Origin of the sequence: Vibrio sp. Vb1018, from assembly GCF_033338775.1 — a bacterium.
Lineage (GTDB): Bacteria > Pseudomonadota > Gammaproteobacteria > Enterobacterales > Vibrionaceae > Vibrio > Vibrio alginolyticus.
Window position 1 is genome coordinate 1 of record NZ_JAWOTI010000005.1, and the last position, 115343, is coordinate 115343.

Annotated in this window: 88 protein-coding genes, 1 pseudogene and 1 riboswitch (1 of these 90 running past the window's edge); of the genes and pseudogenes, 54 read left to right on the forward strand and 35 right to left on the reverse strand. The window is 43.1% G+C overall.

Going from position 1 to position 115343, the window contains the following annotated elements; all coding sequences use genetic code 11:
• Window positions 1-188: 188 nt before the first annotated feature.
• From R7Z10_RS07295 to R7Z10_RS07310, 4 genes are all read right to left on the reverse strand, one after another.
• On the reverse strand, window positions 189-446 hold the full coding sequence (locus tag R7Z10_RS07295) for a helix-turn-helix domain-containing protein (RefSeq protein ID WP_025593110.1): 258 nt from the start codon (window positions 444-446) through the stop codon (window positions 189-191).
• A 96-nt stretch (window positions 447-542) separates the two neighbouring features.
• Window positions 543-1319, reverse strand: coding sequence for a hypothetical protein (locus tag R7Z10_RS07300; RefSeq protein ID WP_318104472.1), 777 nt, complete (start codon window positions 1317-1319; stop codon window positions 543-545).
• Between the two features lie 182 nt (window positions 1320-1501).
• Window positions 1502-3016, reverse strand: a complete 1515-nt coding sequence (locus R7Z10_RS07305) for a relaxase/mobilization nuclease domain-containing protein (protein WP_318104473.1) — start codon at window positions 3014-3016, stop codon at window positions 1502-1504.
• A gap of 86 nt (window positions 3017-3102) precedes the next feature.
• Window positions 3103-3855, reverse strand: coding sequence for a chromosome partitioning protein ParA (locus tag R7Z10_RS07310; RefSeq protein ID WP_318104475.1), 753 nt, complete (start codon window positions 3853-3855; stop codon window positions 3103-3105).
• Window positions 3856-4473: 618 nt separating this feature from the next.
• On the opposite strand from R7Z10_RS07310, the pseudogene R7Z10_RS07315 reads away from it, so the two are divergent.
• Window positions 4474-5479: pseudogene (locus R7Z10_RS07315) on the forward strand (IS630 family transposase).
• Here R7Z10_RS07315 and R7Z10_RS07320 read toward each other — a convergent pair.
• The 3 genes from R7Z10_RS07320 to R7Z10_RS07330 all read right to left on the reverse strand — a co-directional run bounded on the left by R7Z10_RS07320 (window position 5449) and on the right by R7Z10_RS07330 (window position 8977).
• A complete protein-coding gene (locus R7Z10_RS07320; protein ID WP_318104476.1) occupies window positions 5449-6144 on the reverse strand; it encodes a GGDEF domain-containing protein in 696 nt (231 codons plus the stop codon). The pseudogene R7Z10_RS07315 and the gene R7Z10_RS07320 overlap by 31 nt on opposite strands.
• Before the next feature lie 548 nt (window positions 6145-6692).
• Window positions 6693-7346: a HEPN domain-containing protein gene (locus R7Z10_RS07325; RefSeq protein WP_276418644.1), complete on the reverse strand. Its 654-nt coding sequence runs from the start codon at window positions 7344-7346 to the stop codon at window positions 6693-6695.
• Window positions 7347-7396: 50 nt separating this feature from the next.
• Window positions 7397-8977 (reverse strand): carboxypeptidase M32, encoded by a 1581-nt coding sequence (locus tag R7Z10_RS07330; RefSeq protein WP_318104479.1) that lies wholly within the window; start codon window positions 8975-8977, stop codon window positions 7397-7399.
• 223 nt (window positions 8978-9200) lie between these two features.
• Between R7Z10_RS07330 and R7Z10_RS07335 the strand changes: the two genes are divergently transcribed.
• Both R7Z10_RS07335 and R7Z10_RS07340 read left to right on the forward strand, forming a co-directional pair.
• Entirely contained in the window at window positions 9201-9836 is a 636-nt protein-coding gene (locus R7Z10_RS07335; RefSeq protein WP_017820932.1) for a LysE family translocator, read from the forward strand.
• Entirely contained in the window at window positions 9836-10402 is a 567-nt protein-coding gene (locus R7Z10_RS07340) for a hypothetical protein (protein ID WP_005385713.1), read from the forward strand. The genes R7Z10_RS07335 and R7Z10_RS07340 overlap by 1 nt, the downstream gene beginning before the upstream one ends.
• Before the next feature lie 118 nt (window positions 10403-10520).
• Here the strand turns inward: R7Z10_RS07340 and R7Z10_RS07345 are convergent, their stop codons facing one another.
• A complete protein-coding gene (locus tag R7Z10_RS07345) occupies window positions 10521-11891 on the reverse strand; it encodes a sodium:alanine symporter family protein (protein WP_047100667.1) in 1371 nt (456 codons plus the stop codon).
• A 122-nt stretch (window positions 11892-12013) separates the two neighbouring features.
• A riboswitch (glycine riboswitch) is annotated at window positions 12014-12113 on the reverse strand.
• Window positions 12114-12640: 527 nt separating this feature from the next.
• On the opposite strand from R7Z10_RS07345, the gene R7Z10_RS07350 reads away from it, so the two are divergent.
• Together R7Z10_RS07350 and R7Z10_RS07355 are read left to right on the forward strand one after the other, a co-directional pair.
• The gene (locus R7Z10_RS07350) at window positions 12641-12799 is read left to right on the forward strand and encodes a hypothetical protein (protein ID WP_318104482.1); all 159 of its coding nucleotides are present in this window, start codon (window positions 12641-12643) and stop codon (window positions 12797-12799) included.
• A 31-nt stretch (window positions 12800-12830) separates the two neighbouring features.
• Entirely contained in the window at window positions 12831-13565 is a 735-nt protein-coding gene (locus R7Z10_RS07355; RefSeq protein WP_318104484.1) for a chromosome partitioning protein ParA, read from the forward strand.
• A gap of 90 nt (window positions 13566-13655) precedes the next feature.
• Here the strand turns inward: R7Z10_RS07355 and R7Z10_RS07360 are convergent, their stop codons facing one another.
• From R7Z10_RS07360 to proV, 6 genes are all read right to left on the reverse strand, one after another.
• Window positions 13656-14039, reverse strand: coding sequence for a hypothetical protein (locus tag R7Z10_RS07360; protein WP_054576467.1), 384 nt, complete (start codon window positions 14037-14039; stop codon window positions 13656-13658).
• Between the two features lie 99 nt (window positions 14040-14138).
• Complete coding sequence (locus R7Z10_RS07365) at window positions 14139-14504, reverse strand: VOC family protein (protein WP_005377781.1); 366 nt, start codon at window positions 14502-14504, stop codon at window positions 14139-14141.
• Window positions 14505-14650: 146 nt separating this feature from the next.
• Window positions 14651-16600, reverse strand: coding sequence for an LTA synthase family protein (locus R7Z10_RS07370; protein ID WP_017633995.1), 1950 nt, complete (start codon window positions 16598-16600; stop codon window positions 14651-14653).
• Between the two features lie 194 nt (window positions 16601-16794).
• Window positions 16795-17802, reverse strand: a complete 1008-nt coding sequence (proX, locus tag R7Z10_RS07375; protein WP_005385703.1) for a glycine betaine/L-proline ABC transporter substrate-binding protein ProX — start codon at window positions 17800-17802, stop codon at window positions 16795-16797.
• Window positions 17795-18880: a glycine betaine/L-proline ABC transporter permease ProW gene (gene proW / locus R7Z10_RS07380; protein ID WP_005377778.1), complete on the reverse strand. Its 1086-nt coding sequence runs from the start codon at window positions 18878-18880 to the stop codon at window positions 17795-17797. The genes proX and proW overlap by 8 nt, the downstream gene beginning before the upstream one ends.
• Before the next feature lie 4 nt (window positions 18881-18884).
• A complete protein-coding gene (gene proV / locus R7Z10_RS07385) occupies window positions 18885-20072 on the reverse strand; it encodes a glycine betaine/L-proline ABC transporter ATP-binding protein ProV (protein ID WP_085569505.1) in 1188 nt (395 codons plus the stop codon).
• Window positions 20073-20510: 438 nt separating this feature from the next.
• Between proV and R7Z10_RS07390 the strand changes: the two genes are divergently transcribed.
• From R7Z10_RS07390 to R7Z10_RS07420, 7 genes are all read left to right on the forward strand, one after another.
• Window positions 20511-22391 (forward strand): DUF294 nucleotidyltransferase-like domain-containing protein, encoded by a 1881-nt coding sequence (locus tag R7Z10_RS07390; RefSeq protein WP_132936624.1) that lies wholly within the window; start codon window positions 20511-20513, stop codon window positions 22389-22391.
• Window positions 22388-23137 carry a 3'-5' exonuclease gene (locus tag R7Z10_RS07395; protein ID WP_025766719.1) on the forward strand — a complete coding sequence of 250 codons (750 nt, stop codon included), beginning with the start codon at window positions 22388-22390 and terminating at the stop codon, window positions 23135-23137. Before R7Z10_RS07390 ends, R7Z10_RS07395 begins: the two co-directional genes overlap by 4 nt.
• Before the next feature lie 192 nt (window positions 23138-23329).
• Window positions 23330-24988 (forward strand): BCCT family transporter, encoded by a 1659-nt coding sequence (locus R7Z10_RS07400; protein WP_005377772.1) that lies wholly within the window; start codon window positions 23330-23332, stop codon window positions 24986-24988.
• A gap of 314 nt (window positions 24989-25302) precedes the next feature.
• Window positions 25303-25836 carry a diaminobutyrate acetyltransferase gene (gene ectA, locus R7Z10_RS07405; protein WP_005393379.1) on the forward strand — a complete coding sequence of 178 codons (534 nt, stop codon included), beginning with the start codon at window positions 25303-25305 and terminating at the stop codon, window positions 25834-25836.
• A gap of 34 nt (window positions 25837-25870) precedes the next feature.
• Window positions 25871-27136: a diaminobutyrate--2-oxoglutarate transaminase gene (gene ectB, locus R7Z10_RS07410; RefSeq protein ID WP_017820939.1), complete on the forward strand. Its 1266-nt coding sequence runs from the start codon at window positions 25871-25873 to the stop codon at window positions 27134-27136.
• A 14-nt stretch (window positions 27137-27150) separates the two neighbouring features.
• Entirely contained in the window at window positions 27151-27537 is a 387-nt protein-coding gene (locus tag R7Z10_RS07415; protein ID WP_005377769.1) for an ectoine synthase, read from the forward strand.
• An 87-nt stretch (window positions 27538-27624) separates the two neighbouring features.
• A complete protein-coding gene (locus R7Z10_RS07420; RefSeq protein ID WP_005377768.1) occupies window positions 27625-29046 on the forward strand; it encodes an aspartate kinase in 1422 nt (473 codons plus the stop codon).
• A 188-nt stretch (window positions 29047-29234) separates the two neighbouring features.
• Here R7Z10_RS07420 and R7Z10_RS07425 read toward each other — a convergent pair whose 3' ends face one another.
• A complete protein-coding gene (locus R7Z10_RS07425) occupies window positions 29235-30800 on the reverse strand; it encodes an arylsulfatase (protein ID WP_213965286.1) in 1566 nt (521 codons plus the stop codon).
• A 388-nt stretch (window positions 30801-31188) separates the two neighbouring features.
• On the opposite strand from R7Z10_RS07425, the gene R7Z10_RS07430 reads away from it, so the two are divergent.
• Complete coding sequence (locus R7Z10_RS07430; protein WP_318104487.1) at window positions 31189-33519, forward strand: multiheme c-type cytochrome; 2331 nt, start codon at window positions 31189-31191, stop codon at window positions 33517-33519.
• Window positions 33520-33557: 38 nt separating this feature from the next.
• Here R7Z10_RS07430 and R7Z10_RS07435 read toward each other — a convergent pair whose 3' ends face one another.
• Window positions 33558-34355, reverse strand: coding sequence for an SUMF1/EgtB/PvdO family nonheme iron enzyme (locus R7Z10_RS07435; protein ID WP_318104488.1), 798 nt, complete (start codon window positions 34353-34355; stop codon window positions 33558-33560).
• Between the two features lie 178 nt (window positions 34356-34533).
• Here R7Z10_RS07435 and R7Z10_RS07440 point away from each other — a divergent pair, with 178 nt between their 5' ends.
• The 3 genes from R7Z10_RS07440 to R7Z10_RS07450 all read left to right on the forward strand — a co-directional run bounded on the left by R7Z10_RS07440 (window position 34534) and on the right by R7Z10_RS07450 (window position 38171).
• Window positions 34534-35859 carry an anaerobic sulfatase maturase gene (locus tag R7Z10_RS07440; RefSeq protein WP_318104489.1) on the forward strand — a complete coding sequence of 442 codons (1326 nt, stop codon included), beginning with the start codon at window positions 34534-34536 and terminating at the stop codon, window positions 35857-35859.
• Window positions 35860-35912: 53 nt separating this feature from the next.
• Window positions 35913-37010 carry a hypothetical protein gene (locus tag R7Z10_RS07445; protein ID WP_054729393.1) on the forward strand — a complete coding sequence of 366 codons (1098 nt, stop codon included), beginning with the start codon at window positions 35913-35915 and terminating at the stop codon, window positions 37008-37010.
• Between the two features lie 162 nt (window positions 37011-37172).
• Window positions 37173-38171, forward strand: a complete 999-nt coding sequence (locus tag R7Z10_RS07450) for an HAD family phosphatase (protein WP_054579698.1) — start codon at window positions 37173-37175, stop codon at window positions 38169-38171.
• 107 nt (window positions 38172-38278) lie between these two features.
• On the opposite strand, the gene R7Z10_RS07455 is transcribed toward R7Z10_RS07450, so the two are convergent.
• Window positions 38279-39796, reverse strand: coding sequence for an arylsulfatase (locus tag R7Z10_RS07455; RefSeq protein ID WP_005377761.1), 1518 nt, complete (start codon window positions 39794-39796; stop codon window positions 38279-38281).
• 232 nt (window positions 39797-40028) lie between these two features.
• On the opposite strand from R7Z10_RS07455, the gene R7Z10_RS07460 reads away from it, so the two are divergent.
• The 11 genes from R7Z10_RS07460 to R7Z10_RS07510 all read left to right on the forward strand — a co-directional run bounded on the left by R7Z10_RS07460 (window position 40029) and on the right by R7Z10_RS07510 (window position 61420).
• Window positions 40029-41480: an arylsulfatase gene (locus tag R7Z10_RS07460; RefSeq protein ID WP_005377760.1), complete on the forward strand. Its 1452-nt coding sequence runs from the start codon at window positions 40029-40031 to the stop codon at window positions 41478-41480.
• 152 nt (window positions 41481-41632) lie between these two features.
• Complete coding sequence (locus R7Z10_RS07465; protein WP_318104493.1) at window positions 41633-50935, forward strand: RTX toxin; 9303 nt, start codon at window positions 41633-41635, stop codon at window positions 50933-50935.
• Window positions 50932-53103, forward strand: a complete 2172-nt coding sequence (locus R7Z10_RS07470; RefSeq protein ID WP_274648243.1) for a type I secretion system permease/ATPase — start codon at window positions 50932-50934, stop codon at window positions 53101-53103. Before R7Z10_RS07465 ends, R7Z10_RS07470 begins: the two co-directional genes overlap by 4 nt.
• On the forward strand, window positions 53100-54413 hold the full coding sequence (locus R7Z10_RS07475) for an HlyD family type I secretion periplasmic adaptor subunit (RefSeq protein WP_047102180.1): 1314 nt from the start codon (window positions 53100-53102) through the stop codon (window positions 54411-54413). Before R7Z10_RS07470 ends, R7Z10_RS07475 begins: the two co-directional genes overlap by 4 nt.
• Window positions 54414-54428: 15 nt before the next feature.
• Window positions 54429-55742: a TolC family outer membrane protein gene (locus tag R7Z10_RS07480; RefSeq protein ID WP_318104498.1), complete on the forward strand. Its 1314-nt coding sequence runs from the start codon at window positions 54429-54431 to the stop codon at window positions 55740-55742.
• Window positions 55735-56355 (forward strand): OmpA family protein, encoded by a 621-nt coding sequence (locus tag R7Z10_RS07485; protein ID WP_053303115.1) that lies wholly within the window; start codon window positions 55735-55737, stop codon window positions 56353-56355. The genes R7Z10_RS07480 and R7Z10_RS07485 overlap by 8 nt, the downstream gene beginning before the upstream one ends.
• Window positions 56345-57187 carry a phosphate ABC transporter substrate-binding protein gene (locus tag R7Z10_RS07490; protein WP_318104500.1) on the forward strand — a complete coding sequence of 281 codons (843 nt, stop codon included), beginning with the start codon at window positions 56345-56347 and terminating at the stop codon, window positions 57185-57187. The genes R7Z10_RS07485 and R7Z10_RS07490 overlap by 11 nt, the downstream gene beginning before the upstream one ends.
• A 177-nt stretch (window positions 57188-57364) precedes the next feature.
• Window positions 57365-58138: a DeoR/GlpR family DNA-binding transcription regulator gene (locus R7Z10_RS07495; protein WP_005377753.1), complete on the forward strand. Its 774-nt coding sequence runs from the start codon at window positions 57365-57367 to the stop codon at window positions 58136-58138.
• A gap of 11 nt (window positions 58139-58149) precedes the next feature.
• Complete coding sequence (locus R7Z10_RS07500) at window positions 58150-59190, forward strand: oxidoreductase (RefSeq protein WP_005377752.1); 1041 nt, start codon at window positions 58150-58152, stop codon at window positions 59188-59190.
• A complete protein-coding gene (locus R7Z10_RS07505) occupies window positions 59187-59657 on the forward strand; it encodes a heme-degrading domain-containing protein (RefSeq protein ID WP_033905228.1) in 471 nt (156 codons plus the stop codon). Before R7Z10_RS07500 ends, R7Z10_RS07505 begins: the two co-directional genes overlap by 4 nt.
• A gap of 185 nt (window positions 59658-59842) precedes the next feature.
• A complete protein-coding gene (locus tag R7Z10_RS07510; RefSeq protein WP_005389121.1) occupies window positions 59843-61420 on the forward strand; it encodes a sensor domain-containing diguanylate cyclase in 1578 nt (525 codons plus the stop codon).
• A 51-nt stretch (window positions 61421-61471) separates the two neighbouring features.
• Here the strand turns inward: R7Z10_RS07510 and R7Z10_RS07515 are convergent, their stop codons facing one another.
• Window positions 61472-62029, reverse strand: a complete 558-nt coding sequence (locus R7Z10_RS07515; protein ID WP_054574115.1) for a DUF3750 domain-containing protein — start codon at window positions 62027-62029, stop codon at window positions 61472-61474.
• 479 nt (window positions 62030-62508) lie between these two features.
• Here R7Z10_RS07515 and R7Z10_RS07520 point away from each other — a divergent pair, with 479 nt between their 5' ends.
• The 5 genes from R7Z10_RS07520 (at window position 62509) to R7Z10_RS07540 (ending at window position 66842) form a co-directional block, all read left to right on the forward strand.
• Window positions 62509-62871 carry a hypothetical protein gene (locus tag R7Z10_RS07520; protein ID WP_054576919.1) on the forward strand — a complete coding sequence of 121 codons (363 nt, stop codon included), beginning with the start codon at window positions 62509-62511 and terminating at the stop codon, window positions 62869-62871.
• Window positions 62872-62906: 35 nt separating this feature from the next.
• Window positions 62907-63371, forward strand: a complete 465-nt coding sequence (locus R7Z10_RS07525; protein WP_182017048.1) for a GNAT family N-acetyltransferase — start codon at window positions 62907-62909, stop codon at window positions 63369-63371.
• A 248-nt stretch (window positions 63372-63619) separates the two neighbouring features.
• The gene (locus R7Z10_RS07530) at window positions 63620-65038 is read left to right on the forward strand and encodes a DASS family sodium-coupled anion symporter (protein ID WP_054576918.1); all 1419 of its coding nucleotides are present in this window, start codon (window positions 63620-63622) and stop codon (window positions 65036-65038) included.
• A 6-nt stretch (window positions 65039-65044) separates the two neighbouring features.
• Window positions 65045-66382, forward strand: a complete 1338-nt coding sequence (locus R7Z10_RS07535; protein ID WP_005389108.1) for an ATP-binding protein — start codon at window positions 65045-65047, stop codon at window positions 66380-66382.
• Window positions 66369-66842, forward strand: a complete 474-nt coding sequence (locus tag R7Z10_RS07540) for a response regulator (protein WP_053303110.1) — start codon at window positions 66369-66371, stop codon at window positions 66840-66842. Before R7Z10_RS07535 ends, R7Z10_RS07540 begins: the two co-directional genes overlap by 14 nt.
• A 107-nt stretch (window positions 66843-66949) precedes the next feature.
• On the opposite strand, the gene R7Z10_RS07545 is transcribed toward R7Z10_RS07540, so the two are convergent.
• The gene (locus R7Z10_RS07545) at window positions 66950-68653 is read right to left on the reverse strand and encodes a bifunctional diguanylate cyclase/phosphodiesterase (protein ID WP_005377743.1); all 1704 of its coding nucleotides are present in this window, start codon (window positions 68651-68653) and stop codon (window positions 66950-66952) included.
• A gap of 487 nt (window positions 68654-69140) precedes the next feature.
• Here R7Z10_RS07545 and R7Z10_RS07550 point away from each other — a divergent pair, with 487 nt between their 5' ends.
• From R7Z10_RS07550 to R7Z10_RS07565, 4 genes are all read left to right on the forward strand, one after another.
• Complete coding sequence (locus tag R7Z10_RS07550) at window positions 69141-70358, forward strand: HD-GYP domain-containing protein (RefSeq protein ID WP_213869198.1); 1218 nt, start codon at window positions 69141-69143, stop codon at window positions 70356-70358.
• A gap of 202 nt (window positions 70359-70560) precedes the next feature.
• Window positions 70561-71184: a LysE family translocator gene (locus tag R7Z10_RS07555; RefSeq protein WP_318104504.1), complete on the forward strand. Its 624-nt coding sequence runs from the start codon at window positions 70561-70563 to the stop codon at window positions 71182-71184.
• Between the two features lie 212 nt (window positions 71185-71396).
• The gene (locus tag R7Z10_RS07560; protein WP_318104506.1) at window positions 71397-72941 is read left to right on the forward strand and encodes a YjjI family glycine radical enzyme; all 1545 of its coding nucleotides are present in this window, start codon (window positions 71397-71399) and stop codon (window positions 72939-72941) included.
• Window positions 72942-72963: 22 nt separating this feature from the next.
• The gene (locus R7Z10_RS07565; protein WP_021033867.1) at window positions 72964-73845 is read left to right on the forward strand and encodes a YjjW family glycine radical enzyme activase; all 882 of its coding nucleotides are present in this window, start codon (window positions 72964-72966) and stop codon (window positions 73843-73845) included.
• Window positions 73846-73864: 19 nt separating this feature from the next.
• Here the strand turns inward: R7Z10_RS07565 and R7Z10_RS07570 are convergent, their stop codons facing one another.
• Window positions 73865-74803, reverse strand: a complete 939-nt coding sequence (locus R7Z10_RS07570) for a LysR family transcriptional regulator (protein WP_005377737.1) — start codon at window positions 74801-74803, stop codon at window positions 73865-73867.
• 411 nt (window positions 74804-75214) lie between these two features.
• On the opposite strand from R7Z10_RS07570, the gene R7Z10_RS07575 reads away from it, so the two are divergent.
• Both R7Z10_RS07575 and R7Z10_RS07580 read left to right on the forward strand, forming a co-directional pair.
• Complete coding sequence (locus R7Z10_RS07575) at window positions 75215-75985, forward strand: TerC family protein (RefSeq protein ID WP_005377734.1); 771 nt, start codon at window positions 75215-75217, stop codon at window positions 75983-75985.
• A gap of 160 nt (window positions 75986-76145) precedes the next feature.
• The gene (locus R7Z10_RS07580) at window positions 76146-76748 is read left to right on the forward strand and encodes a 2OG-Fe(II) oxygenase (RefSeq protein ID WP_154204619.1); all 603 of its coding nucleotides are present in this window, start codon (window positions 76146-76148) and stop codon (window positions 76746-76748) included.
• A 54-nt stretch (window positions 76749-76802) separates the two neighbouring features.
• Here R7Z10_RS07580 and R7Z10_RS07585 read toward each other — a convergent pair whose 3' ends face one another.
• Entirely contained in the window at window positions 76803-78068 is a 1266-nt protein-coding gene (locus R7Z10_RS07585; protein ID WP_005389088.1) for an HD domain-containing phosphohydrolase, read from the reverse strand.
• Window positions 78069-78697: 629 nt separating this feature from the next.
• Between R7Z10_RS07585 and R7Z10_RS07590 the strand changes: the two genes are divergently transcribed.
• From R7Z10_RS07590 to R7Z10_RS07625, 8 genes are all read left to right on the forward strand, one after another.
• Window positions 78698-79891 (forward strand): iron-containing alcohol dehydrogenase, encoded by a 1194-nt coding sequence (locus tag R7Z10_RS07590; protein WP_213907943.1) that lies wholly within the window; start codon window positions 78698-78700, stop codon window positions 79889-79891.
• 161 nt (window positions 79892-80052) lie between these two features.
• Window positions 80053-81258, forward strand: a complete 1206-nt coding sequence (locus R7Z10_RS07595) for an aromatic amino acid transport family protein (protein WP_033905238.1) — start codon at window positions 80053-80055, stop codon at window positions 81256-81258.
• Between the two features lie 274 nt (window positions 81259-81532).
• On the forward strand, window positions 81533-82657 hold the full coding sequence (locus R7Z10_RS07600; protein ID WP_017634025.1) for an HD-GYP domain-containing protein: 1125 nt from the start codon (window positions 81533-81535) through the stop codon (window positions 82655-82657).
• An 87-nt stretch (window positions 82658-82744) separates the two neighbouring features.
• Window positions 82745-82963, forward strand: coding sequence for a hypothetical protein (locus R7Z10_RS07605; RefSeq protein WP_005377723.1), 219 nt, complete (start codon window positions 82745-82747; stop codon window positions 82961-82963).
• Between the two features lie 324 nt (window positions 82964-83287).
• On the forward strand, window positions 83288-84052 hold the full coding sequence (locus R7Z10_RS07610; protein ID WP_005377721.1) for an ABC transporter ATP-binding protein: 765 nt from the start codon (window positions 83288-83290) through the stop codon (window positions 84050-84052).
• Window positions 84053-84063: 11 nt separating this feature from the next.
• Window positions 84064-84948: an iron-siderophore ABC transporter substrate-binding protein gene (locus tag R7Z10_RS07615; RefSeq protein WP_054574124.1), complete on the forward strand. Its 885-nt coding sequence runs from the start codon at window positions 84064-84066 to the stop codon at window positions 84946-84948.
• Complete coding sequence (gene fhuB / locus R7Z10_RS07620; protein WP_054576913.1) at window positions 84945-86921, forward strand: Fe(3+)-hydroxamate ABC transporter permease FhuB; 1977 nt, start codon at window positions 84945-84947, stop codon at window positions 86919-86921. Before R7Z10_RS07615 ends, fhuB begins: the two co-directional genes overlap by 4 nt.
• A 199-nt stretch (window positions 86922-87120) precedes the next feature.
• Window positions 87121-89343, forward strand: coding sequence for a TonB-dependent siderophore receptor (locus tag R7Z10_RS07625; RefSeq protein WP_191116336.1), 2223 nt, complete (start codon window positions 87121-87123; stop codon window positions 89341-89343).
• Window positions 89344-89385: 42 nt separating this feature from the next.
• Here R7Z10_RS07625 and R7Z10_RS07630 read toward each other — a convergent pair whose 3' ends face one another.
• The 6 genes from R7Z10_RS07630 to R7Z10_RS07655 form a co-directional block, all read right to left on the reverse strand.
• Entirely contained in the window at window positions 89386-89934 is a 549-nt protein-coding gene (locus R7Z10_RS07630) for a hypothetical protein (RefSeq protein ID WP_017634028.1), read from the reverse strand.
• A gap of 251 nt (window positions 89935-90185) precedes the next feature.
• Window positions 90186-91961 (reverse strand): ABC transporter transmembrane domain-containing protein, encoded by a 1776-nt coding sequence (locus tag R7Z10_RS07635; protein ID WP_017634029.1) that lies wholly within the window; start codon window positions 91959-91961, stop codon window positions 90186-90188.
• Between the two features lie 3 nt (window positions 91962-91964).
• Window positions 91965-93704, reverse strand: a complete 1740-nt coding sequence (locus tag R7Z10_RS07640; RefSeq protein ID WP_025998567.1) for an ABC transporter transmembrane domain-containing protein — start codon at window positions 93702-93704, stop codon at window positions 91965-91967.
• 271 nt (window positions 93705-93975) lie between these two features.
• The gene (locus R7Z10_RS07645; RefSeq protein ID WP_005377704.1) at window positions 93976-94467 is read right to left on the reverse strand and encodes a type II secretion system protein; all 492 of its coding nucleotides are present in this window, start codon (window positions 94465-94467) and stop codon (window positions 93976-93978) included.
• 204 nt (window positions 94468-94671) lie between these two features.
• Window positions 94672-96015 carry a sodium/glutamate symporter gene (locus tag R7Z10_RS07650; protein ID WP_318104515.1) on the reverse strand — a complete coding sequence of 448 codons (1344 nt, stop codon included), beginning with the start codon at window positions 96013-96015 and terminating at the stop codon, window positions 94672-94674.
• A gap of 426 nt (window positions 96016-96441) precedes the next feature.
• A complete protein-coding gene (locus R7Z10_RS07655; protein WP_054701440.1) occupies window positions 96442-97320 on the reverse strand; it encodes a LysR family transcriptional regulator in 879 nt (292 codons plus the stop codon).
• Window positions 97321-97423: 103 nt separating this feature from the next.
• Here R7Z10_RS07655 and R7Z10_RS07660 point away from each other — a divergent pair, with 103 nt between their 5' ends.
• Both R7Z10_RS07660 and R7Z10_RS07665 read left to right on the forward strand, forming a co-directional pair.
• A complete protein-coding gene (locus tag R7Z10_RS07660; RefSeq protein ID WP_017820638.1) occupies window positions 97424-97711 on the forward strand; it encodes a putative quinol monooxygenase in 288 nt (95 codons plus the stop codon).
• An 11-nt stretch (window positions 97712-97722) separates the two neighbouring features.
• Window positions 97723-98700, forward strand: a complete 978-nt coding sequence (locus R7Z10_RS07665) for a Gfo/Idh/MocA family protein (protein WP_170897099.1) — start codon at window positions 97723-97725, stop codon at window positions 98698-98700.
• Window positions 98701-98784: 84 nt separating this feature from the next.
• On the opposite strand, the gene R7Z10_RS07670 is transcribed toward R7Z10_RS07665, so the two are convergent.
• Window positions 98785-99471, reverse strand: coding sequence for a DNA-3-methyladenine glycosylase I (locus R7Z10_RS07670; RefSeq protein ID WP_005377694.1), 687 nt, complete (start codon window positions 99469-99471; stop codon window positions 98785-98787).
• 86 nt (window positions 99472-99557) lie between these two features.
• Here R7Z10_RS07670 and R7Z10_RS07675 point away from each other — a divergent pair, with 86 nt between their 5' ends.
• Window positions 99558-99752, forward strand: a complete 195-nt coding sequence (locus R7Z10_RS07675; protein ID WP_005377692.1) for a hypothetical protein — start codon at window positions 99558-99560, stop codon at window positions 99750-99752.
• Between the two features lie 85 nt (window positions 99753-99837).
• Here the strand turns inward: R7Z10_RS07675 and R7Z10_RS07680 are convergent, their stop codons facing one another.
• The 3 genes from R7Z10_RS07680 to R7Z10_RS07690 are packed head-to-tail and all read right to left on the reverse strand — an operon-like array spanning window position 99838 to window position 105300.
• Window positions 99838-102648, reverse strand: coding sequence for an Hsp70 family protein (locus R7Z10_RS07680; protein ID WP_318104521.1), 2811 nt, complete (start codon window positions 102646-102648; stop codon window positions 99838-99840).
• Between the two features lie 55 nt (window positions 102649-102703).
• Window positions 102704-104668, reverse strand: a complete 1965-nt coding sequence (locus R7Z10_RS07685) for an Hsp70 family protein (RefSeq protein WP_033905246.1) — start codon at window positions 104666-104668, stop codon at window positions 102704-102706.
• Window positions 104668-105300 (reverse strand): DUF2760 domain-containing protein, encoded by a 633-nt coding sequence (locus R7Z10_RS07690; protein ID WP_017634945.1) that lies wholly within the window; start codon window positions 105298-105300, stop codon window positions 104668-104670. The genes R7Z10_RS07685 and R7Z10_RS07690 overlap by 1 nt, the downstream gene beginning before the upstream one ends.
• 291 nt (window positions 105301-105591) lie before the next feature.
• On the opposite strand from R7Z10_RS07690, the gene R7Z10_RS07695 reads away from it, so the two are divergent.
• Window positions 105592-107133 (forward strand): sensor domain-containing diguanylate cyclase, encoded by a 1542-nt coding sequence (locus R7Z10_RS07695; protein ID WP_005377686.1) that lies wholly within the window; start codon window positions 105592-105594, stop codon window positions 107131-107133.
• An 83-nt stretch (window positions 107134-107216) separates the two neighbouring features.
• Window positions 107217-107747: a 3'-5' exonuclease gene (locus R7Z10_RS07700; protein ID WP_005377684.1), complete on the forward strand. Its 531-nt coding sequence runs from the start codon at window positions 107217-107219 to the stop codon at window positions 107745-107747.
• A 237-nt stretch (window positions 107748-107984) separates the two neighbouring features.
• On the opposite strand, the gene R7Z10_RS07705 is transcribed toward R7Z10_RS07700, so the two are convergent.
• The 3 genes from R7Z10_RS07705 to R7Z10_RS07715 form a co-directional block, all read right to left on the reverse strand.
• Window positions 107985-108425, reverse strand: a complete 441-nt coding sequence (locus R7Z10_RS07705; RefSeq protein ID WP_017820644.1) for a TerB family tellurite resistance protein — start codon at window positions 108423-108425, stop codon at window positions 107985-107987.
• A gap of 189 nt (window positions 108426-108614) precedes the next feature.
• Window positions 108615-110555 (reverse strand): alkaline phosphatase D family protein, encoded by a 1941-nt coding sequence (locus tag R7Z10_RS07710; protein ID WP_318104526.1) that lies wholly within the window; start codon window positions 110553-110555, stop codon window positions 108615-108617.
• A 9-nt stretch (window positions 110556-110564) separates the two neighbouring features.
• Entirely contained in the window at window positions 110565-110915 is a 351-nt protein-coding gene (locus R7Z10_RS07715) for a hypothetical protein (RefSeq protein ID WP_005377676.1), read from the reverse strand.
• Window positions 110916-111150: 235 nt separating this feature from the next.
• Here R7Z10_RS07715 and R7Z10_RS07720 point away from each other — a divergent pair, with 235 nt between their 5' ends.
• A complete protein-coding gene (locus R7Z10_RS07720) occupies window positions 111151-112455 on the forward strand; it encodes a MipA/OmpV family protein (protein ID WP_318104529.1) in 1305 nt (434 codons plus the stop codon).
• 62 nt (window positions 112456-112517) lie between these two features.
• A complete protein-coding gene (locus R7Z10_RS07725) occupies window positions 112518-112907 on the forward strand; it encodes a hypothetical protein (protein ID WP_228009997.1) in 390 nt (129 codons plus the stop codon).
• 94 nt (window positions 112908-113001) lie between these two features.
• Here the strand turns inward: R7Z10_RS07725 and R7Z10_RS07730 are convergent, their stop codons facing one another.
• Window positions 113002-113586: an FMN-dependent NADH-azoreductase gene (locus R7Z10_RS07730; RefSeq protein WP_262682558.1), complete on the reverse strand. Its 585-nt coding sequence runs from the start codon at window positions 113584-113586 to the stop codon at window positions 113002-113004.
• Window positions 113587-113771: 185 nt separating this feature from the next.
• Here R7Z10_RS07730 and hrpA point away from each other — a divergent pair, with 185 nt between their 5' ends.
• Window positions 113772-115343 carry the 5' portion of an ATP-dependent RNA helicase HrpA gene (gene hrpA / locus R7Z10_RS07735; protein ID WP_318104533.1) on the forward strand. Its footprint extends 2415 nt past the window's final position, so 1572 of the gene's 3987 nt are visible here — the first part of the coding sequence; it begins with the start codon at window positions 113772-113774; the stop codon falls past the right edge of the window.

Below are 115343 nucleotides of genomic sequence, written 5' to 3' on the forward strand. Positions count from 1 at the left end.
AGAATCTAGCCCAGATATAATCTGACAGGCACCGAGTCAAAAATGGGTAACTGTCAGATCAGGTCTGAATTAGTACATCTAATTGTATTCCCATGCATGGGAATGGGGTAGCTTGCTTAAAATCAGCGGCACTTTATTTCGTTGAACATGCTGATTTTGTTGATTCTCATGAGTGGGAATGGCTTTATTCACCATTTCTCTTCGCTCCCACTGTCGGCTTTCAGTTCGATACTTTCTCCTTTCGGCACTATATGCATTTCCAGATTTAGCGATGATAAGATGCGAAATAGCGTCTGAATCCTGGTGGTCTCTGGATTAATCTCAAACTTGGAAATAGTGTCTTGTTTTAGACCCACGGGGTCGGCAGCCTTAGCTTGCGACAGGTTCTTGTGTTTTCTTTCGTCACGCAGATGTATTGCTAACTGCCTAGATGATGTTATCAACATAACAATTCCTCGTATTTACCCGCGATAGAGGGTAGTTTGCGCTTTACCCGCAGTCAAGGGTAAAAAGGAAAAACAGCCCCATCGGGGCTGTTGGTTCTATTCTACTTTTTGTTTGAGTTCTTCGATTTTTCTTCTTAATGCTACTGCTTTTGTATCAGTTTTTGATGAGTCACGGTCACGAAGCTTTAGAGGGGTTAGCTTAGAAAAGACTTTAACGAATCTAATAAGGCTAGCTTTGTCTTCAAGGTTAAACTTACGCTTACTGCGCATATGCTCAACAGATTCTTTATCATCTTCTTTAAAGAGAAACTCGTTATAGTAAGTATCAGGCATTCTTGCTGCTCTGAGTCTGTTTTTCACTCGGTACAAAGCCTGATGGATTTCTTGTGCTTCAAGAACATCAATCTCATCTTCACCCTCTAGCTCGTCAAAAGCATCTGATGCTTGATGTATCAATGCAGCAATCTTGCAGACTTGCTCTTCTTTTGAATTAATAACAACGCTTTGCTTTTCATGCAGTTCTTCTTTTCTGTACTTCTTATATAACTCGTTAGCTGGTCTGAAGTGAGACATGATCTCGTCAAAGTTGTGCTCAGTAATTTCGTACTTTCCAGATTTCGCTTCTTCAGTGCCATATTTGGCAATGAGGTGTTTTATAGAACGCGGAGAGGAGGGGGCAGTGATCGGTAGCTTTATTAATGTTATATGTGTTGCGTTGCCGCTACCATTTATTAACTCAGGATCTCGGACAATAATGTAAAGTATCTTGCCACTTTTGTTTTTTTGAAATCGCGGTAGGGGAGATTTCTTTTGTTTTGGTGTTACTTTAACGTTATCAGTTAATTCATCATTTATTTTTTTAAAAATACTCATATTATTATCTTTTTACTATTATTGTTGTTATATTTTATATTATACCATTTAAATTTATAATATAAACTATAATGTTATTGTTTGTATTAAATTCTTCAGTTGATTTTTTATTTTTAAATGATGGTAAGTTTTTCTATTTATATTACAAAAATAAAAAAGAGAGCTTCAGCCCTCTTTTTAAATTAATATGTATTTTCAGCGATATCTTTTGGTTTCTTCTTGATGTTTCGTCTTCTGTTCTGCTTTTTGTTGTCAGCAATAACCCCTTCGCTTTCATACATTTTTTCTATATTTTCAATGGTTTGTTCTATTGCTAGCTCTTGGTCTTCGTGTTTAGCAACTGGGGTGATTTTTAATTCCCAGTGATTTTTTTTGTTCAGTTCGAAGAGGATTAGTAGTAGATGATAGAAGAATTTACTAAGCGTTTTAGATGCAGAGTAAATGCCCTTTTCTTGCTCATAAATTGCGTGAACAAAAGCTTTGTCGCGCTTGTTGATGCGCTTGCCGTGGTACAGCCAAAAATCAATCGCATCTTCCATCGCTTTTTGATGTTGCTTTTTACATGAGATAATGAAGCAGTTAAACATGTTCTTATCCCATTCTTCTGCTTGTTTTTTGACTTTAGTAGCATGTGCCTCAGCATCTCTTCTCGTTGCTGAAAATCTTCGTTCTGCGTCTTCTTTTTGCGATTCAAACATTTCTCTAATGTCGAAATTTTCAACTTGTGAATTGTCATAACTACTTATCATGTTTGCATCACTTGCTAGAACACCTGATTTTATCAATCCGCCAAGCGTGAACTTATTCCCACTTCTGAGTTTTGATGCGGGTATGATGAAGTCATTGTATTTGTAAACAAGACCAACGAATTTTTCGTTGTTTCTGTCTTCTTTAAGTATTACTTCGACGCCATTCCTTAGTAGTGCTATTTGATAAAGAGCTAAGCTTGCTTTGCTGGTGTGCTCATCTTTCTCTTTATTACCTGTCAGTTTGTCGATGTTATTTGCTCTAGCTTGCGCTAGCATCGGCAGCTCTTTAATGCTTGATTCAACTAAGCGCCTCATCATTAATTTGACTGAGTGAGAGTACTTGTCAGAAGTGACTGCTTCTCCTTTTGCTAGCACTGATGCTGAGTTTTCTAGTTGTCTTAATCCAAATTCTTTTTCTTGTTCACGCATTACCTCCTGGGCGGTTTCAACAGACATCCAGTTGCTGATGACTTTGTTTGTTTCCAAGTCTTGTGTTGATACTGTTATGTGTACGTGCTGAGAATCAGTATCTGCATGTCTAAATGCGATGTAGCGTGCGTTTCTGTAACCAAGACGATTCATAGTCTTTCTAACTGTTTTACGCCACTGTTTATCTGTTAGATGCTCGCCAGCGTCTATAGATATGACGAAGTGACGGAATGGATGTTTGACTGTAGGGTTGTGCCTGTAGCTGCTTTGCAGTTCAGTGATAGCATCGTGCCAGTCCGCACCTGTAGCTAGCTCGCCCATCTCAACAGGGATAGAGTCTATTTCGTTGGCACAGATAAAGAAGGAATGTCCCTCAGATGCAGGAGCATGTTTTGTTTTACCCGCGCCATATTTCACCAAGTTATCTGCGTCTTTTTGTTTAGCGCCATATTCGACGAGGTTCTGAGCGTCCTTTGCGGTTTGTTGACTTCTTGTGCATTCTAATTCTGTAAATACCATTTTAATGTCTCTTTATTATTATTGTGAGTGAGAAAGTAATAAGTAATGTAGATAAGCCCTCCTTGGACAAGGAGGGAATTCAGGCTTTATAATTCAGCTTCTTCTAGTATCTTTTGTTTGCATATCTCATCTAACTGACGCGAAGATAAGTATTTTAAAGCTAGTACTTTAGCTGTTGCTGATGAGTGAGAATCTATTGCTAGCTTGCGCGTAGTATCAATGCTCTTCTTAAGCTCTTTAATGCATTTACTTAGTTTAGCTATCTTAGCGCTGTCAGCATCTTCAATGTCTTCTGAAAGTACCTGTAGTGCTTTTGATAACTCTTTAGTTTCTTTAAAGTAGTTTGAATACGCTTCGTCATTGTTCGGACGTGGTTCGACTTGGTTTAAAGCTATATCTCTGAGAAAAGCAGCGTTTGAACGGTAGTTGTGACTTTTCTTGTTAGCGATGAAGCGCTCGTGTTGTTCTGCTGTTATATGTGTTTTTAATGCAATATTGTATAAGTCTTTAGTTTCTTTACGCTCTTCTTTGAAACCGCCCTCGACTGCATCTAAGATGTGATGCGAGTCAGCAACAGCATTTTCGTCATAGTTACCTGGATTATTTTTAACGTAAATACTTTTTACTATGAAGTTGCAAAAATGCGCATGAGAACTAAATGTAATTTTTGATGTGTTTGAAAATTGAGGAAGAAGAGAAGGTACAATAAATTGCAATTCTTCTAAGCTGTAATCTGCCTGCTCGATAAGCGCTCTTAGTTTGTCTTTATTTTCTCTTTTTGTGTTAACTACTACTTCTCTTATTATTTTATTTAAGTCTTCTTTTTCTGAAATCTTCATTTTATTATTTCTCTTTTTATTATTATTATTTTATTTTTATTATCTATAGAGCAACAGCGTGCGACTTAGCGATAACTGCGAAGCATGTTAGCGCAACCGACTGAAGAGGAGGCTAAAGCTACAAACGAGCCATTTGGAACAAATGGGGAAGAGCAGTATCCGCTTGTTAATTTATTTCTCTCTTATATTATAACCATAAATATTATACAATTTAAATATATTTTGTTCGAAACCATTTATAATGAATTTTAGTTTATTGATTATTTTAAAATAGCCTCGCTAATGAGTGTGAATATTTAAATTTGTAAAATAATTAAAGGTAATCTGTTTGAAGTCTTTAAATAAAAAAGAAATTATTATTTATATTTTTTGTACAATATTTAGTATGTTATTTAATTTTTGTAAATTATATGGTTTTTTCTATTAATCTATGTAAATATCTATGGTTGATGGTTTAAAAATTTGATAAAATATAGGTTTCAAAACTCATGATTTTAATGTTATCTTGATAAGATAATAAGAAGTTTATGACCCTTGGAATAATATGATATTTGTTTATATCCCTGTGTTCATTGAAGATGAATGATTTTCGATGAAATCAGGATTATGCTACGTACCATGAAAATAATACTGACTCCTAAACAGAAACAACAACTCGAACAGATGCACGATTCAACTCGTGATAGTCGAGAGTGTGATCGTATCAAAGCAGTTTTACTTGCTTCTAAATGCTGGAACCAGAGCATGATTTCGTATTCACGAAACGACAGTTGCTCGTCATCTCAGTGATTATGTTCTCTCAGAAAAAATAAGCCTGAAATGATGGTAGCCAGAGCCGACTTTCTGCTGTCCAAACCATGCAGCCCATCGAAAATCTAGCTGAGAGACTTACTTTCATACCCATCAAATTGTCACTTATGTAGAGACTGAGTTTGGTATTCGCTATGCCGTTACTGGTATGAGCAAGTGGCTACATCACAATCTCATATAAGAAACCCAAAGGGGTTACTCACAAGTTTAACACGGAGCAACAACAGGCTTTTGTTGATATTACAAAGCTCTAAAACAGAGTAATACACCCGTGTTATTTATGGATGCAGTTGATCCAACTCAATCGACTAAGTTGAGATATGGCTGGCTCCGTAAGTGTTAGAACAAGCTCATGAAACTACGGGTAGCCATACTCGCCTTAATATTATCGGCGCCTTATCTCTGGAAGATATTGGTGCGACAGTGACTGAAAACTACAACACGATCAACAGCGAATGCATTGTTCGCTTCTTAGCGAAACTGAAGCAAGAGCACTATCCATTAGAGCAGAAAGTTCACCTAATTTTAGATAGTGCGGCATTATCGCCGAACAGAATTGGTGATAAATGCAGCAAAAGTACTCAATATCGAGTTTCATTATTTACCGCCATACAGTCCAAACTTAATTCTAATAGAGCGATTGTGGAAAGTAATGAATGAGCATGTTCGGAATAATATTTATTTTTCCTCAAAGATAAAATTTATATCTGCCTTTAAAGGATTTTTCGATGTAACGTTACCTGAGATTGCAGGTTCACTGGCGTCTAGAAGTACGGATAATTTTCATTTTTTGACACTTGCATTTTCAAGTTGAACAGGTATATGTTGAATCATCTGTGTTGTGGGAGGTCTTTTTCTTATTGTAAACTTTTCTCTTTTAGACTCATACATAGAAAAATCAGCCAACTCAATCATATCCTGACTGGTTTTAGGTAGGTTATCAGAGAGCTTGTCATATAAATAATATCCTGTTGAAACTGTAACTTTGATTTCTTGTGTATTGAAGATCAATGGTTTGATTTTTTGAAGTGTTTCATCTAGTGCAAAGCACCATTCACGTACTTGACTTTCTGTGTAATTTGGTAAGATCGCAATAAATTCATCTCCTCCTAGACGAGATATGCAGTGTGCAGGCTTTTCTAATAACTTTAAAGTTGAACCAAAGAGTTTCAACGCCTCATCACCTAAGATATGACCACCATAGTCATTGATTAATTTTAAATTATCCATATCCATAAATACAATTGCTATAGTATGAACCTTATTGTTGTTCAAAGACGAATCTATAGCGTTCAGAGCAGCTTCTCGGCTTTTAAGCTTTGTTAGATAATCATGATTTAGTCGTGATTCTAGTTGCGTGATTTTTTGTAGAAGTGTTTTGTTTTCTTGTTCTAAATGAGAAATCGTTTCTAGCAGAGTCTTCTCGTAATGAGAGTTAACTCTGTTTTCGTGTATCTTGATAGAATCAAATACCATCATTTACCCACATCAGTTTTAACACAGGCATTGAGAATACATAGTACTACGTCGTAATGTGTCGTATTAGTTGTGCTAATTATCCAATAGAAGCTTCAAGAGTAGGGTTTTAAATGCCTCTAAGACTTATTCGGGGATAATGCCAATCTTATACACGTACCAGAAGAGTTCACTGCTTAGTTAACTCAAACGTTTACAAATAAAATGTGAATAAAGTTCCATAAAGAGGCGTAACGTTATTGGCCAAATTAACCGACTAGAGCCTTAATATTGATTACTACTATTACCAGCCTCCATATGCCTTAAAGAACTATCCAGTCGAGGTCTTGTTACTTCAGAACTTGGCTAGTGACAATAATAGCCATTACCGTATTGTCACCTGCCGAGTATTAAGTTGATGTGTTTGTTAGACCAAACTCGTATGTCGCTGTAGATGATTTTTAGATATGCCACTTTGCAAGGCTTGAACACTTGTGGAATCTAAGAAAAGGCTATGTAGGTTCAAAAATAGAAGAGCGACAAACATTGAATGTCGCATTCTCTAAGCTTATTCAATCCTTTATCAGTGGATAAACAGGATCTCCCCACAACTCTTTACTACTGTCCATCATAATTGTAATGATAACTGGAATAATTTGTTCCAGTAATGTAGTGCAATCCCTGAGTTGTTGACGATTTACAGAGCTGCCGAATGTCGCACCTCCATGGATAATCTGATTGCGTAAGGTATATAACCGAGAAAAGACGATAGAAAGTACGGAAGCCGTGTTGCTGTGTCCTAATGCAGAATTTGCAGCGATTTTTGCTTTACTTCGTGCTTCTTTCCAATCTGTTTCAGAGATTCGACCTGAGTGGTATTGCCAGTAGCTTTCAAGTATAAATTCATTGTCGAGCGTAGCTCTGATTGCACCAGAGTAGTTTTGCCAAACGATCTCAGATAAAAGTTTTTCAGAATCTAGTTCAACAAGGCGAGATAGAAACTCTTGGTACAAGCCACGCTCACCGTAGTTTGCTTTTTGTTCAAAATCTTGAGCGTAAGCTGAGTTGAAAGCTATCCAAAGGAAAGTAAATGTAGAATCATCATCTTCGCATGCTTCTGCTTTCTTTAGCCAACTTAGAGAGCGATGCACACGAGTAGAAAGTGATTGCGAATAGCTATTTCGCTCACGACGGTGACGTTCTTTTAACGTATTAAAAGTAAGCATTATGCCCTCTTCCTATTGTTGTTTGTTGTTATTTTGTGAATGTATTACTTTTACAAGTAGCGACTTCTTAGGTGATCCTTATAGTGCTGTATATTAAGTGTTTCCCCTGTAGCTTGCTTGACTAGTTCATCTGTACTTAACAAGCTACCTTTACTCCAGATATTATCAGATAGCCAGACAAAAATTGGCGTAAGATCTCCTCTAAGGATTGCTCCATCTACATCTACTGATTGTTTCATAGCTGCCATAAATTGAGCTGCGTACATGGCTCCCAGCGTGTAGCTTGGAAAGTACCCAAAACTTCCATCGCACCAATGGATGTCTTGCATGCAACCATCTTTATAGTTGTGCTTGCTTAGTCGCTTTTCATTATTTTTCAGTCTGTTAGTGGAAGTGATGTGCGATCGCTGAGGGTCTGTCCAATGGATATCTTGCATACAGCCATTTTTGAAGTTTCCTTCGGTTGATAGCCCCAAGTACGCTTTCATCTTTTCGTTCCAGAGTTCTGGTACATCTGTATGTTTGATGACGCCGTTCATGAGATCTCGCTCAATTTCATATCGAAGAATAACGTGAGCAGGATATGTTAGTTCGTCAGCATCTACGCGAATAAAGCCTTTTTCTACGCGAGTGTAAATTTTGGCTAAATTGTCTTTTTCGAATTCACTACCAGAAAAATGGTTAGAAGCCAGTCGAGCGAGGTGATCGATAAACGCGCTGCTTCGTCCTATTTGCATTTCAAAGAAGAGTGATTGTGATTCATGAATACCCATAGAGCGAGCTTCTCCCGCGGGTGTTCCTGATAAATCTTTTGGTAGCCCTTGCTCGTATCGAGCATGGCCAGTTTCGTGGACAATCCCCATCAATGATTGGACAAACTCGTTTTCATTATAACGTGTCGTAATACGCACATCTGTCGGTACACCGCCACAAAATGGGTGGGTACTCTCATCAAGTCGACCGTGTTCAAAATCGAATTGAAGTAGCTTCATGACTTCCAAACCGAGCGCTTTTTGCTTTTCCGCAGGGTAGTGTGCAGTTGGCAATAAGATGTTGTCTGATTGTTGTTTTTCAAGCGCTTCATCGATCAAAGTAGGAAGCCAGGTTTTCACGTCAGCAAAAAGAATGTCTAACGACGCAGACGTTGTGCCAGGTTCATAAACATCGAGCATGGCATCATAAGGAGTCGTGCCATTTGCTTCGGCTCTAATTTGCGCTTCTTCCTGCGATAGCTTTACGACTTCAGCCCAGTTCTTTTCAAAACCAGCCCAGTCATTTTCTCCACGTTGCGTACGCCATGCATGTTCACATTTGGAGCCAGCAAGAGATTGAGCTTGAACTAATGATTCTGGTAGTAAGTTAGCTTGCTGCCACCCACGCTTCATTTCTCTTAGGATAGATTTTTCTTTTGTAGACAGCGTCTCTTCTTCTGCCTGAGCGAAAAGCTCTCCCAAGTGCGGTTGAGTCATTAAAGAATGGATATGTACATCGAGCTCTGCCGTGGCATTCGAGCGTGCTTCAGCGCCACCAGGTGGCATGACCGCCGCTTGATCCCAATCTATGATGGCTGATAGATGCTCAAAATTTGCCACTTTTTTGGAATGTTCAACGAGTTTTGTAAATGCGTTCATGTGACTACTCTTATTCTTTTGTTCTTTCCCTAAACACCCGATAACGGGTCCTTCATATGGTGTTGCACTAAGCAACCTGCGTTAATTTACTAATAATTAACAATTAACTCCAACCCATTGTCCATAAACTCACCCAGTTGTATAGCTCTCTTAAAAAAGAAGCTTGCGAATCTTGTGGATTGGCGGTATTGATGAAGGATTGACAATTAATTATCACGATAATATGGATATTTTGAATTTCGAGGCATTTATTATTGCCATTACGATTTTAACGTTAACGCCAGGTTTAGATACTGCACTTGTTATCCGTAACACTAGCCGATCGGGCCTAAAAGATGGATGTACAACCAGTCTAGGGATTTGCTTTGGCTTATTCGTACATGCTTTTTTTTCTGCGGTTGGTATCTCGGCGATTCTTGCGCAATCAGCAGAGTTGTTCCAAATCGTAAAAATGATTGGCGCAGCTTATCTTATCTGGCTTGGTTTGAGCAGTTTAAAAGCGCTAATGTCGTCGAAAGATGGATTGACCGTGACCGAGCAGATTCACGAAGTGTTTAATGGTAAGCGCTCTTTTAGAGAGGGCTTTCTTTCTAACGTCTTGAACCCGAAAACGGCGGTCTTCTATTTGGCTTTCTTGCCACAGTTTGTGAATCCAGAAGGTTCACCCTTGCTTCAATCAATGATGATGGCATCTGTACACTTTGCTATTGCGATGGTTTGGCAGTGTGGTTTAGCTGGCGCGCTTAACTCGGCTAAAAATCTACTAAAGAATGCAAGCTTTATGAAGTGGATGGAAGGCGCGACGGGCGCAGTATTAGTCGCACTTGGTGTGAAGTTATTAATTGAAAAACCCGTTTAATGCGTAATATTTATCGATTGTTGATACTACTCGCTGTATTTATTGTGGGGATAGGTGCCGCTGTTGCTTGGCATACGTGGCCACAAGTACAGTTTGCGCAACGCGGCATGATCTGGTCTTGGCACTGGGGCTACTTCGAACCTTTTGCTAATGGAATACAACAAACGCGAACTCAAGACACTAAACAGTTATTGCTCAGGCGTGTGTATTTGCATGACGCTATTGTCGTTTTTGTTTCGACAACTATGGACAATAAATTTGAGGTCGACGTTGTAAAAGAGCAAACCTGTGAACCTAAAACGACGACTTGGGCTTCGGTCTCTGTCAATCATCAACGTGTCAGGCATGTACCTATGGTGTGCGATGCGTTTGGGCAAGGCTACTTTTATCGCTACATCGGGAAACATCTGGAATCGATTGAGGTTGGTGTCGGCGACTCGTTTGTAACAGAAGCATTTTTAGACTGGCCGCTATCAGAGTTGAAAGCGGATCAATTCAAGCAAAAAAATGCGAAGTTTTTTGAAGAACGTGGAGAAAACGTTGAGCATCAATGGTTGAGAGATTAACCATTTAACCGAAGATAAATAAAGCCCGCTAAATAATAGCGGGCTTTATGTTTTTACCATTTCTAATGTGCTTTGCTCTCCGTTACTGGTAGTTTGTGACCGAACAGCTGTCGTTTCACTAAGCTTTCACTGCTTCACCTGATTGCGATGTTGAGCTAAAGAACAGTTTGGTTTCTGCCAGTACGACGTGACGCAGTGCGATCAAACCAATCAGGTTAGGAATTGCCATCAGACCGTTTACGATATCAGCCAGTAGCCAAATCATATCGAGGTGAAGGAATGCACCAGATGCCACCAAGCCAACGAAAATCAGTTTGTATGGAAGCACAGCTTTAGTTCCGAACAGGAACACAACGCAACGCTCACCGTAGTAGTTCCAACCAAGAATGGTGGTAAAAGCGAAGAACATCAAACCGATTGAGACGAGCATAGGGCCAAATGTATCTGCATTTAAACCCACCGCAAAAGCATGAGTCGTCATCGCGGCACCAGCAAGGTCACTTTGCCATGCACCGGTCAGGATTAGAGCAAGGCCTGTCATGGTACAAATAATGATGGTATCGAAAAAGGTACCCGTCATTGAAATTAGGCCTTGTTTAACACAAGAGTCTGTCTTCGCTGCTGCTGCTGCCATAGGCGCGCTACCCAAACCAGATTCATTTGAGAACACACCGCGAGCGATACCTGATTGGATTGCCAACATGATGCTTGCACCTAGAAAACCACCAGTCGCTGCTGTTGATGTAAAGGCTGAAACCAGCACTAATTCAACGGCATTGAACAATTGGTCTGCATTCATGATGATCACGCTTAAACACGCCAACACATAAAATACAGCCATGGTAGGAACCACTTTTCCTGCAACGTTAGCAATGGATTTGATGCCACCCAAAGTTACGAAAGCAACCAAAAGAGTTAGTACGAAGGCAGATAGCTCACGGTTAACACCAAGAGATATCTCACTTGCATCCAGAATCGCGTTTACTTGTGGAAACGTACCGATACCAAAACAAGCAACACCCAAAGCAAACACTGCAAACATGATCGCGAGAGCTTTTGAGCCAACACCGTATTGCAAGTAATACATTGGGCCACCAATCATTTGGCCTTTATCATCGACTCTTCGGTACTTAACCGCCAACAAACATTCGGCGTATTTAGTCGCCATTCCGAAAAGGGCAGCGAGCCACATCCAGAATAGAGCGCCTGGTCCACCGAGTTTGATTGCTGTGGCAACACCAACAATGTTACCAGTACCAATTGTTGCTGAGAGCGCAGTACAAAGAGCTGCAAAGCTAGAAACGTCACCTTGAGTATTAGATGACTTATCTTTACTGAATACCATCGCTAGCGCTGTTGGGAGGTGTTTAAACTGGATCAAGCCAAGGCTAAAAGTGAAGTAAACCCCTGTACCTACTAGCAAAATAAGCAGCGGTGGACCCCAGACAAAATTATCGATGGTTTGTAGTAAAGATTGTAGGTTGTTCATGATTTCCCCTTAATAAAACAACTAATAAGGAGAAGAGGGAAAGGACGAGATCAACGATCTCTAAAAGAACTAAGCTATTGGTTGTAGGCGGGAAGGCCAAGCAAAATAGTTAGGTTGTAACTTTCCACTCCTCTGTCCTTTTGCCTGAGAGTTTCACCTTGCGTGAGTGCAAGACTTGCTCCTTCGGCGACCGATTTAACGGTTCTCTCCAGAGGTTCCTCCAACTACAGTCCCCGCTACCTAGGTAGCACCTGAAATAGTTAATTCTTCGGCGAGTTATGCTAATCAAATGTTAAAATTTGATTAATAACCACTCTCCTGCAGTCTTCATCGGAACAATTACTCAATTAAATGAGTAAAGGTTAGTTAATGATGCTGGTCATCATTAACGTGTGAACTCTATCATGTTTTTGGTCCATTTCAACACCCTATGTCAATTTATTTTCAATGAAATAACCTCATCAATTTTCATGAAGGTATGTTTGCCAATCTTTTTGTGCGAGTCACGGCATAAATAAAATTTATTGGGTTAGGGAATGGAACCCAAAAACACTTCAGAACGATAAATGTGTTTCGACCGTTACGACATAAGTTATTCAATTAAGGACACAAAATTGATTAAAATCGGAGCACTTATTTTAAAATCTACGCTAAGTTGACCTTATGGTACGTATAAATGGGTTACAATGAATCTTTGTGAAACAGTCTACGGACCTAGGCAGTTTTTCATGAGTGGACAAGGAGGCGGTATGACCAGATTATTAGCCATTGCGGTGTTGATTGCAGTAGCATTTGTGCTGTTTCGTTATCGAACCAATGAAAAAGTCCAAAAAGCGACCGTTATAACATTAATTGGCGCATTTCTGATTTATACAGCATCAATTATGTTTGTGGAATTGATCCGCTAGCAAAGTAAAAGAGTCCTTGGAGTAGTATACGGTGAGTTCTCAGAACAAAATGGAAGAGCAAGACGACGTAGTTGTCATTGAAGAGCGTGACAAACGTACGCATATCTATATCGCAATCGCTGCGGTGTTAGGCTTGGCATTTGGTGGCCTTGTTGGATCGGTTGTCACTGCGAACAAGTGGGAATCGACTTACCACGTATTAGAAGAAAAGTATCAAGCACTAACGCAAGATAAAACCCAGTTGGCATCTCAAGTAAAAGTGCGTGAAGAGGCGCTTGACCAAGAGATACAAAACCAAGTTAGTGAGTTACTCGCCGCGAAAGATGAAGCTCATCAGAAAGCACTTAAGAAGTTGCAAAAGCAATTGACTGAGGTCGAGAAGGTTAACTTGTCACTAGAGTCTCAATTGAAGCAGCAGGCAGATAAGATCAACACGACGAAGTCAGAAAATGAGAAGTTGAGTCGTCAAGCGGATATGCAAGCGACTATGTTTGAGCGGTCCCGCGAAGTATTCCAGAAAGAGCTAAAAATTTCGCAAGATTTAGAGTCTCTCGAGAAAGAACGGTCGAAATTATTACCTAAGATTGAGAAACTCAAGAAAGAGTGTGACGTATTTTTAGAAGGCAAATCTTGGGACGTGAAGTCGGACGCGTGTGATAAACATGACGAAGCTAATTCACGACTAAGTCAGGTCGATCAAATGATTGAAGTCTATAAAATGGACCTCAAACAAATCAAAGCAATAACGGAAGATATCGGCCTTTAAGTCTTTTGTATCCGATTTTTGAAAAGCAAAAGGAGCTCTTTAAGAGCTCCTTTTTCGTTGTTAGCTATGACTTTTAGCCTATCGCGTATATTAGATTCGTGAGGCGTCATAGCCTGAGGCGAGCAGGAGTTCTCGTTCGTGTTTAATCAGCTGAGCTCGATCTTCAATTAGTTCATTGAGTGCTTGAGATGGCTTACCTGCTAATGCTTTGAACGAATCAAAAGATTCCGCGGTGTCGATTTTATCAATCATCTGACTGATGACATTACGAGCCTCACACGGGTTACTCGTCGTTGTAAAGTATTCTACTTGCTTTGCTGCCGATTTCATCTCAGTTAATAGCTCAAGCGGGCTACTTTCTTTGGCTACTGCCATGTAGTTATCCAGCACGCGCTTTGCATAAAGCAGTTCTTTGAGGGGGATATCTCTTCCGCTCTCGATTAGGGATTCGCTAAGGATCATACTTGAGCTCATGGGCATTCCTTCTTATTACTACGCCGCTTTTGATGTTTCCTTGAGTCTAATTTATTGAAGTCACATTGGGAATGGGTAAAAAGCATTTTTAACGCATTTTTATTCATTTATGAAAACACGAATGCGATGCTTATCTGGATCGATAGCCATAAAATTTAACCCATACACTGATGTCGCTGGTGGTTGAACAAACTCAACACCTAGGTCTTTCCAGCGCTTGTAAATGCGCTCTAGCATATGACTATTGGGCACCGATAAAGACAACTCGGTGCCACCACCTCTAATTCCGCTGTAGGGTGAAAGATTATCTCTTTGCTTGAGTGTCAACGTTAAGCCTTCGGTCAGTGGAATAGCGGCGAAGGTTGGAGACAACTGCGTGACTTTGCGTTCGAACAGTTTCGAATAAAAAACTTGGCTTATGTGGATGTCCTCAACGTAGAGAACGAATGAATTGATAGTCAGCATGGTTTGTTCCTTAATCAATTAGAAATAGTAGGGGCAATCTAACGGAAAGGAACGACAGGAGTTGTCAGTAGAACATTCTCGAAGGTAAGTGACAGAATAAGAAAAAGGAGCCGTTTAGCTCCTTTTTATCAGCGGAATCATTGGTATTAATGAGTGTGTTTGGAAGAATACCAGTTGTTTTGATACGCTTTAGATGCAAATAATGCGTTTGCTTTTGCACGCTCGATAATAGATTCGTCCACCTCTAGCGGCTTCATGGTTTGGTCTTTAAAGTCGTACGCCAGGGTCGATATCTTTTCACCAGGGGAAAGCACAACGAGATTGTCGCGCGTTAAATAACCAAAGTTTTTGTCGTATTGCATCATTGCGCGTTCATCTTCGCGAGCCAGTGGCTTCGTTAAATCACGACCAATCATCGGTGTTTTAGCATCTACCCCAATCAGAGATAACAGTGTAGGCGGCATGTCTATGTTGTTTGCTATGCGGTCATCTTTACGTGGTTGAATGCCTTTACCAAGGATCAATGCTGGAATGTGAAAGTGCTTAACTGGAACAAGGTTAGCGCCAGAAACACGTGCATCATGATCTGCAATTACAATGAAAATGGTATCATCCCAATAAGATGACTTTTTCGCCTTTTCAAAGAAAGTGCCCAAAGCGTAATCGGAATATTTAACGGCGTTGTTACGCGTCATATATTCTGAATCGTATGGCTCAATTTTGCCTTTTGGATACTCATAAGGGCTATGATTACTTGACGTAAAAACTAAGCTAAAAAAAGGTTTGTCGCTTTTTGAAAGGCGTTCAAACTCTTCGTTTGCTTTGTTATATAGATCTTCATCACTAACACCCCAAGAGCCAACAAAGCTTGGGTTGTTATAATCGTCTTCTTCTACTATTTGATCAAAACCGTTACCGAAGAAGAAAGTTTTCATGTTGTCAAAGTTGGCTTCACCGCCGTAAATAAATTGCGTGTGATAGCCTTGAGCTTTCAGTAAGTCCGCGATGGTAAAGAAACCCGTTTGGCTTTTACTCAGCTTCACTACCGCGCGAGACGGAGATGGAGGAAAGCCCGTGGTTACGGCTTCAATTCCACGAACAGAACGAGTACCAGTGGCGTACATTTGTGTGAACTGCCAACCTTCCTTCATGAGTTCATCAAGGTTTGGTGTTAGAGGCAAACCACCCAAAGCACCGACAAATTGGGCGCCTAAGCTTTCTTGTAGCAAAATCACTAAGTTTTTATGTTTACCCTGGTAAGTCGCGGGGTTACTGTTCATGGTTGGGAGTAATGAAGGGGTGAAGTCGGACTTTGTTGATGAAGTGCGAACTAATTCCAACATCTTTTGAGTGTCCATTTTTCCGTAGAACTGCTCAGCACTCTTTTCTGACTTCATGCTATTAACCGCAAACAACAATGAGTAAGATGAGTTCAGTGCTAAGTCGTTAAGCAGTGGATCGTTAGAAAAGGCGACCATAGCAGGATTTAGCGGGCGGTGACCTAAAGATGATCGAGCACCTGCAACCCCAAAAAGAACAACGAAAAGTGCCAATAGTGGTCGCCATTTCCAGTTGACCTGCTGCGCCTTATCGGTCAGTTTCTTACTCCACTTCCAACCTAAAGTGATGGTTAAAACTGTACCTAACGCACCAATAAACAGTTCTAATTTGTAGCCAGTCCAGAGCATACTCAAGACTTCTTTTGGGTAGATTAAGTATTCCACAAACAGGCGGTTTGGACGTAGGTCGTATTCCTGAATGAATGGCGCTGTTGCGAGCTCCATGTATACAAGCACCCAAAGCCCTAAAACCATCCATATGCGTAATATTCGCTTCCAACACTCTCCCATCTTACCGGTTAATGGCATGAAGGTTGAAAACAGTGCTGGAAGAATAAATAACCAGCAAAGCGTTGCAATATCTACGCGCAAACCTTGACCTAGGATGTAAATTAAGTCGTTTAGAGAGTCAATACGGTCAATCTGCCAAAAAGCTAGCAAAACTCTTGAGATAGACAGAAATAGAAGCGAAAACAAAGAAAAGGCAGCAATTGGCTGCAAAGGCCCCCACACAGAGCTCTTTGATAAGTTTTTCATATTTATTCGAATAGTTTAATTGTTATGTTGTGTTGTTTTTAGCAAAGCAAGCGTGAAATAAACGTGAATTATAATGTGGGTTTATGGTCGAGTAGTGTAAGTGTTGGTATGTCCATGTAAGGGGGAGGGGCGTTTGTGTAAAAAAAGAGCCAGTTGATAACACCAACTGGCTCTAGAGGTTGATAAAGGCATGATTACATTGCGGCTTTCTTCGCTTCTTCGACCCATGCGTCGAACTTTTTCTGGTTCGCTTTGATCCAGCCATTTACATGAGACTCGATGTCCGCTGAGCTGTTCTTACCTTGGCTCATCATCATATTCTGCGCACTAACATCATTGATATTTAGTTTGATGATTTCAAACAGCTTTGCAGCAGCAGGGTTGTTTTCTGTAAACTCTTTATTGGCAACGATGCGCATAGAGTTCATCTCGAAGCCGTAGTTCTTACCGTTCTCTAGTGTCGTATCAATGTCCTTACGCTCACCAGGAAGTGAAGAGAATGGCACTTCTAACCACACAACATCTTTCCCTGGAACTAAAACGCCACTTACCCAGTACGGTGTCCAAGTGTAGTAAAGAATCGGATCGCCTTTTTTGTAACGTGAGATCGTATCAGCGATAATCGCTGCGTAGTTACCTTGGTTGTGTGTTACTGTGTCACGGAGTTTGAAAGCATCCAACTGATGTTCAACAACCATTTCACAACCCCAACCTGGGTTACAACCAGTTAAGTCCGCTTTGCCATCGCCGTTTGCATCGAATAGCTTCGCCAATTTTGGATCTTTTAACTGACCAATGTTCGTGATGTTATATTTTTCCGCGGTTTTCTTATCGATCAAATAACCTTGCGCAGCCCCACTTACGTATTGGCCTTTACGGAAGAACTTATCATCACCGCCAGACATCGTGTACTTATCGGCGTGAAGAGGGAACCAACCAACCGCTAAGAAAGTAGCATCACCTTTAGCAATAGAGGTGTAGCCTACGTTGTAGTCCACTTCTTTGGTCGGTTTAACATCGTAACCAAGCTCTTCAAGTGCGCGGTTTACGATCAACGTTTGAAATGTTTCTTCTGCAACGGTTGATTGAACAGGCTGAACAGTGACACCTTCACCCGGTAGTTCACTTGCCACACCATAAGTTGAAAATGCGATAGTACTTAGAGCTCCAACAGAGAGCGCTTTCTTCCATGAATTATTCATTGATGTTTCTCCTAAGTTTTAGATCGTCTTGGTTCGTCTTTGTTTTCAGTTTTAATAGGTATGAAACAGGACCTGTGTGATACCAGCGAAGTTTAGTGTTGCCCGCATTAACCCCTAACACCTGGGTGATACGGTCTAACAAAATCGCAAGAATAACGATGCCTAAGCCACCAACGGCAGCAAGACCCATATCAAGTCGGCCAATACCACGAAGTACCATTTGGCCTAAGCCGCCAACAGCAATCATTGAAGCAATCACTACCATAGAAAGTGACAGCATTAAGGTTTGGTTTACACCTGCCATGATGGTTGGTAACGCCAACGGTAACTGGATGCGATAAAGCATCTGTTTTTTGTTTGCCCCGAAAGAGTGGCCAGCTTCGATAAGCTCTTCAGGTACTTGCTGAATACCCAAAATAGTCAGGCGCACAACGGGAGGCAGGGCGAAAATGATCGTTACTACTACGCCAGGAACGTTACCAATACCAAACAACATAACAATTGGCACAAGGTAAACGAACGCGGGAGTCGTTTGCATTGCATCTAATATTGGCCTAACAAATTTGGCAGCGGTTTGGCTCCTTGCCAACCATATCCCCATTGGTAGCCCTATAAGCAAACAGAAGAAAACGGCGGTTAACACCAGTGCTAGCGTTGTCATCGCTTGTGACCACGCACCAATTAGGCCGATGAAAACAAGGGATACAAGAGTAGAAAAACCAAGTTTTACATTGGAAAACTGCCACGCTAGCAAAAATAAAATGAGTACCATTATAGGCGCAGGTGTAGACACCAAAGCAGTTTCAAACGACGTTAGAATAAAGTCGATTGGAACTCGTATTGCTTGGAAAACAGGTCGACCATGTTCCACCAGCCAGTTCAAACCGGACTCTACCCAGCTATCGAGGGGTAAAACCGCATCTTGGAATGGGTTCATAATATCGAATGGTGCTTGCTCTACAGTTTCTGAGTTGAGCCAATCATTACTTGGCGCGGCCTCTGTACCTTGCGACCAAGGATCATCTTGCGCAGGAGCAGTATTTGACCAGGGATCATTGTTAGTTTGCTCTGAAGACATCGTGTTAATCCTTATCTAGTGTTTGTAGAAGACGTGATTTAGTCACGACACCAAAGTAAGTTCCTTTCTCATCTACGACAGGCACGGCATAAGGAACACCAGCAACCAGACCCAAAATGTCATTAATTGACTGATCAGGCTGAAGAGTAACTTCATCCGGTAATTGAGCACTGGCTAACGAACGGTTTTCTTTATGAGCCAAACGTAGTGAATCAAGAGATACGATGCCGGAATATCGGCTAGATTTATCGACGACAATACCGTAATCACGGTCGTGATCCATCAGAATCTGCATCGCAGAGCCTGGACCGTCATTTTCCGATTTCTTAAAAACAGCCGCTGGCTTCTTGCGCGCGATATCTTTTGCTGTCAAGACACTTGCGATGTTTACGCCGCGGAAAAACGCTTCGACATAATCATTTGCTGGACTGTGTAATATTTCATCAGGTGTACCAACCTGAACAACCTCACCGTTTTGCATGATGGCGATACGGTCGCCAATGCGCATTGCTTCATCCAAATCATGAGAAATGAAGACAATTGTGCGTTTGTCATCGTTCTGTAGACGAATAAGCTCATCTTGCATCTCAGAACGGATCAATGGGTCTAAAGCGGAAAACGCCTCGTCCATTAATAGGATGTCAGGATCACAGGCTAACGCTCTCGCTAAACCAACGCGCTGTTTCATACCACCGGATAATTCGTCAGGGAAAGATTCTGCATAAGGGTCTAAACCCACTCTTTCTAAGGCGGAAAGGGCACTTTTCTGACGCTCATTAACATCGATGCCGGCAAGTTCTAAACCAAAGGCGGCATTTTCAATCACCGTCATGTGTGGCATGAGTGCGAAACTTTGAAACACCATTGAGATATTATTACGACGAACTTCTCGAAGTTCACTCTCGGAGATGTGGGCGATATCTCTTCCTTTGAGATAAACACTACCTTTAGTCGGCTCAATGAGCCGGTTAAGAAGTCGAACAAGGGTGGATTTCCCGGAGCCAGAAAGGCCCATGATTACGAAAATTTCCCCTTCATTTATGGTGAGAGATACATCGTTTACGCCGACTGTTAAACCTGTCTGTTCAAAAATACCGTCTTTATCGACGCCTTTGTCGATAAGCGAGAAGGCTCTATCTGGGTCTTCTCCAAACACTTTATACAGTCCCTTAACTTCCAGTATGGGATCCATGTTATCTGTCCTTTTTCGTGTGTTTATAACTGTTTAACGATTTGTACTCTAATTAATTTTAGTTCAACTTTCAACGAAAGGGGGTTGGTTAACTAGTTCTGCCGTGCATAGAGAATTCGTTGAGCAAGGTATGTTCAATTCTTATTTTTTATATTTAAAACAATTGCTTGTGATGTGTTTTTATCCGCCATAACGTTGCCCTGACGTAGGGTTGAATTTATTTTGAATTTTTTTGTACATTTCAACTCAACTAGCTTGCATAGATATAAGCTGTGATAGCTTAGAACTCTACATATAAAAAGGTTAGAGCTCTAATTTTTGGTTAAGGCTTGGTCCTGTGAAATCGGTTAGGTACTGTTATCCTTAGATTTATTTATTGCTTGATTTCACTCAGGGTGATATTTATCGCTGTAGTTTAGGCAACGTATGGAATAAAAAATGGAAGCCGAACAGTTAGAAGTGCTCAATTTCATTAGCCAGTACCCACCTTTTGATGACCTACCTGAAGAGCAGCTTAGAAAAATTGCTCTCAATGCCGAGGTTGCATACTTTCGGCAAGGAACAAAAATTCTTAACTTCGGAGATACGATCCGCGACTTGTATATGGTGAGAAGTGGGGCGGTAGAGATTTATCGACGTAAAGGTGAACTTTACAACAGGATTGATGCTGGTGGACTGTTTGGTCAGATGGGGTTGTTGATGAACAACCGCGTACGTATGCCAGCCAAAGCGATAGAAGACACTCTCGTTTACTGTATTCCGGAAAACATCTTCAATGAACTTTGTGATGAGTTTGAAAACTTTGCGGACTACATGGAACTGGAAGATAGCGCGCGTTTGCGAAGCGCAATATCTAGCCGCTCCGAAAGCAATGACTTTACCACCGCTAAGGCACGTAAAATCTTAGCAAGAGATCCAGTAACTCTGGAGGCAACGGCTTCAATTCAGGAAGCTGCGATACTAATGGCAGAGGAAAATGTCACCTCTCTGCTCATTATTCGCCCGACAGAGGAGCTCACAGAAGAAGATGATGAACAGCTGCTTGGAATATTGACTGATCGCGATCTTTGCATTCGCGTACTAGCTCAAGGTATTGATACCAATATTTCAGTGAGTGAGGTCATGAGTTATGACGTGGTTTCATTGGATTATAACGCCTATGTGTTTGAGGCCATGTTAACCATGTTGCGTTACAACGTGCATCATTTACCAATTTTAAAAGATAAAAAGCCGATAGGAATTATTGGCATGACGGACATCGTTCGTTACGAATCTCAGAACAGCCTATTGCTAGTGAGCTCTATTTTTCAGCAAACCAGTGTCGAGGATCTCAAGCAGGTTTCTGAACAAGTAAAAGACTGTTTCGTAAGAATGGTCAATGAAGATGCCAACGCGCACATGATTGGTCGAGCCATGTCGGTTATAGGCAGTAGTTTCAAACAACGCCTCGCTGAATTAGCTGAGCAAGAGTTCGGCCCAGCGCCCATTCCTTATTGTTTAGTCGCAATGGGTTCAATGGCGAGGGATGAGCAGCTAATTGTAACGGATCAAGATAACGCGCTTATTCTCGATAACAGTTATGACGTTGAGATTCACGGAGAGTACTTTGAAAAGTTTGCTAAATTTGTTTGTGATGGTTTAGCGGCATGCGGCTATGCTTATTGTACTGGAGACATTATGGCTACCAACCCAGAATGGCGAAAAACTCGTGCAGAATGGGAAGAATGCTTTGGAAACTGGATAGACAATCCAACCCCTGAGAGATTGTTAAATAGTAATATCTTTTTTGATCTCCTCGGTGTGCATGGGCGAGTGAAATGGGCGGAGCAATTAAGCAGCTTTATTGTGAGACGAGCGAAAAGAAATAACCGCTTTCTTGCTTGTATGGCGTATAACGCAATACGTAGGACGCCTCCACTGGGCTTTTTCAAAGACTTTGTGATGGAGAAAGATGGTCGTCATCGCAACTCGATTAACTTGAAGCGAAGGGGGACGGCTCCGTTGGCCGATTTAATACGGGTGCATTCTCTGGCAATCGGTTCGCGATCGCAAAACTCTTTCGACCGTTTAGATGACATTAATGATGCTGGCATTTTACCGAAAGGTCGAGGTTTGGATTTAAGGGATGCGATGGAGCTAATCTACATGGTTCGAATTCGTCACCAAGCCCTTGATATAGAAAATGGAGAAGAGCCAGACAACAATATTGAGCCGGAGAACATGTCTGAATTTGAACGTCGAAACTTAAAAGCAGCATTTCAAATTCTAAGTAACGCTCAGAACTTCATTAAGTTTCGATACCAGAGAAGTAGCAAATGATGTGGTTCTCAAAAAAGGCAGAAAAAGAACATCCCTTGTTGGATACATCCCAGACGCCAGAGTGGTCAATGTTGTTCAAGCAACTCGCTAAAGAAGCGAAAGACGAGAGGCTCAAACGCTATTATTCGACACCGATGGTTAATGGGGAAACACCAATTGAACAAGTGCCATTTGTCTCGGTAGACTTTGAGACAACAGGATTGAACTCGGAAGAGGATGTCATTCTCACGATCGGACTTGTCCCGTTTACTATTGATCGTGTTCAATGTAATGGCTCTGCTCATTGGGTCGTTAACCCAAACAGAGAGTTAAACCACGAGTCTGTCATTATTCACGGTATCACTGACTCTGAGGTTAAAAACGCGCCGCAGCTGTCTCAGATCTTGGGTGAAATATTGGATGCGTTGTCAGGCAAAGTGGTACTTGTTCACTACAAGAACATTGAAAGGCAGTTCTTTAATAACGCCTTGCTAAATAGCATCGGAGAGGGGATACAGTTTCCTGTTGTTGATACGTTAGATATTGAGTATGCGATACAACGCCGTGAATGCAGAGGTTTTATCAATAAGTTGAAAGGCAAGAAACCCGGTTCTGTACGATTAGGGCACGCTCGTGAAAGATATGGCCTCCCTGCTTATCAACCTCACCATGCCCTGACGGATGCGTTAGCAACTGCGGAGCTGTTTCAAGCACAACTGCAGTATCACTTTAATCGAAACATGCCAATATCTTCGGTTTGGCAATAGGCGTTATTTATGGTGAAAACAATAAAATGCAATGAGAGATAGGGGGCTTTAAGATTATGATGGCGGATTGAGTAACCGCTTATAAGAACAATGTTTTATGAACATGTGCTTGGTAGTGATGAAGACGTTTCATTACTCGAACTCCGACGAAAGTAATTTAAACTTGGTCACGTATTTTTAAGGAGATTATCCGTGAGCACCGATAATAACGGTGGCATTCAACGCCCCGATGGAAAAGTAAACGCAATAGATACTGACTATCAAATTGGTCAGGATAACGTTGCGCTAAAGGTAGGCCCATTTGGCCTTGATATTCACAACCGTGTTTTTGCAATTTCTGGCTTAGCAATCGTCATGTTTGTTGTGATAACACTATTATTCCGAGAACAGGTAGAGCCGTTTTTTGCAGACCTACGAGCAGGTTTGTTACACAATTTAGACTGGTTTTTTCTCGCTTCAGGTAATATTTTTGTCATTGTCTGTGTCGGATTGATCTTCACACCATTAGGCCGTGTACGAATCGGTGGTACTGAAGCAACACCGGATTACTCCTATGCTGGATGGTTGGCAATGCTATTTGCTGCGGGTATGGGCATTGGTCTCGTATTCTTCGGTGTATCAGAACCGATGTCCCATTTTAGTTCTGCGATTGGTGGCGTGAGCGTTGAGAATGGTGTACGTACTGACTGGGCACCGCTAGGTGGTGCAGAGGGCGATGCAACTGCAGCTTCGGCATTAGGGATGGCTGCGACGATTTACCACTGGGCACTTCATCCGTGGTCAATATACGCGCTCTTGGCTCTTGGGCTGGCTATCTTTTCATTTAACAAAGGTTTGCCACTCACCATGCGCTCAATTTTTTACCCTTTGTTTGGTGAGCGTGTATGGGGTTGGACTGGTCATATTATCGATATTCTTGCAGTGGTAGCGACGGTTTTTGGTTTAGCAACATCGCTAGGCTACGGTGCGTCTCAAGCCGCAACGGGTTTGAACTTCCTGTTTGATGTCCCAATGACCAATACCACGCAGGTTATATTGATTATTGGTATTACTGCGCTCGCTTTAATCTCTGTTGTGGCTGGACTCGATAAGGGCGTGAAAATCTTATCTGAAATCAACATGGGTCTTGCAGCGCTGCTATTGCTATTTGTTATTGTTGTTGGCCCGACGATTGCGATTTTAACTGGTTTCTTCGAGAACATCGTTTCCTATGTGGCTAATATCCCTGCCTTATCTATGCCATTTGGACGAGAGGATGTGAATTACTCTCAAGGCTGGACGGCGTTTTACTGGGCGTGGTGGATTTCTTGGTCACCATTTGTGGGTATGTTCATCGCACGTGTGTCTCGCGGTCGTTCAGTTCGTGAGTTTATTATTTGCGTTATTCTTATCCCATCTTCAGTTTGTGTGTTATGGATGACGGCTTTTGGCGGTAACGCAATTAGCCAATACGTTAATGATGGCTACGAGGCGGTGTTTAACGCAGAACTACCTTTAAAACTTTTTGCCATGTTAGATGTTATGCCATTGGCTGAGATAACATCTTTTGTCGGCATTATCTTAGTCGTGGTGTTCTTCATTACCTCTTCTGACTCAGGATCACTGGTTATTGATACTATTGCTGCGGGCGGTAAGGTCGATGCACCAACGCCACAACGCGTGTTCTGGTGTACGTTTGAAGGTTTGGTTGCGATTGCATTGATGTTGGGTGGTGGTCTAGCTGCTGCTCAAGCAATGGCGGTGACGACTGGTTTACCGTTTACTATTGTTTTACTTGTTGCAACGGTATCTTTGATAAAAGGTTTGATGGATGAACCTCGTCCAAAGGCGGTTTCTAAGAAATCAAAATAACTAGTATCAGCAGTTAAATTATTGATAAAAGCGGTATGCGAAAGCATGCCGCTTTTTTTTGGATTTCTATTTTTCTCTGAGAAATGAACAGCATGGAAAACGGTCTTATTCTGGTTGTTTTTTGTACTGTGCATTTAGGTTACTATTTAATAAATTAGACCTCGAACTATTTTAACTTTTGGTTAATAGGTTTATTTTTGTGATTTGAATCACAAAAATACCGATAAAAAGGCGGATTATTTGATTTTTAGTCGCGAGGGATGCCCATAATAAAAAGGAAATTTAATTAGACCTCAAAGGATATGTATTTTCACATGATCACATCAGCACCTTGGGTCCTTTATCCAGAGATTGGAGAAGACTCAAGTAAAAAATGGATTTTTCGTGAGCCTAAAATCTCTGATGGTGACGACATTTACAGCTTGATTGCAGACTGTCCTCCATTGGACATGAACTCATCTTATTGCAATTTCCTACAGTCTACGCATTTCAGCAAAACCAGTATTTTGGTTGAGCAAAAAGGCGAAATCGCAGGTTTCATTTCCGGTTATCAGAAACCAGACGAGCAAGACGTTTTATTTGTCTGGCAAGTTGCAGTCTCACCTCGCTTTAGAGGTCATGGTTTAGCATTCCGCATGTTGAAAGAACTTCTCACCCGAGAGGAATTAGGCGGTGTTAAATCGGTAGAAACTACCATCACGGAAGATAATAAAGCCTCTTGGGCACTGTTCAAAAAGTTAGATGCGATGAACGGCAATTCTGGCCAAGTAAGCACATTTTTGGATGAAGAAGCCCACTTTAAAGGCAAACACGATACAGAATATTTGTATCGCATTCCTCTCAAATAATCCTCAAACAATAGGAATTAAAAACGGTCTCATCATGGATATTTTCAAAAAGCAGGAATCCAACGTACGCTCATATTCAAACAATTTCCCGGTCGTTTTTCGTAAAGCGAAAGGCTGCTGGCTAGAAACAGAACAAGGTGAACGATACTTAGACTTCCTTGCTGGAGCGGGATCTCTAAATTACGGCCATAACAATCCAGTACTAAAACAAGCGTTGCTTGAGTACATTGAAATGGACGGTATTACTCACGGTTTGGATATGCACTCAGAAGCGAAAGCATCGTTTCTGGAAGCGTTGGATACTTACATCCTTAAACCAAGAAACTTGGATTACAAGGTTCAGTTTACGGGCCCAACAGGTACTAACGCTGTTGAGGCGGCATTGAAGCTGGCTAAAAAAGTAAAAGGCCGCGACAGCGTCGTTGCGTTTACTAACGGTTTCCATGGTTGTACTGCTGGCGCACTGGCTGCAACGGGTAACCAGCATCACAGACAAGGTAACGGTTCTAGTCTAAGTAACGTCACTCGTATTCCATTTGAAGGTTACGCTGGCGTAGATGGTCTCGCGCTGTTCGAAACCATGCTAAATGATAACTCTGCAGGTATGGATAAACCAGCCGCTGTACTTCTTGAAACTGTGCAAGGTGAAGGTGGTTTAAATGCTGCTTCAAACGAGTGGTTACAACGTTTGAGCAAAATCTGTAAAGCCAATGACATTCTTGTGATTGTCGATGACATTCAAGCAGGTTGCGGACGTACCGGTACTTTCTTTAGTTTCGAGCCGTCTGGTATCCAACCGGATATCGTGACGCTATCGAAGTCGATCGGTGGTTACGGTTTGCCGATGGCTGTCGTATTACTTAAGCCTGAGCTTGACCAGTGGAAGCCAGGCGAGCATAACGGTACGTTCCGTGGCAATAATCACGCCTTTATTACTGCTGCAAAAGCACTAGAAATTTACTGGGCAAACGATGATTTTGAAACACACATCAAGCAGTGTTCAGACAAGGTAAGTGCTGTTATTGACCGTTGTGTTCGTCGCTTTCCACAAATGTTTGTGCAGAAAAAAGGCCGCGGCATGATGGTTGGTATTGAATGTATCAATGGTGACATGGCATCTGAAATTGCGAAAAACTGTTTCGAGAATGGAATGGTGATAGAGACAGCGGGTCCAGACGATGAAGTTGTGAAGTTCTTCTGTCCACTAACTATCAGCGAATCAGAGCTAGATCAAGGACTAAGCATCTTTGAAAATGCAGTAGAGACTATCGCTGCGAAACATTTCAAACAAGCATCTTAATAAGGATTTTAATTATGATCGTCAGAACTCTAGATGAATGCCGCAACAGCGAACGACGTGTTGTTTCAGATAACTGGGAAAGTGTCCGCATGTTGTTGAAAGACGACAACATGGGTTTCTCTTTCCACATCACAACGATTTATGAAGATACAGAAACTCATATTCACTATCAAAACCACCTTGAATCGGTGTTTTGTATGAGTGGTGAAGGTGAGATTGAAGTTGTAGGTGGAGAAACGTACCCAATTAAACCAGGTACATTATACATCCTTGATAAACACGATGAGCACTACTTGAGAGCTTATAAGAATAAAGAAATGGTAATGGCGTGTGTGTTTAACCCACCGATTACTGGCGCTGAAGTGCACGATGAAAACGGTGTTTATCCTCTCGTTGACTAAAAGATGATGGTGGGGTGCTTTGCCACCCCACACTTAACTATCTCTTCTTTTTTCTTTTTAAAGTTACCAATCAAAAAAAGGCTTATCATGACATTTACCGTAGAAAAAATCGGCGGTACATCAATGACAGCATTTGATGCTGTTCTCGACAATATTATTCTTCGTCCCAAAACACCATACAATCGTATTTTTGTCGTATCTGCATACGGTGGTATGACCGATGCGCTGCTTGAGTGTAAAAAAACCAGTAAACCAGGCGTTTATCAGCTTATCGCGAAACGCGACGACAAATGGGAAGAAGCGTTAGCGTACGTTGAAAGCCGTATGTTGCTGACCAATGAAAATATTTTTGCGGACCCAATGAATCGTATCCGTGCGGATAAATTCATTCGCTCCCGCATTGCTGAAGCGAAAAACTGTATCGCGAATATTTTAGAAACCTGTCAGTACGGTCAATTTTCGTTGCGCCAGTACTTGCCTCAAATTCGAGAGTTTCTCTCGTCTATCGGTGAGGCACATAGTGCTTACAACACAGCACTAAAACTAAAAAATATGGGTATTAACGCTAAGTTCGTTGACCTGTCTGGTTGGGATAATCAAGCGCCAAGAAGCCTTGATGAGTCGATCAGTGACGCGTTTGCTGATATCGATGTATCAAAAGAACTGCCAATCGTGACAGGTTATGCTTACTGTAAAGAGGGCCTAATGCACACTTATGACCGAGGTTATAGTGAGATGACATTTAGCCGAATTGCAGCAATAACAAAAGCGGATTTAGCAGTAATTCACAAAGAGTACCACTTGAGCTCAGCGGACCCACGCGTTGTTGGCCCTGAAAAAGTATTACCAATTGGTAGTACAAACTATGACGTAGCAGACCAACTTGCCAACCTTGGCATGGAAGCGATTCACCCAAATGCCGCTGCGGGTTTGCGTGAAAGTGGTATTGAGCTACAGATTAAAAATACATTCGAACCTGAACACGAAGGTACTTTGATCTCTTCAAGCTATCGTCCGGAAGAAGACAAAGTCGAGATCATCGCAGGTAAAGAAAAAGTATTTGCACTGCATTTGTTTGACCAAGCAATGGTAGGAAAAGCCGATAACGTTAGTTACGAATTGATGGAAATCATCTCCGATGCTCGTGTAAGTTTGGTTGGTAAAGAGATGAACGCGAACTCTATTACTTACTATCTAGGTGGCAGTACTGATAGCTTAAACAAAGTATTGTACAAAGCAGAGAAACGTTATCCGAATGCCTCGATTAAAGGCCGTATGGTCGCGCTTATCTCAGCCATCGGTTCTCAAATTGATACCAATAAGACGTTGGCGAAAGGTGTGCTTGCATTGATGAATAATGGCGTTACGCCAGTTGCACTGCACTCATCATTGAGAAATGTAAATGTTCAATTTGTTGTCGGTGATAAGGAATACCAGCACGCGATTTGCGCATTGCATGATGAGTTTTTCCAAAGTAGCAGTTTAGCTAAATCGGTTAATGTGGCTTAGTTTATCCACGGTTAAAATACAAAGGAGAGCAGGTTAGCTCTCCTTTTTTTGTTTTTCAGTTTGTACTCACAATGCCCACTTTGTATAGGCTAAACAGGCGATTTAAGTAAGTTCCTATGTGGCGATACACATAAGCCAGCAGAATGGTCTGCTGGCTTATGTTACTGATTAACTAACGTTAACTTAGTTTACTTAAACTTGCTGATTTCTTGTTCAACTTTGTCTAGTTGTTGCAGCTTCTCTTGCATTTTTAGAGAGTCGTAGTTTAGTGAAGCAGGGTTCATCGCTGTGCCACGTTGCATTGGGTATTCTGGAAGTGTTTTAAAGAACTCTCCCACAACGTCTTGTACAGGTACAAATAGCCACATGTTGTCAGCCATCCAACGCAAGTACATTTGTGATTCGCTTGGGCCTTTTTCGAATGGGTCAGCGCGTAGGTGGATGATTTTAGGCCAGTTCGGAGCAAAACGAACTGCGTTACTTAGGTTCCCTTCAAGCGTTGCAAAGTGAAGTTTCCAGTCATTCCAGCGGACAGCGTTTAATTCACCATTAGACGTAAAGTAAAGCAGCGACTCACGAGGGCCTTTTTCTTCCTTACCTTCAAAGTATGGCATGAAGTTGTAACCATCTAAATGCACACGCCATTCTTTGCCATTTGCTTTGTAGCCTTCTGCCAGTTTTTCTTTTACATCAGGTACGCCAGCAGCTGCCAATAATGTAGGCAACCAGTCTTGGTGTGCCATCATTTCATTGATCTTGGTTCCTGGCTTAATGACGCCTGGCCAACGAACCAGTTGAGGAACACGCATACCGCCTTCCCAAGTTGTACCTTTTTCACCATGGAATGGTGTTGCGCCACCATCTGGCCAAGTCATGGTTTCTGCGCCGTTGTCCGTTGAGTAGATAACGATAGTGTTGTCTGCAACACCTAGCTCATCCAGCTTGTCGAGTAAAACACCTACATGATCATCGTGTTCCAGCATACCATCGGCATAAATGCTTACGCCTGATTTACCTTGGTATTTTTCCTGCAAGCGAGTCCAAACGTGCATACGAGTGGCGTTATGCCAAATAAAGAAGGGTTTATCCGCCTTAACTGCTTTTTCCATAAATGCCAAAGAGCTCTCTAGGAACTCTTCATCTGCGTGCTCCATACGTTTTCGTGTCATCGGGCCAGTGTCTTCAATCTTACCGTCGGCATAAGACTTAATGACACCACGAGGGCCATAGTTTTTACGAAACTCTGGGTCTTTAGGGTAGTAATAAGTTTCAGGCTCTTCTTCTGCGTTTAGGTGATATAAGTTACCGAAGAATTCGTCAAAGCCGTGTTTTGTCGGTAAGTGCTTATCTTGGTCACCTAAGTGGTTTTTACCAAATTGACCCGTTATGTAACCTTGTTCTTTTAACAGATCTGCAATGGTTGGCGCCCAATCAGGTATACCGTGGTCAGAGCCTGGCATACCAATTGTTAACAAACCCGTACGAAATGGCTCTTCACCTGTAATAAAGGCCGCGCGACCAGCAGTACAAGACTGTTGTCCGTAGTGATCTGTGAACAACGCGCCTTCATTCGCTATACGGTCGATGTTTGGCGTTTTGTAACTCATCATACCTTGGTTGTATGCGCTGATATTCCAGTAGCCGATATCGTCACCAAAAATTGCCAGAATATTCGGTTTGTCGGCTGCCATAGCGGCACTGGACGCCGCTAACAGTCCTGCGCCTACAGCGATTTTGCTCAATTGATTTGCCATAAAAACTCCAGATTGTTGAGAGTAAAGATAAGCACAAGTGAGCCTTATGCTTAGTTGCTGCATAAGTTAATGATGTATATAGAAAAATCCTCTTATACTCGATATAACCATAAGTTATTGCTAGGTTGTAACCATTTGTTAATTAAAAAGAAATAGGATTGTTCTGTTAGTTTGTAGAGATTCGTAAAGTAGATTTAGATCACTTAAGAGCCTTATTTTTATTGCGTAGTAGAAGAGGGGATGGAAATGAAAAACAATAGGATGCTCGCTTGTTTTACGGTCCTAAAGCAATACTAAAGTCGTTATGTATTGCTTGTAATTATTTGTATAACCAGTGATTTAGTGTCTATATTGATTTAGGTTGTACATTATAAATATAAGGATATCTATGAGTCAGTGGGCAGGCCGGTTTCGCATTTTATTGCTGGTCAACGTTGTTGTCAGTTTTATGGCTTTTTCTCAAGAGTTATTAACAGAGAAACCAAATATTCCTTCAGGCTTAAATCCAGAATATGCTGGCACACAAGCTTGTATAGATTGCCACCAAAACGAGGTGGAGGCCTGGAAAGGGTCACATCACGATATGGCCATGAAGCATGCAAGTACAACCTCTGTGCGTGGTGATTTTGATAACCATGTTGTAACGCACAAAGGAATGCCTAATCGGTTTTTTAAAAAAGGCGACGAATTTTGGGTCAATATTCAAGGTGCTGACGGGCAATGGCGTGACTATAAGATCAGCTATACATTTGGCTGGGAGCCATTACAGCAGTACATGGTCGAGTTTGAAGATGGCCGCGTGCAGCTTATTCCTTTTGCTTGGGACACAAGAGCTAAAGTTGAAGGGGGACAGCGTTGGTTTCATCTTTATCCAGAAACGACAACAACGGATGAATTCTATTGGACCAATACCGGGCAAAATTGGAACTTCATGTGTGCTGATTGCCATTCAACGAACCTAAAGAAGAATTACGACGCTGACAAAAACACTTACAACAGCTCATGGTCAGAGATTAATGTGGGATGCGAAGCATGCCATGGTCCCGCTAGTCAGCACATAGAACTGGCCAAGAAATACAAAAATGCTGGCACTTCTTTTGAGCATGACAGCCATTATGGCTTTGATCGAAATTTGTCTAAAGCAGTGTCGGATTGGGTGTTTGAGGAAGGCCATAGTACGTTACAGCCGAAATCAATTGAAGCAACCAATCAAGTGCAAACATGCGCTCAATGCCATAGTCGCCGAACCCAGTTAAATGAAACAGGTGATCATGTTAAAGGTTCCTTTTTTGATAAATATCGCTTAAGTCTTATAACACCTGAACTCTACTATCATGATGGACAGATTTACGACGAAGATTATGTTTATGGTTCGTTTCTTCAATCTGAAATGGCGGAGAAGGGGGTCACGTGCACTAATTGCCATGATCCACACACGGCAGAGTTAACGATCCCAGAAGAGGCAGTATGTTCGCAATGCCATATTGCATCGGAATATACACCTGAAAAGCATACCTTTCATAAGGCTGGATCTGAAGCATCGCAATGTACGACTTGTCACATGCCAGAAACGACTTACATGCAAGTCGATCCTCGTAGAGACCACAGTTGGCATATTCCACGACCGGATTTGAGCAAACATATTGGAACGCCCAATGTTTGCATGTCATGCCATGAAGATAAAAGCAATCAATGGGCCGATGAACAGATAGCAAAATGGTACCCGAATTCGAAGTATCGTAATCAGCAACATTTTGCTGTCGCATTTTATGCGGATTCAATTGGTCATCAAGGAGCAGCAAATGCGTTGGCATACTCTGCTCAGGATTCGTCGTTAAAAGACATTATTCGTGCTTCAGCCCTGGAGAGAATGGGGGGCAATACTGACCAAAATACAACAGTATCTTTGGCTAGGGCCGTTAAGAATGAGAATGAAATGGTTCGATTAGGGGCAATTTCAGGCTCGTCTGGTTATGAATTTCATGATCGGTGGCGGATTCTAGAGCCATTGCTTGGTGACCCGGTGCTTTCAGTGAGAGCGGAAGCTGCCTCGGTGCTGGTAGCGAACTACGCACAAATGACCCCTTTACAAAAAGATATCATTAAATCGCCTTTAGAAGAGTACATGGAAATTCAAGAGTTTAATGCCGATCGTGGTTTCGGAAGAACCAATTTGGCGAATGTGTACCGCAGCTTAGGTGAAATCGACAAAGCGGCCGAGCTGTATAAACAAGCGATCAGCATCGAACCCTATTTCGAAAATAGCTACGTTAACCTAGCAGATTTGTATCGTCACCTAGGTAAAGAAGAAGCTGCGCTCACGGTGCTACAACAAGGGATGAAAGCTCAACCTAAATCCAGCACATTACCATACAGCGCAGGTCTTTCTTTGTTACGTCAAGGCAAAGCCGATGATGCGAAAAAGCTACTTAGACGCGCTGCAGAAATTGGTGAAACTAATGCGCATTATTGGTACGTGTACGGTCTAGCTCTAGAAAAAAGCGATGTTCTAGAAGCCAGTAAAGCGTTGCAAACAGCATTTGAAGTCGGTGGCAATCCACAGCACTTGTATGCTCAATGCGAGGTTCTAGCGAGAAATCATAAAAAAGGTGCTGTCGCTTTTGCTTTCGATAGGTGCATACAAGAACTTAGTCACTATGCACCTAAACAAGCAATTGATCAGCTTAAAGCCTCTATTGTCGGGGTCAATAGGAGCTAATTACCAAAAGTAGAGCTTTTATCGCTCCACTTTTTTTCTTACTTAGTGTAATCAGCGTCTTTCGCTAATCTCAGCCCCATGTCGGACATGATGACTGACTGGCTAGCAAAATCGCGACGATAGTTTTCGGATTCGTCAGCATTATAGGCAAAGCTACCACCTCGTACAGACTTGTGTGCAAGGCTTTCTTTTTCATCTTTTGCGTTTACCGGATTATCACTTGGTGCTGATTTGTAATAGCCTTCATCAAACGCATCAATAACAAACTCACCAACATTACCCGTCATATCGTATAAGCCAAGCTCATTCGGTTTTTTCTGACCTACCTTGTGTGCCTTATTGTTTGAGTTACTGGCATACCAGGCAACGTCGTTAATATCATCAGACCCCGCGTAAGTGAATCCTTGACTTAGATTCCCCCCTTTCGCTGCAAACTCCCATTCTGCTTCGGTGGGTAAACGATAGTGCTCTCCCGTTTTTTCATTCAATTTCTTTATAAAATAATTGGCTTGTTGCCAGCTAATGTTATTCACGGGCGTATTTGGGTTTCTAAAATAACTCAGAGAAGAGCCTGTAACCGATTCGAATAACTCTTGGGTTACCTCAAATTTTGCCAAATAGAAATCATCCACGCGAACGGTGCGAGCCGGGTGCTCGGATTTATTTGCTGATGGATTATCCGAGCCCATCATAAATTGTCCACCTTCAATAAGAACCATATCTTGATCGATTTTTTGAGCAAGAGGGCTAGGTTGTGTTGTTGCACATCCAGTCATAATTAGCGAAATCGAAATAGCGGCACCAAGGTAAAGAGTATTACTTTTGGAATGCTTCATAGGGGAGCTCCATCAACATTTATGATCAAAGAATTTTATCAGGCAAGTCTATGAAAAACAGTTATACACACTATAACAAGCGCCACGAATAATTGAACATTATCATCACACTAGGCGATTAACTTAATGATTAGTCTTAACGCCGTTGGGCACAGGCTAGCAACTAAGAAGGTGATGAATGCACATAACTCAAGGTCCGCAGTTCAATGGAAAAGCATCCAAGCGATTACATGTCATGGCGAAACCTATCGGTGCAGTGTGCAATATCGATTGCATCTATTGTTATTACCTAAGCAAACAAGATTTACTTGAGTACAAGCCAGGCTGCTCACCAGTCATGGATGAGGAAACGCTAGAGACCTATATCCGTCAATATATAGCGGGACAAAATACACCTGAAATTATTTTCTCTTGGCAGGGTGGTGAGCCGACAATGCTAGGTTTGGATTATTTCAAGACAATTGTTGAGCTACAGAATAAATACCGTCCCGATGGCATTACGATCTCCAATGATCTCCAGACTAATGGCACACTGCTTAACGATGAATGGTGTGAGTTTTTAAAGGCGAACAACTTTCTCGTCGGTTTAAGCATTGATGGTCCAGAAATGATGCATAACGCTTATCGAACAAACCGAGCTGGTAGAGGCACATTCCGGCAAGTCATGAATGCGGTTGAACTATTACATAAGCACGAAGTAAAGTTTGCTACGCTCACTTGTGTTAACAACTTGACCAGCCGTAACCCACTTGAAGTGTACCGATTCTTGCGAGATGAAGTACGCTCCCCTCAAATGCAGTTTATTCCAATAGTTGAGCAGAAAACATTCAGAACAACCGCCCCTCAAACTTGGGAGCCAAACGAGCAACTAAAGCAAGGAGATAAACGGTTGATCCCAGGTCATAAAGATGCCGTTGTTGAGCCTTTTTGCGTTGCGGATGAAGCATGGGGAAATTTTCTGATCGCGATTTTCAATGAATGGGTTTTACACGATATCGGCAACGTGTTTGTGCAGTACTTTGAAGCCAGTATCGAAACCTGGATGGGCAGAAAAAACCCACTGTGTACGTTAGGTGAAATCTGCGGGAAGGGCTTAGCAATGGAGCCTAATGGTGATGTGTTTGCGTGTGATCATTACGTGTACCCAGAATATAAGGTTGGAAACATTCATCACGAAAAGCTCGATACGCTCGCTTATAGCTCTGAGCAGCAGAAATTTGGGTTTGCTAAAAGTCGTACGCTGCCCCAACAGTGCCTTCAATGTGATTATCAATTTGCATGTTTTGGAGAATGTCCCAAAAACCGTTTTATCCGTACTAGGCAAGGTGAGCCTGGTCTTAATTATCTCTGCGCGGGTTGGAAGAAGTTTTTTACCCATGTTGATCAGTCGATGGCGTACATCTTACGAGCGACAGGTAACCCAGTTGTTCACGGTAAATACAGTGAACAGATTCTACGCCAGCAAGCTACTCAAACACAGACTGTGTTTGAAACGAAGTTTTAAGATAGTCACTACGCCTGCTACAGGCCCGGAAATGAAAGAATATAGGTTATTGAATGCAAAAAATTAAGCTGCTCTCTAAATCATTACTCGTGATCTCGATCGGCATTGCTGCGAGTCAAGCAGCAGTGGCACAAGAAACAACATTGCTAGACCCAGATCAAGTATCGCCGACAACGGTTGTCACTCCACAAGAAGCGCAAATGACACCGGCGCAACGAGTCGAAAAGCTGTCTTATGATTCGCAAAATAAAAAGTTGTCTTCAGAAAAACGTATTGATGCTTTACGTGAGTTAGCCAACTATCCAAGCCAAAATGCATTGGTTGCAGTTGCGCGTGGGTTGCAGGATGAAGATGCAGGTATTCGCGAAGCTGCGATTGTGGGAGCACAGCCATATATGATTGAGCACCGTTGGCGTTTGATTTCACCATTATTGAGTGATGACGCCGCCATGGTGCGAATTACAGCAGCGATTAACCTCGTTCGAGATTACGCCAATTTGAGTTCAGAGCAACAGCAGTCACTTGAAGGGCCTGTTTCAGAGCTGACAGCACACTTGTCCAGTAAGAAAGATAATGTTTCCAAGTTATTACTTGCAGACGTTTACCGTTGGCATCGTGATTGGGATAAAGCGGCGCTGATATACCCAGAGTTAACTAAGCTTGAGCCAAACAACCCTCAAGTTTGGTTAAGCTACGCAGACAACTTCCGAGCGCAACAGCTAGACCAAAAAGCTATCAACGTGCTTGACGAGGGTATCAAGCTAAATTCAGAAGATGCCTCGCTGCATTATTCTAAATCTCTCGCTTTGGTTAGATTAGACAAAAAGAAAGAAGCGGCGTTTGAAATAGACAAAGCTGCGACGATGGCAAAGACGAACAGTTACTTTTGGTACTTAAATGGTGTTCTGCAAGAAGAGTTAGACTTGAAGAAGTCTGTCAACGCTTTTGAGCAAGCGTATTTGATATCCGGTGCTCCAGAACAATTGTATGCCGTGTGTGACATCTATGTTAGATACGGCAACCCTAAAACGGATGACTGTTTAACAGAGCTAACGAAGGTCGCTCCCGACTATGTTATTGAAGAGCTCAATCAGAAAAAGGGACGTAAAAGTGCCCCTACATCAGTTGAAGCCAATGAATTTAAACTCTAATCGTTAAATTCCATGTTTCTATTTTAATAAAATAGTGGACTAGATTGGTGACATTGTCACTTTTTGGTGGCCGTTGCATATTTCAGTTCAATATGCGCCTGTTTCAATTGAACTATACTTTTGATTGGATTCGCACCTAGCACCTCAATATAAGGAATTAAGATGGCTATAAAGTTAAAGGCGATTGTCTTAGCAACAGGTTTTGCTCTGTCTAGTTACGCTGTTGCTGCTGATATGCAAGATCCACTTCCGTCATGGAACAACACTGACGCTAAGCAAGCTATTGTGGCGTTTGTTACGAAAACAACGACCCAAGGTTCGGACTCCTATGTGCCTGAAAGCCAACGAATCGCGACGTTTGATAATGATGGAACACTTTGGGCAGAAAAGCCTGTTTATCTACAGTTGTTTTTTGCGATCGATAGAGTAAAAGAAATGGCCTCTGAGCATCCTGATTGGAAGACAACCGAACCCTTTGCTTCCGCATTAAAAGGTGACATGGAGGGGATTGGTAAACAAGGACTCGAAGGTGTAATGAAGCTTGTTATGGCAACCCATTCTGGAATGTCTACTGAACAGTTTCATCAAGAAGTTAAGGAATGGTTGAAAACGGCTGTCCATCCAACAACGGGTAGACCATACACTGAAATGGTATATCAACCTATGCTCGAACTGCTCGACTATTTAAGAGCGAACGACTATCAGACCTACATCGTTTCTGGAGGCGGAATTGAATTTATGCGCGTTTGGGCGCCGGAAGTATACGGCATTCCAACGCAAAACATCGTGGGAACGACGTTAAAGGCGGAATATCAAAGTGTTGATGGAAAACCTACCATCCAACGCATGCCGGAAATAGACTTTGTCAATGACAAAGCAGTAAAGCCTGTGACGATTCAAAACTTCATTGGCAAACGTCCGGTAATGGCGTTTGGTAATTCTGATGGTGATTTACAGATGTTAGAGTGGACGAAAGCAGGTTCAGGTCCAAGATTTTCTGCGATTATCCATCACACGGATGACAAGCGCGAATGGGCGTATGATAAAGATTCTCATGTTGGTAAGTTAGATAAATCGTTTAAAGTAGGTGAAGAGCAAGGTTGGCTATTTGTCGATATGAAACAAGATTGGAATCAAGTGTTTAAAGAGAGCACTAAATGATAATCTTTGTTTGACCATAACTTGCTGCAACCAAACAATTGCAACGAAATAAAAGGCCTCACAATTGAGGCCTTAGTTAACTCCACAGTAGCTTCGATACCTAGGGTCTAGTTTCTAGGTTGCTGTGTCATTGTTTCTACCACTTTTTCAATACTTAACGAGCTACCTTTCGTTGCAGGGAACTCCTTAAATGTCTCTAGGAACTTACGCACGATAGCTTGAGCAGGAACGAACATCCACATTTGATCAGCGTAAAAATGTCTGACGTAAAGTGCTGCATCTGGACCGACCTCAAATGGATCCATACGAAGGTTTACAATCAAAGGCCAACTAGGTGTTTTGCGGTATGCCTCATTAATGGCACCCTCCATAATACTGAAGTGGATCTTCCAGTCTTTATAACGAACGGCGTTTAAATTACCACCAGCATCGAAGTAAAAGATTTCTTTGCGTGCGCCTTCATCAGCTTTACCAGTCAGCAGATCAAGTTGGTTGTAGCCATCTAAATGTGCTTTAAAGGTTTTGCCCGCTGCTTTATGACCCTTCAATAGTTTTTCTTTCACATCAGGTTCGCCCACAGCTGCTAGTAGAGTTGGCATCCAGTCTTCTTGTGAAAAGATATCGTTGATAACCGTTCCTGGTTTAATGTTTCCAGGCCAGCGTACCATCATCGGAACGCGGAATCCGCCTTCCCAAGTCGTACCTTTTTCGCCCTTGAACGGTGTAGTACCACCATCTGGCCAGGTAAATTTCTCAGCGCCATTATCAGTACTAAAAACAACAATGGTGTTATCTGCTACGCCTAGCTCTTCAAGTTTATCAAGCATGACACCTACTTGATCATCTAGGTCCATCATGCCATCGGCGTATAAGCCGTAACCTGACTTCCCTTGATATTCTTCACTCAAATGTGTCCAGACGTGCATACGGGTTGAGTTATGCCAAATAAAGAATGGTTTGTCTTCTTTTACTGCTTTTTCCATAAATGCCAAGCTAGCATCCATGAACTCTCGGTCTACGTTTTCCATACGCTTACGAGTAAGGGGACCTGTGTCCTCGATTTTGCCATCCGCAGTCGCCTTCAACACGCCTCGAGGTCCGAATTTTTTACGAAACTCTGGATCTTTTGGATAAAACTCAGACTCAGGCTCTTCTTCCGCGTTTAAATGGTATAGGTTACCAAAGAACTCATCAAACCCATGGTTAGTTGGTAGGTGCTCATCTTGATCACCAAGGTGGTTTTTACCAAACTGACCAGACACATAGCCGTGATTTTTAAGTAACTCTGCGATAGTAGGATCTTTCGATTGAATACCCTCTTTTGCGCCGGGCATACCAATAGTCAATAGACCGGTACGAAACGGATGTTGGCCCAGAATAAATGAGGCTCGTCCGGCAGTACAACTCTGTTGTGCGTAAGCGTCTGTGAAAATGGCACCTTCATTGGCGATTTTATCAATGTTAGGAGTCTTCCCTCCCATCATACCATTGTGATACGCACTAATGTTGTATACACCTACATCGTCACCCCAGAACACAAGGATGTTGGGCTTATCGGCAGCAAAGGCTGTGGACGCAGCTAATGTACCGACCAATGCCATTACCTTTTTAATCGAGTTTCGCATGAAAATCCTCCGCGATAAATGAATCCATTATCGTTATATAACGTTACTAATTGTGTTCATCATGGCGAAGTCGAGTGAGATGACACCAAATGAGACAATGTAGTCAGTTGAATATAGTAGAGGTTTTTTGTTGCTTCCAAGTAATCCCTGTTTTTCAAAAATGTTAACTAACATGGACTAGACTTTAGTGTGTTTTAAGTGTGATAAGACGCACTTACAGGATTGAATTTCAATGAAAGGCGACACTATGAAAAATAAAATAGCAACTATCCTGTTTCTATGTATCCCGTTAGAAGTGGTTGCGGAAGAGACACCAAATGTCGTGGTAATGTTGGTTGATAACCTTGGGTGGGGGGAACTAAGTTCCTATGGGAGTACCAGAGGTGTTGAAACTAAAAACTTAGATCAACTTGCTAGAGAAGGTGTACGCCTTACTAATTTTAATGTGGAACCGCAATGCACGCCAACTCGCTCCTCATTCATGACGGGGAGGCGAGCGCTTAGATCTGGGACAGATAAGGTTGTTTGGGGAGTGCCTTACGGTATGGTGAACTGGGAGATAACCATTGCAGAGAAGTTTAAGGAACAAGGATATAACACGAGCCTTTACGGGAAATGGCATTTGGGAGACCAAAAAGGGCGCTTTCCAACGGATCAAGGCTTTGATGAATGGTATGGCATTGCAAATACGACGGATGAGTCAGAATATAGCTCTCAACCCGGTTATAAAGCTATATTACCTAAACCTCAAATCCTTTCAGCTAGAGCAGGGCAGGACCCTAAAGGGGTCAAAGAATATAATTTGGACTCACGTAGAACGATTGACAGTGAGCTAGTTGAACATGCCACAGATTTTATAAATCGAAATGTGAAAGAGAATAAGCCATTTTTCTCTGTAATTACTTTTACTCAACCACATTTACCGACGCTACCTCATCCTGATTTTATTGGTAAAACAGGCAAAGGAAATTACTCAGATGTGTTAGCTGAGATAGATTTTCGAGCTGGGCAAGTTATTGGTGCAATAGAAAAAGCAGGAATTAAAGACAATACACTAGTGATTTGGTTTTCTGACAACGGTCCAGAGTGGCATATGCCATACCAAGGCTCTAGCGGGCCATGGCGTGGTGCGTACTTTACGGCTCTTGAAGGGTCTCTCCGAACACCATTTATTGCCTCTTGGCCTAACCACATCAAACCGGGTAGAGTGAGTGATGAAATTATCCATGTTGTGGATCTATTTGCCTCACTTTCTCATGTCGGTGGATACAAATTACCAAGCGATAGAACAATAGATAGTATTGATCAGTGGGCCTTTTTAAAGGGAGATAGTGAAAAGTCTAATCGAGATGGTTTCATCGTTAACAATGGATCTGAAACCTACGCTTATAAGTGGGAAAATTACAAGATGCACTTTATTGATCAAGATATCATGCCGGAGAAAGGGCGCCCATTACAGATCCCTGAAATATACAATTTGATTGATGACCCTAAAGAGGAGTTTGATTTAAGAAATAATGCCACATGGTTATTTCCTATCATGATAGGAAAGAGAGTAAAGTTTGAATCTTCCGTTGCAACAAGCTGCGATACGATTCCTTTCCCTGCTCCATTTGGATATAAGCCCGATTGTAGCAAGGGGAATTTCAATCAATTTCCAGTGGATGGGTTACGCCAGAAGTAGTTTACCCCAATGGCTCTTTCTCGCATACATGAGGTATGTTTTTGGTTCAATATCTCATTAGAGCCATTTAGGGCCATGTTTTTTCTAGTTTCATTTGAACAGTCACATTCGTCGACCATACTTAAAGTTCGTTGTTTCATATGGGGCGAATTATGCAGCCAATACTCTACATTCAAGTCGGTAATGTTCTTTGGGCGGTTTTAAGTGACGGTTCTTGGATCCAAATGTTGCCTAACGAACAATTAGTTCCAGAAGTAGAGGTGGTTGTTCTTAATACTGACATTCTCGATATTGCATTTAATGAAGATACAACAAGTGAGGATGAATCGAGTTCGAATGATCTTTTAATTGCTTCTCAAAACGGTATTGAATCCACTTTTAATCAGAGCGTTCGAGATTTTAGTGAGTCTTCTGGTGGGTTAAGTTTTGTTGCCTATATTCGCGCTGTTTTACCTGAGCAACTCGTTTCTAATGGCTATGTTACTAGGCCAGCAGTGCAAGAAAGAGAAAACCCAACTTCTGAGACTCAGGCTCCTGAGCGGTTGAATCCCGATGCTATATTAACGGTGGATATTCTTGATGGCGGCGATGGATACGAAAACCAGTTTGAAGTTCCTAGTGTCACGATTCAAGGTGACGCACTCAAGATAAGCGATGAGTGGCTTGTTACTATCACCATTACCGACAGCCTCAATAATTCCATTACTGTTACAACGACCGTAGAGAATGAGGCTTATACCCTATCAGGCGTTGATCTGTCTTCTCTTGCTGAAGGGCCGCTTACGGTGACTTCTGTGGTTTCTGACATTTATGGCAATAACCTGAACGCCGTCGATACGACCATTAAAGATACGCTTGCAACGGTGAACGTCAATTTTGATGGTGGAGGGGATGAGTATTTAAATCAGTACGAAATCGCGACTACTCGCCTCGAAGGGACGATTGAAAACATTGAAGATGGCCAGCGTATCCAAGTTACGGTAACCGACTCGTTAGGAGCGGTCATAAACTTAGAAACGGTGGTGACTGGTGGAAGTTGGTCTCTGGACGACGTTGACCTTTCTGGGTTGTCTGAAGGTACGCTGACAGTTGTTGCTGAGAGTATAGATATAGCGGGCAACCCTGTAACCAGTGAAAACACCATCATCAAAGATACGCTCGCAAGTGTGACGGCGGACGTTGACGATGGCGGAGACGGCTATTTAAGCATTGAAGAGCGCCAATCTGTCACTTTGTCAGGGCAAGTCAGTGATGTTGAAAATGGTCAGACGGTTTCTGTCACGGTTCAAGACAGCTTGGGGGCGATGCTCTCGTTCAATGCCGTTGTCGTTGATGGTATGTGGCAAGTCGAAGGGGCGAACTTATCCACGTTAGCCGATGGGGCGTTAACCGTATCTGCCTCCGTGAATGATGTGGCGGGCAACCAAGCGAAAGCGATGGATGAGGCTACGACCATAGATGCCACTGCTCCCACCATTGATATCGATACGGATTTTTATATTAGCGGTGGTCTTGCCATTGATGATTTCCGTGAGGGTATAGTCACGGAAATGAGAGGGATAACCAGTGGTGTAGAGCAAGGTCTGGCAGTGACGATTCGGGTAAGTGACGGAGACAGCACGCTGAATTTTACTGGCCTTGTTGATGCATCAGGTTCGTGGACAGTAACCGGAATTGACGTAAACACTCTCAATCTAAACAACACGTGGACCATTGAAGCAGAAGTGTTGGATGCCGCCGGCAACCACGCGGTAGATACCATGCCGACAATAGTGCTACCCGGTTCAACGGTATTTTCTGAAAATATCGTTGGATTTTTTGGTGAGCAAAGCAGCTCGGCAGCCATCAACATAGAAAATGGTGTGCCAGCACTGCATGCAGAGCAGCCAAGTTTGAGCGCGCTTACATCGGTCGGTCAATCTATAAATGTTGTTGTTGCAGAAGATGGGTTGAGCTTACAAGGAACATCGACTGACGACCGATTAGTTTTCTCTGCAGAGGTCAATGATGATGGTACGGTTCAAATTACTTTTTATGAAGCGATTGATCATGGTGTAGGTCAAGATGAGCTGGTGACTAACGTATTGGTTGAAAGCATTCAAAGTGATGCTGACGGTACACAAGAGACGGTTGTGGCACCGTTAACGATTACTATTTATGACTCTGATCCGGTGATTAGAGATGACACATACTCAGTCGTAGAAGATCAAACAATTACGGGCAATCTACTTGAAAATGATATTGATCTTGATGGAACACTTTATGTGAAATTTGTAGAGGCTGGCGGGGAGCAGAAGTCAATTCTAGAGGGGGGATCCGTAAGTTTTAGTTTAGAAAAAGGCGAATTAACCGTATTTTCTGATGGCTCTTGGCAGTTTGATGCAGGTCGAAACCTAGATCATTCGGTCGAGCAAAGTGTTTCTTTCAGCTATTTAGCTGCAGATGACTCCCAAGACTATGGCTTGGCTAACGCGACGATTGATATTAGTGATGGACAAGCAGGTTACGTAGGCAATGCGACTATAGACGTAACAGAAGTCCCTTTGGATGGCCCGATATTGAACTTTGAAGGAACTGTTAATATTGTCGCGGGATCTGACAATCCGGATCCGAGTAGTTTGTATTTCGGTGGGTCATCTATTACTAAGTTAGAAGCATTAGGGCTTACAAGCTCAGTCTCTGATAATGAGCTTAGCTACACGTTAAGCTCTAGTGGAAAGCAAATTACAGCATTTGCCAATGGTGTCACTGTATTTACGTTAACATTGAGTGGCGTTGAATCGGGTAACGATGTATTAGCTTCAATTTCGCTTACTCTTGAGCACCCTATCGATCAATTCAATAGCAGTGATACGGTCACTTTCCCGTTGACCATTGGTGGCGTAGATTTAGATGCCACACCGCTTGTAGAGAATGAAATTGACTATGTTCTAAAGGATGGCGCAGACCCAACTTTAAATAATTTGAATGGGGTAGAAGTAAAAGAATCTGATCTCGCAAATGGAGGTGTGTTGAGCTCAGGGAATTTTCAAGTTGAGGTTGGCAGCGATTACCTCGAATCTTTGTCGTTCATCGTCTCTGAACAACCCTTGTTGACGAGTGGTGAACAAGTTGTGCTTTATCAAGTCTCTGCGGATGGCAAAACACTTGATGGTTATATTCTTGACGAAGATGGGCAAACTCAGATTCCCATCTTTCAAGCTATCCTCAATGCTTCATTACCTATTGATGCAAATGGCGACATTACCTACTCCTTTGAGCTTTTTCAGGCTCTCGACCAACAAGAAAATACTGATCCAAACGTACCTCTCGTTGTTACTGCAATGGACTCAGACCAAGATAACACGTCGGTCGTTTTAGACATTAATGTGATAGATAACGACAATGGACAAGCGCTAATCAATAGTGGCAATGTCGAGTTGACCGAAACACCTGTCGATACAAACATTGCTCCTGATGGTGTTTCAGCCATAGCGAATACGGATGTGATAGTTACGTCATCATTCGATCCGATTGTGTATCTGGGTGTTGACATAAATGATGGAGATACTGTCAAAACTACACTTGGTGATGCTGTTACTTATAACGGAGAGGCTGTCACTTGGTACGATAACAATGATGGAAGCTTTGACGCAATTTCTGACACTGGAGACGTTATATTTAGGGTCACGTTACCTAGTGACTTCTCTTTGCCATCAAATGATACGTCTACCGTTAATGTAACTGTAGAGCTTTATCACTCGCTTGACCATGTTTTAGGTGATGGGACGCAATTGTCGATCTCTATGCCCATCGTGGCGAGAGATTCTGATGGAAGCGAGATCTCTACGGAGTCCAACATACTGGTCTATGATGGCTTGTTTCCGGAACTAGTAATTACAGAGGGAATCACAGTCAATGAAAGTGGGTTGAATGATGATTCGCTTGATTCTGGCATCGAGGGCTCGTCACCATCCATTACGCTATTACAAGGTTCAGACTCTATCGCCAGTGTGAACGTGAATATCGATATGTTCAATGTGCTCGGCTATAAAACAAGTAGTGGTAGCTTGGTTTCGCTTGATTCACCGGACTCGAATGGTTGGTTATATGCAAGAGATGAAAGCGAGCAAGACGTCTTTAGAATTAGATTTAATACCGATGGGACTGTCGAGTTTGATCTATACCGTGCACTTGAACACGATGAACCTGACGGTGTTCCAGCGGACGAGAACACATTAGAACTCAGTTTTTCAATTTATGCCGTTGATAAGGATGGCGACCAGTCTGAAGCTGAGACATATACCGTTAGTGTAGTAGATGATATCCCTGAAGACACAAGCTCACCAATAGAAATTGAACTTACCGAGGGGGATGAGTTTTCGGGAAACTGGTTTAGCAATAATGCCGACTTAATCAGTTCAGATGGCACGTTGATTTCAAGTTTGACCTATGCAGGTGAAACATACGATACGGCGAGTTCGGTATTTAGCAATGATGCTTGGACCATCGATTTAATCAATAGTAGTGATGGTAACTTAAAATATGGAACGCTGACTATTGCTCAAGATGGGACATTTACGCTAACTACCGAGCTTATTGTTAATACGCCTGTAGGTGGTTTGCTTGATGATCTAACGATAACTGTGACGGATGCAGACGGTGACCAAGCAAGCAGTGAAGCTCAATTAATTCTTGATGATGCCAGGGGCTTTATTCGAACCGTTAATGTAGATACGTTAGAAGATAATGGCGCGAATAATAGTGGAGACCCCACGCCAGTCGCGTTACCGATTAGAGTTTCTCCTGGGGATACGGAGAATAATGAGCGTGTTGAAGCGATAAGGATCTCTGTTGAATCTCTACAAGGAGGGGCTCTGTTTTTAGACGGAGTGCGCCTTGAAGATGATGATAATGACGGATTTATTAGTCTTTCTGGTACAGAGCTAATGGGGGTGGGTATATTCACCGTTCCAAATGGTGATCTCACTTATCAACCAGCGCTAAACCTGTCGGGCAACACTATCAAAGTTTCGTTAGCAGTGTCTGCATTAATCGTATCTGATGTCGAACCAGATGGTTTTGTATTACAAGGCAATAACACGTTAAATGTTAACGTCTTACCGGTTGCAGATTTGCCAGAGTGGTCTAATGATTCGGACTTTTCTTATCAAAGTGTTGAAGATTCCGCTGAATCACTTTCGCTCAATATTGTCGCTGAAAAGTTTGACCAAGACGGTTCTGAAACGCTCCACTACCAAGTTTCGAATATTCCAGATGGACTTATATTAACACTTAACGGAAGTGCTATTGAGGAAGGGAAATCGTATAGCCAATCCGAGTTAGATCAAATTGAAATCACATCTAACGAAAACTTAGCCGGAAGATTTACTTTTGATGTAACGGCAGTAACGACTGAGTCGGGTAGTGTGTTTGCCGATGAGCAAGATAAAACAGCGGAGATCACTGAGCAAGTTGTTATCGATATATCTCCAGATGCCGATGTGCCTGCGCTGACCGTTAAAAACATTCAGGGGCTTGAAGACCAAGCGATTGACTTAAAAGAGTACATCTTAGGGCGGCTCACTGACACAGATGGCTCGGAGTCTCTGTCTTATCGCATAGAAGTTCAAGATGGTTGGACATTGCCTGTCGGAGCTGGGATTACGCTTATCGGTATTAATACCTACCTAGTGACCTCCAATGCTCTAGCCAATTCGGAGGCGTTACTTCAACCAAAATCGGATATCAGCTCATTTACTGAATCTCTATCCCTTCAAGTAACCGCCATTTCAACAGAGTCGACTATTGATGACTTAGCACCTCTTAATGAAACCGCCGAGAGCCAATCTGCAACCATTGACATTAAGCTAAAAGGCGTGGTCGATGAACCAATTGTTCTAGATAGTGGACAGGGGAATTGGCAATATGATCAAGCGACTAAAGTAATTAGTAATCTCTCTACGTTAGACGAAGATAACCTGATACAACTGGATTTTATCATCCAGACATCAGACGACGATCTATCAGAAGAAATTAATATCTTGCTTCAGAACATCCCTGTGGGAACACAACTGACAGATGTAAATGGTGACCCTATTGTTCTTCCAATTGCTTACGTGGACCCAATAACGGGGCCAGTTTATCAGGTCTCAAACGCTGTTCTTGAAAACACTTACCTCAAAACAGAGCAAGATTTTAGTGGAACACTGAGCATGGATGTTATCGTCGTTTCAACAGAGCCGGATGGTGATTCTGCTGAAACCCCTCTTAAAGTGGAAATGGAAATCTCACCTATTGTTGATCAAACTGACGGTCAAGAATTACAAAGCAATGGTATTGAGGACAATTTCATCACACTAAATCTTGAGCCTGTCGTTAATCAAGATATAGATTCTAGTGAGTCCTTGACAGGATACACCATTGTATCCATTCCAGATGGCTTAACACTTTACTTTGATGGTAATGCAGTAGAGGAAAGTAATTTACCGTTAGAACTCAATGAACTACTCGATGGTAGCTCGGCAACATTATCTGAGTTGTTAAACAGTGGACGAATCACTGTAAAAGCTAATGAAGACCTAAGTGGGACGTTTAGCCTGGAAGTTCAGTACGAAGTGACAGACACGTCTCCTACGCTGGAGACTGATGTAAAGGCAATCAACGGTTCTTTGAGCGTCGTGGTTTCTGGAAAAGTGGATATTGGTAATGAAGATATTGACAAAACACGTTTAGAAGGCGCGACTGAAGTATTCACAAGTACGGATGGGTCTGCTGTTGACGTGAGTGGAGGCATTACATTTACAGAAGCGGATATTGATGGTTCAGAGTATCTCGATTACATCGTTTTACAGATACCGCAGGGCCAAGACCTCATTGTTACTCATCCGAATGGTGCTTCTCAAGATGCCGATGGGAACTGGCTGATTCCAATGGAAGGAATCACAAGTGATAGCGTGTTGGAAACCGCTCAAGATTTGCTTGCTGGCGCATCGATTTATAGCCCATCTAATACAGAGATACTTGATGTGAATGTGTTAGCGTATGTTCGAGATGGAACGGATGCTCAATACATCACAGGTCAGTTCCAAATTCAAATTACTGGCCATGAAGGAGATGGAGACCAGTGTGCTGATCCTGGTGAACCAGGAAGCGTTCAAAGTGGGGATATTGTAGGTAAAGAAGGTGAAGATGTCTCAATTGGGGCGTTTTTAAACCCTGATGTAGCGAGTAGTGATGGTAACTTAGTTTCCTTCTTTGTCGCCGCAGATTCTTTACCTGAAGGAGTCGAGCTTACTGGCGAAGGTGTGATACCTGCTTATGATAATGCGGGCAATCTGTTGGGTTATTCAATTTCTAGCGCTGGATTGTCTTCCTTGACGCTTACTGGCGTGGATGAGGACTTTGCTGGTTGCATTACTTTCAATTTAGAAGTGACAGAAACGGCCCCATGCGATGGTGACTCGAAAACAACCTCTCAGACCATTACGGTACAAATCTCTCCTGCTGTCGATGATATCGCGATAGCACCAAGCCAAGTTACGGTTCAAGAAGATACTATAACCAACCTGAATCTTGCTCTTGTATTGGGCGATAGTGAAGGGCCAATGCAGTCCATTACTGGAGAAGGTGACGCAGCGACTGGCCTTGAAAGTGTCAATTGGGTTTCTTTATCTGTGTCTGACGAGAATGCGCGGTTTACTGCCGTGGACCCGAGCCTACTCATTGACAACGGTGATGGAACATGGGTAGTGACAGATGTTACGCGTCTAAACGAAATTCAGCTAATCCCACCTGAAAACTACAGTGGAGAGCTTGTTATTTCCGTTGACGTAAACATTACTGATGAAGTCACGGGAAGTTGTTTAAGTACTGACAGTGCGAAAGATACTCAAACTAAATCAACAGAAGTTACCGTTACCATTGCCCCAGTGGTTGATAAAGCGGTTCTGGAAACAGAAGACGTAGTTGGTAATGAAGATAATTATATTTATTTAGGAAACTTATCTGCATCATTAATCGATCAAGATGGTTCTGAGTCGATGTCTTTGGTCATGACAGGAGTGCCAGACGGAGCCGTGTTGGTTTGGGACAATAATGGGACGTTCGAATTACTCCCTGATAACGGTTCAACGGATGGTGAGAGCAAGGAGTGGCAGCTAACTCAAGCACAACTTGATAAGGTTTACTTTCTACCGCCACTAGATTTTAGTGGGGATATTTCACTAACACTGCAAGCTATTACCCAAGAGTCTGGATCAAACGACTATAACTATACCACTTCTCAGTTCAACGTCGGCGTAAAACCGATTGGCGATGATGTATCGTTGAATACAACCTCTAACACGTTCACTGGAGATGAAGGTGATTCCATTTCGATTGACTTTTTAGCGAGCGGTTTTGAAACAAATAGCAACGAATATATAGAAGTGTCGATGTTGATCAAAGCAAGCTCTGAACCCTCTGCATTGGAAGGCTTAGGTAGGATTCGTATTGGAACTCAATTCTCATCCTTTACTTTCGATGACGCGGGCAATGCCGTGGCGACGGTATTAGTGCGAGCAAATGAAGTGTCAGGTTTGGAGTTCGTTCCGAAGGATGCATTTGGAACGATGGATGTTGCTCTCAATGTTAGAACGTTTGATCAAGCGATAGTGTCAGGGACACTCGAAACCGATTTTGGAGATGTGCAAACCACCGATCTAACCATTGTTGTTACCCCTGAAGCTGATGAGCCAACACTAACGGCCGATTATCAGTCTATTGTGTCTGAAGCTTCTGGGAGTATTCCTTTAGGGTTGAGCATGAATTTAGTCAACCCTGCACCCGAAGAGTTTGGAAGTGTGGAGATTCGCGGATTACCAACAGATCTAGAGTTGAGTCATGGTGAAAGATTGAACGGCATTTATGCTGTTGATCAAGAGGATGTCGCTGATCTTTCCATCGTTGGCGGGTTTAGCGGTGCAAGTGATTTTACGTTGTCGATAAAACCGATTGCAACACTGGGCGCCACTGTCGCAGAAGGTTCTGCTCAGGTAGTCAATGTTGCCTTAGTGGAAGAGGGGGGCCAAACATTACTTGCGACAGATGCTAATGATTTGCTTATTGGAGGAAGTGGCAGCGATGTATTCCAGTTTGACAGTTCAGGGCTCGGTAACGAGTTAAAGCCCTCGTACGATGTGATCAACGACTTCCAAATATCCGTTATTGGTGATGATAATGACACAATTGACATCGCCTCGATAATCACCGCTACCTCGATAACAGAAGTCGATAATAAGCTCGATTTAACAGAGAATGATGATGGCGTAACGCTTCACATAAAACCAGAAGAGACGGGGACAAAACAACAGATTCTTATGCAGGGCGTCACTCTCGATCAGCTTTACAAAGGTGACTCGACTGGCGTAGCCGAAGAAAATGTCTTACAGAAGATGATTGATGACAACAACTTGCTAGTAGGTGGTATGTCATGAAGCATCACTCATCCTCATCAAGTGAGCTGACTAACGATCCTTGGGGGCAATCGTTAACTTGGTTGATGCGTTATTTTGAGGTTAGACACCATACAAAAAAGGTGCTTTCTGGATTACCTCTTGTTGAGGGTAGATTGGATAGTGGCTTATTCATCAGAGCCGCTGAGCGAGCCGATCTTGAACTCACATTAATCGATTTAAAATCCACCGCAATGTTGAGCTTTCCATTGGTGGTAATCAATAGGAAGACGTTACAACCCGCTATTATATCTGAGCGACATAACAGCGATTATCAAGTCACGTTATTTAGTGAAGATCAAGGTGAAACGCAATACGTCACGAGCGAGGAACTGCATAATCAATTCCAGCCTCAAGCATGGCAAGTTTCTATGCGTCCAGAGCTGGACAAACGGATAAGTTCTATTCAAGCGGATTATAATGAACATTGGCTTTTCGCCGTAGTGAAAGAAATGTCTCCGTGGTATCGAGATCTTTTGATTGCCTCTTTCCTTATCAATACGCTAGCGCTAGTTATTCCGCTTTTCACTATGAACGTTTACGATCGTGTAGTGCCTAATCAAGCTTTCAGTACATTATGGGTTTTGGTCGCTGGTGTCTCCGTCATCATTATTTTTGATTGGCTATTGCGTAAAGCAAGGGGAGTTGTCACTGATACCGCGGGTAAGTACATCGATAACAAGCTTTCTTCGATACTTTTTTCTAAAGTTATGGGGATGAAACTTGAACACCGTCCTGCATCAGTCGGTGCATTCGCTCGACAACTACAAGATTTTGATAGTGTTCGCGATTTTTTTACTTCTGCATCTCTTGTGACCTTAGTTGATCTCCCATTTACGTTGTTATTTTTAGTCTTAATAGGTTGGCTAGGTGGGGCAATGATGTTCATACCTATTGCCGTCATGTTTACCCTGCTGATCCTTGGCTTTGCGGTAAAAGCAAAAATAGAACAATCACATACGGAAAGTGCTGCACTATCCATGAAGCGACAAGCTCACTTGTTTGATTCATTGTCCTCTTTAAAAGAGATTAAGCAAAATAACGCTACGGGAGAAGCACAAAAGCGTTGGGAGCAAACGGTATCCATGCTTTCTGATTGGCAAAATCAATCGCGAAACTATTCGAATATCGTTGCTTACTCCATTCAATCTAGCCAGCAGATAATTACCGTAATGTTACTTGTAACAGGCGTGTACAGAATTTCTGAGGGATTGCTCAGCATGGGGGGGCTCATTGCTATTGTCATGCTTAGCGGTCGTGCTGCAGGGGCGATTAACCAGTTAGCTATGCTGTTACTTCGCTATCAACAGACAAAAACAGCGGTTGAAGGCTTAAATTCTATCATGTCTTTACCTCAGGAGGTGCAACGCAGTCAGGTCATTACGTCTGCCGAATTTACAGGGAATATACGTTTAGAAAACGTGAGCTTCCAATACCCAGATGTTGATATGCCATGTTTGAGAGATATTAATCTTACTATCAAGCAAGGCGAACGCGTTGGCGTTATTGGTAGTGCAGGAGCAGGAAAGTCTACACTCCTTTCTATTATTACCAATCAACTCAGTACCTTACAGGGTAGCGTTTATTTTGATGACATTGACAGTCAGCTTTGGCCCGCCGAATTGATAAGAGAGAAAACGGGTTGGGTTGGCCAAGATTCGCATCTTATATACGGCAGCATTATGGAAAACATAGTATTAGGACATCATGTTATTGATCAAGAACGATTACGCCGTGCGATAGAATTATCGGGTTTGAACCAGTACATGAGCCGCCTTCCTCATGGCCTAGAAACGCAAGTCGGAGAAGGAGGGCGTTATTTGTCGGGGGGGCAAAGGCAAGCTGTAGCGATTTCAAGAGCTTTTTATCGAAACCCAGCAGCATTAATTTTAGACGAGCCAACCAGTTCCTTAGACCAGCCTGCTGAGAATGCGTTGTTTAATGCTCTCAAATCGTTGCCGCACTCGACGACGATGATTATTAGCTCTCATAAACATTCCTTATTATCGCTTTGTGATCGAATTGTTGTGCTTGATAAAGGCACAATTTTGAGGGAAGGAGCGCCCCAAGAAATTTTTGCTAAACAACAGTCTAACGCGAAAACGAACAGAGTACGCGCAGTATCAATTGTACGCGAAGGAGGTCAATGATGAGCACAGTTCGTTGGAGTAATGCTCATTTAGCAAACCGTTCGAGAACGTTGATTTGGTTGTCTGCCGCGTTAGTGCTGAGTGTGATTATTTGGGCCTCGTGGGCGAGGTTAGACGAAGTGGTTGTCGGCGAAGGAAAAGTTGTTCCTACTTTGTCTGTTCAGACGATTCAGAGCTTAGAGGGCGGCATTCTAAAGGAGTTACTTGTCATGCCTGGTGAAAGCGTCACTAAGGGGCAAACCATCGCCATTCTGGATGATACAAGGTTTAAGTCGACCTATTCGGAGACCTCTGAACAAGTTGAATCTTTGCTCGCCAGAAAGCAGAGGCTTCAAATTGAATTAGAAACGGTAAAAGTGAATAGCCTCCAACTGGATTGGAAACAACAAGTGAGTATCGAGCCTCAGACATTTGATATTTCGATGACCGGCCACTCTGCCTATCTGAATGCCAAAGCAAACTATCTTGAGCGGTTGAGCCAACTGGAGTCTGAGCTGGAGGAGGCTAAATTGCGAATTGAGCAACAATCGCAAGCTTATCTAGATACCTTGAATACCATTCAAACACTAAAAAGCAGTCTGGTTATTGTCTCGAAAGAGCGAGATATGCTGAGAGAGGTGGTTTCTAGTGGCGCGGTAGCTGAAGTGGAATTATTAAAACTGAATAGAGACGTTATAAAGCTCAAAGGAGACATCGCGAGTTCACAAGCTGCTGCCCAAAAGCAAAGGGCTGTGTATTCTGAATCCATCGCAGATTATCGTGGTACTGCGCTTGCTTTTAGGGCAGAGGCACAAGGGCAGCTCAATGAAGTTGTGACGCAACTAGCGCAGCTCAATGAAAGTCGTCAGGCGATTGCGGATCAGTTGAATCGAACGCAGTTACTTTCTCCGGTCGATGGAACCATCAAAGATGTTTTTGTCAGAACCATCGGAGGTGTGGTTAAGCCGGGTGAGCCTATTTTAGAAATAGTCCCTCGTAATAGCACGTTAATCGTTGAAGCGAGAATTTCTCCTCAGAATATCGCCTTTATAAGGCCTGGCCTGCCGGCAACGGTAAAGTTGTCTGCCTATGACTTTGTCATTTACGGAGGCCTAGAAGGAGAAGTGACCTACGTAAGCGCCGATGCACTTCAAAATGAAGAGGGCAATGCCTACTACCGTGCCAACGTTACTTTCAAGGTTGATGATAAGTTTACGATCATCCCGGGAATGCAGGTTGTGGTAGACATTCTTACAGGAGAAAAAACAGTACTGAATTATTGGTTAAAACCTATATTACGTGCGAAAGAGAATTCGCTCAGAGAAAGATAGACATAAGGATATAAGATGCGGCTTAAATCAACGTTATTGGTCTTGTTTGCAGTATCATCGTCGCCAAACGCTTTGACTTTAGAAGAGTCAGTTACGTTATCTCTCGATAGCTCCCCCAGTTTGCTTGCTCGCTATTCTCGCTATGAGTCGATGGTACGAGACCGAAATGCCATAAATGGTTCATTTCTTCCTCAGGTTAATTTGTATGCAGCAGCAGGGTACGAAGGTACTCGATATAACAACGGAAACTACATCGACAGTGAAGATAGAACATTAGAAAGAACGGAGATGGGCGTAAGAATCTCCCAACTGTTATTTGATGGATTTAAAACAAGTGCTGATGTTGATCGCCTATCTTACGAGGCTGAAGCTGAACGCTTGGACTTATTGGCATCTGCGGAAAATGTTGCATTAGATACTGTCAGAGCGTATGTGGATGTTTTACATGCCCGAGAGTTGATGAAACTGACAGAAAGAAACCTAAATGAACACCAAGAGATCTACCGTTTCATTCTAGATAAAAAAGAAAAAGGTTTAACCAGCAACTCCGACTTAGCGCAGGTTTCTTCGCGTGTCGCGACAACACAGTCCTCATTGATTGCCGCCCAAAACAATCTTTCCGATGCTAGAACAAGATTTGTACGTTTGGTTGGTCGAGCGCCGCAAAACTTAGTTGAACCTGTTTACCCGCAGGAGTTGCTTCCGAATAAGCTTGACGAAGCACTCAAACAAGCGGTTAGGTTGCACCCATCCATACAGTCAGCGATGAAAGATTTAGAGGCGGCTCGACATGAAGTAAAAAGAGAAAAGGGGGATTACTACCCAGAGCTCAAGCTTGAGCTGTCAGCCAACAAAACAGACAACGTGGATAATATTGAAGGCATTAACGAAGATGCAAAGGTTATGCTGACGGTCAACTACGATCTTTTTAACGGCTTTTCTACAGACTCCCGAGTGGAGTCATCTGCCTGGCGAGTAGAGGAGGCGAGGGCTATTCGAGCAAATGCAGAACTAGATGCGAATGAAGGTGTAAGGCTGGCATGGGACGCACATACATTGCTTCAACAGCAAATGGAGTTTTTAAAAGTCAACGTTGATGCGGCGAAAGTAACTGAATTAGGGTACATCCAGAAGTTCAATGTAGGGCGACGCAGTTTGTTAGATGTATTAGATGCCAAAGTTGAAACGTTTGTTGCGAGACGGAACTACACCCGAACAAAGTACGATCATTTGGTTGCCACTTACCGTTTATTCAACTCGATGGGGATTCTGACTTATGCGTTGCGAGTTGAGTATCCAGAGAACTGGAAGGAGAACAATAATGGATAAATTCGCAGTGACGAGTCTTCTAGTTTTTATGTTAGCAGGCTGTGCTGAATCACCGAATACGACGTTGACCACTTACCAGTACAACGACCTTAAAGACAATGATAGTGATGGCGTGATAAACCAACGAGATAACTGCGCAGATACGCCAAAAGGTGTGGTTGTTGACAGTGAAGGCTGTGCGAATTGGGTCAACGACTCGCAGACACACCTGATCAGCTTTTTCTTTGCGATGGATGAGCATCAGGTAACGCCATCTCATGATATGCCGCTAAGCGAGTTGAAAGCACTGCTTCAGAGTAACCCAAATGCGCAAGTCATACTGATAGGAGACACAAGCCCTGAAGCGTCACTCGAATACAACAAAGCGTTGGCAAAGAAAAGGACGGCAGCTATACGAGAATTGCTAGTGAGAAACGGCATTCAAGATAATCGAATTGAAGAGCAAGAGTTTTATCAGAATACGGCATTGACGGTACAACTAAAAAAACGGGAAAGGCGCACAATTGCTGTTGTAAACACGAAAGCTGAAAGTACTGAACAAGCGTGGACTATATTTAGTTCGGACAGCGAGTTGACACCTAATTCGAAGTTGGAGCTGAATTATGAAAATTAAAGTCTTGCCTTTCCTTGCTCTAACTTCATGTTTGATTTCACCGCTGGCATTTTCTGACTCTGAGGCTCGAACATCGATTTTTGTCGAGCCAGAGATACTAGAAACGATAGAAACATTGATAGATGAGCCAAGTGTAAATGTAGCGCTTGCATCTCAGTCTGGTGGTTTTAACGACATGCTAAATGACGGAACCTCTATTGCGATCACATCTAAGAAATGGTCAGATGAAAACATCTCCCGATTTCAACGAGAAAGAGGCCACAGGCCTACACGTTTGTTTTTAATGGCAAACGCTATTGTCGTAATCAATAGTCAAAAGAGTACGGTAGATAGTGTTTCCGTTAGTGAATTGAAACGCTGTGATGCAAATACGTATGCTTTCGGGGAGATGCGTTTAAGTAACCCAGATGTGAGCTCTAATGGTTGTCAATCATCGATTCAAATGCTTGATGAAGACCGATTGAAACGGGCTTTAAGCGACGACTTGTCAGCCAAAGCTTATATGCGATACTCCGATTTTAAATACTCAGAACAGTGGTCGAGCTACAAGGCTCTCTCTGTTCATCATAACGATGACTCATGCTCTTTGAGCACAGATTGCATCTATTCTCTTCGCTATCCATTTTCCGTGGTCTATTACGTTTATATAAATAAACAATTCGACACTAATCAGAAGATCAAAAAATCAAAGCTATTTGAACTCCTTACAACCGACAACAATACACAACAGGTACGAAATGCTGGGTTTATTCCACTACCAAAAGCGCTTATTAAAATAAATAGGGTGAAGTTAGGGCTAGATGAGCCAGTTGTTTTAAACGGGTATAAATAAACTTCATACGCCTAACTATGTGGGCTTGAGTGAACGTACCGCTCTAGGAAGTTTGCCTTGCTGCTCATTTATCTTTGGTTAACCTTTGGTCAATTGAGTTGGTTGTAAGTGGTTTTGTTGGTAATTTTTCTATCATTGTGGCAAGTTTACTTAAAACTACTTAAGTGAATTTAAGTTATGACACAAGAAGAAAGACTCGTAGCGCTCAGAGCGAAGCTGGAGCAGCAAAACAAAGTAACGTTGTCTGAAGTTTGTGAGTACTTTGGTATCTCGCGAGATTCAGCTCGCCGAGACTTAGTTAAGTTGAGTCAGCAACCTGGGTTACAAAGAATACGAGGTGGTGTCATGCTTGCGCCGATCTCTTCCCATACCGAGGCATACGCGAGTCGACCCGTGAGTGACGTTAAACATCGACTGGCTCAATCTGCCGCAGCGTTGTTGGATGAGCGCGACCATCTTGTTATTGATACCAGCACCATTTTATCTCTGCTCCCACTCTATGCAGGAAAAGCGCGTTGTGGAGAAAACAAGCTCAACGTCGTTACTAACAGCATTGATGTGCTGACCGCTGCTGAGACAAACGACACAATGGACGTTTATTTCTTAGGCGGACACTTTGACCCTTATGCCAGAGCAGTTTTAGGGGCGCAAGCAGAGCAGCAAATGCAGCAGTATCACGTGAACAAAGCGTTCATTGGCGTGTGTGCATTGACATCCCGAGGGCTGACAACAAATAGTTTGTTAGAAGCAACAATGAAACAAGCGATGATTGCTCAAGCTCAGCAGGTCATCGTCGTTTGTGAATCCCGAAAAATTGGTAGCGACAATTTCCACCACGTATGTGATTTGTCAAAGATCGACATCATTATTACCGATCATCCCCCTCAATCAGATTTTCAACAACTCCTCGATCACAATGATATTGAATGTATTGTTGTGTCACCGAAATAAGGAATCTTAGAATGGCTTACGATCCCGTAAAAACCGCTGTGATTGGTTACGGATATTCAGCAAAAACGTTTCATTTACCCTTCATTAAAGCGCTACCAAATTTAACGCTGAGCGCGATAAGCTCTCGTCAACAGGAGGCGGTTCAAAATGATTGGCCAGATGCTAAGTGGTTTTCTGATGCGAATACTTTACTCGATGATAGTGATGCAGAGCTCGTAATCATTACTGCGCCAAATGACGTACATTACGAACTTGCAAAGCGTGCGTTGAACAATGGGAAACACGTCATCGTCGAGAAACCGTTTGTTACTCGTATAGAAGACGGTAATGAACTTATCGCCTTGGCGGAAGAGAAAGGTCTGGTGCTGAGCGTTTTTCACAATAGACGTTGGGATGGAGATTTTCTCACGGTTAAATCTCTTATCGAACAAGGTAAGTTAGGTGATATAAAGCTATTCGAGTCACACTTTGACCGTTACCGCCCTGAAGTTCGTCAACGCTGGCGAGAGCTAGCCCAAGATGGTGGTGGTATTCTATTCGACCTTGCTCCTCATCTTCTCGATCAAGCATTGGTGTTGTTTGGCTTGCCAGATGCGATAGACGCACAATGTCGAATGATGCGCCCGGGTGCGACAACGATTGATTATTACAACTTGATACTTCATTACCCTGAGCATATTGTGCACTTGCATTCAAACTTGTATAGCCCAGAGCCGAATCTCCGCTACAAAGTATTGGGTACGGAAGCTAAATATGAAAAGTTCGGATTAGATCCTCAAGAGGGCTACTTAAAAGAAGGCCGTTTGCCGGAAAACGATGCTTGGTCGGAAGAAGATGAGGCGTTATACGGCGTCCGTTACGACGAAGACGGTGCGCAAACTATCAAAACGGAGAGAGGCGCGTACCAAGCTTACTTTGTTGGTGTGGCAGACGCCATTCGTTTGGGCACTGATAACCCGGTTCCTGCCGCTCAAGCAGTACAGAATATCGCTCTGATTGAGATGGCATTGGAAAGCAGTAAAACGGGTAAAACGATTCAGGTGAAACCATGAGTTTGACGCTTGAACTCGTGGCCCTGCAAGAGCATGAACTTCAGTTGGCCGAATTTAATCACCATATTGCGTGGTCTATCGGCCTCGCTCTAAAAGAAGAGGCTGAAGCTCGCGGCGCGGCTGTTGCTATTGAGGTTTACGGCTTTGGACAAACGCTATTTCAATACGCGATGGCAGGAACCTGTGCTGATCATTTAGATTGGGTCCGTAGGAAGCGAAACTCAGTATTAAGGTATGGCCACAGCTCTTACTATCTTTCTCTGTACAACAAGCAAAAGCAACGTGATTTCGAAAATCAGCCTCATCTCGATGCTCGTGAGTACTGCGCTCATGGTGGCGCGTTCCCAATTCGGCTTTCTGGGTCTGGTTTGGTTGGGGTTGTGACGGTATCGGGTTTACCGCAGTTAGATGATCATCAGCTAGTTGTGGATATATTAAAAACGATGACAGAGACAAAACCCTCTTAAACGCCAAATATGAAAGTAGCACGGTTTCTTTATCGTGCTACTGAATTCTCTTTTTAGCTCATAAAGTGTTCTTTAATGTGAGCAAATATTAACATTGATCCCAACTTACTACCTGAAAATCAAATCAATTTCATATAACCTATACGCTCATTCATATAGAAAGCCTTCAAAGTTGGCCATTGGCAATGTCTTTTAGAAGAAAAGAAAAACTCAATCTTAGAAATCTTATTGTCACCCTATGTGTGTTCAGTGTGCTTGTCACTTTGATCAACGCATTCTACTCGATTTATCGTGTTCAAAGGGATCTCATCATCAATAACACGTTAGAATCAAACCGTGTTTACGCCCAAAAAATGTCTGAAATGACAGACTCTTTCATAGAAAGCTCAATGTCGCAGCTAAAATACAGTGCGAACGTGCTAAAAGACAAGATGCATGACGCTCAGCTTCTTGATAAAGAGGCTGAGAGATTAAGAACGCAAACCAAATCATTTAACTCTGTGGTTGTCGTTAATGCAAAAGGGGTTATTATTTCCGTATCACCTGAAACACTTCAGGTGAAAGGTGTAAGGTTAGTGGGTGAAAGAAAACGCCAATCTTTAAACGCTCAAGCACCAGTTGTTACTGAACCATTTATATCGCCCGCTGGAAATTACTTGTTAACCATCTCATACCCTATATTTTCTCAATCTAATGAATATTTAGGTTATATCGGCGGCACTATTTATCTAGAAAAAGAAAATATTCTCGCAGAGTTACTCAGCCAGCACGCATACAAAGATGGTTCTTTCCTTTACGTTGTCGATGAGAGTAACACTCTGATTTATCACCCAGATCAATCGAGGGTTGGTGAAGTAATCGACGATAATGAAGCAATCAAAGCGGTGACGATGGGGCAGAGCGGCAACAAAGAAATTGTTAACTCTCGCGGCGTCGAAATGCTTGCTGGTTATGCGCCAGTAAAGTCATCAGGATGGGGAATTGTTGCTCAGCGCCCGAAATCGATGACGTTATCTGTGCTAGATGAACAGATGTGGAATGTTTTCCTTAAGTCGATTCCAATTGGTTTATTAACTTTGTTGCTAATTTGGTTCTTGTCCCTTCTTATTTCTAGACCACTTTGGCAGTTAGCGGGTGCTGTGCGAGGTGTCGAAGAACATTCATCATCTATCGATGATCTCAAACTGGTTAAGTCTTGGTATTTTGAGGTCTCACATTTGAAGCTTAGTTTTCTTAAAGCATTTGGTATCGTGTCAAAAACCATTGATAAGCTGCAACTGGATACATTAACAGATTCGATGACTGGATTATTGAATCGACGTGGATTAGATAAAGTTCTTGGTTTGTTTAAGCAGGAAAATACCGCGTTCTCTGTTTTGGCGCTGGATATTGACCACTTTAAGAGCGTAAACGATAACTATGGCCATGACGTGGGTGACAACTTACTTAGAGAGTTTGCGCAGTTAATGAAAGACCAAGCTCGCTCTAATGATCACCTGTGTCGTTCTGGCGGTGAAGAGTTTATGATGTTTTTGGAAAAAACAGACGTAAACCACGCTATGGATGTTGCAGAGCGTATTAGACACAACGTGGAACAACATGACTTTCAGGTGGTTGGTAAGGTCACGGTTTCGTTGGGCGTTTCTCACTGGAAAGGCAATGACACACCAATTGAAGCGGTAATGAAAGACGCCGATAATGCACTGTATAAAGCGAAACATAATGGAAGAAATAGAACGGAGTTGGGTGACGACGCACAATAGATATTGCGCTTTTTGCTGAACATAAAACGAGCCAGTGACTAACCTTTGCTGTTAATCGCTGGCGTAACCGCTACCAATTGCGCGAAACGGCAAGTTTAGCTCTAACTCTGGAATTTGTTTACCCACCCAAGCCGGAAATGTATTGCTATTTGGCCCTGGAAACAGCGTATATTCTTCAGCCCAAGGGTATTGGTTAATAACACTTTGTATTTTAGGTATAAGCTGGCGGGCCTTTTCACCTTGTATGGAGAGGATCTTTTCTGGTTTTGCACCATACCAATATCGATCTGGCGTCCCAGTTTGGTACTGATATAGAGCGGGTTGTCCGCGATTCACTCTCCAGCCGACTACTTCATACACTGTATATTCGTTCGCATTTTCAGGCTTTATTGCAAACCATGTATGAACAGCAAACCAGCCTCGCCAACCAAACGCATCTGCGGCGTAAAACTCAATCACAGCATGCTTAACATTAGAAGGGTCGGGTGCGATACCCGCAGGTTCTCTGCTAGCAGTACGCCAATCTCCTTGAGTGCATCCACCCAGCATAACCGCGATTGACATGAACCCAATTTTTACAAGGTGAGTAAAGTTGAGAAGGTCTTTCATTTATTGCTCCTAGACCAACCGATGTTGGTAACGCTCTACTGATTTTAGCTATAAAAACGTGGCAAGTCTGATTGTTGAAATCCTCTCCTTATTAAAAGAGAGAGGGAAGTTAGTGCCATAATTCCAGTTCATACGTAATAATAAGGTAAGCCGATTTGTAACATGTGGCATAGACGATGCCGTATTTCTCGAACGATTCGTCTAGTTGCGTATGAAAAAGTAAGAGGTTGTATGTATTCCTTACACGGTCTCATGAATTAAAAGCATAAAAAAACAGAGGTTTACAGTGGCCTTTGACTGGTTGAGTGAGTTTGGGACCCTCACATTGTCTCACATTTGCTTGTTTTGGACGGAATTTTCATCGCTCATCTTTTTGCGCGTTTAGAGTCAGCGTTCAGCTATGGCACAATAGGCGCTCACAGAACAAGTGCTGTTTGGTCATGCAAATAGCAGAAAAATAACTAGAAATAGAATAATTAATGTTTAAATCAAAAAGTATACTCGCATTAAGCATGTTCGCATTTAGCTGTTTTGCCAATCAAGATAGCGAACCAACGTCCGTTGTGCTGAACTATGGTGACTCCTCCATCAGTACTGATATTCAAGCCAATCGAAAATTTCATGTTGTCCGAGACAATGAAAGTGAGCACGTAGAATTTTCCGGCGGAATCACAAAGGAGTATTCCGATTATATTGTGAATATTCATATCATAAGAAAAAGCAATATACGCAGATCAAGCCGAGAGCTGAATACAACCGTATTGATGAACAGTGATCAGATTGGGAAGCCTTTAGTGATTGGCATTGAAAATAATGAGTTCACTAGTATCACTTTGCGTTAATGCTTAGTATTTATTGAATAGGAATGAGGAAATTGATGCTCTCAATACGCTGCTATCGCACCGAGGATGCCCCAACACTGTGGGCACTCTTTTACCATACTGTGCGAATCATTAATCGTCGCGATTACACGGAATCACAAGTTTCCGCTTGGGCACCATCAGATTTTGACCTCGATGTGTGGCAACGCAAAATGGACGATACTCAACCATACGTCGCGGAGATAGAAGGGCAGGTCGTTGGCTATTGTGATTTGCAAGGTGACGGCTTGATTGATCATTTCTTTTGCCATCATGAATACCAAGGACAAGGTGTTGGTCGTGATTTGATGTCTTTTCTTTTTTCACAGGCGAAAGTACAGGGGATAAAACGACTGTATTCTGAAGTGAGTATTACCGCCCGACCTTTTTACGAGAAAATGGGTTTCACAGTTAAGTCTCGACAACGTGTTGAGGTTAGGGGAGAAACCTTAACTAACTTTATGATGGAAAAGTATATTTAACTTAAATAGTGAGCATTTAGTGAGCTTGAACACAGATATAAAATGTTTTCCAATGTGAAAGCGAGTTCATTGATCTCGCACCAACGTTTTGTTTGAAAACAGTGTACATAATCTTCTCTGGAACGCCATTACCGCATTTCGTCTCTGAAGGCTTAAAAACAGTCTGAAAGTTTTGGTTTTGCGGCGGGTAATAGCGTTCCAAACGCCAAATGTGTCTGGCTAACCATCTCAGGAAGAGAAGTAGTACTATGCGCCCTTATCTCAAATACGTTGTTCCAACATTGATACCATTGCTTGTTTGGTTAATGCCTCTCTCTGCGTTCCCATTTGATGGCATTACTATCATCCAGCAAAGAGTGATTGCAATCTTCTTGCTTGCCGCACTTTGCTGGGTATTCGAGCCAATTCCAATCTACGCCACGTCGGTTGTGATCATTGTCCTAGAGCTATTGCTTGTATCAAATAAAGGTATTGTGCTCTTTCGTTTGCAAGAAGGGCAGCCACATTTTGGTGAGCTATTACAATACAACGAGATAATGGCGACCTTCGCTAGTCCGATTATCATGCTCTTCCTCGGCGGTTTCTTTTTGGCTATGGCGGCGACAAAGTACAGGTTAGATGTCAACTTAGCCCGAGTGTTACTCAAACCATTTGGACAAAAACCAAAGTTCGTTATGCTGGGGTTGATGCTGATCACCGCTGTTTTTTCCATGTTTATGTCAAACACCGCAACAACAGCGATGATGTTGTCCATTTTAACCCCTGTGATAGCGGTTTTCGGGCCTAAAGACCCAGGTCGAATTGCATTCGCTTTGTGTATTCCTGTTGCGGCCAACATTGGTGGCATTGGTACTCCAATCGGCACGCCACCGAATGCCATCGCCCTAAAATATTTGGTTGGTGACAACTTAATTACGTTTGGTGAATGGATGGTATTTGGTGTGCCATTCGTTATCGTGATGATGGCGTTAGCCTGGTTTCTGATTGGCTTTTTGTATAAAGCCGAACAAACCACCATCGATCTGAACATTAAAAGCAAGTTTTTGAAAACACCCAAAGCAATAATGGTTTACGTCACCTTTGCCGGCACGATTATTCTTTGGTTGATGGGTTCTGCACATGGAATGAATTCTTACACAGTAGCATTAATTCCGGTCGCAGTGTTCTCATTGACGGGCATCATCAACAAAGAAGACTTGAAGAAAATCTCTTGGGATGTGCTTTGGTTGGTGTCAGGCGGTATTGCTCTGGGTCTTGCTCTAGATAAAACCGGGCTTGCGAAGCTGGTGGTACACAGCATTCCGTTTGATCAGTTCTCGCCATATGTTGTCTTGTTTGGTGCGGCTTTCTTGTGCTTGTTAATGGCAAACTTTATGTCGCATACAGCCACCGCAAACTTGCTGATGCCGATTATGGCTGCGCTGGGTACTTCTATGGCTTCGCTAACGCCTCTCGGCGGTGAAGTTACTCTGATCTTGGTCGTGACATTTGCCGCTTCACTCGGTATGTCGTTACCAATCAGTACGCCACCAAACGCGTTAGCTCATGCAACAGGGCATGTCGAGAGCGGCCAAATGGCTCGTATCGGTGCCGTGCTAGGCGTGATTGGCGTATTACTCAGCTTTGTGATGGTGTGGATTTTACATACTGTTGGGCATATTGGATAACCCACCATGTACGAAACGAAGTTAGACGCGTTAGTACAACGCTATTTTAATCACCTTGAACGCCGATTAACAGTTTTATCCGGGTCGGTGCTTATTGAGCAAGCTGGCTACAACGATCGCTTGTACTATGTGCTGTCGGGAGAACTGGCGGGCTATTACGCGGAAGATGACAAGAAACCGATTCAGGTATTTTCTGCATCTCAAGGTGCGTTTATTGGCGTACATAGTTTCTTTTCTGGTACGTGGACTGCCTCTTCGACAGTGATTGCTCAAACCGATGTTGAATTGGCTTGGATACAGCGCGATACGCCCGCCGTGGAAGAAGCGACATACGGACCATTGACGACACAATTTATGCCTGTGATGGTTAACGAATTATCTCGTCGTCAACGGCGCGCAATGCAAGAGGCATTGGCTAAAGAAAAAGCACTACAAAAGCTTCATACCGCAGAGCAAATGACAACGTTGGGGCAGCTTGCAGCGGGTATTGCTCATGAGTTGAACAATGCGATAGGCGTTGTAAGCAGTAAATCAGAACGGCTAGAGACAGTTATCATGGAACTGCTTGAAGAAGTTCATCCGGAAGCGAGTCAATTTTTTGATTTTGGTTTAATGCAAGGGCAGAAAGTCTCTTCTAGCGAAGCGAGAAAGCGGGGGCGCCACTTCGAAAAATACTACGGTTTAACCAAGGAGGTTGCTCGTGATCTTGCACGTGCCGTTCCAAATAACTTCCTTTCAGAACATTGGCTAAAAAGACCAGAAGAAGCGATACGTTTCTGGCAAATGGGGCGAGATCTGCATGACTTACGCATCGCTTCTAAACATACCGTTGGCATTGTGCGATCCGTAAAACAATTGGGGCGCACGGATATCGACTTGGATGAAGCGATTAACATCAATGATTCAATCAATCGCGCCTTGGCTCTATTGCAAAGTGACTTAAGACGAGTGAGTGTTCGTTTTAGCCCTGCGGATTTACCTGCTTTTATTGGTTCTCAAACCGAACTCGTCCAAGTTTGGGTAAATATCTTAAAGAATGCGTGCGATGCACTTGGTGAAACGGAGAAACCCGGTATCGAAATACATACTCGGGAGAGTAAGGGTAAAATTTTGGTCACGATTGCTAACAACGGACCAGAAATTGATGAAGCGACACGTAGAAAAATTTTCCGGCCAAACTTCACCACTAAAAAGGGGGGATTGTCGTTTGGTTTAGGGTTAGGTCTGTCGATTGTGAAGCGCATTATCGCCGGATATAACGGCTCTATTGTGGTAAAGAGCGACAGTGAAAAAACGATTTTTAGAATCAAGTTACCAGTAGAGGGTGAACATGGAGAAGCTTAATGTAATTTGCGTTGATGACCAACGAGAGGTACTAAGCGCGGTTCTACAAGATTTAGAGCCGTTAAATCAGTGGTTGAATATCGAAGACTGCGAATCAGCAGGTGAGGCTCTAGAACTGATGGATGAATTTGATGCAGAAGGCGAGATGATCGCATTGATTATTTCCGATCATGTGATGCCAGGTAAAACGGGAGTAGAGCTGCTGACCGATGTATCAAAAGACGGTCGTTTTGGCTTTACGAGGAAAGTGCTTCTTACCGGGCAAGCGACGCACACCGATACGATTAATGCGATCAACTCCGCAGGCATTGACCGCTACTTTGAAAAACCATGGCAAGCAAGCCAATTAATAGAGTGCGTTAGAAACCTGGTGACCCAATATATCTTTGATGTGGGCTTAGATTACACTCAGTATCACGAACATTTAGATCAGAGTGTGGTGTTTGAACGTCTACGTTAATCGGGGGACATTAAGCTTGTTTTCGTCACGGCCAGTTAGTGTCTGAAATCTATAGTGAATAGTTCAGCATGTTTAACGTGGCCGTGCGGAATATTGCTCTAGTATGCTTAACTCAACGAATAGCGGCTTGCACTGGCAACAGAAAGTGGCTTAGAGAACCAATAACCTTGCAGATAATCGACGCCCATTTCGGTAAAAAATTCACACATTTTGGCGTCTTCAATTCCCTCAATCACTACTTCAATATTATTTTCCTGGCACATAGTGATAAGAAACTTCAGATATTCTTGTGAAGAGCGGTTGGTTAGTGTTTTCCACGCCATCGACCTATCAATTTTGATTTGTGTCATCGGGAGGTCGAAGAAGCTATTTAATGAACTGTAACCAGATCCAAAGTCATCCAGAGAGAGTGCAAATCCTAGTTCCCTGAGGGTATTCAGAGGGGCAATGGCTGTCTGATTATTATCCAAAATAAACGTTTCTGTTAGTTCCAACACAATAGACTCAGGATCGACACCAACCTCATCCGCCATGGCTTTAATTCGCGCAGGGAATTCACTGTTCATTAACTGAAGTACAGAAACATTCACGTTGACGCGAACTTGGTTTTGGTAACGCTCACGGTAGTTTTTGATAAATTCACACGCTTTGGCAAAGACTTGATATCCGAGCTCGACAATCAAACCTTTGTTCTCTGCGACGGGGATGAATTCGTCTGGGTAAATTTCGCCAAACTCTTTGCTACGCCAGCGAACCAGAGATTCGAAGCTCACTACTTTTGAGCTTTTGGCGTCAATAATTGGCTGAAACTTAACGCTTAATGTCTGTTTTTCTAGTGCACTTTTTAGACCTTGTTCAATAAAGAAATAACGGTCTACGGCATGCTGAGTTTTCTCACTGTAAACCGCAACACGGTCTTTATTCTGCTCGCTTGCGTACTGACAAGTTCGTGCTGCTTTACGTAATATTTCCTCTGCTGAGTGACTTGGATCTATGCAAGGATACAAACCAATACTAATGTTACTTCCTAAGTATTGGCCCTCTTCAATCACTGCCTCGTGGTAGGTTTCCTTTAAACTTTCGGCATAACTTTGCAGCGTTTCTACCGAGCATTCATCGTGAATCAAAATCGCAAAGTCATCATCATGTACGCGATATACAGAACTATTTGGAGAAGGTAGGTGACTGAGAGTTTGTAGCAATTTTTCCACTAACCCATCGACCAACTCGCTGCCATATTGATTTAAGTAAGATTTAATCTCTTCTATCTGAATGTAACAGATAGATGCACAAGAATCGGTGGCTCGCACACTATCTTCAATATCCAGCAAGAGATGGGCGCGATTAGCCATACCTGACGCATTGTCATGAAATGCGACTTGATGAATGTAGCTTTCCATCAGCTTGCGTTCAGAAATATCACGGTGGCTACCAACCATATAATGACCATGTTCTGTTTCTTTGGTCATGGCTACGCCTTCAATCCAGACGTACTGTCCATTGGGTTTACGCACGCGGTAGGTCGTTGTGACTCTCGTGTTGTTGGTAATGATGTGAGCATCGACCCGAGTGGAGAGTCTTTCTCGATCGAGAGGGTGAACAAGGTCTAACCATTGCTCTAAGCTGATTCGACCAGCGTTGATACCAAGCTGCTCATAAAAGCCCTTGTTATAAAATACCATGGTGCCAAACTCATCCATGTAAAAGAGGCCTTCGTTAAATACATCGAAGATATGAATGAATCGTTCTTCGACGATTTTTAGGAACTCTCGGTCACTATCTGAGACTTGTTGGTCAAATATGGTGGTCAAGATATTTCCTCCTCGAGCCTTTTAGCATCAGAGATGAGTGTTGGGGTTGATAACATAGAGTTGATCTGCTGGCGTACATTACAATCACAAAAGTGTCAGTTCAAATTGTTTGGCTATCATTTTATGCGCTACTAGGTTAATAACATACTAAGATTAGGCGGCTAATCATCGACATTTATAAAAAATAGTCAACAGTAAAAATCATTTATAAAATACAGTTATTGATGCCGTCCGCAATCTATAAATATTTATGAATAATTATCCTAAAGTTATTTTCAGTTGTGTCGGTATCAATGTGCTGTTTTCTAACGTCATTTGTATATATGTTATCTTGGATAAAACCATAATAACAAAAAGGACTTAATGAGCGCGACCGATTATTAATTGACAGGATGCTCATTAATTGTAATCAATTCAAATTTATTATCACGCCAAGTAATCAAATCTCTTATAATGCGGACGTTAATATCGAGTAAGCCTTCTTTATATGCAGTACGATCCGAAAAATTCAATCAAAATTGCGCTCGCTGATATCGGCGTTGGTATGTTTGTTACCGCGATAGAGCACAACAAGCGCGTCAATTTAGCCAATGCAGGGCGGATATCTAGCCCTGAAGGCATTAAGAAGCTTGCTACAAGTGGCGTAAAGTATGTTTGGGTAGATCAAACATTATCTTCGCAGCAGTGTGTCTTCAAGCCTGTAGATGAATCAACTGATGCCACTAAAGAGACGCGAGAGCAGAAACACTCCGATTTTAAGAGGGATCAACGAGCTTATCGTTCGAGAGACATCCAACACAAGCGAGCCAAAAGGCTGATCGCCGAAGCAAAAGATTTGGCGCAAAAACTATTGAATCAAACTTTTGAAGGAAAAATCATAGAAGTTGATGAAGTAGAAGCTTGGGCTGACGATGTCATTGAAAGTGTTTTTATTGACTCAGATGCGTTGCAGTGTGTCTCTGCACTCCGAAAAAAAGACTCTTATTTATTGGAACACTCCGTCAATGTCGCTTGTCTTTTAGTGTCATTCGGTAAGTACTTGGGCTTGGATAAACCAACGCTAAAACAGCTTGCTGTAGGTGGCATTATTCATGATGTAGGTAAAATTAAAGTCGATGATAAGATCTTGCACAAGCCAGCGAAGCTAACGCCTGAAGAATTTGAACATATGAAGCTACATCAAGTGTTCGCAGGTGAGATTATCCTTCACGTAAAAGGGCTTAGTGAAGTAAGCCGTGATGTTTGTTTGATGCACCACGAGAAGTTAGATGGCAATGGTTATCCTAGAGGCTTGAAGGGGGATGAGATTCCAATTCACGGCCGTATGAGCTGTATTGTAGATATCTACGATGCGCTAACGGCTGATCGCTGTTACAAAAAAGGCATGAGTTCTGCGGAAGCGTTTAAAATCTTGTTGAGTCTAACGCCATTTCATTTAGACGCAGACTTAGTTTACAAATTCATTAATTGCATTGGGATGTACCCCGTAGGCTCCATTGTCGAGTTGAACGATGGGCGTGTTGGTATTGTTTGGTCTTCAAATGAATCTCAAGCATTAAAGCCAGAAGTGAAATGTTTCTACTCCCGCAAGTATAAACGATACATTGATGTCACGATGGTGGATTTAAAAACGAGTGCGTACAAAATTGAAAGAGCGATCGCGCCTTCATCGTTAGAGATCGATCCTAAGCCTTTTTATGATTAAGAGAAATAGATAAGCTTATACAACAGGCTTTACATCCTTGCATGTAGATCGTATTTTATTTGCATAACTATCTATTAATTTTTTCTAAGTTATTTAGATGCAAGATGGTTATTAAGACCTCGGCTTCATGGATAGAAACCGGGCGATAAAATAGTTCTATACACAATGGGCTATAAACCTCATTTTGCTGGAAGGGATGCCAATGCAAATAGATACATGGATTTTTTACACTCTTGCCATTCTCGTGCTCACAGCTTCACCAGGACCAAGCTCACTGTTGTGTTTAAGTAAAGGAGTGAGTAGTGGGTTTCGTATTGCTTTCATGACTGCACTTGGCAGTTTGTCTGCGATTACGAGCATCCTTACGCTCTCATTTACCGGGCTGGGAGTTGTCATTGCTTCATCTGAGTTAGTTTTTAATATTATCAAATGGTGTGGTGCCGCTTATTTAATCTGGTTAGGTATTCAAGCGTTGCGCTCATCTCAGAGAGATTTTAATAAAACGGCAACGACTCAAAGTTCCGCGACAGCGTTCAGCGCGTTCACTAGTGGTTTCATTGTTGGCGCTAGTAACCCCAAAGCGATAGTCTTTTTCACCGCTTTGTTTCCTCAATTCATTGAACCTTCCGCACCGCTACTGGCTCAATACGCGATTTTCGCGTCTACATTTGTGGTTTTTGAGCTTAGCTGGCTAACATTTTATGCATTGTTAGGGGTAAAAGCCTCCGATTGGTTGTTTGTCTCTGGAAGGGCGAAGTTGTTCAATCGTTTGACTGGTGGAGTATTTATTGGTGCAGGCGTGATGTTGTCGACGGCAAACCGATAAGTAAGACAGATTTCGGTACGCAGTTAGGTTTTCCCATATAGTAAGTTGGAATGCGCTAATTTAGCTTTGTCTTATTTCCAGAATGGAAATAGACGTTTTGTTTATTTTCATTAGTGGCAACAGCCAAGCAGGAGTAAAATCACGTTACTCTTTAGGGGTAGAGCTCGTATTTTGTCTTGTGGGCTTGTGGTTACTTTGTAGGAATATCTTAGATGACAAGCCTTTCTAAACTACAACAACGTTTTCTAGATATCGCGACCGACGTCCGTCTTTCTCCAAAACAGAAGTCGAGTTTTTTAGCTTTAGAGGCGGAAGCGTGCATTCCTTACATGACCGTATCTCCATCACTGAGACAAGCAATGGATGAAGGCATCATCTGCGATATGTTTGAAGGTCATGCACCGTTTAAACCTCGCTATGTGTTGCCTGATTACGCTAAATTTCTATCGCAAGGCTCAGACTATTTAGAGTTGTCTCCGGCTGATGATTTCGATGATGCGTTGAATATGCTTACCATCATTTACCATCATGTTCCTTCGGTAACGAACATTCCGGTTTACTTAGGCCAGTTAGATGATGTCTTGTTGCCTTACATAGGCGACCTAACAGAGAGCCAGATTTACAAAAAGTTAAAACATTTTTGCATCATGCTGGATCGCACATTGCCAGATGCGTTTATGCATGTGAATGTCGGACCGACAGACAACATTATTTGTCGCACTGTTTTAAAAGTAGATGCGGAGCTCAAGCAGATCGCACCGAATCTCACCTTTATGTACGACGAGACAGTTACACCTGATGATTTACTTCGTCAAGCGACACAGAACATTTGTGAATGCAGTAAACCGCATATTGCCAATTACCCAATGCACGCGAAAGCCTACAACGGCTCACGCTTTGGTATTGTAAGTTGCTACAACTCGCTTCCATTAGCAGGTGGCTCGAACACATTGGTGCGAATGAATTTAAAAGAAGTTGCAAAACGAGCATCAGACTGTAACGACTTCTTAAACAGTGCGTTGCCTTCTTACCATCGATTAATGGTCGAGCTCATAAACGCAAGAAGCACGCACTTGCATGAAAAATCGAACTTCTTTCAAGGCTTTTTGACGCAAGAAGGGTTGATAAAAGAGTCCTATTTCGCGCCAATGTATGGCGTTTATGGCATGGCCGAAGCGGTAATCCTTCTATTTGAAAAAGAAGGGCAAATAGGGCGATACGGAAAAAATGATCGAGCAAATACTTTTGCTCATGATGTTTCAGCAACACTGGCTAAACTGGTGGACTCAACCCCGGTGAAATATGGTTTAGATGGCAAAGCGCTCTTACATGCACAAGGCGGCATTAGCTTAGATCATGATGTTACGCCAGGTGTACGTCTGCCTTATGGTGCAGAGCCAGACCCTGTCACTTATGTACAAGCAACGGCGAAGCATCATCAGTATTATCGTGCGGGTATCAGCGATATTTTGACGATTGATGAAACGGTGAAATCTAACCCAGAAGCGATGTTCAATTTATGTAAAGGGGCACTAAATGCTGGTTATCGTGAGTTTACCGCGAATGTCACTTCAAATGACTTAATTCGCGTGACAGGCTACATGATCAAACTTTCAGATGTCGCGAAATATGATAAAGAAGGTTCGAGAACCAACACGACGTTTCTAGGTGCAGAAGCAGCAAAAAATACCAAAATTTTAGAACGCTCGCCACGTGTGGTGAGTCATGAAGTAACACCGACTTACACGCAGGCATAAGTTCGGTTTAGGAAAGAACAAGATGTCTAGACGAAGTGGAAGCCTTTTGGCAAAAGTCACTCGTATCCTTCCTTTCTCTTGTGTTGATGGGCCAGGAAATCGTCTAGTCATCTTTCTACAGGGTTGTAACTATCAGTGTTTGAACTGCCACAATCCTCACACGATAAACCATTGTAATCATTGTGGTGAGTGTGTGAGTGAATGTTCAGCAGGCGCATTGAAGTTCGACGAAAACAACAACGTTGTTTGGCTTAAAGAGGAGTGCACCCACTGCGATCATTGTATAGAGATATGTCAGAACCAATCTAATCCAAAAATTACTGACTACTCTGTAGTAACAATGCTCGATTTGATACGCAAACATCGCTTTTTCATCAGTGGTGTTACTGTATCCGGTGGGGAATCTACCTTACAACTTCCTTTCATTATTGAGCTGTTTAAAGGGATAAAACAAGATCCTGAATTACGGCACCTCTCTTGTTTCATCGACAGTAACGGTTCTTTAGCGGTTGCTGGTTGGCAGCGTATTCTACCTTTTCTGGATGGCGCAATGATCGATTTGAAAGCGTGGCAGACGGAGACGCATCAGTGGCTAACTGGGCGTGATAATCATCGTGTATTTAAAACCCTTCAGTACCTTGTTGAGCACGAAAAATTGTACGAGGTCCGCTTACTGCATATTCCCCAAAAAAGTGATTTAGATATAGAAATCGTAGCAATTGGGCGTTACTTGAGTACTCTTCCTGAATCGGTGCTTATCCGTTTAAATGCCTTTCAGCATCACGGAGTAGTGGGGGAGGCGTTAACTTGGGATATGTGCTCTCATCATGATATCGAACGCTTAAAATCAGAGCTTCGATGCTACGTGAGTAACCCTATCACAGTGCCGACAGTACTCACGTAGTACCGTTGTTTATCTATGCTTACGCATCACAGGCATCTAACATGGCGCAGGCGTCGAGTAATTGTTGCTGTAACCATTTTAAAGCGGGATCGTTTAAGCTCGCTTTGTTCCAAACGAGGCTGTAGGCTACCTGTCCGTAATCGAATGGAAGAGCTTGTTCAACCAAACCTTTTGCTTGCATTGCCGCTCTTGCCCAAAGCTTGGAGCATGTGAACAAGTAATCCGAGTGCTGACACATCACCGCAGCTGAACCAAAGTCGGCTACACGCATGGCCAAGTTTCGCTTTGAATGCCTTTGGGTGAGATTTTGCTCAAAATAAGGTTGTGACAGATCTTTATCATGAATACCGATGTGTCTTGCACAAAGGTAACTTTCAACAGATAGGGGTTGCTCAGCGAGTGGGTTCGATGCTCTCATTAAGCAAACCATTTCGTCTTTCAAAATGGTTTTCCAGACCAAGTCTTTATTTTGTGTGGGTGGTTGGCTGAGATCGTGAGGAAGCAACAAAAAATCCACTTGACCTCTTGCTAATGCATCGAAGCTCATTTCCTCTTTCGCATGGACATTCAAGTGCGCGTGATTGCTCAGTTGTTGGGACAGATGCTGTAGAACTGGCGCAAAGAGCTCAAACGAACTTTCACGCATTGCTAATGAAAAACTACCTTGATAGTAAGCCGGATTAAAAGAGCCTTGATGTAATAACCCATTCATACTGGAGAGTATGCCATGGATTGATGGGCCTATATGCAGCGCAAATGCTGTCGGCACTAAGCGAGTGCCATCACGATAAAAAAGGTCATCCTTTAGCGTTTCGCGCAACTGTCCGAGCGTTTTACTGACGCTCGATGGTGTTACACACAAGCGTTCTGCCGCAAGTGTGACGCTGTGAGTGGTTAACAACATATGTAAAACAGTTAGATGTTTAAGGCTTATACGCGAAAGAGCAATGTAGTCCATAAATAGCATGGTTTCTTATGATTTTTGGCAGTATATCAGCATGAAACAAATTTTTACTATTGTTTATCTCGGAAACACGCCTTTTTCTCTTTGAGCTCAATGCATTTAATGGGTTGCATAAGGGTTGATGGTGCTTATAAGTCTAGAAATTTATCTTAGTTTTGTTGGACTTTAATGCTTTCATTTATTCAATTCTAAAGCTTCTATGTAATTTTAATCAATTTGGAGGAGTTGATTGATTTGTACACGAATTAAACTTGTTCCTTGTTAATTAAAATAGATATTGTTTTGTTGATTGTTTGGTGATTTACTCATGATCCCTCAGTAACAAAGGTATAAATAATTAATGGACGACCCCTTTAGTCGACAAAACCCTTCACCATATGTCTTCTTATTATTGGAGACATGCTCATGCTAGAACTTTTTATGCAACCAGAAGCTTGGGCTATTTTCGCCACTTTGTTTGCGCTTGAAGTTGTCTTAGGCGTTGATAACGTCGTTTTTATCTCTGTCTTATGTGAAAGACTGCCGCTGCACCAACGTAAACTGGCAAGAAACCTTGGTATTGGTCTTGCTGTTATTGCTCGTATTGGTTTAGTGTTTTCAATCTCTTGGATCATGCAATTGACTCAACCGCTATTTTCTTTGGCGAACCAAGCGTTTACCGGAAGAGACGTCATCATGATTGCGGGTGGTGCATTCCTCTTGGCTAAAAGCCTGAAAGAGTTGTGGAGTTGGTTAAATCACAACGAGTCTGCTCACTCAACTCACGCCCGTACTGGTTTAGCGGTAGTTCTGTTGCAGATTGTTGCCGTGGATGCTGTATTCTCGATGGACTCGGTGATAACCGCCGTTGGTTTGACAAGTGATGTCCCACTTATGGTCGCAGCGATTGTTTCGTCTGCTATCGTGATGGTCATGACAGCCGAAAAAATCAATAACCTGGTGTCGTGTTACCCTGGTTTTAAGACGCTTGCTTTGTTATTCCTCGTTTTGTTAGGTGGTTTATTGATGGCAGAAGGCTTCGAAATTCATATCAACAAAGGTTATGTGTATTTTGCGATGGCATTCGGCTTAATTCTGGAACTTTGTCATATCCAGTTAAAAAACAAACAACGCCCGACTATTAAACGTCTTAGTCCGTTGCGAGTTCATCCAACCAGATTAGAAGCTCGTCAATAATAAAAGATATTGCCGCTCATATGAGCGGCATTTTTATATTCGTCATCACCTATTTTTACTCTCTTTTTATTTTGTTGTCGTTTCGACAAAAAATCGCATTTGTTGTGGGGTTGAAGATTTTTTATATAGACCGCCCAACTAATATGAGTGAACGACAATAATGGATAAAATGATCGATGCGTTAGCAACCCATGGCTATTACATCTGGGATGATTTTCTTTCTGAACAAGAAGTGGATCAATTGCGAGACTGCATTCCAAGTAACTGGAAAAAAGCGCGTATTGGTCGTAATGACGATGTGACTCGTATTGAGTCAATTCGAAGTGACAAAATTCAATGGTTGTCGCCCAATATGGGGCACGCGGTTACTTCTTACTTAGATAAGATGGAAGAAATACGCCAAGAAGTGAACCGTCACTTGTTTCTGGGACTTTTTGAGTATGAAGCTCACTTTGCCAAGTACGAGGAAGGGGATTTCTACCAAAAGCATCTAGATTGTTTTAAGGGCAATGAAAACCGTCGATTGACAACCGTTTTTTACATGAACGAATCTTGGACGGAAAAGGATGCTGGTGAATTGGTGGTTTACGATCTAAATGATAATAAGATAGCAACCATCCCTCCTCAATCAGGACGCTTACTTTTATTCTTATCTGAGCAATTCCCGCATGAGGTTTTACCGACCAACGCAGAGCGTTTCAGTATTGCAGGTTGGTTCAGAATCAATGGTGTGCGAGACAATGTACTTGATATTGCAAAATGATTGGTTTGCAACCTGCACAAAATCAGCATAGGGCGTAGATACGCCCTTTATCGATTAAACATTAGTTGATAGCTCGTAACACTCGGTCATGTTTCGCTCTAGCACTGCATAGACGTCAGAACAAAGTTCTTGATTAGCGACTTGCTCGCCCATAATCGCGGCGATTTGTGCTTGAGCCATTCGTCCTCGGTAGGGACGGTCCTGAGACAGAGCTTGGAAGACATCCGCGACAGCAATGATACGCGATGGAACATCGAGCTCGGCGCCTGTTTTGTGATAGGGATAGCCCGACCCGTCTAAACGTTCATGATGATTGGAAGCCCACTCCGCTATTTTCGCGTTAGGGAAGACCTTATGCAATGCGAGCTGAGTATCAATTGTATGGCGTTTGATACGCGTATACTCTTGTTTATTAAGAGAGCCTTCTTTATGAAGAATCTCATCTGGTGTTTTTAACTTTCCGATATCATGCACCAACCCAGCAATAAATAACATCTCTTGGTCGTGCTCACAGAACCCAAGCTTGATGGCTAGATACCGAGATAACTCCGCCACTTTTTGCGAATGTTGATAAGTAAATGGGCTTTTTGCGTCAACAATTCGAGCGATAAACATGCCCAAACTATTCATATCTTGGATGGTGAGCTGTTTTTGAAGCCAATCAATGCTTTTAAAGTTTAATCCGATGGTTTCTATATTTTCAGACTCCATCGCGAACCAAAATGCGTCGGTCATAACGAGCTTAACCATTGCCTTAGCCATGTCTGGATTAAACAAAGTTCCAGCGTTTGCCATGATGCACTCTGCAATTAGTTCTTCATGAAGTGTGACAATGTCACAGTGGCAGTTCATGACGTATTTGGAACGCATAAAATCGAGACGGTCGGCTAAATAGAGTAGGGCAGCGACCTCTTTTTCAAAAGGCGGTAAATCAAGATATTTTAGTTCACTCCAATGTGTATGGTGGTAAAGAACAGGTGTAGCAAACTGACGCAACAAACGACACTGCTTGAGGCTTCGGTATCCTCTTAAGCAATGTGTTTTTACATCTTGTGGCACCAACTCCTCAAGTAACATTTTATGTTCTTGTGTTTCGGAGACCCCACAATCGTGGATCATCCCTGCGAAGTAGCAAAACTCCGCTTTTTCTGGTTCCCAGTTCATGACCCGAGCACATTGGTAAGCGATGTAAGCGACACGATGGCTATGGTGCGTATCATCAACACCGACATAGTCGAGTGCTCGAGCAACCCAGATAAGTGCTTGTTTCAGATCGACTTCAAAGCCCATGTCCGTATGGGAATGGCAAGAATGATTCATGGTTTATACCGACATTGCTAATTAGCCCACGCTAAACCCAAATCAGAAGGTGATAGGAAAGATTGGGTACGACAGCGAATAGACCCCAAAAAGGTGGGCGTTTAGACATAGTTTTGATTATGGGCGGGATAATAATCCTAGTTGCATAATAATATCACCTGAAGCTCATGGTTAAGAGTCAGATATTTGAACTAAGTATAAGTTTTGAAAGATTATTGTTGCTCTTGTTGACTTATTTGAAAACGACAATAAATCATGATGTAACGCATTCTTATTTTTATTTTTGTAAATCGTGTTCGGGCTCAACCAGAGACACACGGTATTGATGTGTGATTAACAGAATTTATATTGTTGTTCTTGAAGGCAAAAAATAAGAAGACTTCTTCGAGGCTTGCTCTGTAACTAACAGAGTATTAGGTAAAGCAGCTTGTTAACAACATGACAATAGAGCGTCGTTGAAAATATTTTCTCTGTAGCTCATGTTGTTGAGGAAAGATAATAAAATGGTACGGCTTCCCAGCGATGTTAGCCTTTTTGGTGAGATAAGTTTATTGAAAATGTGTGATTGCAAAGTAAGCATAGGTGGTAAAAGTAGCTAGAATGATAGCTCTAAATGAAAAGGATTTCGTATGTTGAAGCATCGTTTATATCGGACTTACACCGCAGGGTTAAAAATAGCAGCCCTTATCCTTCCTATGCCGAGACCAACCTTGTTTTCCGGCCCTGGTTCGATGAATGAGCTATTAGAATCGATGGCCGAGCTGGGATTTAAACGCGTTTTGTTAGTAACCGACGAAGGGTTAGTCCAAGCCGGTATTGTAGATAAGGTGCTTGAGGCAGCAGCACAACTCGATTTACAGTTAGATGTTTTCTCGCAAGTTAAGCCCGATCCTACCTATGATCAGATTGAGAGCGGTCTAGAGGCTTATCATCGTTTTCATTGTGAGGGCATATTAGCTTTGGGTGGCGGCTCTGCAATGGATTGTGCAAAAGTTATTGCTGCGAAAGTTACCAATAAACGGCCAATAAAAAAATTAGCTGGACTATTGAAGGTATGGCGAATGCCAGCACCGCTTTTTGCTATTCCAACAACGGCTGGAACCGGAAGTGAAGTTACTATCGCTGCGGTCGTGTCAGATCCCTCCTCACACATTAAAACCCCTTTAATGGATCCAAAGTTGGTGCCACTAATGGCAGCTTTAGATGCGAATTTAATGATTGGTTTACCTCCTAAGATCACGGCTGATACTGGCGTTGATGCATTAACCCACGCTATTGAGGCCTATGTATCGAAAAACGCTACTCAAGAAACGATGGCTTATTCGGTTGCCGCTATTAAACTCATTTTTAAATATCTTCCTAGGGCTGTGATGCAAGGGGATGATGTCGAAGCTCGTCATAAAATGGCTATGGCATCCTATTACGCGGGTTTAGCATTTACCAAAGCGAGTTTGGGTTATGTTCATGCCTTTGCTCACACATTCGGTGCGAGATATGGAATACCTCATGGTATGGCAAACGGATTAGCCTTGTTGCCTGTGCTGCGCTTTTCATTATCAGAGATTGAGCCTCAACTAAGAAAGCTCGATGAGTTGACGGCCGAGGGGCAGTTAGGTAACGCAAGTGCTCAGCATTTTTTGGCGAATCTGGAGTCCTTGTTTTCAACTATTGATATTGAGCAAACCAGTGCGCTCATTCAACGTGAAGATGCTGATGCGCTTGTTGATTTAATTCTGAAAGAGGCGCACTGGAATTACCCTGTTCCCAAGTTCATGAACAGGGAAGAATGCACACAGTTATTGTTAAATATCAGCAAGGTGTAAATTATAGTTTACATGTGTGGTTTTTTATCCTTACACTTTGCTTGATCTTCTGCTAAAGATCCTACAATATCGACGGCAATACAAATATGGTGTTGGTTTCGGTCCGCCGTTGCCCGATCTAATACTGATAATTTCTAATAAAGTGTAAAGATTAATATACAATGAGTCGTTCTAAAGTATTCGGTAGTACGCTAATTATTGCGGGCACTACAATAGGCGCTGGTATGCTAGCGCTTCCACTTGCCTCTGCCGGCATTGGTTTTTCAACTTCTATTATCATCATGCTAGGCTTATGGGCTCTGATGGCTTTCACTGCCTTGCTTATGCTTGAGCTTCATCAACATGCGGAGAGTAGTGCTACACTTCATACTTTGGCGAAACAGATCCTAGGTCAAAAAGGCAAGTGGGTGGCAAGTTTTGCGATGTTGTTTCTTTTCTACTCATTATGTGCAGCGTATATCGCTGGCGGTGGTGCTCAGTTCGGAGACCGCCTTGCACAATGGTTTGACCTCGATATTTCAGGGCCTACATCAACGATAATCTTTACCTTGATTGTGACTTTAGTTGTGACAGTGGGTACCGGTACGGTCGATAAAGTAAACCGAGTTCTGTTCGCGATGAAGCTCATTGCGATGGTTGCGGTGCTTTCTTTTCTTGCTCCAAACGTTACGGAATCTTACTTGTTAAGTATGCCAATCGAACAAGGCCTTGTTGTAGCGGCGATTCCGGTGATCTTTACTTCGTTTGGTTTCCACGGAAGTATACCTGCAATTGTGAATTACTTAGACGGTGACACTTCTTCTTTACGCAAAGCCGTTATTATTGGTTCGACGATTCCACTCGTTATTTATATCTTTTGGCAAATCGTGACGTTGGGTGTGGTTAGCCAAAGTACGCTTGTTGAGAACGGAGGGTTGAGCGCACTGATTGGTCAACTATCTCAGACAGTACACCAATCAAATTTGGGTAGCATTGTTGGTGTGTTTGCTGACCTGGCATTGTTGACATCGTTCCTTGGCGTGAGTTTGGGTCTATTCGAATTTTTGGGTGATACCATCAAAGGAAGTAACGATAAGCCTAATCGTTTGATTGCGGCACTAGTGACGTTTACTCCACCGCTAGGCTTCGCACTTTTCTATCCTCAAGGCTTTATTATGGCTTTGGGCTATGCAGCGATTGCCTTAGCGATTTTAGCCATCTTTTTGCCTTTGGTTATGGTGATCAAGGTTCGTAAATCGGATGATTTTACTGGGGAGTACCGCGTCGCAGGTGGTCAAGGTGCGTTAGTGATAACGGGCATCGCTGGCACTGGCATCGTATTCGCTCAGGTGTTAATTACGCTGGGTGTTCTTCCTGCTCTAGGCTAGTTGTTTAGAACGTTCTTTGAATAACTTCTAGTTACTGAATCCATCGTAATCAATCAGTATTGTTAGGCCAACGAGTTTCGCTCGTTGGCTTTTTTAATCTGGATCAAATTACCGTAAGATATCCGGTGAAAAAATTGGTAGAAATGTGCTTTTATTTCGTACACTTAAGTTGTGGTATATCGATAATTTAAGTGGAGAAAACCGCTCAAAATACCATTGAATTTGCAACACAATGAGCTTTTCTTGTTTCTCTGCTTTGGTGTGGAGGTGAAGCATGGCGCACCGGAGTTTTTACCCGTTTGCAAAACCGCTTAACGAGCAACTGCAAACGCTAAAAGGCAGGATGCAGGTGCACTTGCCATGTATTGATAGGGTGTCATTTGCAAAATATCACCCAGACCAAGATGTGCTCAAATCATTTGCAGAAAGTGAGTTCGACACTTGGTGTTTAGCCCATCACGAATCAGCATTCCGTAAACTCCACCACCTCAATATTGCCTCTAAAAACGCGGTTCCTCGTATCGTCGAAGACCTTCATGATATTAAGCACTGTCCTCGGGTTCAAATTTTACTCAAACACGGATATCAGTCGTCGGCTGCTATTCCTTGTTATGACAATAAAGCTTTTACTGGTTTTGTATTTTTGAACTCCACTCAACGTGATGCGTTTAGTTTAGAAGCGCTGAATGGTCTTAAACCTTATTTCGAAATGATTCGATTTGCGGTTGAATCAGAAACTCAAGTAGTCAATGCGATAGAAACGCTAGCTAACCGAATGCAATGTATGATGCCAGGCTATTCACCTGAGTATTACGCGCATACCAAACGCATGAAGTACTACAGTCAAATTATCGCAACGCAGTTAGCGGATCGTTATCACCTGAATGACGAAATGGTCGAAGATATTGGTATTTTTGCTCAGTTCCATGCGCTCGGTGATAGTCAGCTGCCAGTTGAAATTGCTAGCCGCCGAACAAATTACTCTCAAGAACAAGAGGCGATATTGATTCAACATATTGAGCGTTGTATCGATTCAGCGGATGACATAGTTGCCCGTATCGGAAATCCGGTTCACCCGAGTGTGACTTTGTTTTTGCAGATGATTATTTATCAGTACGAAAATTTAAATGGCACTGGTTATCCGTATGGTTTAACCAGTGATGATATACCAATCGCCGCGCAAATTACGGCTGTCGCGAATGCCTTTGATTTTATGACGACGCACCATCCGTACAGACAAGCGTGGTCCATCCCATACGCATTGTTAGAACTTGAAAAATGGGTATATCAGGGATGGTTATCTCGAGAATGTGTTGATGCTCTGCGAGAGCATCAAGGTTATATAAAGCAAATCATCCACAAATATCCCGAGCACTATACAGGCTTGGGGTTAATGTGAAGAGCAGTAACAAAGTTGAAATGTTGACGAGGAGGAATATTTAAACAATACTGTTTTTATATACAGTAATAAGTTTGGAGGTGAAGTATGTTGTGGGAAACCCTTGAAAGAGTAAACCGCTTACGCCAACAAGCACTTGCAAATCCTGAGTTTGTTGAGTCAGCAAAAGAGCACGAACAAGCACTTCAGGAGCAAGAATACCATTATCAAACTAAGAAAAAGCGTTCAGCCAAAGACAAACAAGGTAAAAAGTCGCTGGCCGATATCTATAAAGAAGTAGAGTTTGGCGCTGACGCTCGTCATTAATGTATTCACTGCGGCATTTTTCATTTCTTCATACGCTGCAGTATTCGTTCAAATTTATGCGAGAGCAGTGGGAGACCGCTGCTCTCGTTGACCTGCCTATAATTTACTAATGAAGTTCAGCAGAGCAAATTATCACTAACACTTAGCAATTCTCTCAATGATTTTGTTGATGTAATGATAATGACAACGGTTTGCATTTGTATCTTTGTTGTTATATAAAACCTCCCTTATTAATCGTTCTGTTGAATAAGAACGGCAAACGTGATCAACGAATGAGAGCTTTGAATAACTGTTATTCGTAAATGGCTATTAGGTGAAGTAGGGATGTTGGAAGCTAAAGCACTCCAGTTTGAGATTGAAGGCAAGTCATTGCTAAAAGCGTTTGATGTGACATTTGAACCCGGAAAAACATACGCTCTTGTTGGACACAATGGTTCAGGAAAATCCACATTGTTAAAGTTGCTGGCACAGCAACAGCCATACACCGCTGGTGACGTGGTTCTGCATGGAACGAGCATTAACGATCTCTCAGCGAAAAAGTTTGCCCAACACATTGCCTACTTGCCTCAGCATCTTCCAGTGACCGACAGTATTTTAGGTCGAGATTTAGTCGGTTTTGGTCGTTATCCATGGCATGGTTTACTTGGACGTTTGAGTAAGAAAGATCACGACATTGTTGAAGAAGCAATGGCGATGACAGGCACACTAAAATACGCAGATCGCTTAGTGGACACGTTATCTGGAGGAGAGCGTCAACGTGTGTGGCTAGCTATGCTGTTAGCCCAAAAAACCGAGTATTTGCTTCTTGATGAGCCTTTGTCTGCGCTAGATATCAGCCATCAAGTCGATATGTTGAAGCTTATCTCTAAACTCAGTCAAGAACTGGGTTTGGGCGTTATTATCGTATTACACGACATCAACTTGGCTGCACGATTTTGCGACTACATCGTTGCATTACATCAAGGTGATTTGATTGCACAAGGCAATGTTGAACAGGTGTTTACTGAACCTAAGTTGAGGGACATATATGGGATAGAGATGATGATCTCTGACCACCCTGCGGGTTATCCGGTGGCGATGCCAAGCTAAAGGTTGGAATAATGAGTAGTACAAACACTCGACTTAAACATTTCTCTTTCGCTCTCTCACTTAGTGCGCTTTTGGTCAGTTCTTTTCAAGCACTAGCTGACGCATCACCTCGGGTGATGTCGGTTGATTGGACACAAACTGAAACGATGTTGGCTTTAGGGGTCGTACCTGTAGGCGTTGCTCAAGGGCAAGATTACGATGCTTGGGTAAAATCGCCACCGTTACCACCTCAAACGAAGGATGTAGGGTTAAGAACTCAACCCAATATAGAGCGCATTTACGAGCTCAGACCTGATCGTATTTTTATTGCCCCGTACTTCTCCTCAATGAAGCATCGCTTAGTTGATATCGCCCCGGTTACCACCATTGACTTATATGAAAGCGGGATCACAGATTGGTCGGTACTTACTCGTTTCACTCGGAGGTTTGGTGAAGAGCTGGGAAGAGAAGCGGAAGCAGAGGCGCTTATCCAACAATATGAAAAACGTTTCTCTTTATTAAAACAGCGCATAAACAAAGACCAGCCGCCGCTTTTAATGATTCAGTTTATGGATACGAAGCACGTTCGTGTTTTTGGTCAAAATAGTCTTTACTCTCAGGCTATCGAAAAGATTGGGCTGAGTAATGCATGGAATGAAAAGACGAATAGCTGGGGCTTTAGCCTAGTTGGCATCGACAAGTTAGCTGGCATAAAAGCTCAAATTGTTATCGTAGAGCCATTACCTTACGGTGGAGCGGAGCAGCTCTCTCAAGACCCATTTTGGCAATATGTTGTTCAACAATCTGGTGAAAAGGTCATGCAAGTCGCACCCGTTTGGAGTTTTGGTTCTATGCCTTCAGCTCTCCGTTTCGCAGAGTTAGTTACGGCGAGTAAGGTCGAGGAGTTAACACAATGAAAACGATGCCTTTGAGCTTTGTGGTGTTACTTTCGGCATTTACCTTTTCTATTGGTGCTTTCCAATTGTACCAAGTAAGCTCATTTTCGTTGGCTCTAATCAGTTTATGGGAGCCTAACTTTCAATCTATCGATTCTGTTTTACTTCACTTTAGCTGGTGGCCTCGAGTCTTCACCACGATTATATCTGGTGCTGGATTAGCGGTTGCTGGGGTATTGATGCAGCAAGTGCTGCGTAACCCTCTCGCTTCACCCACGACACTTGGTGTGGCGAGCGGTTCAAGTTTTGCTTTGATGTTAGCTACGCTATTCGCACCTTGGATGTTGGATATCGCGCCTAATTTGGTTGCTCTCATCGGCGGTGTGATATCGATGGGGTTGGTGATGCTGTTGTCATGGCGACGAGCGTTATCTCCAACGGTTGTCGTCGTTTCTGGGTTAGTGATAAACCTGTACTTTGCATCATTAAGTACGGTTATTCTGATGATGAATACCGAAAAGCTGAATGGGTTAATGATATGGGGAGCGGGTTCGCTTGTTCAGAGTGGATGGGGAGATTTCTCGTATCTTGCCCCTCGAATCGCACTTGCTACGATCATTGCATTTGTGATTGCAAAGCCGTTAAGTCTGTTGGAACTCTCCGAGCAAGGTGCCAAGAGTTTAGGTGTCTCGTTAGCTAAGTTGCGTTTTGTCTGTCTTGGGCTTGCGGTGTTAATCACTTCTTGGGTGGTTTCTGCGGTAGGAATCATCGGTTTCATCGGGTTAGCGGCGCCAGCGATTACTCGATTGATAGGTATCAATAAAATCCAGCATAAGCTTTGGGTATCAATGCTGATTGGTGCCATGTTATTGACTTTAACCGATTTGGTTATTCAGCAACTGCCAGGGCTAATGGCGAGTTTTATACCAACGGGAGCTGCAACCGCTGCACTGGGCGCTCCGCTACTGTTATGGCTGTTACCTCGCTTATCACAAAAGACGCAGGGCCATACTCAAACAGTGTTAACTCGACATCGTGAACATGTTTACAAGCTAAACCCTAAAGCGATCTCATTGGCGTTGATCGGCACGTTAATTTCTGTTGTTCTTTTTGCCACGGTTGCTGTGCAAAATGAAGGGTGGGCAAACTTATTTGCTAGCCAAAATTGGATTTTTTTGGAGTGGCGCGCACCTAGATTATTTGCAGCAGCAATTGCGGGGGCAATGTTAGCGATTGCTGGAACCATGATTCAACGCCTAAGTGGAAACCCAATGGCAAGTCCTGAAGTGATCGGTATCAGTTCAGGGACAGCAATGGGATTGATCATCGCGATGTTTACTGGGTTTGGTTCGTCAATTTTCACTCTTTCTCTAGGCGGGCTCGTAGGTGCATTAGCGACGGTATTAGTCATTGTGCTGCTAAACCGTAAGTCAGGCTTTCAGCCGGAGCGTATTTTGTTGACTGGTATTGCGATAACCGCACTGATGAATGCAATACAGAGCTTTATTCTAGCCACTGGTGACCCAAGAAGTTATCAAGCATTGGCTTGGTTGTCTGGGTCTACCTACTATGTCTCGGTTGAAACGTTACTCCCATTGTCTTTATCTGCACTTGTCTTTATAGGGTTGAGTTTTCTCTGCGTAAGATGGCTGGATATTCTTCCTGTCGGTGCCGCTTCCTCTAAAGCACTTGGAATTCGAGTTGATCGTTCACGCGCAATACTGCTTCTTTTAGTTGCTTGTCTCACGGTCAGTGCGACATTGGTTGTTGGCCCGATTAGCTTTGTTGGGTTGTTGGCTCCGCATTTAGCTCGCTTATTTGGTTTTAACAAAGCGTCACAACACATGTTATGCGCCGCGATACTGGGGGCAGGGGTGATGTTGTTGGCTGATTGGTTGGGACGACAGGTCCTTTACCCGCAAGAAATACCAACAGGGCTTATGGCGTCTCTCATTGGCGGTTTGTATTTAATGTGGGGTTTACGCCGCTTATAGAAATGAGCTAAGCCTCAACCAAGAAAGTACTTATACAAATAAGCACTCGTAGTGGCATTCGTAACCTATGCGAGTGCTTTATGCAAAACCTCTGGTTTGTCTTTTACGGAAACAACTGGCGATGCCGTAACTCGCTTTTCTTTCAGCGGTCGCTGAAGTCATGAAGGGTTGGTTTGGCTGCCGACAAAAAGGAGAGAATATGACTCGGCAGTTTATGCTGACACCAACGTCGATGGCGGTTGTATTAGCTGTATCAACGCCAAATGTCTTGGCTCAGGAAGATGAAAATATAGTTGTGATTGGACAGCAGCAAGACAGTGCAGTTGGTCCAGATTTTAGTTATCTCGGAGCGAAGAGTCGGGCAGCGACGAAAACTGATATTGCTATCAATGAGACTCCAAGAGCGGTGTCTGTTGTTACGCGAGAGCAAATGGATGATCGTGCCTCTATTAGCATTTCTGACGCACTACAGTACACACCAAGCATTCAAACTAATTATTTCGGCGAAGATAACAAGCAAGATTGGTTTATTATTCGTGGTTTTAAACAGGCGAACAGTGGGTTGTATCAAGATGGTACCCGTTTATATTCTTCTGGCTTCTATAGTTGGCAAATAGATCCGTTTGCGTTAGAGAGGGTTGAAGTTTTACGTGGTGCAGCGTCTGTTCTTTATGGGCAAAACCCTCCAGGTGGGGTTATCAATCTTGTCAGTAAGCGACCTCAATTTGATGGGGGGTCAGGACTTGTATCTTTGGAGTACGGTTCTGAAGACCGTAAACAACTTTCTCTTGACGTAAACTCTGAGGTGAGTGAGCAGCTAGCTTTTCGCTTTCAAGGGTTAGCGAGAAAAAATGGGACGAGAATTAGTGGTGTAGAAGCAGAGCGCATTCTTCTCTCTCCATCGATGACGTACAAATTTAATGAGACGTCTGAAATTACCTTTCTAACGAGCTATCAAAAAGACGACTCAGATCCTTATCTGCAATTTTTGCCAGTTGAAGGAACGTTAACGCCAAACAAAAATGGAAAGATCAGTGATAGTTTAGCGATAGGCAATCCTAACTGGGAGACGTTTGAGCGTGAGCAGGTGTCTTTAGGCTATGAGTTTTCTCATGCATTTAATGATACCACTTCATTTGTTCAAGCAGCTCGTTACAGCGAAATGGATGTTAAGCTAAGACAAATGTATTCGTACGTTTACTCGGCTGACGTGCCTGCGTTGGGGCCGGCTTTGGACCCATCAAATGAACGCAAAACCATACTTCGGGGTGCTTCAACAGAAGATGGGTCATCTGATGCTTTTAATATCGATAATCGTTTGATGCACCAAGTAAATTGGGGAAGTGTTGAGCATAACTTGATGTTGGGCATAGATTTTCAAATGATCAGTATCGATGGTAAAGATTTTGCCAATGACCCTATCGTTGCTAATGGTAGTGCATTATTAAACACACCAATGGGAGCTTTGCCCGATCCTAGGTTTAATGTATTTAATCCTACTTATTCGGATAACATAATGTTACTCGATCCGAATACGCTACAACCATTGAGCGAAACCGATAAGCAAAGAACGAAAATCGATAATCAGCAACTCGGCGTCTACTTTCAAGATCATATGCTGATCAACGATAAATGGGCGATGTTATTGGGGGCACGTTACGACGATACAAGTAATGAAGTACATAATGTTACCACGGGTGCTCGCACGAAAGTCGATAATGGAGAGTGGACGTTTAGCGTGGGAACGGCTTATATTTCTGATTCTGGCTTCACGCCATACTTTAGTTACTCTCAGTACTTTGATCCAATTATTCAAGAAGACAGCAATGGTAAGCCAGCGAAGCCTGAAAGCGGTGATCAATTTGAAATCGGTATGAAATACCAACCGGATTCATTTGATGGTTATTTCAATGTTGCAACGTATCGGGCAACAAAAGAAAACTTGGCTCGTATCTACTTGAGTGAATTAACGCAAATAGGAAAAATAGAAAATAACGGCGTTGAGTTTGAAGCTGTAGCTAATGTGACACCATCCTTAACATTGATCGGGAACATTGCGTACGTTGATGCAGAGATAAAAGAAGACATCAATAAGGCATGGGTTGGCAAAACACCTTCCCAAGTGGCGAATACCGTATCATCAGCTTGGGCACATTATCGTTTCTTTGATGGACCTCTTGATGGCTTTGCTGTTGGCTTAGGCGCGCGCTATACAGGTGAGTCATACGGAGACAATGAAGAGAGACTAAAAGTACCAAGTTATTTCTTAATGGATGCGACGGTCAGTTATCGAATCGGCGATTACAAGCTACAAGTCGCAGCTAAAAACATCGCGGATAAAAAGTACATAGCGACATGTGATGGCTTTTGTTGGTATGGCGACCGACAAAATGTTATTGCAAGTTTAACTTACGACTGGTGAGTTAACGTATAAATAAACACCCCTAACTTTAGGGGTGTTTATTTAGAAATCGGCTTTACGGACAAAGTGCGGGTTTTTGTACTTTTTCTGCGGGCCAAACGATGATACGACAAGTTTGTTCCATAACGTTTTGTCAAACTCACCCTTTGGAATCGAAGGGTAGAGGGTTTCCTCTTCTTCTCTTGCAAAGTTCATATATTGTTTCTTTTTAATTTGATTGTACTTTTTGGCGATCTGGTTATGTTTTCTTACCCACTCCAGCTTGTAATTGTGGAGCACTTTTTCACCTTCTTCGAGACTCATTCGAGATAGGAACAGTCGCTTGTATGAGACCTTTCTGTCCAGCATTGTGCGCATAACGGTTTGGATATATTTACCGTGATGCGTAATGGTAATGTCGTTTTCATCAATAGGAGTGACACACCAGCCTTTAGGTAAAAAGTCTGGCTTCTTAAATTGCTTATTACGCTCCATTAGCGCCTGATGTAAAACTAAATCAGAGGTGCCGCGGAACGTCTTTTGCCATTTACCGATACGAATTTGAATCGAACCAGGCAAGCGATAGATGTTAGTAAACTTATCTTTGTCCATGGACTTGTGTCATGAGATTAATGTGCATAATTAGAAAGCGGAATTCAGCCCAATGCCACAGGCAGTAGACTTAAGTACCGTACGATTTTACAACGACCTTGCGTGATATAGCGAGGGGTTATGTCAATAATAGGTAAGAAATAGAAAATTAGTTCACATTATGAAGAAATTGGAAGCTAACAAGGTTAAATTTTGAAGTTACACCAATTATGCCCATGCCGACTAAATAAAAAGAAGGCACGGGCTTAAAATCACACCGCTTCTTCGAGTTGCTTGGTGTCTTCTTCAATCTGTTGTAGATGTCGGTTTGCTTGCTGTAACTGATACATTTGAGCATAACGACCATTTTGCGTTAAGAGTGCTTTGTGTGTGCCTTTCTCGACTAACTCCCCATGATGAAGAACAATGATTTGGTCTGCATCTAAGATAGTTGAAAGCCGATGAGCAATAACAACGAGCGTCATGTCTTGTCTGAGGACCGCCAAGCTCTTTTGGATTAAAGCCTCTGTTCCTGAGTCAATATTTGCGGTTGCTTCATCTAATATCAATATCTTAGGTTTTACCACAAGCACACGTGCTAACGCCAAAAGCTGTTTCTGACCTGCAGATAAATTAGTTTCGCCTTGACCTAACTGCGTGTCTAGCCCGTTAGGGTAACGATGAATTTGTTCTGCCAAACCTACCTTGTCTAACGCATCCCATATTTGATTGTCATCAACCGCCCGACTGAGAGAGATGTTTTCTCTGACTGAAGCAGGGAGAATATGTGGATCTTGTTGAACCATTGCCACATCTTTGCGAAGTACGTCTTTCCCTAATGTTTTAAGTGGACGACCATCTATGAGCAGTTCACCACATTGAGTTGGATAAAAGCCCATTAACAGTGACGCTAAGGTGCTTTTACCGCTTCCTGTATGCCCGACAAGCGCGATAAAGTCTTGGTGGTTGGCCTTCAACGAAATGTCTTTTAGGACGTCCTGTTTACCATCGTAGCTAAATGTGAGGTCTTTAAGTTCGATAGCACCTGACCTTAATGGTTGATGATCGCCCCCGTAAGTTTGTTCTTTCGCATCAATCAATTCAAAAACACGTTCGCTTGATACTAACGCCTGCTGAAGTAGAGCAAGTTGCTGAGTCATCTCAATTAGTGGTTCAGTAACTCGCGCAAGATAACTGATAAATGCATACAGTACCCCCACACCAATCAACTCAATACCATTAAAACCAAAGATCGCAACCAAGCAAAGCAACGCAAGACCAGCGAGTAAGTCCATTAATGGTCTTAGCAGATAGCCGTTTAGCCGAATCACTCGTTTAGATGCCACCAGATGCTCTGCGGTTAGCTCGTTGAACTGTTTATTAAAACGCTCTTCTTGTTGCATTAATTGAATGACACTCATCCCTTGAATGGATTCACTCAGATTCGCATTTATATCGGTCAATAGGTCACGCATCTTTCGGTAGCTTTCTGTACTTAGCTGCTTAAACAAGTACATAAAGCCGATGACGATCGGCAGCAATACAAGCACAACGAGTGTGAGCTTCCAGCTCATGAAAAACATAACGCCAAGCATTACGACAATCATGACCACGTTTTTCACCACGGTCGCGATCAAAAGCTCATAAAATTGCTGTAAAGATTCCGTATCGTTGGTGATTCGCGACACCAATTTTCCAGCAGGAGTGTAATCAAACGCAGACAACGGCTGCTTAATCACGCCAGAAAATACTTGCTTACGAATCGCTTTGATCGTGTTAGCCGCGACAATGCTAAATTGCAATGACTGAAAATACTGGAATGTTGCCGATACGATCTGAAGAGCGATATAACCTACTGCTAGCGAAATCAGAACATTTTGTGAATAGTCACCTTTAGCGATGTGCTCATCAATGAAATATTGAATCAACCAAGGGCCGCCGGCGCTGGCTAACGCTGCAATAAACAGTAAGGCGAGTCCTTTAATCATTGGCTTTGGTTGAGATAATGGGTAAGACATTAACCGTTTAAACGTGCTGGTGTGGTTCATTCATTATTCCTCCATCGCCTGCTCTAGTTTTTGGTACTCGAACATCTCGGCGTACCAGCCTTTATGCGCTAATAAAGCGCTATGTTGCCCACGTTCAGTAATGTGTCCGTGATTCAATACAATGATCTCGTCTGCTGCTTCCAAAGCGGTGAGGCGGTGCGCAATAACGATTAGGGCTTGATTACGGTAGTATGTTTCTAAATTCTTAAGGATTTGATGTTCGGTCCGTCCATCGACAGCGGAAAGTGCATCGTCCAAAACCAACACTTGGGCATTCAGCAGCATAGCGCGTGCTATCGCAATACGTTGTTTTTGCCCGCCGGAGAGTGTAATGCCTTTTTCGCCGACTTCTGTTTGGTAGCCTTCAGGAAACTTCTCAATATCGTCATGTATACAGGCTAACTTTGCTGCTCTATAGACTTCTTCTTTCTCTGCATTAGGGTTGCCTAAGGCAATATTGTCGAAGATAGATTTGGAGAATAGAAACGGGCTTTGATTAACCACGGCAAAACGGTTGCGCCACTGCGGTAGTAAGGCATCCTTGATCTCGACATCACCGAATTTAATTGAGCCGTTTTCTAAATCATGTTGACGCAAAAGTAGTGTTAACAGGGTCGATTTTCCGCTTCCTACAGGCCCTGCAACTCCCAACATTTTTCCGGGTTCCAGTTCGATGTTTACTTCCGTCAAAGCGGGTGGTAAATCACTAGACCAGTGGAAATCGTCGATATCAATTTTCAACGGAAGTGGTTTATTTTCTATTGGCTTATTGCCACTGATAATTTCTGGCTTTTCATCAAAGATCTCTTGTAGTCGGTTCCATGCGGCAGAGCCTCTTTCTAAAATGTTAAATAGGAATGCGAATGCCAGCATCGGCCATATCATCAACCCTAAATACATCGTAAATGCGGTCAGATCACCAAGCGTGATCTCACCTTTATCAACAAGGTAAGCACCAGCAGCGACACTAAGAAGGAAAGAAAGACCGATGGTTAACTGAATTGCCGGGTCAAATCTAGCATCGACTCTTGCAACAGCGATGTTCTTTTCGCCAGTATCATCCACAACCTCTTCAAAACGTTGCTGCTCTTGGTTTTCTAATCCGAAAGCACGCAGCATTCGCACGCCATTAAGTGACTCTTGTGTCATGTCTGACATGGTAGAAAAGGCTTCCTGAGCGACACGAAAGCGTTGATGTAGGATGCGCACAATAAAGAAGATGATGATGGCAAGAAATGGCATTGGAAGAAGCGCCATTACGGTGAGCTTCCAGCTTACTTGCGTTACCATAATGATTAAAACCGCAATACCAGTGATCAAAGAGTCTGCGGCGGTTAAAACCCCTTCGCCGGCTGTCATAACGATATTACGCACATCATTAGTGCCACGAGCCATCAGATCCCCCGTCTTGTAACGTTCAAAAAAACGAGGTGGCTGTGTCGATAAATGCCTATATAGACGGTTACGTAGAATGGTCCCGAGCTCCCAGCTTGCGCCGAAAAGCCAAATTCGCCATAAGATGCGACACCCATAAATGGTAAAGATCAGTACAGTTAACCCTGAGAGCCATAGAATCAGCGTATTTGTATCTAAAGTGTTGTCTACGACGCCGTCAACTATGATGCCAACTGCTTTGGGCGGAACAAGCTGTAGTGCTGATATCACAGCGAAAAGCAGAATGGATCCGACATAGTGCCTCCACTTTTGTTGGAAATACCAACGTAGCTGCCAGAATATTCTCATTACGCCTCCCGCTTTAAATTATTGAATTTGTTATAGAACTATTATTGAGCGAAATGATGAGTTTACAAGCACAAGTTATAGGCGGGTTTAAAAACGATAGATTGTTTCAATTATAGCCATGTGTCGGCGCAAATTACTGGTTTTATCTCTATGAGCTAACTGTGCGACGACATTATGTGAAATAGTTGTTAATGGTGGTTTTGGAGCCATTACCTCGCAATAACGATGAAGACACCAAAAGTAAAAGTGTTACTGCCACTCTATATGGGAATTAGCAATCGTCAGTTTGTATTTTGTATTTCACTTGGCCACCAGGAGTTTCTGGGTAGTAAACTTCGACATAACACATATGTTCTGGACCAACAGGCTTGTTTGCAAAACCAATAAGGAAGTAGGGCTCGTCTGGGCTATCTACCCCATACCAAGTGTTAATAGTGAGTTGCGGATCAAAGCCTGCTAGCTCTTTTGCTGGAATAACATTTTTGATAAATCCAAAGTAACCAATTAGGTCGTTATGGCCGTCATTATCTAGATCAATGTTATATTGTATGCCGCCATCTACTGTCTCTTGAGATTGAATCACTGCTTTGGTGTAGACAAAGTTGTTGGCGGTCATGAGTGCTTCTCTGGCTCCATATAGAACCGCCACTCTGGCATCTTTTTGTAAGCCAAGAAATTTAGGAAATGCAACGACGCTTACAATACCAAGAATGATGATGCACACAATGAGTTCAATAAGAGTAAATCCTTGAGAGCGACGCACAGCCTTTCTCCATGTTTTAGAAACGAATAGGCGGCTATTCTGATATAGAAACTTTCAGGTCAAGTATTAAAAAAGAATGATAATAAGAGATCGGGATTGCAAATCTCAAATATAAAACAAGTTGCTTACTTTCGGGATGAGAAGTGATTTTGATAAAAACCAAGGAATGAACTCGAGAGGATAAAATCCTCCCGAGTAAAGCGACTAAGATTCGTGTGTCAGAGCACTGCGGTTACGTTTAAAAATGAATCGCCAAATAAATAAGACAATTGCGATGTAACCTAATCCTACACCAAGCGCTTGCCAGTGCATGCCGTTATACATCGCGATTGGCATCAAAGAGATGATAAAGATGTCAGTGATTGAGCCAGGGACATAAGCGATGGCGTAATCATCAAGCACCTTGCTACGCATTTTTGGATCAACAATACGAAGCAAGGCAATACCCATGGCAACCGTACCGGTTAACCAACCCCAAGAGAAAATGCCTTTCTCGAACCAATCTTCTCCCATGATACGTGGGGCAACCCAGAAGATTAGCCATAGTGTGAAGGCGATACCGCCGATTGCAAGCACTACCATCGGCATTAAATACTGGGCTAGGACGGTAATCTTGATGGCTGAGATACCAAAGATAATCAAATAATCGGTACTGATGCCCGCAGCGTGTTTGAATGCACCGTCACAAAGATAGCGTGAAGCTTTCGTTTGTTTCGCGACGATTCGCACGAGCATGCCGCCAAGGAAGCCAGTTACGAACGTAGGGATTTGTACCTTATCGTGGAAAGAAGATAAGTAGTTAGCCGCTACATACGAGAAAGCTGTTACCACTACAACCAACGCAGCGTGAATCGCGAAAGAATCAACCGACAGGGAAGACATGGTGTCTTTCATTACTGGTTCTTGATCATCAGGCTTAACAAGGCCTTTGCGTTCGTGTTCGTCCATGCTGTCGAATGTCGTAAAGCTACGAATCCAACCCATTTTCAATGCGAATTGCAGCATGAGCATGCCGACAGAAATCGAAATGAAGATACCCACGGTTGCGAAGGTTAAACCTAGTGTGAAGCCATCTTCCCAACCAAGTCCCGTGAAGATTTCACCAACAACAGAGGCTGAACCGTGACCGCCCATAAAGCCTGCAGACATTGTCACACCAAAGCCGGGATTAATCTCTGGCCAGAAGAAGGTAGTGATCGCGAGACCAAACATTGCTGCAAATAACCACTGAGAAACAGAAGCGATTTGGTTGAACGCCCACAATGAGCCAGCACGCTGTGCGACGGTTTTCGGTGATGGAACATCTGTTGCCAGACCTAACGCAGAAAAAAGTGCAGCAGTTAACAGGCTTGCGTTAGCGGTAAAGGTATCGGTCCAAGGCAGTACGTCTAACAGGGCTGGTCCAAAAATTAGACCGAATAATCCTGCGAGAACCGCCGATGGAATGTACATACGCTGTAGTAATGGCGCGTGAACGCGAATGACTTTTGCCAAAATCAATAGTAAGCCAGCGATGGCTAAGTCAGTCAGCATTAGACCTTTAGGCATCTTATCCTCCAGTAAATGCAGTCAAGGGGTAGCGTCCTTGTGACCTACCTTGAATAAAAATCTCTCTCAAGCCAAAAAGTCACATACGTGACTAAAAGCGTTGAGAAATCAATGTCGTTTTCATAAGCAAAGGAATGTGCTTATGCAATTTGAAATGAGTGTAAATGTTGTGATTGCACACGAACAGGAAGAGAAATTAGATTAAATTTCTCGATATTTTTTTGATAGTTCACTCAGGAAAGGCGGCAATCCTAGTCACTTTGTCAGAGCAATGCAATTGGTGTGAATCAATAAATTATGCCTAGTTAATGGGTGTCTCTGACTAACAACATGAAAAATAAAGACAATTAACAAGCAATAATATTTGTCATATCGACAATAAAAGTTAATTAAATGGTTAAATTGTCGCCGCTTTATGGGGTGACGTTATGGATTCACATGAGAAAGAATAAAATCGACCAAGGTACGGTTTTTAAGGGAAAGCTGTTTTGAACGGTAAAGCAGGTGGATCGGTTTTGGCTTGGGAGCATGTTGCTGGAGAATTTCTACCAAGGCACCAGATTGGACTTCCTGCTCAACTAAGATCTTTGGTTGTAGAAGAACGCCAGAGCCTTTTAACGCGGCAAACTTAAGCACATCACCATTGTTAGACGTTAATCGAGTGTTGCTGTTTCCAAAGGTATTAGATGGCATGTTCACCACTTGTTGGCTTTCCCCTTGGTGGTACTGGAATCCCAAACAATGATGATGTTCAAGGTCATCAAGCGATTGGATAGGAGCGTGTTGCTTAAGATAAGAGGGTGAGGCGCAGTAAGTCATGTCGTACTCCCCCAGTTTTCTTGCAACTAACGACGAATCGACCAACTCACCAATACGAATAATCACGTCAGCTTCGCTTCCATATGGGTCAATCAAATTGTTGTCCAACATCAGCTCAACGTTCAAATCGGGAAATTCAGCTAAGAAGTCAGCCACGATAGGAGCAATGACCTTTTTGCCATACGTGACAGGGCAGTTAACTTTTACTGTTCCGGTTGGACGGTTGATCAGCGTCTGGATCAGGTTCTCTGCGTTGGTGATGTCTTCAATAATGCGGTGGCACTCTTGATAGTAGAGTCTGCCAGCTTCGGTCAAGGACTGTTTGCGCGTGGTCCGATGAATCAGCTGTGTACCTAAGCTTTGCTCAAGAAAGCTCACGTGCTTGCCAACCATGGTCGGTGAAATATCAAAGTGGTGTGCAGCATTACGAAAGCTGCCGTGTTCGACCACGTAAGCGAAAACTTTCATGCTTGTTAATTTATCCATTGCACACCCAGAGTTGATAAAGAAATAACTAAAGCAGAGTTTATCAATCAAACGAGGTTAATTACAGTGGGCGTATGATTAAGAATGGAGAAAGAGATCCATCATGAATGAGACGATTTTTGTTACCGCCGAACTGAAAATGAATGCCGATAAGCCAAGACAACAAGTAGTTGAAGCCATTGAACAATTTTGCCTTGATATGCAAAGCGAAGCGGGGTGCTTGCAAGCGAGTGCGACCTACGATTCTAAAGATCCACAACGTGTGATTCTTTGGGAGCGATATGAAAACCGCGCCGCGATTGAAGCGCATTTTGCTATGCCGCATACACAAGCGTTTATTGCGGCTGAAATGGCAGAGTTAGTTCAAGCATTCGAAACCCAAGCTCAATAGGAGAGGCGAACATGAAATGGGGTATTTTAGGCACAAGCTTTATCTCAGGTGTCATGGCTGAGGCAATCCAAGGCGATGACAAGAGTGAACTGTACGCGGTTGCTGGGCGTTCGGAGCAGAACTTAAAGACATTCGCTGAGCAATATGGCATCGAGAATACGTTCAACGATTACGATGCGTTGATTGCCGATGAGCAAGTCGACATTATTTACATCGCATTGCCAAATCACCTTCATCATGACTTTATCGTTAAAGCGGCAGAGCAGGGAAAAGCGATCCTGTGTGAAAAGTCACTGTCGGTAGATATGGAAAAAACCGAGTTGGCACTAAAAGCAGTCGAAACACACAAGGTATTCTTTGCTGAGGGTTTGATGTACTTACATCACCCATTGATCAGCGAGTTGGTTTCTGTGCTTAAATCGGGAGAGATTGGTGAACTTCGCTCCATCCACACGTCTTATATTGCGTCGATTGCGCAGTTTGTTAATCCAGACAGTAAAGGTGCTTTGTATAACTTAGGTTGCTACCCAATGTCATTGGTGCATTTGGTGGTGAAAACCATGTTGGGTGAACAAGCCTTTGGAAACCGCTCTATGACGGCGATTGGTCGACGAGGTAACGATGGGAATATCTGTGAATCGAGTTTGATGATGCAATTCGGTGAGCAACAAACGGCGAGCGTACACACCGCCGAAGATCATGGATTGAAACACCAATTCACTATTCTGGGTAGCAAAGGCTGTATCACATTAGATTCAAACCCATGGCTACCAACGCAAGATAACCAGTTTAGTGTGGAAATTTACGAGACGTCGAAGCGTGAAGTGTCTGTTCCCGCGGCAGGGGATGCTTTCTTCTATCAAGTGCGCAATATTCGCCAAGCGGTTGAAGAGGGGCGTACCTCGCTAGAAAACCCTTGTGCAACATGGGACGATTCTCACCGTATTATGCAGCTACTGACGGAGTGGGAATCACTGGCTTCCAAGTAAGTGTGTACATTAACCAATGAACATAAAAACGGCGCACTAAATCCAATGATCAGTGCGCCGTTTGTATTTTGGGTTCAGTCTGGATTAAATGCGATTATCACCGGTGCTGAACGCAATGATTTGGCTGATCTCAGACAGGCTTCTGCCACTTTCTTGCTGCCATTGAACAAACGCTTTGTTGGTGGCATCGAGCGATTTCTTCGTATCTTTGCCACCTTCAATGATCTTGCAATTACGCAGGTAAGCTTCAACGTCGCTAGACAAGATGAAGGTGTCTACGCCCATTTGACGCAGAGTGTAAGGGCCTGTATTTCCGCCTAGGCGATTACCGCGTTTCTTCAAATACGCCCACAGGTCGGTGATTTTCTCTTGCGGCCAATCGGCAACCATTTTGCCAAACGAGCCGTATTCGATTTTTGCTTCGTGGATCATACGAGCATTAGCAGGAATCGACATGACTTTAGTGAGGTGGCGAATGATGCGTTTGTCGGTTGCTTTGGTTTCCCATTGCTCGTCTGACAGCATCAACAACGGCTCAATCTTAAATCCGAAGAACACTTCTTCGAAGTTCGGCCACTTGTTGCGAACCACGCTCCACGAAATCCCACTTTGGAATACCTTCATCGAAAAAGCGGCCAGCCAACGGTCATCTGGAATCGCTGCCAATTCTTCTTTGCTTAGTGGATGAGACAAAAGCGCTTCAAGTTGATCTTCACCACCTTTACGCTCGGCAGCGCGCTGATAAATCGCGTCAAATTTTTCGATACTCATAAAAGAAGTTAGTCCTAGTTTATGTCGATATTTGCGAAACATACTACGCTTAAGTGGCTGAATCGTAAATTGATGGAGTGTCACAAATGAAGAAGGTCACATTAACGTTTGTCGGGGAAGGTTCGGATCGTATTGCGGAAAAATTCTATGCGTGGATGACGGACGGTGGGTTAGAAGACAGCATGATTGAGAATTTATCTGACCGTGAAATCTCAGTGGTCGGCATCAGTGATATGGATAATGAAACGCGTGATGTGGTGATCAATACGGAAATGAACTAACGAGTCGTCTTTCGTCAGCTATTAGAATCAGATAAAACAAAGCCCTTCACGAGAAGGGCTTTGTTGCGTTTATAAGCGTGAGAGCCTAGTTATTTACCAGTGTCAGACCGCTTGGTAGTGCATCACCGAAGATACGCTTCGATTCGCTCTCAGATAGCTCTTTGACTTCTTCAACCAGTGATACCCAAGATTCAGGTACCTTGCTTTGCTTCAACTTAGCCAGTACCTGCTCACGGTAGTCGTCTGAGATATCGAATAGGCGGTCGCCCGTCTTACGACAAATCATTACGGCTGCGAAAGCGATCATTGGCTCTTTCTGCCAGTTCTGCTCTAACAGCTTAGGCAACCACTGTTCCGCTTGTTCACGAGGAATGACGTTATGCTGGCTGCCATACAAAGGCGTACGTGATGCCAAGCGACCCATTGCCCACCAGTGTGCTTGTTCGAACTGGTTATGGTTGATGGCTTTGCTCAAGAACCACGTAGCCAATAGAACCTTGTCTTCGACTTCTAGGTGTTCAAGCGATGCAGCTAATCGAACCATGGATTCATAACCCATGTCTTGTGCCGCTTTGGCTGACTGTGGGTTTTTCATCGCGCCAGGGTGTAGGTATTTCGCGATGTCCGCCAAGATGGTCTCTTGTTGCTCTTGGCTTAAACCACCTGCGATACGACGCCAGAACACCCACCAGTCAGTCCAACCTTGATGGTTCTTGAACTGAATGTTTTGTTGGTAGAGACCCCAAACTTGCTCAATGCGCCATGAGTCGGTTGGATCGCCAAAGCCAGGACGCAGTGCAAAACCAGCCAAACGAAGCCAGTTTTTCTCGTGTTGTTCAGAACGGCGACGACGCTTACGACCCTGTGCAAAGGTATCGAACAGTTGACGTAGGGTCGTGAAATCCCATTCATCACGTTTGCCCAGTTTCTTCTCAAGATCTTTGGCTAAGGTTTTGATCTCTTTACTTTCCGCGCTTTTCTTATTACCGCTGTAAAGGCGAGCGATCAGCTCCTTACATTCGTTCAGTTTAGGGTGAAGCTTAACTTGCTCGTTGTCGTCGGTTTGCTTGTTACGAACTTCGAACTCCAACTCCCAACGTTTGCTATCGTCTTCTGCGCTGACACATTCCATCTTAAGCGTGCCGACTTCGGTCAACTGACACGCCAGTTGTACTTCTACACGCTCTTTCTGGTTGGCTTGCAGTTCAGCGCCTTCACCTTCAAGGGTGGTGATATAAGGCGGAAGAGGAGCAAATAAGCCGGGGTCAACGTCAACCATCACGCCATTTTGAATAGCGGTGTTATTGGTTAAGGTGTCGTGGGTAGAAGTCAGGAGGTTAAAGCGAACAGGTTCACCTAGGGTAAGCGAGAAACGACGACCACTTAAGCGGATCTCGTGTCCTTCTTCTGTACCTTTTGCAAGCAAACAGAGCGCTTTGCCCATCTTGTTCTTCTCTTGAAGGTGCAAGAAGTAAGAACGCGCTGCACCGCCACCAATTTTAAGCTGCGCACCACGACGTGCTTTACCAAATGCAACAGCACCCAGGGCAACAGACCAATCTGGATGTGGGTTATCTAATACCGTAACCGGAGCGCCGCGCCAATCGGAAAGGAGGGTAGTGACACGCTCAGTCACAAGCTCACTGTTGAACACACCACCGTTGAGTAGCAAACCTACCGGAATGGCATTTTGTTTGTCGTCTTCAATGCGAAGAGCGGCACGAGCAACTTGTTGGTGCTGAGTTAAGAACTCGGCTACGTGTTTGCTAACAGCTGGGTCAGCAACGTATGGAAGACCAAACTCGACAACGGCGCTGCGGCGTTTGTCTGGTACTTCACTGAAATCAGAAAGCGGGAAGAAGCCATCCAAAGCGATTTGGTGCACTTCTTGTTTGCTCAGCCCAATACTCTTTGTTCCGCCAAGAAGTTTCGAGCCGCTGCCCAGCATGGTGATCTTCACTTCTTCAGGTGCACTCGCTGAAAGTAGGTTTTCTTTCGCCTTGCGAGTTTGCTGAATCAACTTAGTCAGGCTTGCAGCAGTGAGCTTCTTACTCTGGTTGAAGCGGCTTTCCGCAAGGTGCGCTAATGCTAAGTCGAGGTTGTCACCGCCCAGCATTAAGTGTTCGCCAACACCAATACGATCAAGGGCTAGTTCATCTTGAGAAGAGAAACTGGCTTCAATCAAGCTCAAGTCGGTAGTACCACCGCCCACATCACACACCAGAATCAGCGGTAACTCTTTGAGTTCATCAGCTGCGGTTTGCTGGTGGCGTGCGTACCAGTCGTAACATACGGCTTGTGGTTCTTCGAGCAGGACGATTTTCTTTAAACCAGCCAGCTGTGCAGCTTCAAGCGTGAGTTTACGAGCGGTTTCATCGAACGAAGCTGGAACGGTCACAACCACATCTTGGTCTTCTAGCTTATTGCTAGGGTGACGGTAGTTCCATGCTTGACGAATGTGGTTGAGGTAGCTTGCGCTGGCAATAACGGGTGAGACTTTATCTACGTCTTGCGCGCCCGCCCAAGGAAGAATGTCTGAACTACGATCCACTGCTTGGTGCGATAGCCAGCTTTTAGCACTGGATACCTGACGTCCTTCCACCTTCGCGCCTAATTCACGAGCCCATTCACCCACGATCACATTACTAATGTCGCCAGAGACAGGCTCGTTTTCCCAAGGGAGTGTTAGGTCAGAAGGGGAGATTTGACCAACCGCAGGGTGATAGCGGAAAGAGGGCAGCAATGGCTTACGAACCACTTCACCCGGGCCAATCAATTGGTCGATGTCGAATAGGGATACTTCGGATTGTTCAAGGTTGTCGGTGATTTCACAGTACGCCACAACAGTGTTTGTGGTGCCAAGGTCAATACCAACAAGAAAACGAGGAGATGCCATACAAACCTTCGTGTATTTAAAAACGGCACCCGATTGGATGCCGTTTGATTTCTATTTATTCTTCTTCGTCTGAGTTGCTTTTCGCGTCTTCGCGCACATCGAACTCAACATGCCATTTTTGACCGTTATCAGCGGCAATGGCTTCTAAGTAAAGCGTACCAAGCTCTGTGACGCGAGAGGCTAGGGTTACTGGAACCACTTCACCTTCACGACGACCTTCAGATACAGGCAGCGTTACTTGGATTTCTGGAAGCTCTTCAAGCTCTTCTGGTGCCCAGTAGTCTAGGTGAGTACCTGCTAGGTCATCACGACGAACCGTTGAGCCGAAGAATTGGAAGTTAACTGGCTGGCCGATGATCAAACCAAACTCTTGGCTTGGTACGTCAACGCTTGAGCCTTCTTCCATACCAAATGGTGCAACACAAAGTGCTTCCATTGGCGGCGCCATGCCCGGAATAGCTGGCATCGCACTTTCGATACCCACGTAGTACGCCGAAGCAATACCACCACGGATACGAACGCCCTGCCCACGACGCACAGAGCCGTAGTAAGCCGCACCGCTAGCAACTGCAAGGTCTAGATCCACACCTGTTAGGCGTTTTGCCATTTCTGCATCTGCTTCAATTAGCCATTCGTTGATCGTGTCTTCTAGACGAGTTGCTAGAAGTTTCGATTTCAGAACACCACCGTTGAATAGGATTGCGGTTGGCTTGATGAAGTCAGCTGACTGCGCTGCATCCGAACCTGGCATACCAGGCATGTTAGCGAATGGGTTGAAATCTTGAGCTGCTGCTTCTGCGCCATTTCCTGAAGTAGAAAGAGCATTGGCTTGCTTAGACAAGAACGCTGCAATGTGACGAGTAATGCCTGCATCTTGTGCGTAAGGCAGACCCATTTGCGTTAGTGCTCCACGGTTACGTTGAACAGGGTGGTCAGTAATTGCAACTTGAGGGAAGAAGCCATCAACCAGTGTTTGTTGTACTTCTTCTTGAGTCAGTTCTGTTTTCAGCGTTGCGCCAAGCAGTTTAGAACCACGGCTTGGTACTACGATTGGCACTGACTGAAGTTCGCTGTCGTTCAATAACGCTTCTTTCGCGTCACGACATGCGTGTGTCATTGCCTGAACTTGCCATGGCTGTAGCTCTTTGCCTTCTTGCGCTAGCTTCATTTTCAAGCGGTACGCAAGTGCAAGATCCATGTTGTCACCGCCAAGTAGGATGTGTTCACCTACCGCGATGCGTTTCAGAGTTAGGTTGCCGTCGTCTTCAGTTACTTCAACCAAAGAAAGGTCGGTTGTACCACCACCGATATCGACCACAAGCACGATGTCGCCAACTTCAACTTCATCGCGCCATTTGTCATTGCTGTTATCGATCCAGTTGTAAAGCGCAGCTTGTGGCTCTTCTAGAAGCGTTAGGTGCACAAACCCAACGTTGCGTGCTGCTTCGGCTGTTAGATCACGAGCAGCAGGATCGAAAGAAGCAGGAACCGTAATAGTCACGTCTTGATCGGCAAGGTTGTGATTTGGATTGGTGTGATTCCAAGCGTCTTTTAGGTGCTCTAGGTAAAGCTCTGTCGCGCGAAGAGGGGATACTTTTTCCACTTCTTCTGGGCTACCTGCTGGCAGGAAAGCATCACGACGGTTTACACCAGCGTGGCAAAGCCAAGATTTCGCACTTGCAACAAGACGAATTGGCGTTTTCGAACCTAGGTTACGTGCAATCGCACCAACCAGAGCTTTTGGCTCGCTCGACCACGGAAGAACGCGTGATTGCGGGTTCATTTCGTGTTCGTGTGGTTGGTAAAGGAAAGAGCCTAATTGGCTACGAGTCTCTACCGTACCCGGCGCAGTTAACTGCGGGATTGGCATCACTTCAACGCGAGCGTCTTCGTTGTGTGTATCAACAAAAGACATGACACAGTGTGTTGTACCTAAGTCGATACCAACACTGAATTTAGGTGTCTGTTGAGTTTCAACAGACGCTTCTTGAGAATGGTTTTCTTGGTTCATGTGTTCCATTACAGCTCAACCTCAGCTGGAGCGATCACAGAAGCATCGTAGTTCTCAGCCAGTTTAGGCAACGTCATTGATGTTGCTTTCCAGCCTTTGTGAACTAGCGTGCCGTTGAATGGCGCGCTGCCTGTTACGTTGCCAGTTAGGCGGATTTCTTGTGGGTTGAAGCCTTCTTCAACCGTAATGCGAGTTTCTTCATCTTCGTTACGAACGTGCGCTAGCGTCACGTAGTCGTTCAGTACTTTCTGACCGCCAGTGTGGATTACGCGAGCGGCTGCGCCTACTTCTTCATCAGAGAATGACGTTAGGTCTTCTTTTAGGAAGTCAATCAGGCGAGCTTCTTGTTGCATGATAGAAAGCAGCTGCATTGCAGAGTCTGTTGATGCGGTTGCAAGTTTTGATTCAACTTCTACAACACGCTCTACGACTTTCTCTACTTCCACTACTTTTTCTACTTCAACGATCTTCTCAACTGGTTTCTCAACCTCGACGATTTTCTCGACTGGTTTTTCTACCACTTTCTCGACCACTTTTGATTTGCGCGACACTGCAACTAGAAGAAGCAAAACGCTCGATGCGGTTAGGCCTGCGTGAAGCATATCGAACGTTTGAGGAATTAGGTTCAAATCAATGTTCATGACGTTTTTTCTCTTTCTATTGATTTATTGGTGCTCAGTATTGGCTCATATTTGTTCACTAAAACGATCGTCTTTGCGATCTTGCACCAAGTTTAGACATTAAAATGATGACGGATGGTAGCATATTCAAGGCTTAAGGCTGTAATAATTCGTGACTATACCGTACGAACAGCGTGAAAAATCGACGATCAGACTCCCCAATATAGGTTGTTGCTTGATGTTTGTGCATTGCTAACGCAGTATTTCAATAGATCCCGAAGTTTAACTTACGGAAGTATCAAAAATTACGATATGACACAAAGCACCGCTCATAAGAGCTTTATAAAACGACATTCAGACTCTATTTTAGCTTTTTTGGCGACTTTATGTGTCACTGCTGGTGTAGTTGGTGCTGCTTATACAATGCAGCAACGGTATACACAGACGACGTTTGATACTTTAGCCGACCGACAAGCAGAATCACTTAAAGCAAACGTCGAGAATGATCTAAAGTTCATTGGTGCGGGCGCAAACTTTTTCCATTCGATTGAGCGAAGCTATTGGCCATCGTTTCCGATGTATGCGGAACAAGTGATTAACAGCTCGCGAAGTCTCATTGGACTTCAATGGATGCAAAAGGTCGAATTTGAAGATCTTGATGAACATATTTTAAAGACCCGTCAAAAATTTCCAAACTTCCAACCGTTTACCGTCCCTAAAGATGGTCCCAAAACCTACGGGTACATTTTTGAACACAATGAGCCAATTTTCATCGCGTCGGATATCTACCCAAGAACACCGGAAAACCTTTCTCTATTGGGTTTCTATTTTTCGCGCAAACGCTTCGATTTAATCTTGGATGATATTTCCGAAAATGGGCGAGCGAATGTCTCGGATAAAGTTCGCTTACTGCAAGATGGTTATGACAAGTCCATACCTAAGACTGGGTTGCTGGTGTTCCATCCAGTGTTCGACTTCGAGAACAAATATTTATTAGGAGTAGTGACCGGTGTTATCCGAAGTACGGTTTACTTTGAGGATTTGATTACGAAAACCGCGACGGAGCTCGATATGTCGGTGCGCGTAGAAGATTTGGGATTCGACGCAGCAGATGACCCTGTTCTCTTTCAAAGTGCGAGCTGGGACAACATTCGAGGAACGGTTATAAGCCGGACCATTCAACTGCCTAACCGTGAATGGCGTATTGACTTTAAGCTTTCTGACGCAGTCTCAGCTTGGGAACGTTCTATTTTAGCGGGCACGACACTAGCCGGATTGGTAATCGCCTTTTTGATCAGTTGGATTGTGAATTTACAGTCTCGAGAAAAAGAGCGCTTAGCGGTCATGTTGGAGCTCAAAACCGTTGAATTAAAAAGAATGGCAGAGCGAGACCCTCTAACTCAACTACTGAATCGCCGAGCATTCAACGATCATTTGCTTAATCAGATAAACAAAGGTGTTAACTTCGCCTTGGTTGGTTTTGATATCGACCACTTCAAAGTGATTAATGACAAACACGGCCATTTAGGTGGAGATGAAGCGTTACAACATGTCACTAAGCTGGTCAGTGCTAATTTAAAACCGGGAGATAAGTTTTACCGAGCTGGTGGTGACGAGTTTTGTATTATTTCTAAAGTCATTGATAGAGCAGTGCTAGAAGCTTACCTAGAAAAATTACGGAGTGTTGTGGCAAGTACGGCTTTTGATTATGGTGATGCGTCAATCATCTGTACGTTGAGTATCGGTGCGGTTATCCATAAAGAAGAAGATCCTGAGAGCTTGTATCACAAAATGGATAGTCAACTCTATTTGAGTAAAAAAAACGGCCGTAATAATGTGTCGATCGGCGATTAAATGGGCGCACAAATTCGAGTTTTACGCCGTGTTACGATAGAATCGCACGCTTTAAATTTTTATGTTAGGAACCAAGGCAAACTATGAACCATAACCGTATTGTATGCTTCGATTTAGAAATGTGTTGCTGGAACGAAAATGGCGTCGGCAGCACGGGTGAAATTATCGAAGTGGGGTTAGCTGAAATAGATTTGTCTAAAGGTGAGATAGTCAAGCGTGCTCAATACTACGTGAAACCAGAACACGATGAAGTGTCTCTGTTTTGCGCTGAGTTAACGGGCATCACACCACGTAAGATTGAAAAACAAGGACGCCCACTAGAAGAAGTGCTTAAATCCATGGTTAAGAACTTCGGTGGTCGCAACAAAATCTTTGCATCTTGGGGGCGAGATGACCTCATTCTGCTAGAAGAGTGTAAGCAAAAAGGTATTGAAGCACCGTTCACAGAGTTCATCAACTTAGCAACGCTCTACCGTATTCAAAATCGTCTAAAAGATAAACGTATAGGCCATCGAGCCGCTCAAGAAGCAAAAGGAATAGACTGGGAAGGGCGTCAACACTCTGGCTATGTAGATGCATACAACTTAGCTAAGCTTGCTTTGACCATGTTTTAGTTATTCGAACCTAGCTTGTAATTAAATAATCATCCAACCATTGTTGTTTTGTCATGCAGTCTGTTTAGTGTGGAAAGAGCTAAACACATACCTTGACCAGTATTTTAATAACAATGTCGTTGGCTTATTGAAAAACGCGCAGAGTGCGCGTTTTTTTATGGCTACAGAAGCGATATCTGTTGTCATTCTAGGGGTAGCTTAGAGTTAGCCAGCGACTTATATACTCATCTCGTCACTTTACTGAGACTGTAACTTCGCTCGAATGAACTCGCTGTGATCAACATAGAGTAGCTCTGCTGTTTTACGGATCACCGCGTCTTCTAGCGGGTCAATTTCGCCGTCTGCGTAAGCGACTTCCCACATGCTTTTGATTAAGTTGTAACGAGTTTCTTGAGTCAGTTCTCTTAGTTGAGAGGTAAAGTCGTACAGCGAAGCGGAATCTTTTATTTTCTGTTGCGCTTGCTCTAACAAAGTATTTGATTCTTCTTCATTTAACGAAAGCAGTTTCATCAATAAAGAGCGCTTTGTTTCTTGTTCTCTATCATCGACACTATGGTCTGCGCCAGAAACTTCACAAAGCAAACACGCGATAGCCATGTTAGGGGAAAGTGTGTTGGTTTGGCTTAAATCAGAGCCATCAATGAGTTGTTTAAATAATGATGTGAGAGAATTAAACATAATGAACACCGAGCTATTGTTTATTTGGTTAACATGGTAATAAATACGGAAGATCTCAAGGTGCGATACCAAATTTAGCACGCCGTTGACATTTAAGAACGGCCACTTTCTCCCCAAAAAAACTAAACTCCTGAGTTAGTTCAAGGTGACTTGCCTCTTACAAAGGGCAAGTCATTTTGGGATTGATACTCAGCTTTCAGCACGTGTCGGTGGAAAATGAACTTCGTCACCATCACTCGTCAGAATACTAATTTGACTTGGTTTGCCTTCATCATCAAGGCGTAGCTCACCAATGGCACTATGGTTAACCAAGCGATAAAAGTTGTGCGTACTTGGTGCGCGTTTGTAAATCTTGAGTCGTTTACGTTTTGTGAACCAGTTTAAAGGTGAGCGAGGGCTGTATAGCAGTCTATCTAGGCCATCACAAATATTGAGCAGTTGTGTAGGGAACTGATTTTTAATTCCACTACAGGTGATTTGATAGATATTCGGACTGTTTTTTCGATAGCGGAGCTTAATATCGTATGCAAAAGAGTAGTGTACGTCGCCAGAGAGAATAACAAAGTTAGTTGGTGTCTTTGTGTGTGTGAAAATACTAATAAGAGTATTCGCACTTCCGGGGTGAGCCATCCAGTTTTCAGCATCAACCATCAATGGTTTACCAAGCATGGTCACCACACGTTGTAGTGCTTCGATAAATTTCACACCAAACATTGGCGCGGCAGAAACAATAACAACTTTGTCTTGGTGCACGAGTTCTTGGTGGAACTCAATCATCGCTTCCCAGTCCATTAAGCCAGAAGGTTTGTTCATTTTAGACTCAGAACGCCAGCGTCTGGTTCGTGTATCTAGCACGACAACTTTTGGTGTCGTAGGAATGGTGTAGTGCCAATTCTCAAAGCGATACAAATATTGAATAAATGCATCTTGGGTTTGCGAGGTTCGCTCATCGATAAAGCGTTGAGCGAGGCTCATAAATTCATCATTGAATTTTTCTGGCGCATTTCCCCAACCTTGGCAAACCCAGTAAGCAATCAAGCTATTACCGATAATGCGTTTTGCAAACGTGTTGCTGTATGCGGCTTGTTCCCAGCCTATGGTGAGATTCCAATCGTCGGTGACATCGTGATCATCAAAAATCATATAGGTTGGAATGTGAGCGAGTAAGCGTTGAACCTTGTCCAGACCTGCGACGAATTTATCAATTTGTTTTTTTTCTTCGCGCCATTGCTGCTGCCATTTGGGTTCAAGAACTTCTCCGCCGACAGTAAATTCGTTTTCTAATAAACGATCCGTTCGAACAAGCTTCCACAAGGTCGGAGACCAAACCAATAAGTACATTGCAAAGCACTCAGCAAAGCTTATTAGGTGATTCTCACACTCTTTGGCGCTGAATATTGGTGTCCCTCGGTGTGGAAAAAACTTACTTAGTAAACTGTCATCACTCACATAATGAGGCAACAATTTATCTCGACCATAATAGCAAGCAGGGTGTTGGTAGAGCTCATTGGTATTTTTTATCGGAGCTTGATCGAATTCTTCGCCTGGCAAACCCAATAAAGCTATGACTTGCTCAATGGCATCGAGAGTGGGGCCTGCAACATGGTCTGCATAGATATGATCACCACTCATGATGAGCATATCCGGTCTTTCTTCAATGGATTGAGACGCGATTTTATGATCCGCAGCGACCAATGTATCATCACTGAAGTGATGGGGATTACGGCAAGAGCCATGTAGGAGATAATCCGCTTTTTCACTAACGAGGAACTCAATACCCAAGTTTGGCGTATTATCTCGCTCATAAGTCAGGTGAGGGAGCAGTTCCGTCACTAATCCATATTGCGTTTTTATTTGATAGCGTAACGCTTGATGGGTTGGAAACTCGCCTTCTAATTTAAGTAAGCAACACCACGCATTGAGGCCGATTTGAAGCTGTTCTTTTTGTTCACTTAAAGGGGCTTGATAAAGGATGGAGGCATTTTCATCCGTAATTTGCACCATACCCTCCAAGCGTTGGGTGGTGACTAGCCAAATATTGATTTCAGTTGCGGTCACTTTACGTAGGATCGGACCTGCAACGACAAGAGGAAGTGAAGAAATTTCAGTCGTGTTCATCAATGCTGGCAAAACGGCTCCTTATGTGTCAGCTTCTTCTTCTAATATTTCGATAACTTGCGAGCTACTAAGTTCATGTCCCATAAGGAACAAACCAAGCATCGCATCGGCTTTTGACGCGTTATCACTGTCTTCATCCAAAATTTGCTGAAGCCGAGTTCTAATTAGGTCGATTTCGTGTTCGACGAAGCCACGCCCTTCTTCGTCACCTTGACCATCTTCTGGTGCATTATCAAAGTGCAAAAACAACATGTCACCATCGAGTTGAGTCCCTATCAACCTCTCTGGCAGCCATGCTTCTCCCATCACAATGTCTGGGTCTGTGTCTGCGGGTAAATGATTCAAGGTAGAGATGAGTTCTGATGCTTTCACTTTTTACTTCATTATGTTTGATTTAGAACTAAGCTAGAGTTTAAGCGCTTGTTGTAATGGTAAAATATTCGCAAACAAGCTCACCTAGTCGTGCAATATTAATATGATCTTGGGACTCAAACTGTCACGAGGATGACAACATTTGCCATTGTAACGGCTATCATCAGCAGAACATAAGCTTTTAATGGCAAATCATTGATGTTTGCCTGCTTCTCAACCAACATTTTTCGAACTCATGAAGAGATTAATTCTAACAACACTCGCTTTACCTTTAGCTGCGGTAGTTTCTTCTGCGCATGGTGCAGAAGAACAAACGTGGGGGATTGCTGCGATGTATCGCACAGCATCGATTCCGTTTTATACCGCCGATAATGACTCTACGGTGAGTACATTTGTACCAATGATGTTCTTTGAAAACGAACATGTGTATATCAATGGCATTGAAGGTGGCGCTTTTTTGTATAATGAGAGTGATTCCGACTGGCGTGCGAGCGCACTCATGCGATTGAGATTTGTCGATATTCCCATGTCGCTACAAAATGCTAATGAAGGCGATAGAGTCGATTTTGGTGGGCAAGTGCGTTATAGCATTAACGACAATTGGCGCGCAGAAGTAGAGTTGATGACGGACGACGAACTCCAGTTTCACTCTAATTACCGCCTTGCTGCCAATTATGTATTTGGGGATTGGGAATTAGAGCCATCGATTACGATTCGATACAAAGACGCTGATTTCAATAGTGAATATTATTCCTTTAAGGATATTACTGGCGAGAGAATTGGAGCTGGACTTGACACCAATCTTGGTATTAAAGCGCGTTACCATGTAACTTCAAATTTGTATTTACTGGGTGAGACGAGTGTTACTCGCTTAGATGATAACGCCTACAACAGTCAGCTTGTAGAAGATCGATATCAGGGAGAAGTGTTTGTCGGTTTTGGCTTTTTCAACGATAAAAACAAAGTTCCGAAACCGACACTGAGCAATAAAGCATATCTACGTATTGCGCATGGTTGGGCGACGCCTTCGAACATCGGTGAAATATTTAGCTTTGAGAGAGAAAAAGACCCATACGACAATCAACTTACTTCATTGTTTTATGGGCATCCATTAACGGATGAGCTGTTTGGTTTTCCTCTTGATATTTATTTAACGCCAGGGTTGGTTCATCACTGGTCGTCCAGTGTTCAGTCTGCGAGCACAGAATACGTCATGGCGATTAAGGCTTATTATACGGTTAATTGGCCTACGACTTGGCGATTTGGTGTAGCGGAAGGTGTGTCATACATTGATAGCATTACCTATATTGAAGGCACAGAAATGGAAGACAAGGGTTATACACCAAGCAAGTTGCTCAACTACCTAGATTTCTCGTTTGATGTCAATGTAGGCGATCTCTTCAACCAAAAGAGCTGGAACAATATGTGGGTGGGCTATTCATTGCATCACCGCTCGGCGATTTTTGAAAGCGCTTCCCAGTTTGGGCGAATTAAAGGTGGGAGCAACTACAATACTATTTATTTCCAGTTCGAGTTTTAGCGCATCACGAGATGCATATAGGTCGGATTTGCAACTGACTTATTTATCGCCCATTATGAGTAATGATGAATAATACTATGCTGCTTTCAACGAGAAATTTCGTATATCGTGCCAGAGTTAAGGCTGTTTGTGATGCATCTGATGAATCGGATGGCATAAGCACCATGAGTATCGACTCCTCATTCAATCTTCAAATTGAAGCGATAAATTGTACCAACGCTGAATTTGCCAAACGCTTTTTTGCCATTCACGGAGAAGGGCACTTGGAGGGCGATGAATGGTTGGTGTTGTACGTCAACTCTCTTGACGTTAAGGCGGGAGACAATATAGAAATCCGTAGTGATGTCGCGTTTAATGCGATGATCGAGAATATGATAAGCGAAGCTGAGCGGTCTTTAGAAAAAGTCTACCTCGATGCAATACGCAACTTGGAGAAAGTGAATCGTTTTTGACGATGTTAGAGACCCTATAAATACGATCAAGGCATCAGGATCCAAAAAGGGATTGGCGCGAACCAATCCCTTTTGTATTCTGGTTTATTCTAACTTACGCCATTGTTGCAAGTTGGCTTTGCGCTTCTGAAATGCCTTTTTCAGCCGCATCTTCACCCATGTTTAGCGCTTCTGCGTAAACAAATTCCACATCAGTGATTCCTACAAAACCCAGCACAGTGCGTAGGTATGGCGTAACGTTGTCAGTTGGTGAATCTTTATGAATACCACCACGAGTCGTTATTACAATCGCCTTTTTACCTTCAATCAAACCTTGAACGCCGTTTTCTGTGTATTTGAATGTCACGCCTGCACGAGCAATCAAATCAATCCAGTTTTTAAGCTGAGTCGGGATGGTGAAGTTGTACATTGGAGCGGCAATAACCAAAGTGTCTGCGGCCTTTACTTCTTCAATAAGGGTGTCAGACAAGTCGACCACCGCTTGCTGTTCTTGTGAAAGATCTTCCGTAGCGCGCAGTGCAGTCGCAACGGCGAAGTCCAAAACAGGTAGAGGGTTTGCAGCCAAATCACGAACAGTAAGCTTGTCTTGGTCTACATTTTTGATGAAGTTTTCAACCAATTTGTTTGATTGAGAGTAATCGCCAAGGATGCTTGATTTTAGAGCTAGTACACGAGACATAATGGTTATTCCTTAAATAAGTGCTTTCGACTATGGGAGCCATTATAAGCAACGTAAGTGAGTTCAAAAGCCTAGCGATTCGCTGAACATGTTCGAAAAAATTGAATGAGCTTTCGGTTATCTTGTTACAGATCTTGTGTGATACAATCCGCGCAGTTTTTGTAATGAAAAGAATAGGAAACGCTTTGACTTCGTCACAGCCCCCAAAAAAGAATCTAGCTGAAGAGCAAGTGACACCGTCAAATGGTGCGCAAAAAGCGACAGCGAAACAAGCTCAAACACCTCAGGCTCAAGTGAATAGTGCTGCATCTCTGCGTAAAGCGCTGAATCAGTGCATGATGCGCGACCGTTTCCGCTTGAGTAAACGTATTTCTGGTGCAAGCAAAATTAAGAAGGACGCAGCGCGTAATGCTGTGTTCGATGAAATCGCATTAGACATCGCAAAATCCATGATGGTTGCAGAGCAGCGCAGCAACTACAAACCAACGATTGAATACCCAGAAATCCTGCCTGTAAGCCAAAAACGCGACGATATTGCGAAAGCGATCGAAGAAAACCAAGTGGTTATCGTCGCGGGTGAAACCGGTTCTGGTAAAACCACTCAGCTACCAAAAATCTGTGCTGAGCTTGGTCGCGGTAAATTTGGTCTGATTGGTCATACTCAGCCTCGTCGTCTTGCAGCGCGTTCGGTTGCTAACCGTATTGCCGAAGAGATGGAAACCAAGCTTGGTGAGTTTGTTGGTTACAAGGTTCGATTCAACGATCAGATCTCTGAAAATACCCAAATCAAATTGATGACGGACGGTATCTTGTTGGCTGAAATTCAGCATGACCGTTTCTTGAATCAATACGACACCATCATTATCGATGAAGCGCACGAGCGCAGCCTCAACATCGATTTCATCTTGGGTTACTTGAAAGAGTTGCTGCCACGTCGTCCTGATTTGAAAGTGATCATCACGTCAGCAACCATCGACCCAGAACGCTTCTCAAAACACTTCAACAATGCACCAATCATTGAAGTATCGGGTCGTACTTACCCAGTAGAAACACGTTACCGCCCACTAAGCGGTGATGACGACAATGATCGTGACCAGCTTGAAGGCATCTTCGAAGCGGTAGATGAACTGTGCGATGAAGGTTTAGGTGACATCCTGATTTTCATGAACGGTGAACGTGAAATCCGTGATACCGCAGATGCATTGTCCAAACGTAATCTGAAGAGCACGGAAATTGTGCCGCTTTACGCGCGTTTGTCGGCAGGTGAGCAGAATAAGATTTTCCAACCTCACACTGGTCGCCGAATTGTACTGGCAACCAACGTGGCAGAAACCTCGCTAACTGTTCCGGGCATTAAATACGTTATCGACCCGGGTACGGCGCGTATCAGTCGATACAGTTACCGTACTAAGGTTCAGCGTCTTCCAATCGAGCCAGTTTCTCAGGCGAGTGCGAACCAGCGTAAAGGTCGTTGTGGTCGTGTGGAAGAGGGTATCTGTATTCGTCTGTACTCAGAGGAAGATTTTGAGTCACGCCCAGAGTTTACTGATCCTGAAATCCTACGTACCAATCTAGCGTCGGTTATCTTGCAAATGACGGCACTTGGTTTGGGTGATATTCAAGCGTTTCCGTTTGTGGAAGCACCGGATAAACGTAACATCCAAGACGGCGTGCGTTTGCTGGAAGAGCTTGGTGCGATTAACTCTGAGGTAAAAGATCCGAAAAAACGCCTGACTTCCATTGGTCGCCAATTAGCG

Coding starts and splice junctions, on each gene's coding strand:
- R7Z10_RS07295 (WP_025593110.1), bottom strand. CDS start 446: ATGTTGATAACATCATCTAGGCAGTTAGCAATACATCTGCGTGACGAA.
- R7Z10_RS07300 (WP_318104472.1), bottom strand. CDS start 1,319: ATGAGTATTTTTAAAAAAATAAATGATGAATTAACTGATAACGTTAAA.
- R7Z10_RS07305 (WP_318104473.1), bottom strand. CDS start 3,016: ATGGTATTTACAGAATTAGAATGCACAAGAAGTCAACAAACCGCAAAG.
- R7Z10_RS07310 (WP_318104475.1), bottom strand. CDS start 3,855: ATGAAGATTTCAGAAAAAGAAGACTTAAATAAAATAATAAGAGAAGTA.
- R7Z10_RS07320 (WP_318104476.1), bottom strand. CDS start 6,144: ATGATGGTATTTGATTCTATCAAGATACACGAAAACAGAGTTAACTCT.
- R7Z10_RS07325 (WP_276418644.1), bottom strand. CDS start 7,346: ATGCTTACTTTTAATACGTTAAAAGAACGTCACCGTCGTGAGCGAAAT.
- R7Z10_RS07330 (WP_318104479.1), bottom strand. CDS start 8,977: ATGAACGCATTTACAAAACTCGTTGAACATTCCAAAAAAGTGGCAAAT.
- R7Z10_RS07335 (WP_017820932.1), top strand. CDS start 9,201: ATGGATATTTTGAATTTCGAGGCATTTATTATTGCCATTACGATTTTA.
- R7Z10_RS07340 (WP_005385713.1), top strand. CDS start 9,836: ATGCGTAATATTTATCGATTGTTGATACTACTCGCTGTATTTATTGTG.
- R7Z10_RS07345 (WP_047100667.1), bottom strand. CDS start 11,891: ATGAACAACCTACAATCTTTACTACAAACCATCGATAATTTTGTCTGG.
- R7Z10_RS07350 (WP_318104482.1), top strand. CDS start 12,641: ATGACCAGATTATTAGCCATTGCGGTGTTGATTGCAGTAGCATTTGTG.
- R7Z10_RS07360 (WP_054576467.1), bottom strand. CDS start 14,039: ATGAGCTCAAGTATGATCCTTAGCGAATCCCTAATCGAGAGCGGAAGA.
- R7Z10_RS07365 (WP_005377781.1), bottom strand. CDS start 14,504: ATGCTGACTATCAATTCATTCGTTCTCTACGTTGAGGACATCCACATA.
- R7Z10_RS07370 (WP_017633995.1), bottom strand. CDS start 16,600: ATGAAAAACTTATCAAAGAGCTCTGTGTGGGGGCCTTTGCAGCCAATT.
- proX (WP_005385703.1), bottom strand. CDS start 17,802: ATGAATAATTCATGGAAGAAAGCGCTCTCTGTTGGAGCTCTAAGTACT.
- proW (WP_005377778.1), bottom strand. CDS start 18,880: ATGTCTTCAGAGCAAACTAACAATGATCCCTGGTCAAATACTGCTCCT.
- proV (WP_085569505.1), bottom strand. CDS start 20,072: ATGGATCCCATACTGGAAGTTAAGGGACTGTATAAAGTGTTTGGAGAA.
- R7Z10_RS07390 (WP_132936624.1), top strand. CDS start 20,511: ATGGAAGCCGAACAGTTAGAAGTGCTCAATTTCATTAGCCAGTACCCA.
- R7Z10_RS07395 (WP_025766719.1), top strand. CDS start 22,388: ATGATGTGGTTCTCAAAAAAGGCAGAAAAAGAACATCCCTTGTTGGAT.
- ectA (WP_005393379.1), top strand. CDS start 25,303: ATGATCACATCAGCACCTTGGGTCCTTTATCCAGAGATTGGAGAAGAC.
- ectB (WP_017820939.1), top strand. CDS start 25,871: ATGGATATTTTCAAAAAGCAGGAATCCAACGTACGCTCATATTCAAAC.
- R7Z10_RS07415 (WP_005377769.1), top strand. CDS start 27,151: ATGATCGTCAGAACTCTAGATGAATGCCGCAACAGCGAACGACGTGTT.
- R7Z10_RS07420 (WP_005377768.1), top strand. CDS start 27,625: ATGACATTTACCGTAGAAAAAATCGGCGGTACATCAATGACAGCATTT.
- R7Z10_RS07425 (WP_213965286.1), bottom strand. CDS start 30,800: ATGGCAAATCAATTGAGCAAAATCGCTGTAGGCGCAGGACTGTTAGCG.
- R7Z10_RS07430 (WP_318104487.1), top strand. CDS start 31,189: ATGAGTCAGTGGGCAGGCCGGTTTCGCATTTTATTGCTGGTCAACGTT.
- R7Z10_RS07435 (WP_318104488.1), bottom strand. CDS start 34,355: ATGAAGCATTCCAAAAGTAATACTCTTTACCTTGGTGCCGCTATTTCG.
- R7Z10_RS07440 (WP_318104489.1), top strand. CDS start 34,534: ATGCACATAACTCAAGGTCCGCAGTTCAATGGAAAAGCATCCAAGCGA.
- R7Z10_RS07445 (WP_054729393.1), top strand. CDS start 35,913: ATGCAAAAAATTAAGCTGCTCTCTAAATCATTACTCGTGATCTCGATC.
- R7Z10_RS07450 (WP_054579698.1), top strand. CDS start 37,173: ATGGCTATAAAGTTAAAGGCGATTGTCTTAGCAACAGGTTTTGCTCTG.
- R7Z10_RS07455 (WP_005377761.1), bottom strand. CDS start 39,796: ATGCGAAACTCGATTAAAAAGGTAATGGCATTGGTCGGTACATTAGCT.
- R7Z10_RS07460 (WP_005377760.1), top strand. CDS start 40,029: ATGAAAGGCGACACTATGAAAAATAAAATAGCAACTATCCTGTTTCTA.
- R7Z10_RS07465 (WP_318104493.1), top strand. CDS start 41,633: ATGCAGCCAATACTCTACATTCAAGTCGGTAATGTTCTTTGGGCGGTT.
- R7Z10_RS07470 (WP_274648243.1), top strand. CDS start 50,932: ATGAAGCATCACTCATCCTCATCAAGTGAGCTGACTAACGATCCTTGG.
- R7Z10_RS07475 (WP_047102180.1), top strand. CDS start 53,100: ATGATGAGCACAGTTCGTTGGAGTAATGCTCATTTAGCAAACCGTTCG.
- R7Z10_RS07480 (WP_318104498.1), top strand. CDS start 54,429: ATGCGGCTTAAATCAACGTTATTGGTCTTGTTTGCAGTATCATCGTCG.
- R7Z10_RS07485 (WP_053303115.1), top strand. CDS start 55,735: ATGGATAAATTCGCAGTGACGAGTCTTCTAGTTTTTATGTTAGCAGGC.
- R7Z10_RS07490 (WP_318104500.1), top strand. CDS start 56,345: ATGAAAATTAAAGTCTTGCCTTTCCTTGCTCTAACTTCATGTTTGATT.
- R7Z10_RS07495 (WP_005377753.1), top strand. CDS start 57,365: ATGACACAAGAAGAAAGACTCGTAGCGCTCAGAGCGAAGCTGGAGCAG.
- R7Z10_RS07500 (WP_005377752.1), top strand. CDS start 58,150: ATGGCTTACGATCCCGTAAAAACCGCTGTGATTGGTTACGGATATTCA.
- R7Z10_RS07505 (WP_033905228.1), top strand. CDS start 59,187: ATGAGTTTGACGCTTGAACTCGTGGCCCTGCAAGAGCATGAACTTCAG.
- R7Z10_RS07510 (WP_005389121.1), top strand. CDS start 59,843: ATGTCTTTTAGAAGAAAAGAAAAACTCAATCTTAGAAATCTTATTGTC.
- R7Z10_RS07515 (WP_054574115.1), bottom strand. CDS start 62,029: ATGAAAGACCTTCTCAACTTTACTCACCTTGTAAAAATTGGGTTCATG.
- R7Z10_RS07520 (WP_054576919.1), top strand. CDS start 62,509: ATGTTTAAATCAAAAAGTATACTCGCATTAAGCATGTTCGCATTTAGC.
- R7Z10_RS07525 (WP_182017048.1), top strand. CDS start 62,907: ATGCTCTCAATACGCTGCTATCGCACCGAGGATGCCCCAACACTGTGG.
- R7Z10_RS07530 (WP_054576918.1), top strand. CDS start 63,620: ATGCGCCCTTATCTCAAATACGTTGTTCCAACATTGATACCATTGCTT.
- R7Z10_RS07535 (WP_005389108.1), top strand. CDS start 65,045: ATGTACGAAACGAAGTTAGACGCGTTAGTACAACGCTATTTTAATCAC.
- R7Z10_RS07540 (WP_053303110.1), top strand. CDS start 66,369: ATGGAGAAGCTTAATGTAATTTGCGTTGATGACCAACGAGAGGTACTA.
- R7Z10_RS07550 (WP_213869198.1), top strand. CDS start 69,141: ATGCAGTACGATCCGAAAAATTCAATCAAAATTGCGCTCGCTGATATC.
- R7Z10_RS07555 (WP_318104504.1), top strand. CDS start 70,561: ATGCAAATAGATACATGGATTTTTTACACTCTTGCCATTCTCGTGCTC.
- R7Z10_RS07560 (WP_318104506.1), top strand. CDS start 71,397: ATGACAAGCCTTTCTAAACTACAACAACGTTTTCTAGATATCGCGACC.
- R7Z10_RS07565 (WP_021033867.1), top strand. CDS start 72,964: ATGTCTAGACGAAGTGGAAGCCTTTTGGCAAAAGTCACTCGTATCCTT.
- R7Z10_RS07570 (WP_005377737.1), bottom strand. CDS start 74,803: ATGGACTACATTGCTCTTTCGCGTATAAGCCTTAAACATCTAACTGTT.
- R7Z10_RS07575 (WP_005377734.1), top strand. CDS start 75,215: ATGCTAGAACTTTTTATGCAACCAGAAGCTTGGGCTATTTTCGCCACT.
- R7Z10_RS07580 (WP_154204619.1), top strand. CDS start 76,146: ATGGATAAAATGATCGATGCGTTAGCAACCCATGGCTATTACATCTGG.
- R7Z10_RS07585 (WP_005389088.1), bottom strand. CDS start 78,068: ATGAATCATTCTTGCCATTCCCATACGGACATGGGCTTTGAAGTCGAT.
- R7Z10_RS07590 (WP_213907943.1), top strand. CDS start 78,698: ATGTTGAAGCATCGTTTATATCGGACTTACACCGCAGGGTTAAAAATA.
- R7Z10_RS07595 (WP_033905238.1), top strand. CDS start 80,053: ATGAGTCGTTCTAAAGTATTCGGTAGTACGCTAATTATTGCGGGCACT.
- R7Z10_RS07600 (WP_017634025.1), top strand. CDS start 81,533: ATGGCGCACCGGAGTTTTTACCCGTTTGCAAAACCGCTTAACGAGCAA.
- R7Z10_RS07605 (WP_005377723.1), top strand. CDS start 82,745: ATGTTGTGGGAAACCCTTGAAAGAGTAAACCGCTTACGCCAACAAGCA.
- R7Z10_RS07610 (WP_005377721.1), top strand. CDS start 83,288: ATGTTGGAAGCTAAAGCACTCCAGTTTGAGATTGAAGGCAAGTCATTG.
- R7Z10_RS07615 (WP_054574124.1), top strand. CDS start 84,064: ATGAGTAGTACAAACACTCGACTTAAACATTTCTCTTTCGCTCTCTCA.
- fhuB (WP_054576913.1), top strand. CDS start 84,945: ATGAAAACGATGCCTTTGAGCTTTGTGGTGTTACTTTCGGCATTTACC.
- R7Z10_RS07625 (WP_191116336.1), top strand. CDS start 87,121: ATGACTCGGCAGTTTATGCTGACACCAACGTCGATGGCGGTTGTATTA.
- R7Z10_RS07630 (WP_017634028.1), bottom strand. CDS start 89,934: ATGGACAAAGATAAGTTTACTAACATCTATCGCTTGCCTGGTTCGATT.
- R7Z10_RS07635 (WP_017634029.1), bottom strand. CDS start 91,961: ATGAACCACACCAGCACGTTTAAACGGTTAATGTCTTACCCATTATCT.
- R7Z10_RS07640 (WP_025998567.1), bottom strand. CDS start 93,704: ATGAGAATATTCTGGCAGCTACGTTGGTATTTCCAACAAAAGTGGAGG.
- R7Z10_RS07650 (WP_318104515.1), bottom strand. CDS start 96,015: ATGCCTAAAGGTCTAATGCTGACTGACTTAGCCATCGCTGGCTTACTA.
- R7Z10_RS07655 (WP_054701440.1), bottom strand. CDS start 97,320: ATGGATAAATTAACAAGCATGAAAGTTTTCGCTTACGTGGTCGAACAC.
- R7Z10_RS07660 (WP_017820638.1), top strand. CDS start 97,424: ATGAATGAGACGATTTTTGTTACCGCCGAACTGAAAATGAATGCCGAT.
- R7Z10_RS07665 (WP_170897099.1), top strand. CDS start 97,723: ATGAAATGGGGTATTTTAGGCACAAGCTTTATCTCAGGTGTCATGGCT.
- R7Z10_RS07670 (WP_005377694.1), bottom strand. CDS start 99,471: ATGAGTATCGAAAAATTTGACGCGATTTATCAGCGCGCTGCCGAGCGT.
- R7Z10_RS07675 (WP_005377692.1), top strand. CDS start 99,558: ATGAAGAAGGTCACATTAACGTTTGTCGGGGAAGGTTCGGATCGTATT.
- R7Z10_RS07680 (WP_318104521.1), bottom strand. CDS start 102,648: ATGGCATCTCCTCGTTTTCTTGTTGGTATTGACCTTGGCACCACAAAC.
- R7Z10_RS07685 (WP_033905246.1), bottom strand. CDS start 104,668: ATGGAACACATGAACCAAGAAAACCATTCTCAAGAAGCGTCTGTTGAA.
- R7Z10_RS07690 (WP_017634945.1), bottom strand. CDS start 105,300: ATGAACATTGATTTGAACCTAATTCCTCAAACGTTCGATATGCTTCAC.
- R7Z10_RS07695 (WP_005377686.1), top strand. CDS start 105,592: ATGACACAAAGCACCGCTCATAAGAGCTTTATAAAACGACATTCAGAC.
- R7Z10_RS07700 (WP_005377684.1), top strand. CDS start 107,217: ATGAACCATAACCGTATTGTATGCTTCGATTTAGAAATGTGTTGCTGG.
- R7Z10_RS07705 (WP_017820644.1), bottom strand. CDS start 108,425: ATGTTTAATTCTCTCACATCATTATTTAAACAACTCATTGATGGCTCT.
- R7Z10_RS07720 (WP_318104529.1), top strand. CDS start 111,151: ATGAAGAGATTAATTCTAACAACACTCGCTTTACCTTTAGCTGCGGTA.
- R7Z10_RS07725 (WP_228009997.1), top strand. CDS start 112,518: ATGATGAATAATACTATGCTGCTTTCAACGAGAAATTTCGTATATCGT.
- R7Z10_RS07730 (WP_262682558.1), bottom strand. CDS start 113,586: ATGTCTCGTGTACTAGCTCTAAAATCAAGCATCCTTGGCGATTACTCT.